This is a genomic window from Streptomyces sp. NPDC028419, assembly GCF_055565515.1.
Window position 1 is genome coordinate 105,550 of sequence record NZ_JBVHUE010000008.1, and the last position, 110,998, is coordinate 216,547.

Consider the following 110,998-nt stretch of genomic DNA (forward strand, 5'->3'; position numbering starts at 1 on the left):
CAACCTCGTCTTTCCTTTTTTTGTGTGGAGCGAGCGCGATGAACACGTGGGGGTCGAGGCTTTGGTTTTGTGCGTCCAAGGAGACTTTGGACAACCCCGGGGGGGGGGGCCCCCCCCCCCCCCCACCCACCGGCCGGCCGACCCGCCGCCCACCGGACGGTTTAGGGTCGTCGCATGACGCCCATGGGCCCCCAGGACCTCGACCGCGCCGTCTCGGACGCCGTGCGGGCGCTGCGGGCCGTCGCGCGCCTCGACTGGTCCGTGCCCGCGGCGGGGCTGGAGTGGAGCTGCCGCGACACTGCCGTCCACCTGGCCGGTGACCTCACCGGCTTCGCCGCGCAGCTGGCCGGCCGCGTCACCGGTGCCTACCTCCCCCTGGTCGTCGACGCGGCTCCCGGCACCCCGCCCGGCGGCCTGGTCGACCTGGTCGAGGCGAGCGGAAGGCTGCTGTCCGCCGCCGTGCTCGCGGCCGGCGAGGACGTGCGGGCCTGGCACCCCGCCGGTCCGGCGGGCCCCGACGGATTCGCCGCGATGGGGGCGGCCGAGCTCCTCCTGCACACCCACGACATCGTGCACGGCCTCGGCGACACCGACTGGCAGGGGTCCGCGGACACGGCCGGGCCGGTCCTCGACCGGCTCTTCCCGCACGCGCCGCGCTCCGCCGAGGGCGGCCCGTGGGGGTCGCTGCTCGTCGCCACCGGCCGGACCGACCTGCCGAGCCTGCCCCGACGGCGGGGCTGGCGTTGGTACAACGACCCGGTCCCCGGTGTGGGGGTCGTGCTCTGCGAGATCTCCCCGTCCGCCGCGGCCGACCTGTACGAGGGCGGCGACGGCGGATTCCACTGGCCCGAGGAGGGCCCCGGCGAAGGCACCCGCATCGCCTCCGGGATGGTGGGGCTGGCCCGTGAGGTGGGGGAGTACCACCCGGGCTGGGGCCCGTACGCGATCGTCAGGCTGAGCGACCGCCGGGCGATCGGCGGCATGGGCTTCCACGGCGCCCCCGACCCCGACGGCCACGCGGAGGTCGGTTACGACCTCGTCCCCTCGGCCCGCGGCCACGGCCACGCGACCGAGGCGCTGCGCGCGCTCGCCGCCCTGGCCTTCGCCCGGCCCGGGCTCACCGAGCTGCACGCCGTGGTCGAGGAGGGGAACCTCCCCTCCCACGGGGTGGTGGCCCGGGCGGGCTTCGAGCGGGCGGGATCCGGCGAGGACGGCGTCCGCTACCGCCTGCGGCGCCCGGAGGCGGCGGCGTAGGTGGTGTCCGGCACGCTCAGGAGATCGCGTACCACTGGCTGGCCCAGCCGGTGTTGATGGTGCTGGTGGACTGTTCGGCGAGGTTGACCGTGGCCGGCAGGGACGTCTGGCCCGTCAGCAGGGTGCTGTAGCGGAGGTTCGGCGGGGCCAGGCCCGCGTTGACCGAGATGCCGGCGCCCGTGGACTTGAGGGTGAGGCCGTTGGTGGCCCAATTGCCGTTGAGCAGCAGGGCGATGAAGTAGGTGCCGGGGGCGGCGGCGAACGGTTCGGTCAGGGGCAGCGGCTTCGCCACGGCGTCGGTCATCAGCTGCGGCGAGATGTCCGCGGTGGCGGCGACCAGGGCGCCCTTGGCGTCGTACACGCCGAGCTGGCAGTTGGCGAGCTGGGCCTTCGGGTCGATGCCGGCCAGCCCCAGCCAGATGTTGGACCAGGTGATCCGCTCCCGCAGCACGATCCGCACCAAGGTGACGCGGCCGCCCACCCCCGCCGCCGACTGGGCGGTCACGTGCCCCGCGTCACCGGGGTCGCCGGTCCAGGCGAGCAGGTTCTGGTCCTGCGGGCGCGGTCCCTCGAATCCGGGGCCGCCGCCCGTGGCGGGCGCGGGGGGCGCCGCCGGAACGGAGGCGGTGGCGCCGCCGCCACCCGGGTGCGGGCCGCCGCCGGACGCGGAGCAGCCGGACAGGACCAGCGCGGCCGCGAGCGCGATGGCCGGGCCGGTCGAGGCGAGGGTGGTACGGGTGCGCATGGTCCCCCCATGACGTTCGGATGTGCCGGAGCTGCCATGCTCACACACGGTTCCCGCAGGTCGGCGCGGGCCCCGGCGCCGCGTTCCGCGCGCCACCTCCCGCGCAGCGCCTCGACCCGGGTCCCGATCGCGGGTGATCAGTGCCTCCGCCCTGGCGTGGAAGATCTGCCCGTCCGTCATCTCGGGTGATACGGCCTGCAGTTGGGTGATGTGCGGGAAACCCTGCGGGTCGACCAGACGGTCGCGCACCCCCTCGGGAGATCGCCGACACCCGCGTGCCGCGCACGCACATAGACGGTGAGCCGGTCTTCGCCGCCTCCGACCCGCCCGACGGAACGACAGCAGTGTCCGACGGCCGGGCCGCCCACCGGCCGTGCTCCACACCCCACCGCCCCCCGTGCGCTTCATCCCACAGGAGCCAGACGATGTCATCAGCCCGATCGGGTCACCGGCCCACCGCACCGGCCGCCCTCGCCGCGGCAGGGCCGCCGACTGGCCCGTGCCCAGGCCGTCCAGATCGTCTTCCAGGACCCCTACCTCTCGCTCGACCCCCGGATCGGCGTCGGCGCGACGATCGAGGGGGTGGTCCGGCCGCACGGCGGCCTCGACCGGGCGGCGCGCGCGGACCGGGTCGAGGAGCTGCTGGCGCAGGTCGGGATCGGCCCCCGGGAGGCGGCGGCGCCGCCCCGGCAGATCTCGGGCGGTCAGTGCCAACGCGCCGCCATCGCCCCGGCGTCGGCGGCCCGGCCGACCGTGCTGGTGCTCGACGCAGCGGCGTCCGCCCTCGAGGTGTCGGTACAGGCGCTGGTGCTGAACCTGCTGTCCGACATCCGCCGTGACACCGGCATCGGCCTGGTCTTCGTCCGCTACGTGTGCGACGAGGCCCTCGTCACGCACCGGGGCCGCGTGCGGGAACACCGGCCGGTGTCCGAGCTGCTCACCGACCCCCGTCACCCCTACACCCGCCTGCTGTTGGCGTCCGTACCCCGCCCGGGCCGGGACCCGGAATCGATCAGCCGCCGACGCCGCGAGCTGGACCCGTCGCGGCACTGACGGGCTCCGCCACCGGCGGGAGGCCCCGGGAGATGGTTCCCGGGGCCTCACCGTGGCGCGCCGCCGCAGGGGAGCGGAGTGTGCATCCGGCGCGCTACATGGAGAAACGATCCGGCAGCCCCGAGGTAACGCCCTCGCCGGGTGGAGATTCGCCGGCCCGCGCGCCGCCGCCGCCGTGTTCGAGCCGATGCATATGGATCGCGTGAAGAGTGGCCGGGCCGCCGTATGGATCATGCCAAGAGTGCTGCCGGCCACCCCGTACGCCTTCGACGCTGTCCTGACTTTGCTCATTCGGAGGGACTGGCGACATGGCCATGCAGGTAGGAAAGACGACCGGGGCGGCGCGGGGGCCGAGGCAGGAGGAGCCCCCGGACACCGGTTGGACCGTGACGGGGACGGGGCTGAGGCCGCGACCCCGCCGGTGGGGGCGGCGGCTGCGGACCGGCATCGGCTGACCGCCGTCCAGGGCCTGGCCGCGCTGTCGCTCGACGCGGTGGCGTCCGTCGCCTACGGGCCGGAATCGATCGTCCTCGTCCTGGCGGCCGCCGGCGCCCACGGCATGGGGTTCACCCTCCCCGTGACCCTGGCGATCGCCGCGCTCCTGATCCGATTCCTGACCGGGGCGGGTGGTTCGGTCGGGCCGGTCCAGGTGATGTCCAGGGCCGGCCCGACCGGCGCCGCTAGAGGTCGAGCTGGTACTGGTGCGTCGTGTGCGTCGGCGTGTAGCCGAGACCGTCGTTGATCCGCCTCATGGGCAGGTTGCCGTCGGCGGTGTCGGTCAGGAGGCCGTCGAGGTGCGGATGGCGCGCACGGGCGTGTCGGATCGACTCCGCCTTCATCCACCGGCCGAGGCCGTGTCCACGGTGCTCGGGCAACACGCCGGTGCCGTAGTGCTGGCCGTCACCCCTGCCGTTGCCGGGGACGACCAGCTCGGTGAAGCCGGCGATCGAACCGTCGCGGGCGTCGACGGCGACGACGGTGTGCAGGTGGTCGCCACGCTGCTCGACGGCCTTCGCCGCGGCCCGGACACGGTCCACGTCCCAGCTCACCGTGCCGTAGTCGGTGTCGTCCATGGGCATGTCGTCCATGGCCCGACGAGACGCGGCGAACGTCTCGGCGAGGCCGTCGGGCACGGTTCCGTGCCAGGACACCAGCCGGTATCCGGGGTGCGCACGCTCGATGACGCGGGCGAGGGCGGTGGGGTCCGTGTCGGCCAGCGACAAGCGGGTGTACCGCATGGTGAGGACCTTCCTGAAACCGCGCGCCGGCAGGAAGCGGTCGCCCGGCGATCCGGCCTCGGCCTGCACGATGACGCAGCGGCGCGCATCCGTTCGGGCAGCGGCCGTGGCGGCGTCCAGGAGCCGCGAGCCGACGTGCCGGCGTCGCTCCGCCGGATGGACCTGGAGGGTCAGTTCGGCCAGGTGCTCCTGTCCGGGGCTGTGGAACAGGCGCAGGAAGGCGCTTCCGACGGGGAGCGAATCGGCGTCGGACGCCAGCCAGGCGAGACGGCGGCTGTTCGCGCCGGGAGCGGGGTCGGTCAGTGGGGTGATGCGGAACGACAAGGTGTCTCCGTCGTGAGGAAGTGGCAAGGGGCAGTACGCGGGCTCAACTGCTGGTCATTCCTGCGCATGTGCTCCACACCTCCTCGTCGACGGCGCCGCTCCCGAAGGACATCGGCCGGCTGGGAGAACCTAGCCGGCCCGTCCGCCCCTCGGCAAAGGGTTAACGAAAGATCGGTGCGATCCGGGACCATGGAGACCATGCAGATGGTCTCCTTCGCGGCGTGGCGGGACGACGGCACCCCGCACCCGGGCCGGGGGGGGGGGGGGGGGGAGGGGGGGGGGGGGGGGGGGCCTGGGGGGGGCGGGGGGGGGGGGGGGGGGGGGGGGGGGGGGGGGGGGGGGGGAGGGGGGAAAGAAGGGTGGGTGGGAGAGGGAACAAGAAAGCAGGGGGGGGTTTTCTCCTGGGGGGGGCGGCGGGACCCCCCCCCCCCCCCCCCGCCCCCCCCCCCCCCCCCCCCCCACTACGTCACCCTCGCCGAGCTCCTGGTCCGACTGGGGAGCTACGGGCTCGGGCTGAGGTGGAAGGCCCGGATGGTGGACGAAGAGCCACACCCGGCCTTCGCCCGGATGGTGGAGGCATCGGCGGACACGGACACGGGGATCCCCACCCTGGAGCTGCTGGCCATGGAGGCGCCCCACCTCCAGGCCGTCGACGGGGACTTCGAGGGGTACGCGGACGGGGAACTCGTGCTGACCTTGCGGGAGTTCGACAGCTCCAGCTGGGACGTCCGTACGGCCGACGCGTGGGTGCTGGGTGAGATCCAGCGGCACTACCCGGACGCCAGGCCCATGACGGCGGACGAGTGGGACGGCACGAACTGATCCCGGGGGCGGCATCAGGCGACGGATTGGTGGAGAGCGGTCCAGAAGTCGTTCATGGCGCGCGGTGAATCCGGGGTGGACAGCCCGACCTGGGTGAGCAGGACGCCGGTGAGCCCGGTGGTCCTGTCCGCGTAGGCGGCGGTGCCGGTACCGCCGAACCAGCCGAACTGGCCGACGGGCGCGTAGTCGTCGCGCCGGGTGCGCACCGCCATCCCGAAGCCCCAGCCGCCGGCCGAGCCCTGGCCGCAGGACAGGTGGGCGATGTCACCGAACATGGCCTCGCGGCCGGCCAGTTGATCGGGCGAGAGGCGGTTGGTGGTCATCAGCTCCACGGCGGCCCGGGACAGGATCCGTTCGCTGCCGTGCATTCCGTGGTGGAGCAGCATCTGGAAGTAGGCGTGGTAGTCGTCGGCGGTGGAGACCAACCCGCCGCCGGCGCCCTGGAAGGCGGGAGGCGTGCTGGACCGTCCCCCCACCGCCTCGTCCCACACGGTGAACTCGCCGGTCCGCGGATCGGGCCCGTACAGGGGCGGCAGCCGGTCGATCTTGTCGGCGGACACGTGGAAGGCGGTGTCCGCCATGCCCAGCGGATCGAGGACGCGTTCGCGCAGGAACGCCTCCAACGACCGCCCCGCGACCCGGGAGACGAGCACGCCGACCACCTCGTTGCTCAGGTCGTACTGCCAGCGCACTCCGGGCTGGTACTGCAGCGGCAGTTCGCCGAGGCGCCGCATCCACTCGTCCGGCTCGGGCGCCGGTCCGGAGGCCACGCTGTAGTCGAGGCGCTCGAAGGTCGCCGCCCGGATCGGCGAGGCCATCGACTCGAAGTCCACGCCGAGCCCGAAGGTGGAGGACAACAGGTCCCGTACGGTGATCGGCCGTCGCGCCGGCACGGTGTCGTCCAGCGGTCCGTCGGGCCGCCTGAGCACCTGCCGGTCGGCGAGTTCCGGCAGCCAGGGGTCCACCGGATCGTCCAGCCGCAGCCGGCATTCGTCGAGCAGCACCATCGCCGCGGCCATCGTGACGGGCTTGGACGTGGACGCCATCCGGAAGATCGTGTCCCGGCGCATCGGCGCGCCACCGTCGTGACGCATCGTCCCGATCGCTTCGACGTGCGTCCGGCCGCCGCGGCTGACCAGGGCGACGAGTCCCGGAATCCGCTGGGACTCGACGTGCCGTGCCAGCACTTCGCGCAGTCGGCGCAGCCCGTCGTCCGTGAAGCCGCCGTTGTTGTTCCCCGCGCCCATGATGGGTCTCCTCTGTGTGGTGTGTGGGTGGGCCGTGCCGGTTCGCGTGGCGCCTACGGAGAAACCTGCACCCTTGACCCAGGGTCAAGGTCAACCGCGCAACCGCAGCGCGCCCGTTATGCTCGCCGGCGACGGCGGTCCCGATGGGTCGGTGGCCGTCCACGATCTGGAGGTGTGCCGGGCCGATGGCAGACGGGCTCACGATCGGCCAGGCGGCCTCGTACGTCGGTGTCACGATCAAAACGGTGCGCCACTACCACCGGTTGGGCCTGGTCGCCGAGCCGGAACGTGACCGATCCGGCTACCGCCGTTACCGGTCGGGCGAGTTGTTCCGGCTGGTCCAGGTCCGGACCCTGGCCGAGGCCGGCGTGCCGCTGGCCGAGATCGCCGACCTGCTCGACGCCGACCCCGAGGCGTTCGCGGCCACCTTGGGCGAGGTCCACCACCGGCTCACCGAACGGATCGAAGACCTGACCGCGCGCCGCGACAGGCTGCACCGCCTCGACCACGGGGACCGGGCCCTGCTCCCCGACCGGGCCTGCGCGGTCCTGGACCGGCTCGCCGCACTCGGCTTCGGTCCCGACTACGTGTCCGGGCAACGGGAGGCCCTGGTGCTGGCCCGGGCGCTGGTACCGGAGATCTTCGACAACTTCCTGACCCGGCTGGAACGTTCGCTCGATGATCCCGAGTCCGTCGAGCTGACCAAGCGCGGCCTGGACGCCCGGTCCTGGGACCCGGACGACCCGCGGATCGAGGAGCTGGCGTCCGCACTGGCCGACAAACTGCTCGCGGACCGCGCCCTGCTGGCGATGCCGATCGGGTTCCGGGAGCACCCCGAGACCGCCTCCCGATACGGGATGGTCAACCACCACCGGGAAGACGAATCAGGGTCCATCGCCCGGTTGAACACGTTGGTCGAGACGAAGCTGCGCGCAGCCGGCATCGCCGTTCCACGTCAGTGAGGGCCACGGGCGCGGCACGCCGATCGGCGGCACGCCCGGCACGTCGATCAACGGCTGCCGTCCGGGGCGTACACGCTGAGTTCGCCGTACGCCGACAGGGCGCCGGCCAGGTCACCGGGCTCGTGCCGCAAGGTCGCGTCCAGGAAGGCGAGTGTGGTGGCGGCGACGACCCGGGGGCTCCGGGTACGGCCCAGGGAGCCGACGATCGAGGGCACGGGCGGCAGGTACAGGGGGCCGTCCATGAAGGTGAGGTGTGCGGCGCCGGGGACGGTGAGCCGGTAGCTCGTCGCGCTGTTGAGCCTCAGCGCCTCTGTGAGGCGGGGGAGGTATCGCGGGTCGGTCCCCGGGGTGATGGCCTGGGTGAGTGCGAGCGTCGGCTGGGCGAGGGCGGGCGAGGTGGGGCCGTGCGGGTAGCCGTCCAGATCGATGACGGCGGCGAACCGGCGGTCCTGCCGGGCCGCTTGCAGCGCGGCGGCGCCACCTATGGAGTGGCCGGCGACCGCGACCCGCGCGGTGTCCAGGCGTCCGGTCAACGGGTCCGCGCCCTCGCCCGGGTCGGGACGGTCCAGTCGCTCCAACCGGCTGCGGACGAAGCCGAGGTCGGCGGCCCGTACGGCCGTCCACCGGGCGGCCAGCTCGGCGTCCTCGTCCCGGTCTCCGCTGGAGGTGGTCGTGGCCTCGATCGTCCGGCCGTCGGCGAGGACGACGGCGGCGGAGTCGTAGGGGTGGTCGAGGGCGGCGACCACGTAGCCGTGGCTGGCCAGTTCCTCCGCCCAGGCGGTGTTCTGGGTCCGCACGCCACCCGACCCGGGGGAGAACAGTACGACCGGGAAGCGTCCGGCCCCACCGGCCACCGGGGCGTCGAAGACCGAACGGGTCCGGGCCCGCGGGACGCCGTCGATCAGGAAGTCGGGCAGGCCGACCCCCCGGGCCAGGGCGCGCGAGACGGTGCGCGCCTCCTGCTCCGTGCGTCCGAGGTACGGGGCCCGTCGCGCGCCCGCGGGGCTCTCCCGGGCGGGGTACCAGAGCTGGACCACGACGGTGCGCAGGTCGTGCGGGTCGGCGGTGAAGGTCTCGGGGCGGCGCGGGTCGGTCCACTGCACCACCCGGGTGCCCACCGCGTCATCGCCCGACGGCTCGGGGAACACGGGGACGGGGAAGGCCCAGGCGGCCACCGGGCCCGTGGCGATGAGGCCGAGGCAGGCCACCGACCCCGGCAACGCCAGCCACCAGTGGGCCCGCCGGGCGGTGTGGCGGTGCAGGGACGGGCGGAGCGGGCCCGTCGATCGGAGGAGGGGCGATCGTAGGAGGGTCGATCGCAAGAGGGCCGATCGCAAGAGGGGGGAGAGGGCGAACGGCAACGCGATGGCGCCGCCCGCCAGTACCGGCGACATCTGCCAGCGGATCTCCGACGTCACCCCCAGCACGATCGCGGACGGCACGAGAACCGCTCCCGCCGCGAGCGCGACGGGTGGGCGGGCGGCGGCGGGGAGCCAGCGCGCCATCACCAGCGCGACGGCGCCCAGCAGGGCAAGGACTTCCAGGGGCGACAGGTACAGCCCCGCGATGGTCTCGTTCACCTGGCCATGCTCGGCGCCGGGCGTACGCCGACACATCGGTCCCGGGTCGCCCCGACGGGTGACCGGGGTCGCAAGCCGACGCGGTCGCCGTGCGACCGCGAGGGCAATCGATCGGGTCGGATCGGCGGCCTCCTTGCCACCGCAGGAGGTACCGCGACTCCTCCTGCGGTCGTAGTCCGCCGTCGCGCCGTCAGACGCTGGACTCATGTGCCGCGCGCCGCGGCGGCCTACGGTGACGGGGCCGACGCAGCGACGGAGTTCCGGACCGCCGCAATCGCGGAGCGGCGGTGGTCCGGAGCGCTGGAGGTCTGGAGCGCTGGAGTCCGGCGCTGAATCGACGGGACGTGTGATGACCGAGGTGCTGGGGCACCGGTACCGGGGTTTCCGGTTGCCGCCCGTGGTGGGGGACTCGCTGCTGCCGGCGCTCCTCCTCCTCAACGTCGTGACCACGCGCGCGCCGCGAGAGCTGCCGGTGGCCGTGGCCCTCACCGCCGCCCTCGTGCTGCCCCTGGTGGGGCGGCGCCGAGCGCCCCGCACGGTGTTCGGCGCCGTGGCGGCCGCGGCCTTCGTCCAGTGGCTGATGGACGTCCCGCTGCCGGCGGACATCGCCCTGCTGGTGGCCCTCTACACGGTGGCCGCGCACGCGGACCGGCGCGGCACGCTGATCGCCGCCGCCGTCGCGGAGGGCGGGGCCCTGTTGGCCTGCCTGAGCTGGGCGACCGACGGGGCGTTCCTGACCCCCTTCGTCGCGGTGACCGCGATGGTCGTCGCCGCCGCGGTCCTGGGGGTGAACGTACGGACCACACGCGCCTACCTCGCGGCCGTGGAGGAACGGGCCGCACGCCTGGAGCGGGAGCGGGACCAGCGGGCGCGACTGGCCGCCGCCGAGGAGAGGGCCCGCATCACCCGGGAGATGCACGACATCGTCACCCACAACCTGTCCGTCATGGTCGCGCTCACCGACGCCGCCGTGTACGCGCAGCACCGCTCGCCCGACCGGGCAACCGCCGCCATGCACCAGGTCTCCGAGACGGGCCGGCAGGCTCTGACCGACATGCGGCGCTCGCTGGGGATCCTGCGGGCCGACGAGCCGGATGGTGAACCGGGCGCGGATCGCCACCCGTTGCCGGGTATCGCACAACTGGAGGCGCTCGCCGGCCAGATGCGCGCCGCCGGGCTGCCGACCCGCGTCGAGGTCCACGGCGACCACGGCCACGTACCGGCCACCGCACAACTCACCGTCTACCGCCTGGTACAGGAAGCCTTGACCAACAGCCTCAAACACACGCCCCCCGGCACGCACGCGAGGGTCCGCATCCGGTGTTCGACCGGGGGAGACGCCGGGTCCGGGGCAGGCGCGGGCACCGGTTCCATCACGGTGGACGTCACCGACAGCGGCCCCGGCCTGCCCGGCGCCATCCCGGCCGGCCACGGCATTCCCGGCATGCGCGAGCGCGCGGCCGCCTACGGGGGCACGCTGGAGGTCGGACCGCTTCCGGGCGGTGGCTGGGGAGTCCGTACGCGCCTCTTCCTCGGCGGCGGCGCGGGGGCGTCCGCATGACGATCCGCATCCTGATCGCCGACGACGAAGCACTGCTGCGCATGGCATTCGGCACGGTCCTGGAGGCCCAGCCCGACATGGCGCCGGTCGGCGAAGCCGCCGACGGGGCCCAGGCCGTACGCCTCGCCCGGGAGCTGCGCCCCGATGTCGTCCTCATGGATGTCCGGATGCCCGGGACCGACGGGATCGAGGCGACCCGGCAGGTCGTCCGGGTCTCGCCGCGGAGCAGGGTGCTGATCCTCACCACCTTCGACCTGGACGAGTACGCCTTCGCCGGACTCAGGGCCGGAGCGTCCGGCTTCCTGCTGAAGAACACCCGGCCCGAGGAGTTGCTCGCGGCGATACGCAACGTGGCCGCGGGCGACGCGGTGGTCTCCCCGCGGATCACCCGCCGCCTGCTGGAGGACCTGCGCCCGCACATCCCCGACGCCGGCGCGGGGGAGCGCGCCCAGCGGCTGAACCGGCTCAGCGCGCGTGAACGCGAGGTGCTCGTACAGGTCGGCTCCGGCCGGTCCAACACCGAGATCGCCGCCGCGCTCGACCTGGCGGAGGCGACCGTGAAGTCCCATCTGGGCCGCATTTTGCACAAGTTGGAACTCCGTGACCGGATACAGGCCGTGGTCTTCGCCTACGAGAGCCGCCTCATCCGCCCGGCGTGACGCACCTGCCGGCCGGCGTGACGACCTCTGCCCCCGGGCGGGAACCTCACTGCGACGCGAAGAGCGGCTGGATGGTGCGGACGGCCAACTCGCGCAGCCAGGCGTGTGCGCGGTCGTCGTCGTAGCGCTGGTGCCAGAGCAGGTACAGGGGGACGTCGGGCATCCGGAGCGGCGCCGGTAGCGGCAGCGTGACCAGGCCGAGTTGCTCCCGGGCGGCGCGGGTCACCGCGTCGGGCAGGGTGACGACCAGGTCGGTGGCGCCTACGAGTTGCAGGGCGAAGGCGGAGGTGGGTCCGCAGGCCACGACGCGGCGTACGAGGCCGCTCGTTGCCGCGAGGGCGTCGTCGATCGGGTCGCGCAGGTTCCCGCGCCGCGAGACGGTGAGGTGCTCGGCGGCCGCGTAGCGCTCGGGGGTCAGCGCACCTTCGGTGAGCGGGTGGCCCGGGCGGACGACGACGACCAGCCGGTCCCTGCCGACGAGGCGGTGGCGGACGTCCGGGAGCGACGGAGCACCGGCACTCGATTCGAGGTCGACCTCGCCCCGGCGCAGCTCCGGGGTGTCGGTGCCCGGTTCGGCGGACATGCGCAGCTGGACGCCGGGGGCTTCGCGACGGACCGCGCTGATCAGGGCCGTGCCGCACGCGGAGGTCAGGGCGTCGTGCCAGCGCACGGTGAAGACCCGCTCCAGCCCCGCCAGGTCGAGCTCCTGCTGCGCGGCGAGGAGTTGGTGGGCCTGCTGCACGAGGGTGTGGACCTGGGCACGCATGGCGAGCGCGCGAGTGGTGGGGACCATGGTGCGACCGGTGCGTACGAGGATCTGGTCGCCGGTGGCCTTGCGGATGCGCCCCAGCGAGCGGCTCATCGCGGGGGCGGTGACGTGCAGGCGGGCCGCGGCGCCGGCGACGCTGCCCTCTTCGAGGAGGGCGTCCAGGGCGGTGAGCAGGTTCAAGTCCAATTGCATGGGAGTCACTCTACAAGTGCAAAGCATGCACTTGTTGTTAATCGGATGGGGTCACAACCCCACCGTGAGCACGACCGCAGCCACTGCCACTGCAACGTTGTTGTCCGAGGTGACCGCCGCGGTGAAGACCGCCGGCCTGACCGTGCTGGACCGTTTCGCCCCGCATGCCCGGGGGGTGAGCCTGGGGGAGGTCGTGGCGGAGATCCACGCCAACGACGACGCGGTGCTGGCGGTGCTCCGGGAGCCGCTGCTGCGGGCCCGGTCGGGGTCGCGGTGGGCCGAGGACGAGTTGGCCGGTGGGGCGCTCCCGGCGGGGGAGTGGTGGGTCGTGGACCCCGCCGAGGGCAACATCAACCACGTCCACGGCATGTCGGAGTGGGCCGTGACCGCCACGCTGGTCCGGGACAACCACCCGGTCCTCACGGTCGTGCACCTGCCGCTGACCGGAGACACCTACACCGCCGTCACCGACCTGGCCGCCGCCCCCGGCCTCCACCAGGTCACCCTCGACATCCTCCAGCCGCTCGCCTAGACGCGTCATTGCGAAGTGATCGTGCTCAGCTTGCCGATGGGCCAAGGGGCCATGCGATGGCGTGTTGCTTGTCCCGGGCCGCTCACGGCAGTTGCCGAATCCCTCCCCGGGGCTTCAACTCAGCTGGTCGCGCACGAGATCAAGGAATGCCTGTCGGCTCGGATGGATGTGCGCCCACACCTTCTCGTCCTGTGGCTCCCCCGGGTCTTCGGGGCCCTTCCTGATCACCTCCTGTACTGCCCACGCGAGGCTGCGTGCCGCTTCGCTGACCTCGGACGCGCACAGTACGTGGATCGTCTTCTGCGTCACCCACACCCTGTCGAGGACCTGCCTTGCCCGGGACTGCCACTGCTCGTCAGTCAGGTTGTGGTGATACCGATCCACCGCGACTCGTTCTGCTTCCTGCACCGCAGACAGAAACGCGATGAGGTGCGTGAGACGCTCGTTGCGGCGCGCCTCGGCAAGTTCACGGACACTGCGGCGCGCCTCGCCGCGTTCCAAGGCGCGTCCTGCCGAGCGTTGGGCCAGCATCGACATGAGCCCACCGAGCAGGACGCCGATGAGCGGCGCAAGCGTTGTCCACACGACGTCCGATTATGGCATCGATGGCATCGATGGCATGAACACGGCACGGGGTCGGGCAATATCGGGCCGGGTGCTGGAACAAGCGGCTGCGGGCTGCGCTGCCGCTGGTCTAGCGGGCTGTACGGCTCCTTGCGACGGACACCGACTTCTGGTTCGACAACCACTGGATCATCGACTCCACCCCGGTCGAGTGCGGCCGGTCACGCCCCTGGGGCCTGCGGCTATACCTGGTGTGCACCCCAACCGGTAAGCCGATCTTGTGGTCCCTGATCGCCTACGACCACTGATCACTTCGGAATGACTCGTCTAGTGCCGCGTCAGGCAGTGGTCGCCCGTCGAGGAGCGGCGTCGGCGAGGATCGCGTGACGGGCGGCGAGCGCGGCGGCGAGCAGGCTTTCGTCGAGCATCGTCTCGCCGTCCCGGGTGGAGCCGTTGACCGGGATCCGGGTACGTCGATCGATCAGCGCCGTCAGCGACTGCAGCGCGGGCAGCGCATGGCGGCCCATGCGCGCCAGTCCTTCCGCGTAGTACTCGCCGATGTCGTACGCATCGAGGTGCGGTGTCATGAGGGCGAGGATGCGGGGCGCGGCGGCGGGGCCGGCGTGCCGCAGCCATAGCGGTGCGCAGACCCCCTGCATGCGCCCGGGCCGTTGGAACGTGAGGTTGTACAGCTGGGCAGCCTGACGGAAGGTCAGCGGGCCCGCGTCCAGCAGGGCGTCGAAGAGCTCGGGGGCGTGGCGGAGCCGACCGATGCCCACGGGCTTGGCCCGGAGCACCGCAGCGGCGGTGGCGCTGTCGTACCTAGACCCCTGCGTCGGACTCGAACTGCCGAAAAGGTGGCGGGGCCGGGGATACGGGGTGACGGCGACCGTGGCGAACAGCGCGCCGTGCGCGCGCATCGCGGCGCGCGAGACGGAGGCGGTGGTGAGGGCTTTGGCCATGGCGGGGCTGACTTCTGGTCCGCAGTGGCGGACGAGGAGCGGTAGGAGTTCGACCGGGGCGGCCCGCCAGTGGTGACAGGCCTCCCGGGCCAAGCCCGCACCGATGTCGCGGGTGGCGGCGTCGCTGAGGAGCCGCGCCACCAGGGCATGGACGTGACGCTCGCGCCCCAACCCGCACAGGACCCCACCCCAGCGCCACCCGACGCCGTCCAGGTGGATCGCGGCCTCACGGGCATCGGCGAGCAACGCCGCGTCGAGCGGAGGCCACTGGCGTGCCGGAGCGACGCGCAGGGCCTCCAGGCCGACGAGGAAGCGTACGGAGGCCAGGGGGTCGTCCCGCAAGTGTGCGAGGGAACCCCGGAGACGATCGGCGAGGACGGTGCGCACCACGGGCTCGGTGAGTACGCCGAGCGCCCGGAGCCCGACGTCCCGGCCCCCGGCGCGCACCACGAGGTGCGCGGCTCGCCGTCGTACTTCTTCGTCGGGGTCGGTGAGTCGTGCGAGCGCGGCCGCGGCGGCCTCGGGCCACGGGCTGCCGACCTCGGCGCACGACAGGAGGTCCAGGGCCGCGCGACGTACGAACGCGACGTCAGAGCAGGAGAGTTGGAGAAGTCGCAGGGGTACGGGGCCGGTGCGGTCGGCGCGCAGCGCGTCGATGACCGCGATCCGGGAGGGGTGGGCGGCCGTCGTGGCGTGTCCCGCGGACACGGCCTCGTCCAGCCACTTCATCGGACGGGGCGGTGGCCGCCCTTCCACGTGTACAGGTGAGTCATGCGGCCGATGATGTCACGCGCGGTGCCGGGGCGTCCTGCGTGTTCTGACCCCGAGGGTGACGAGGGCCAGGCCCGCGGCGACGATGCCGAGGTAGGCGGCGGGCGGGAGGGTGACGACTTTGTGCAGCCAGCCCCACTCCGTGCCGAAGAAGGTCTGTGAGACGAAGCTGACGAGGCCCTGGGCTCCTACGACGTAGCCGATGCTTTCGAGGGTGTATCCGATGGTTGTTCGCACGGATCAACCCTCTCGTGCGGGTGCCCCGAGATCGTCCTCCGCAGGGCCCACAGTGCGGTAGGCCAAAGGGTGTAGTCGCCCCAGGACGGGCGACGGGCCCCGCGGGGCAGCGGATCAGCGCAGGCGGCCGAGGAGCTCGAAGGTCTCGGCGCGCCGGGCCCAGGCGATGACGGCCAGCGGCACCATGAAGAGGAACGGGGTCCCGGCGTTCTCGCCGTGCATGGCGGTCAGCTGGGTGACGAAGGCGAACACCAGGAAGACGATCAGGGCCGTGGCGGCCGGTCCGGCCAGCCGGCGGACCAGCAGTCCGACCGCTCCGGCCAGCTCCACCAGCCCGGTCACGTACATGAACCAGTGGCCCACGCCGATGGAGTCGAAGACGGTGGTCGCGGCGGGGAGCGCCAGCAGTTTGGGCAGCGCGCTGGCCAGGGCGAAGAAGAGCGCGAGCAGGATGCGCAGCGTCCAGACCACCCGGACCGCGGCCTTGCCGGACTTCGTGGCGGTGTCGGCGGTGGCGGTCGGAGCAGTGGTGGTGGCGGCGGTGCTGGACATGTGAGGTCTCCCCGTTCGGCTGGCGTAGCTTCCTCAGGTTTGACCGCCGCCACCGCCCGAACTCATCGGTCCCGGAGGAGGAATTTCCGGCAGCTGAAGCCCCGGGCCGGGGTCAGGCCAGGGGCTTCAGCTGTTGATGCAGGTGGTGCCGCCCGCGGGGTTGAGGAGGCCGATCAGGTTGATGGTGTTGCCGCAGGCGTTGATCGGGATGTGGATCGGAATCTGGATCACGTTGCCCGACAGGAAGCCCGGAGAGTTGGCGGCCACGCCGGAAGCGCTCGCATCGGCCGACGCCGCGGTCGCTCCACCGACGACGGCCATGCCGACGGCGATCGCGAGGGCTGCGCTCTTCAGAAGACGAGACATGAGGGGCTCTCCTTGTTGCTCCAGTGGCGCCTGGGCGCCAGCCGCCCGCTATCGGGCCGCACCCCCTCTTCGGCACGACACCGCGGTACGGATCGGCCCGAGCCGCTCCGTTCACCCGAAGGGGGCCGTGCGTGACGGCATCCGGCCCAAGGGAGAGGCCTCCGCCGGTCCTATCGCTCCCGCTACGGCCGCGGGGGCGTGACCGCCTCGTTGTAGGCCTTCCAGATCAGCGGCGGGAAGGCGCTCCCCCGCTCGGAATCGGGGCCGCCCACGCCCTGCATCGGCAGTAGCTGCGGGACGTCGGGCTTCGTGCGGAACATCGCCACCGAGGTGCTCAGTTCCGATGTCGCGCCGATGAACCAGGCGGAGTTCATGCGGTCGTTCGGGCCGGTCCTGCCGGCCCAGGACGGGACGAGGGGGCGCGCGTCATTCGGCGGTCCGAGGGCGGTCCAGCTCACCTGGCGGAGCGCCGAGCCGACGGCCGCGGCCGTGTCGGCGCTGATCGCCCGCCGCGGCTTGCCCGGACCGAAGCCGCCGTCCACCGCGACGCCGTTCCGCTCGACCTTGGTCACCGAGTAGGGGTCCGCGGCCCGGCCCTGGTTGACGAAGGTCGTGTAGGCGCTGGCCAGCCGGACGGCGCTGGGGGTGGAGGTGCCGATGGAGAACGTCGGCTCCAGCTTGGCCATGCTCTCCTCGCGCAGCCCCGACGCGACCGCCACCTCCTTGACCGTCTTCAGCCCGATCTTCTTGCCGACCTCCACGAACGGCGTGTGGTCGGAGTTGACCAGGGCCGCGTGGAGGGCGAGGGAGGACGCCGACGGCCCTGCCGGTTCGGGCTTGGGGGGAGCGGGGTCCGCGGTGGCGGTGGGGCGGTTCCTGCCGGCGTACTCCTCCTCCAGGGCGGCCGCGTACACGAAGGGTTTGAACGCCGAGGCCGCCGGCACGCCCGAGGTGTCCGCGTTGTTGGTGAAGTGCTCGATCGCGTCGGAGCCGCCGTAGACCGCGATGACCGCTCCGTCCTTGGGGCGTATCGAGGCGGCGCCGACCTGTACGTGCTCGTCCTCCGGGCGCTTCTTCGGGTCGAGGCGCTCCGCGCGCACCTGCTCGACGGCCTTGGTCAGCGCCAGCACCTTGTCCTTCTCGAAGGTGGTGTGGACGTTGTAGCCCCCACCGGCCAGGTCCTTGTCCGTGATCCCGCTGCGGCTCTTGAGGTACTTGTTGGCGATGTCGACGAGGTAACCGGTCTGCCCCGCCTGGCTGGTCGGCTTGACGGGAGGCTTCGGCTCGGGGAAGCGCGTGTACTTCGCGCGTTCCTCGGAGCTCATCGAACCCGTGGTGACCTGGCGGTCCAGGATCCAGCTCCAACGGTCCTGGGCGCGCTGGTGGTTGTCGGCGCTGAGGGAGGGGTCGAAGCTCTCCGCGCCCTTGAGCACCGCCGCCAGCAGGGCGCCCTGACTGGGATCCAGGTCCTTGGCGGGGATGCCGTAGTAGGCGTACGCGGCCGCCTGCACGCCGTACGCGTCGCGGCCGAACCAGGAGGTGTTGAGGTACCCCTCCAGGATCTCCGCCTTGGGGCGCTGGTTGCTGACCTTCAGGGAGAGGAAGAGTTCCTTGACCTTGCGCGTGACGGTCTGGTCCTGGCTCAGGTAGGAGTTCTTCACGTACTGCTGGGTGATGGTGGAGCCGCCCTGGGTCTCCTTGCCCTTGAAGATGTTGACGGCGGCGCGGCCGATGCCCGTCACCGAGACGCCCGAGTCGCTGTAGAAGTCCGCGTTCTCCGCCGAGATGACGGCGCCCTCGACCGAGTCGGGAACCTGGGCGAGCTTCACGTCCTGCCGGTTCACATTGCCGACGCTCACCATTCGGCTGCCGTCCGCCCAGTAGTAGACGGTGGCCTGGCGGCTCGCCGAGTCGTGCGGGTCCGGTATCTCGACCTGTATGTAGACGGTGACGAAGAGGCCGGTGAGGGCGGCGACGAAGAACAGGAACAGGCCGCAGACGAGCTTCCAGGAGGGCGTCCAGCGCCGCCAGCCCCGTCGGCCGCGCCGAGGGAAGTCGATGAGACGACGCTTGGCCTTGCTCCGCGCTGACCTGCCCTTCGTACGGGCTGACCTGCCCTTCCTGCGGGCTGACCTGCGTCTCTCCGCTCGGCCCGGCGGGCGCCCGACGTGTTGCGGGCCGTCCGCCCGCTCGTCGCTACCAGTGGCGTCCGTACTGCCGGTGTCATCCGCGCGGCGTTTGTGGGGCAGCCTCATGGGGGATGCGGACCTCCTCGATCGCGAGCCGTCGCTTCGGGGCGGCGACGGACTCGGCCGGGAAGATGATCACATCGCGGTCGTGGTTGGTTCGTTCACAAAATCTTCAAATGCGGCACGGGACTTAGATCGCAATCTATCGGGTGAGACGGGCAAATCGCCTGCTGTTGGGGGCGGTTACCGCCCGAACCGGCGCATGTCCCGCTACGCCGATCGGTGGCCGCCGACCAGGTGGGCGGCTTCCTCGTCCAAGTGTTGGAGCAGGGCCTGGAGGGCGGGGGTGCGGGTGCGGTGCGATGCCTCCGTCGTGCCCACCGTCCGGCTCACCGAGGGGAGGTCGACCGGGAGGGCCGCCAGGCGTTCGTCGTCGCGCAGCACCAGCTCGGGCAGCAGCGCCACCATGGTCGTCTGGAGCAGCAGGGCGCGCATCGTCAGGATCGACGTGCACTCCACCCGGTCCACCGGGAGCGCCAGGCCCTGTTCCACGAACAGGGCCTCCAGTTCCTGCCGCAGTGCGGTCTGTTCCACCGGCAGGATCCACGGGTACTCCAGCGCGTCCAGCAGCGTCAGCCGCGGCGGCTCGGCCTCCGTCCCCGCCGGCGGCCGCAGGTCCAGAAGGGGATGTCCGCCGCGGACCGCCAGCAGGATCCGCTCCCGGTACAGCATCCGCTGGTGCAGTCGCTCGCCCTCCTTCGGCGCCGGGCCCACCCGACCCACGATCACGTCCAACTCACCGCCCAGCAAGGCGGGATGGAGTACGTCGACGGTCCCCTCGCGGACGACCACCGTCAGCCGCGGGCGCTCCTGCTTGAGGCGGGCGATGGCCCGGGGGAGCAGGACGTTCGCACCGGCCAGCAACGTCCCCACCGTCACCGTGCCTTCGTGGCCCTGGCGCAGGCCGTCCAGGTGCTCACCGGCCCGGCGGACCTCCGTGATCACGGCCCGGGCGTGTCCGGTCAGCGCCTCGCCGTAGACGGTGGGGCGCATGCCGCGCGGCTCGCGCACGAACAGCGGCAGGTCGGCGATGGCCTCCAACTCCCGCAGGGTGCGGGTCGCGGCGGGCTGCGTGAGGTGCAGCGCTTGCGCCGCCCGCGCCACGCCCCCGTGCTGCACGATCGCGACCAGGAGCGTCAGGTGCCGGAACTTCAACCGGCCGTCCAGCAGGTCCATCGGGGCCGCTCCTTCCAGAGGGATCTCTGCGCCGTACGTGCCGTGCCGGGCTGGAGTGCTGGCCGGTTCCCAGCTGTTTTGCCGGCCGCATCTGACCCTTCCATATCCGAACCGCTATGGGAACCACGTGATTTGGCATTGGTTAGGCATACCGATGTCGGCGCATGATGTCCGCACGATCCGGGGTCCAGAACCGAAAGCTCCGGCCTGCTAGGGGAGGTCTGCAAGGTGAGCGCACCTGTGCGGCATTACGTGGGAGGCGGGTTCGACGCGTCGGGCGATCCGTTCCCGCTCGTCGACCCGGTCACCGGGCGCACCGTCGGCGAGGTGCCCTCGGCCCCCGTCGAGGTGGTCGACCGCGCGGTGCGCGCCGCCCGGGAGGCGCTGCGCGGGCCGTGGGGCACGTGGAGCCCCGCCGACCGGGCCCGGGCGCTGCAGCGCATCGCCGACGGCATCGAGCGGCGGTTCGAGGAGTTCGTCGCCGCGGAGTGCGCCGACACCGGAAAGCCCCGCGAGCTGGCGGCCGGCGTCGACATCCCACGGGCCATCGCCAACTTCCGCGCCTACGCCGACCTCCTCGCCGGGCGCAGCGAGCAGTCCTGGCACACCGGCACCCCCGACGGGCGCGGCGCGCTCAACTACACCGTGCGCAAGCCGCTCGGCGTGGTCGCCGTGATCTCTCCCTGGAACCTGCCGCTGCTGCTGCTCACCTGGAAGGTCGCCCCCGCCCTGGCCATGGGCAACACGGTCGTCGCCAAGCCCTCCGAGCTCACGCCCGGCACGGCCTGTCTGCTGGCCGAGGTGACCGCCGAGGCCGAACTGCCCGCCGGGGTCTTCAACCTCGTGCACGGCCCGGGCGCCGACGCCGCCGGTCAGTGGCTCACCGAGCACCCCGGCGTGGACGCGATCGCCTTCACCGGCGAGTCCGGCACCGGCACCACCATCATGCGCGCCGCCGCGGCCCGCCTCGCACCGGTCTCCTTCGAGCTGGGCGGCAAGAACGCGGGGCTGGTCTTCGCCGACGCGGACCTGGACCGGGCCGTCGCGGGCACGCTCCGCTCCGCCTTCACCCACAGCGGCCAGGTGTGCCTGTGCACCGAGCGGCTGTACGTCGAGCGCCCGGTCTTCGACGAGTTCGCCGAGCGGCTCGCCGACGGGACGCGGGCGCTCGGCGGCTACGGGCCGATGATCTCCGCCGCCCACCGTGACAAGGTGCTCGGCCACCTGGCCAAGGCGGCGGCCGACGGCGAGGTCCTCGCGGGAGGTGGCGTGCCGAGCTTCGGCGACGAGCGCGACGGCGGCTTCCACGTCGAGCCGACCGTGCTGAGCGGACTGCCCGAGGACCACCCGGCGGTGCGCGAGGAGATCTTCGGCCCCGTCGTGCACCTGGCGCCCTTCGACACCGAGGCGGAGGCGCTCGCCCTGGCCAACGCCGGCCCGTACGGCCTGGCCGCCACGGTGTGGACCGACGACCTCGCCCGCGCCCACCGGGTCGCCCCCGCCCTGGAGGTGGGCATCGCCTGGGTCAACACCTGGAACCTGCGCGACCTGCGCACTCCGTTCGGCGGCGTGAAGTCCTCCGGGATCGGGCGCGAGGGTGGCGACCACTCCCTCGACTTCTTCTCCGAGCCGATGAACGTGTGCGTGAAACTGTGACCCACCGCCCTGCTGGGACAGCCCCCGCCCCCGCGCCCGCCCCCGTGACGCGGGCCGCCGAACTCCTCGACCGGGCCCGCCGCACCGGGGTGCCCTGCGCCCCCGTCCGTGACGTCCTGCCGGTCGGCGACCTGGACGCCGCCTACGCCGTCCAGGCCCTGCTCACCGACCGCCGCCTCGCCGAGGGCCGCCGCGTCACCGGCTGGAAGGTCGGCCTGACATCGGCCGCCGTCCAGGCCCAGCTCGGCGTGGACACCCCGGACTTCGGCGCCCTGCTCGACGACACCGCCGTACCCGACGGCGCCGACCTGCCCTGGGGCGCCGTGCTCCAGCCCAAGGCGGAAGCCGAAGTCGCCCTCGTCCTGGAAGGCGACCTGGACCACGAGCGGCACACCGTCGCCGACGTCATCCGGGCCACCGCGTTCGTACTGCCCGCCATCGAGATCGTCGGCAGCCGCATCCGCGACTGGGACATCACCGCCGTCGACACCATCGCCGACAACGCCTCCAGCGGCGCGTACGTCCTCGGCAACCGGCCCGTACCGCTGCGCGACCTCGACCTGCGCACGGCCGGCATGGTCCTGGAGCGGCGCGGCGAGCCCGTCTCCACCGGGGCGGGCGCCGCGTGCCTCGGCAATCCGCTGCACGCCGCGGTCTGGCTCGCCGACACGCTCGTACGCCTGGGACGTCCGCTGCGGGCGGGGGACACGGTGCTGACCGGCGCCCTCGGTCCCATGGCGGCCGTCGCCCCCGGCGACGTGCTCGAAGCGCGCATCGAGGGTCTCGGCTCGGTCCGCGCGGCCTTCGGGACCGACCCGGCGCGGACACCGGCGGGGGAGGCCCGATGAGCCGCACCCCCGCCGACGCCCACGCCCCCGCCGCCCTCGACGTCGGCGCCCTCGCCGAGCGGCTCGACACCGCCGCCCTCGGTGCCCGCACGCTCGCCGGCGGGAGCACCGGGCTCGCCACCACCGACGAGGCGTACGCCGTCCAGCGGGCGCTGGTGGCCCGGATGACGGCGCGCGGCGAGCGGATCACGGGCTTCAAGCTCGGTTTCACCAGCCTCGCCAAGATGCGGCAGATGGGGGTGTCCGACCTGATCCACGGCCGGATCACCGACCGGATGCACATCCCCGACGGCGGTCGGTACGACGTCTCGGGCCTGATCCATCCGCGCGTCGAGCCCGAGGTCGCCTTCCTGCTCGGGGACGCCCTCGTCCCCGGCGGGGACCCGGTGGGCGCGGTCGCCGCGGTGGCCCCGGCGCTGGAGGTCATCGACTCGCGGTACGACGGCTTCGCCTTCTCCCTGCCCGAGGTCATCGCCGACAACACCTCCGCCGCCGGCTACGCCGTGGGCCCGTGGACCGCCGCGGGCGAGCTGGCGCACCCCGGTGGCCTGGCCAACCTCGGCGTCCTGCTGGAGATCGACGGACGCCCGGCCCAGACCGGTTCGACCGCCGCGATCCTGGGGCACCCGCTGCGGGCCCTGGCCGCCGCGGCCCGGCTCGCCGGGGAACTGCCCGCCGGGACCGTGATCCTCGCCGGCGCGGCGACAGCCGCCGTACCCCTGCCGCCCGGCACCCACGTACGCGCCACGGTCGCCACCCTCGGCAGCGTCCAGTTCAGCACGGCGGACGAGGCGGACCCCGCCGCCGGAACCACCCGGAGGGAGCCCGCATGATCGTCCCCGGTGCCGCGGAGCCCCGTGGCCGCTTCCCCCACCTGCGCCGCGCCGGCGACCTCGTCTACGTCTCCGGCACCAGCGCGCGCCGCCCCGACGGCACCTTCGTCGGCGCGTCCGCCGACCCGATGGGCGTCACCGACCTGGACGTCCGCGCCCAGACCCGGGCCGTCATCGAGAACATCGCCGCTCTGCTCGGTGCGGTCGGTGGCCGGCTCGCCGACCTGGTCTCCCTCACCACGTACCTCGTGAACATGAACGACTTCGGCGGCTACAACGAGGTCTACGCGGAGTACTTCGACGAGGACGGACCGGCGCGCACCACCGTCGCCGTCCACCAACTCCCGCACCCCCACCTGTTGATCGAGATCAGTGCCATCGCCCACCTTCCGCAGGAGCTGCACGCATGACCGCGACCCCGTTCAACCTCCACGCCTGGATCGAGGAACACCGCCACCTCCTCGAACCGCCCGTCGGCAACGTCCAGATCTGGCAGGACGCCGACCTGATGGTGACCATCGTCGGCGGCCCCAACCGGCGCACGGACTTCCACGACGACCCGATCGAGGAGTTCTTCTACCAGTTGCAGGGCGACATGGTGCTGCGGGTCATGGACGAGGAGGGCAAACCCCCGCGCGACATCCACATCCGGCAGGGCGACGTCCTCCTGCTGCCACCGCACGTACGGCACTCGCCGCAGCGCCCGGAAGAGGGCAGCATCGGCATGGTCGTCGAGTTCGCCCGCCCGCGGGGCAGTCGCGACGCCTTCGAGTGGTACTGCACGCGATGCCACCACCTGGTGCACCGCAGCGAGGTGCAGCTGACCTCGATCGTCGAGGACCTGCCGCCCCTCTTCAACGCCTTCTACGCCGACGAGGCCGCCCGCACCTGCGGCAACTGCCGGGCCGTGCACCCCGGCAAGGAGTGGCCCGAGGCGATGCGCCCGCGGACCCGGCGGGACGGGGCGGACGCGTGACCGTCGTCGACATCCACGCCCACGTCTTCCCGGAGATCACCCGCGCGCGGTCGCGCAGCCTCACCGGGTCCGACGAGGCCCCCTGGCTGCGGACCTCGGACGGCCCGGACGCCGGGATGATGATGGCCGGCGCCGACGAGTACCGGCCGGTGCGGCGCACGCTGTGGGACCCCGCCGCCCGCGTCGCGGACCTCGACCGGCTCGGGGTGGCGGTGCAGGTGCTGTCCAGCACCCCGCTGATGTTCGGCTACTCGCTGCCCGCGGACCGCGCCGTCGATTGGTGCCGGGCCGTCAACTCGGCTCTGCTCGACTACAGTTCGTACGCTCCCGACCGGTTGGCGCCCCTGTGCCAGGTGCCGCTGCAGGACACGGAGGCGGCCTGCGCCACGCTCTCCGAGGCGATGCGCCAGGGTTTCCGCGGCGTCCACATCGGCAATCACCTCGGCGACCGCGACCTGGACCACGGCGCCCTGGTGGAGTTCCTCGCGCACTGCGCCGACGAGGGCGCCGCCGTCCTCGTCCACCCCTGGGACCTGCCCACCGGACCGCGGTTCTCCCGCTACATGCTCGCCTGGCTCGCCGGGATGGCGGCCGAGACACACCTGACGATCCTGTCGCTGATCCTCTCCGGCGCCTTCGAGCGGCTGCCCGCCTCGCTGCGGCTGCTGTTCGCGCACGGCGGCGGCAGCTTCCCGTACCTGCTCGGCCGCGCCGACAACGCCTGGCACCGCCGGGACCTGGTGCGCGCCGACAGCCCGCGTCCGCCGTCCGCCTACACCGACCGCTTCTCCGTCGACTCGGCCGTCTTCGACCCGGGTGCGCTGCGCCTGCTGGTGGACGTGATGGGCGCGGAGCGGGTGCTGCTCGGCTCGGACCACCCCTTTCCCCTGGGCGAGGAGGACATCGGGCGGCTGGTGCGGGAGAGCGCGCTGAGCGCGGACGAGAAGGAGGCCGTGCTGGGCGGCAACGCCGTCCGGTTCTTCGGGTTGGAGGACCTGGTGGGGGACGGGACCCCGGACCGCGCCCAAGGTCGCACCCCGGGCCACACCGCGCACGACCACGACACGGAGAAGCACGACCACGACATGGAGAAGGAGGCCGCCCGATGAAGGCCGCCGTCATCGGCTCCGGAAACATCGGCACCGATCTGCTCGTCAAACTGATCCGCGGCCGCGGCCTGGTCACCGCCGCCGCGATGATCGGCATCGACCCCGACTCCGAAGGACTCGCCCGCGCCCGCCGCCTCTCCGTCCCCACCAGCGCCGACGGGGTGAAGGGCCTCATCGCCCTGGACGGTTTCGACGACATCGACATCGTCTTCGACGCCACCTCCGCCGCCGCCCACCGCGCCAACGCCGCCGCCCTCGCGCCCCACGGCAAGACGCTCATCGACCTGACCCCCGCGGCCATCGGCCCCTACGTCGTCCCGCCGGTCAACCTCGACGAGCACCTGGACGCCGCGAACGTCAACATGGTCACCTGCGGCGGCCAGGCCACCATCCCCGTCGTCGCCGCCGTCTCCCGCGTCACCCCGGTCCACTACGCCGAGATCGTCGCCTCCATCGCCTCGCGCTCCGCCGGACCCGGCACCCGGGCCAACATCGACGAATTCACCGTGACCACCGCCCGCGCCATCGAACAGGTCGGCGGCGCGACCCGCGGCAAGGCCATCATCGTGCTCAACCCGGCCGAACCCCCCCTCCTCATGCGCGACACCGTGCACTGCGTCGTCGACGACTGCGACACCGACCGCGTCGCCGACTCCGTGCGCGAGATGGCCGCGTCCGTCGCCGCCTACGTCCCCGGCTACCGGCTCAAGCAGCAGCCCCAGTTCCGCACCCTGGCCGCCGACGACCCCCTGGTCGGGCTCGCCGGCGCGGGCCGTCTCCTGGTCTCGGTGTACCTGGAGGTCGAGGGCGCCGCCCACCACCTGCCCGCCTACGCCGGAAACCTCGACATCATGACCGCCGCCGCGCTGCGCACCGCCGAGCGCCTGGCCGAACGGAGCCCGGCCCGATGACCCGCGTCTACGTCCAGGACGTGACCCTGCGCGACGGGATGCACGCCGTCTCCCACCGCTACACCCTCGACCAGGTCCGCGCCATCGCCGCCGCGCTCGACGCGGCCGGCGTCGACGCCGTCGAAGTCGCCCACGGCGACGGCCTGTCCGGCTCCTCCGTCACCTACGGACCCGGCGCCCACACCGACTGGGAATGGCTGGAGGCGGCCGCCGAGGTCCTGCACCGCGCCCGGCTCACCACGCTCCTGCTGCCCGGCATCGGCACCGCGGAGGACCTGCGCCGCGCCCACGCCCTCGGCGTCACCTCCGTACGCGTGGCCACCCACTGCACCGAGGCCGACATCTCCGCCCAGCACATCGGCCTGGCCCGCGAGCTGGGCATGGACGTCGCCGGTTTCCTGATGATGTCCCACCTCGCCGACCCGGCCGAACTCGCCCTCCAGGCACGGCTGATGGAGTCGTACGGCGCGCACTGCGTGTACGTCACCGACTCCGGCGGCCGCCTCACCATGGACGGGGTCCGCGACCGGGTCCGCGCCTACCGCGACGTCCTCGAACCCGGCACCGAGATCGGCATCCACGCCCACCACAACCTCGGCCTCGGCGTCGCCAACAGCATCGTCGCCGTCGAGGCCGGCGCCCACCGGGTCGACGCCTCGCTCGCCGGACAGGGCGCCGGCGCCGGGAACGCCCCGCTGGAACCCGTCGTCGCCGTCTTCGACCTGCTGGGCTGGGAGCACGGCTGCGACCTCTTCCCGCTCACCGACGCCGCCGAGAACCTCGTACGCCCCACCCAGGACCGGCCCGTGCGCGTCGACCGCGAGACGCTGACGCTCGGCTACGCCGGGGTGTACTCCAGCTTCCTGCGGCACGCCGAGACCACCGCCGCCCGCCACGGCCTGGACACCCGCGACCTGCTCGTCGAGGCGGGCCGCCGCAGGCTCGTCGGCGGCCAGGAGGACCTGCTCACCGACATCGCGCTCGACCTGAGCCGGGCACCCGGCGCGGACACCGCCACCCCTTCCTGTACAGAGGACGTACCCGCATGTTGAAACAGCGCGCCGCCGAGCTGGACTCCGCCGATCCGATCGCCCACGTGCGCGACCGCTTCACCCTCCCCGAACACGTCGTCTACCTCGACGGGAACTCCCTGGGCGCCCTGCCCACCGCCGTCCCCGCCGCGGTCGAGGACGCCCTGCACCGCCAGTGGGGCACCGACCTGATCCGCTCGTGGAACGCCAACGGCTGGTGGGACGCCCCCGTCCGCGCCGGCGACGCCATCGGCCGCCTCGTCGGCGCCGCCCCCGGGCAGGTCGTCGTCGGCGACTCGACCAGCGTCCAGCTCTTCAACACCCTGCTCGCCGCCGCCCGCATGCGACCCGGCCGCCGGGTCCTGCTCACCGACCCGGACCACTTCCCCACCGACCAGTACGTCGCCGACTCCGTCGGTCGGCTGCTCGGCCTCGACGTCCGCCGGGTCCCCGCCCGGGAGGCCGCCGGGGTGCTGGCCGCCGAGGGCGATCGGGTCGCCGTCGCCGCGTACGCCCCCGTCGACTACCGCACCGGCGAGCTGTACGACATGGCGGCCCTCACCGCCGCCGCCCACGCGGCCGGGGCGCTCGTCCACTGGGACCTCTGCCACGCCGCCGGCGCGCTGCCCATCGAACTCGACGCGATCGGGGCCGACTTCGCGGTGGGCTGCGGCTACAAGTACCTCTCCGGCGGACCCGGCGCCCCCGCCTTCGCCTACCTGGCCCACCGGCACCAGGAGGACTTCGACCACCCCGTCACCGGCTGGCACGGGCACGCGCAGCCCTTCGCGATGTCCGGCACCTACGCCCCGGCACCCGGCATCACCCGCGCCCGCATCGGTACCCCGCCGCTGCTCTCGCTGATCGCCCTGGAAGCGGCGCTCACCGCCTACGACGGGGTCGACATGGCGGCCGTACGCACCAAGAGCCTGTCCCTGACGGGCTTCTTCCAGGAATGCGCCGACGCCCTCCTCGACGGCCTCGGCTTCACCATGGCCACCCCGCGCGAACCCGCACGCCGCGGCAGCCAGGTCGCGCTGCGCCACCCGGAGGCGTACCCGCTGGTCGCCGCCCTCACCGCGCGCGGCGTCATCGGCGACATGCGGGCCCCCGACCTGCTGCGCTTCGGCTTCAACGCGCTCTACCTCACCCACGCGGACGTACTGCACGCCGTAGCGGAGCTGCGCGACATCGCGACCACGGCCGCCCACCGGGCCCCGGAGTTCCAGCAGCGCCCCACCGTCACCTGAGGCCCCGCGCACGGCCCCATCCCGGTCACTCCTTCCCCGCTTTCCCCCCCGCAGCCGAGACCTTCGAGGACTCACATGAGATCCCTGCGCACCACAGCGGCGCTGGCCACGGCCGTCGCCGTCGCCACCGTCGCGACCCTGCTCGCGCCCGGCGCCACCGCGACCACCGCCTCGACGACCACCGCCGCCAAGGACCCGAACATCCCCGACGTCTGCGAGGACCGCCGCCCCGGCCCCGCCGACCCCGGCGCGTACGGCGTGCAGCTCGACGGGACCTTCCGCCACCCCGCCCTCACCCCGGTCGACGAGGAGCACGAACACTCCTTCCCGGGCCGCAACGAGAACTACGACACCCGCTCGTACATCAAGAACATGAAGGTCGAAGCCGCCTACGAGGGAGCCGACTTCACCCCGGACTTCTTCCACACCTGGCAGAACGTCGTCGACTTCGACGGCCGCCGCTACCTCTTCCAGTACGACCGCTCCGAGGGCCGCGTCTACGACATCACCGACGTGAAGAAGGTGTCGGTCGTCGAGAAGATGTCGCGCGCGGACGTCGGCGGCGACGAGACCAAGGCCAACGCGTCCTGGGCCGCCAACGACTACTGGGGCGCCTCCACCATCCAGTGGAACAAGAAACTGGGCGCCTACGTGATGGTGCAGAGCTTCGAGGACAAGCGGCAGATCTCCGAACTCACCGACGAGCCCGGTCACGACAAGTACGGCAACCCGGCGGGCGTCGAGAAGCTCCGCGGCAAGCCCGGCCTGAAGGGCTTCAAGGTCTTCCGCCTCGACGGTCCCCGCAAGAAGGACTGGAAGCTCCTCAGCACGGTCTCCACCGACTCCACCCAGCGGGACCCGCTGTCCTCCGACCCGAACACGGCGCAGCAGGGCTCCGGTTCGCTCGACGTGCCGTACTGGACCGGCGAGAAGTACATGTTCATCGCCACCGCCCCGAACGACACCTACTCCGGCACCGAGTACCCCACCAACCTGCACTCCGCCGGCTACCAGTCCTGGGACATGTCCGACCCCGCGCACCCGAAGCTGCTCGACACCTGGCACCTGCCGGGCCAGCGCACCGGAGAGGACGCGGCCTACCGGACCAACCCGCGCTGCGGCAACCGCACCAGCTGGATGGGCGCGCGGATGCCGCTGTTCATCCCCAAGCCCGTCGAACAGGGCGGGCGTTACGCCTTCGCCGCCATGGGCGGCTACGGCCTGACCGTCCTCGACATCTCCGACCCGGCCGACATGAAGACCGTCGGCCACCTCGACCTGCCGCCCTCCGTCTCCGGCACCGAGGGCGACAACATCGACGTGTCGCAGTACGAGAAGACCGGGCTGATCTACTACTCCGGCTACCCGCTCACCGAGGACTGCTACGAGCCGTACAAGGACGTCTACCAGATCGACGCCAAGGATCCGAAGCACCCGCGCGTCGTCGGCGTCCTGCCCCGCCCGACCCCGCCCAAGGCGGCCGGCTTCCAGGACTTCTGCCAGCGGCGCGGCAGCTTCGGCCCCAAGCGCACCGGCTACTACACCAACCCCGGCCGGCACGACGCCGGCGTCCTCGGGTACGGCTTCTACAACGCCGGCGTGCAGTTCTTCGACGTGAAGAACCCGGCCCGGCCCGAGATCGAGGCGTACTTCGTCCCCAAGGCGTACGGCCCCGAGACCCCGGACTACGCCTACGGCAACCAGACCCATGGCGTGTACGTGGAGTGGGACCGCAACATCGCCTGGGTGCTGACCAATCACGGCATCTACGCACTGTCCTCGCAGAAGGTCCTGGGACAGCCACGCCTGACGCGCCCCGAAAGGCCCTTCCGCAACAGCGAGTTCTGAGCAGCACCCGCCCCGCTCTCCCTCCCCGCTCCCGCCCCGCCAGCTCTCCGTAGAGAAGGACGTCCCCGCCATGGCCGCTCCGGAAAGACCCGCCCCCGCGCCCTCACCCGCCCCCGTAGCCCCGACCGAAGGTCAGCCCCCGCAACAGCCCGGCCTGGTACGGTCGCTGACCCACCGCCAGACGACCATGATCGGCCTGGGCTCGGCCCTCGGCACGGGCCTCTTCCTCGGCTCCGGCTCCGCGATGGGCGCCGCCGGTCCGGCCGCGATCGTCTCGTACGCCATCGGGGCCGTCCTCGTCGCGATCATCGCGGTGCTGCTCGGCGAGATGTCCGCGGCCCACCCGGTCCAGGGCTCCTTCGGGGTCATCGCGCACCAGTACCTCGGTCCCTGGGCCGGGTTCCTCACCCGCTGGACGTACTGGTTCAGCGCCGTCGTCGTCATCGGCACCGAGGTCGTCGCCTCCGCGCTCTACATACGCTGGTGGTGGCCGGGCGTGCCGATGACGGCCGCCATCCTCGCGGTCGCGGCGGTGGTCCTCGCGGTCAACGTCATCAACGTGAAGTCCTTCGGCACCACCGAGTTCTGGCTGTCCACCATCAAGGTGACCGCCCTGTGCGCCTTCATCCTGTGCGCCGCGTTCCTTGTCTTCTTCGGCCTGCCGGACAGCGGGGCCACCGGCTTCGCGCACCTCACCGACGACGGCGGATTCATGCCGCACGGTGCGAAGTCGATCTGGATCGCCATGTCGGTGGTGATGTTCGCGTACGCCGGCTTCGAGGTCGTCGCCATCGCCTCCGCCGAGGCGGCCGACCCGCAGCGCACCATCCGTACCGCGATGCGACAACTCGCCTGGCGGCTCAGCGTGTTCTACGTCCTGTCCATCACCCTGGTCATGGCCCTGATCCCGTGGCAGCGCCTCGCCGCCGGTGACGGCAGCGTGGAGGCGAGCCCGTTCGTGCGGGTCTTCTCCGACGTCGGTGTGCCCGCCGCGGGCACCCTGACCAACCTCGTGGTGCTCATCGCGGCGATCTCCGCAGCCAACGCCCACCTGTACGGAGCCTCCCGCCTGCTCCACTCCCTCGGCGCCGACGGTCTGGCTCCGGCGCCGCTGGCCGCACTGACCGCCCGGGGCGTGCCGGCGGCGGCCCTGGCCGCCTCCACCCTGGGCATCGCGGTCGCCGCGCTCCTCGCCTTCTACGACGTCGGCGGCATCTTCGGCATCCTGATGTCCATCGCCCTGTTCGCGGTACTGCTCGTCTGGCTGCTGATCCTCGCCTCGTACGTCGCCTTCCGCCGCCACCGGGACGCGCACCCGGCGGACTTCACCGGCTTCAGCGTCCCCGGCGGCCCGGTGCTCGCGGTGGTGGCCGGCGCGGGGGTCCTCGCCGTCGCCGCCACCGCGATCGAGGTCCCGGACATGCGCCAGGCGGCGGGGGTGGGACTCGCCTTCACCGTCGTGCTCCTGATCGCCTACGCCCTGATCGCGGCCGGCCGCCGCAAGCGGGCCTGAGGGCGCGGAGCGGCACGGCGAGCGGCTGGCCGCCCCTGCGCAGGGGCGGCCAGCCGCTTCGCGACATGGGGTGGCCGCCCTACCCGACGACCTTCGTCACGACGGGTGCCCCGGCCTCCACCGTGCGGCTGACCGTGCAGAGCTTGTCGTGCGAGGTCTTCACGGCACGCGGCAGGATCGCCCGCGCCCGGTCGCCGCCTTCCCCCTCGGGGAAGCCCACGGTGAAGGCGACCTCCAGGTCCGTCATCAGGTTCCCCCCGCCCTCGTCCTGCACCTTGTGTCCCCTGACGTCGACGGAGAAGACGCCGGGCTCCGCGTGCCGCGAGGTCGCGACCTCCACGTCGGCCGCGGAACACCCGCCGATCGCGGCGAGCAGCAGCTCCACGGGCGTGAACCCCTCCCCGGAACCGGTACTGAAGGTGATGGTGCCCCCACGGGCATTGGTGGCGCAGAACAGCCCCGGCCCGATCCGCTCGACGGTGACGGAACGCAGTGATTCAGCAGTCATGCCCCGACCGTAAACCCGATCCCACCCCCGACGCCCACACCGCGCCCGTCACGGGCGGGCGCCGGTGGATTCGTCGGGGAAACCGGCCAGGAAGGTCAGGAGCGAGGTGGTGACGGCGCACATCGCGATCGGTTCCTCCCGGGCCATCCGTTCGACGGTGCGCAGGGTCGAGGCGTCCCGCGGCCAGACCAGGGCGAGCAGCCGTAGGGCCTCCACGCGCAGCGGACCGCCCAAGCAGCCCTCCACAGCGGCACGGGTCGCCGGGTCCTCCGGCCAGCGTTGTGCCAGCACCTTGAGGGCGGTCAGGGCGACGCGCGGCACCGCGTCCTTCACCGCGAACAGGGCGGCGACCCGGACCTCGTCGCACCCGGACCAGTGCTCACCCGACAGCCGCAGGGCGCTGCTCCGTACGCCGGGGTCCGGGTCGCCGACCGCCGCGAGCACGGCCCGCCGCACCTCGGGAAGCTCCGGCCAGTGCTCGGCCAACGCCTCGACCACGGTGCTCCGCACGCTGGCGTCGCCATCATCGACGGCGGCGAGCACGAGCTGTCGGGCCTCGTCATCCCGGGGCCAGAGGTGGGCGAGGCTCCGCACGGCGATCAGACGGACATCGCCGTCCGCGTCCCACACGCCCGCCATGAGCGCTGCCCTCAGTTCGAGATCCCCGGGCCAGTGAAGTCCGGCCCATTGGAACGCCGCCGCGCGAACGGTGGGTACGTCGTCATCCGTGGCGGCGATCGCCGCGCGGCGCACCTCGTCGTCCGGCCAGAACTCCGTCATGGCTCCCAGCGCCCGCCAACGGAGCCCGGGGTCCGGATGACGGGCGAGTGTGAAGACCAGCCGGCGAACCTCCGGATTCTGCGGCCAATACGAGCCCAGGCTCCACACCGCGCTGTTGCGAACTTCCGCGGACAGGGCCTCGTCACGTGCGAGTGCGAGCAGGGCCTGCGGGAGGTGACGACGACGCGGGCCCGCGGATGGCTGTGGGCGAAAGCGGTGATCTGCCGGGCGATGTCGGCGCGCCGGGCGGGGTCGAAGACCTCGTCCAGGCCGTCGAAGACCAGCACCACCTCGCGCCGGCGACCCGCCAGCAGCTCCTCCAGCACCTCGCGGGGCAGGCCCATGCACTCGGCGGCGTTGTACTGCGCCCAGTACTCCTCGATGGTCGCCCCGATCCAGCGGGGGTTGGCGAGCCGCCGCAGCTCCACCACGACCGGAACGGCGTCCGTCAGTGCGGCCAAGCCCTGGGGGAGCGCGTCCCGCCCGCCGGCCACGACCAGCGCCAGGTACTTGGCCAGCGTCGTCTTCCCCGCGCCGGGGTCGCCGAGCACCACCAGACGGCGGCCGTCCTCGGAGCCGAGGACTTCGAGGACGGGTTGCGGGGGCCGGGCGGGGGCGCTCCGGGGTCGCTCCGCACCGGGCTCGCGCGCGGCCCACTCGGCGTCGGCGTCGTCCAGCTCCCGGCGGTCCACCAAGTCCCGCACGAGCCGCGGCGAGAGGTGCTGGCGCGGCCAGTCCCACGCCAGGAGCGGTTCCTCGAACACCGCGCCCAGGCCGATCTGCGGCTGCTCGCCCGCCCTGCCGGCCTCGCCGAGCACGTCCATGTTCAGCCGGCCGTGCGTCTGCACCAGCCGCTGGAGGTACGCGCCGATCGCGGCGTCGGTCCGGGCGTCGAGGCCGCCCCGGCGGTCCCGGGCGGCCCGACCCCCGTTCGCCTCCGCGGCGGCGTCCTCGTACCGACGCAGCCAGGACCGGCCGCCCGCAGGCGCGGCCAGCCACTCTCGCCGCACCCGACCGTCCGGCTCCAAGGTCCGCTGCCCCGCCCAGGACAGCCATACGGCGACCACCGCCAGGAAGACGTCCCGGCTCTTGGGGAGTCGGAAGTCCGCGGCGGACGCCCGCGCCCACTCGCTGGCGCGCTGTCCGTGGAACTGGTCCGTACCCGGAAGTCCCGTGCGCCGCACCTGCCGTTGCAGATCGGCCTGGCTCCGCTCCGGCTCGCCGCCGGCCGCGGCCTCCCGCAAGTCCAGCAGCGCCCTGCGCAGTTCCTCGCGAGCGAAACCCATGAACCGACACCCCCTGGCCCCGCGCCCCTGCCCGACTCCCCGACGGCAGCGGGAGCGCCCGGGGCGGGCGACCCGGGGAGCCGTGCTCGGGGGGCACTGAACAGGCAGGATATCGGCCGCCTCGCCCGGGGCGCCCGGGTTCCGGGACGCCGGGTGGAACGGCGGGCGAGAGTCGGGGCCGAGCCGAACCGGCTCACCGCCCCGCCGGTCGGACAGATCCGCCGACGCCACGTCAGGAGAAGCCCGTGTCCCGTGCCTTCAAGCCCCGCAAGTCCCGCCGGCGCCGTCGGCCGCGGCACGTACCCGCGCCCCGGACCGCGCCCGTGGCCCCGCTCCCGCCGGTCACCCCGTCCTGGCGCCGGACCTGGCGCGAGGGCGGTCGACGCGTCGCGCTCAGCTTTGCCGGCTCCGCGGGTGCGGCCGCCGTCGTCGTCCTCGACTGGTGGCTGCGCGGCCACTGAGACGCTCGGGACTATCCGAGCGTCGGCGTCGGCGTCGTGCGCGGGTCGACGGGCGTGAGGACGCCGAGCCGGTCCTCGATCGCCCGGGCCGCGCCCAGGCACAGGTCCTCCCGGAACGCGCGGCCGACGACCTGCACCCCGCAGGGGAGCCCTTCGACCAGTCCCGTCGGCACGGCCACGGCGGGAACGCCCACGAAGCTGGTCACGGTGCACAGGCGCATGGCCGACCCGACCCGGTCCCGCCCCGCCCGATCGCGTGACTCCAGCCCCGGCTCGACCGGTGGCTCGGTGAAGACCGGGCCGAGCAACAGCGGGTACGCGTCGAGGAATTCGGCCCATGAGCGGCGGATGCTCAGCCAGGTGCCCATCAGCTTCACGAGTTCGGCCGCGCTCGCGGGCGGGGTCCGTTCCATCATCATCGCGATGTAGCGGTCGCCGCCGCTGCCGAGCAGCGTGCGCACCACCGGCCAGGACGGGGCGAACTCGGTCACCGTGATCCGGCCGTACGCCTCCAGGGCCTCGTCCAGCCGCGGTACGTCCGCCACCTCGCGTACGTCGTAGCCGGCGTCCCGAAGCGCGTCGGCCGCGGTCGTGACCGCAGCCCGCACCGTGGGGTGGACGCCGTGTCCGCCGGGATCGGCGACGACCGCGACCTTCACGCGTCCGGGGAGCGGCGGGCCGTACGCGGGCACCGGCACGGCGCGCGGGTCGCGCGGGTCCGTGCCCGCCAGTACCTCGTAGGCGAGTCGGAGATCGTCCACGGTGCGGGCCAAGGGGCCGTCCGTGACGAGCAGTTGGGAGGCCGGTCCGGGATCGTCCGGGCCGAGCACGCGGTGATCGGCGGGGAAGCGGCCCGTCGACGGTTTCAGCCCGGCCACACCGCAGAACTGGGCCGGGACGCGCACCGATCCGCCGGAGTCGTTGCCCAGCCCGAGCGCCGCCATGCCGGTGGCCACGGCCACCGCGTCGCCCCCGCTGGAGCCGCCAGGGGTGCGGCCGCGGTCCCACGGGTTGACCGTGTCGCCGAACAGCTCGCTGCGCGTGTGCATCCCCGCCAGGATCAGGGTGGGAACGTTGCTGTGCCCGATGGGGATCGCCCCCGCCGCGCGCAGCCGTGCCACCGGGAGCGCGTCGGCCGGCGCCACCAGATCGCGGAAGCGCTTCACGCCGAAGGTGGTCGGCACGCCCTCGATCGGGGTGCTCTCCTTCACCGTGAACGGTACGCCCGCCAGCGGTCCCAGCTCCTCACCGGCCGCCCGCCGACGGTCCAGCTGCGCCGCGGTCGCACGCGCGCGCTCGGCCAGGAGCTGCGTGACCGCGTTCACCCGCGGGTTGACCTCGCCGATCCGGTCCAGATGGCTGTCGACCACTTCGACGGCCGAGACGTCCGCGCTGCGCACGGCTTCCGCCTGAGCGGCGGCCGACATCTTCCACAGGGCTTCCCGCATGGCCCTTCCCTCCCGGTCTCGTTCCGATGCGCTTGCATCGGAACCCCACCGTACCCCTGGAACCGATGCGAGCGCATCGCATAAAGTGCTGTCGCGGCGGAGCGCCGTGGGAACTGTGGGGAACTGCGGGGGAAAGGCGGGGTCGGGCATGCCCAGGCAGGTGGATCACGAAGGGCGGCGGCGCCTCATCGCCGAGGCCGTCAGTCGGCTCGCCGACGAACGCGGGCTGGAGGGCGTGACCCTTCGCGACGTCGCGGCCCGCGCACAGGTGTCGATGGGCGCCGTCCAGCGCTGCTTCCGCACCAAGGAAGAGATGCTCGTGTTCGCGCTCGGACACATCAGCGAGCAGATCATGGAGCGCGTACGGGCCCGCCTCCTCGCGAGCCCGGCCCAGTCGGCCGCAACCGCCCTCGGGCACGCGGCCACGGAGATCGCACTGCTCAGGGAGGAGCACCGGACCGAGGCCAGGGTCTGGCTCGCCTTCGTCGCGCAGGCCGCCGTCAGCGAGGTGCTCGCGCACACGCTGAAGGCGAACTACTCGGCCCTGTACGAGGCGTTCACCCGCCTCATCGAGGAAGCCGGCCAGGACACCGACGGCGCCGCGACCCTCGATCCGCGGCGCGAGGCCCGCACCCTCATCGCCCTCGCGGACGGCCTCACCACGCACGTCCTCATCGGCAACGTCACCCCCCGCGAGGCCGAGGAGGTCCTGCACGCCCACCTGGCCGCCCTCTGGGGCTGAGCCGTAAGGGGTGTGACCGCTTTAGCAGTCGAAGACCGACCAGCAGATGTCGTTGCGCAGGCGCTGGTCGTCGAGCACGAGGTCGCGGATGGCCGCCGGGAGCTGCTCGCGCTGCCAGCGGCATTCGCGCCGCGCGGCGGCCGCGCCCTCCCCCGCCGGTACCGAGGCGCGCACGGCCTTGATCGCGTAGGCGGCCGCGCCCAGCTCGTGCGCGGCCACGTGGGCGACGGCCCCGGCCTGGCCGGCGGCGTACGCGGCGTGCCGGGCCGGCCCGCGCAGGTCCCGGGCCGCGCCCATCGCATGGCCGCCCGCCGCGCGCGCCCGCATCATCTTGACCTCGCCGCGCACCCAGGCCCGTGCGTGCTCGATGGCGTGGCGGGGGCGCGGGTCCTCGGGCCTGACCGACTCGAAGAGGTCGAGGACGTGCTCCGCACACGCGGCGGCCCACAGGGCGAGCAGGTGGTGGTCGGCGTCGGTGAGGGTCCCGCCGCGGCGGAGCGTCACGAATCGGGGGTCGCGCACGGTCGGCAGGATCATGACGCCGACCCCCGCGCGCGCAGCGACTGGTCCAGCGCGCTCATCAGCACGGCGACCCGGCCGCCGGTGGCCGGCGCGGCCGGGTAGCGGCGCAACACGTCGATCAGCAACGGCGTCGCGCGCCGGCGCGACCGCTCCAGTAGGGCGTCCCCGATCGCAGGGTCGCCGCCGGCCTCCAGCTCCCCGACGCGTGCGGCGTTCGCACAGGCCCGCAGGATGTGGCCGACCTGGCCGGCCCTGGCGATGGGGTGCAAGTACGCGGCCGCCGCGGCGTCACCGGCGGAGCGTGCGGCCAGCCGCGAGGCTTCGGTAGGGGCGGACCGGGCCGCGCGATGGGCGTCGACGGCGGCGGTGCGTTGCAGAGCCGTCCTCCTGGCGCCGTTGACGAAGACCCGGGCGGCCTCGATGGCCGCGCGGGGTCGCGGATCATCGGGAACCGCCTGCTCGAAGGTCGACAGGACGTCCTGCGCGTGCCGCATCGCGTAGTGCGCCACGACGCGCAGCTCGTCCATCGTCAGGTCGAAGTCACCCGACACCGTGTGCGTGCTCTGTGTCATGCCTCTGGATCGTATCCTTGAACGCCCGGTGGAGACTTTTGCGGCCCAAGCCGCATGAACAGGGTCCCAACCCTCAAGTGGAGGTCACATGCGACCCGTGGACCTGGCCCGTCGGCACGGCCTCTCCACGCAGGCGGTCCGCAACTACGAGGACGCCGGCATCATCGCGCCGGCGCGCCGGAGCCCGGCGGGGTACCGGGACTACACCGCCGTTCACGCCGCCGGCCTCGCGGCCCACCTGGCGCTCGTCCCCGCCTTCGGCCACTCGACCGGTCGGCGCATCATGCGGGCCGTCACCGCCGGCCGGCTCGACGAAGCGCTGGAGCACGTCGACGCCGGGCACGCGCTCCTGGCACGCGACCGCGCCACGCTACGGGCCGTCGAAGCGGGTCTCCCGCACCTCGCGGCGGCCACCGAGGAAGCGGCGGCCCGCAGGCGCGCGCTGTACAGCATCGGAGAACTCGCCCGCCACCTCGCGCTCGACCCGGCCACCCTGCGCGGCTGGCAGCGGGCCGGAATCCTCACCCCACCCCGTGACGCGCGCACCGGACACCGCCAGTACCTCGCACGGGACGTGCGCGACGCCGAGCTGGCGCACCTGCTGCGCAGGGGAGGCCAGCCCCTGGGAGCCATCGCCACGATCCTCGGAGAACTCCGCGACGCCGGCGGCCTCGACGCGCTGAGCGCGAGCCTCGGACGGTGGCAGCGCGAACTCACCTCGCGCGGCGTGGCCCAGCTGTACGCCGCCGGTCGACTCGCCGCGTACATCGACGCCCTGGACCAGGAAGGTTGAGGCGCCCTGCCGCTCGGGTCGGGTCGCGTCCTATGCTCGCTACTCCGCGTACGAGGGGGGCCGGTATGGGGACGGACGGGGCGGTACCGCAGCGGGCGCAGGAGGCACGGCGGCAGGAGCGGTTGCTCCGCGAGCACTGGCAGGCCGCCCGCCGGCAGGCCCTGCGGTGGACCGCGGTCGGAGAGGCCGAACAGCGGGTCATCGCACAGCTGTTGGTGCTGACCGCGCGCGGGTGGCGCCTGCTCGTCAACCGCCGATGGACCGGGACCGGGGCCGGCACTGGGGCCGGAAGCCGGAGCGGGTCCGGTGCCGGGGCGCGGACGATCGGTGCGGACGTGCTGCTGGTGGGACCCGGCGGCGTCTTCGTCATCGACGTCAGGGCCGGCGGGGAGCCGGGCGACGGTCCGGCGGCCGAGTTGCTCGCCGCCACGAAGGCCACCGAGAGCGCGGTGGCGTCCCTGGGGATGTCGCCCGTGGCGATCCAGCCGCTCATGGTGTTCGCCGGGCGACGCGTCGACGCGGACCACGGTCGGATACGGCTCCTGGGCGAACACGAGGTCGGACGCGTGCTGTTGTCGCAACCGCACCGCTTGCGGGCGGCCTCGATCCGGGCGATCGCCGATCACCTGGAGCGGCTGCTCCCCGACCACGCGGGGGCGGCGGTCGACCGGGCGGTGCCCCCGGCCGTGACGCCCCGGGGTGGGCAACCGGGCGTAGCGGAGGGCCTGTTCGACCTCGGCGGACTGCGTGACGCGGCCCTGAAGGGGGCGATGAGGGCGCCGATCGAGCAGTGGATGACCTTCCTCCACCCCGATCAGGTGGCGCTGGTACGTCGGAACTGGGCGGGCCCGGCCCGCATCAGCGGCCCGGCGGGCACCGGCAAGACGGTCGTGGCCCTGCACCGCGCGGCCCACCTGGCCAGGCGCACGACCGGCCGCGTCCTGTACGTCACCTTCGCCAACAACCTGCCCCGCGTGCAGCACACCTTCCTGGGCACCATGGCCCCCTCCGTGTCCGACCGGGTGGAGTTCCGCAGCCTCCACTCCTGGGCCCAGGAGTTCCTGCACCAGCGGGGCGTGCCGGTGCGGCTGCACGGGGACAAGGCGCAGACCGCCTTCAGCCTCGCCTGGAAGCACGTGGGCCGCGGGAGTCGACTCGCCGCGCTCGATCCGGACCCCACGTACTGGCGCGAAGAGATCGACTACGTCATCAAGGGCCGGGGCCTGAACCGATTCGAGGAGTACGCGACCGTCCCCAGGCGACGCCGGCGCGCGAGCCTCAACCGGACGCAGCGTCAGTCGGTGTGGGAGCTCTACGAGGCCTACGAAGCGCTGCGCGCCGAGCGCGGTGTCCACGACTTCAACGACGTCCTCTCCCTGGCCCTGGCCGAAGCCTCGCTCCCGCGCGAACGGCCCCCGTACGCGGCCGTGATCGTGGACGAGGTCCAGGACCTCACCCTGGTCGGCGTGCTCCTCCTGCACGCGCTGGTCGGGGACGCGCCCAACGGTCTGCTGCTCGTCGGCGACGGCCAACAGACCGTGTACCCGGGCGGCTTCCGCCTCACCGACGCGGGCATCGACATCCGCGGCGACCGCGGCTAGGTGCTGCGCACCAACTACCGCAACAGCGAACAGATCCTGGACGCGGCCCTCGCCGTCGTGGCCGACGACACCTTCGAGGACCTCGACGGCCTGCGCACACCGGGGCGCCGCGACGTGGACCTCACCTACCACGACGGGGACGTCGTACGCGTGGTCGCGCCGTCGACGGACGCCCACGACGGGCAACTCCTGGACGCCCTGCGCTCCTTGCCCCTCGGCGCGCTCGCCGACACCGCGCTGCTGTGTCCCACGGTGCGCGCCGTCGGCCACTACCAGCGGCTGCTCGCGCGGGCCGGCATCGCGGTGTGCCCGCTGGAGAGCTACGACGGCCGGCCCGTCGACGCGGTGAAGGTGGGCACCTACCGCAGGGCCAAGGGGCTGGAGTTCAAGAACGTCTTCCTGCCCCGCCACGATGACCAGGGCGCGCCCGGGCCGCCGACCGGGCCCGGATCGCGGACGGCCGAGACGGCCCGGGAGCGCGCGGAACTCCTGCGCAGCAGGCTCTTCGTGGCCATGACCCGGGCCCGTGACCTCTTGTGGCTCGGCAGCGTCACCGGGTGACGGCCCGTCGGCCCCGTCGGTCCCGTCAGCGCTTGGAGATGCGGACCACTCCGGTCTCGGTGCCCTGGTAGAGGGTGCCGTCCGGGGCGGCCGTCCCGCGCATCTGGAGCGGGTTGTAGACCAGCCCGATGCCCAGGAAGGAGCTGCTGAGCTGGGCGCCGGTCGCCGGGTCGAGCACCGAGTGGTGGTACTGGGCGAAGGTGTTCAGGCCGGCGCTGCCGGTCGGCCCGGTCACCGAGACGGTGTAGATCTTTCCGTCGGCCAGGGAGAGGCGGGGCAACGCCGCCGACTTCACCGCGCTGTTCCACACCACCGAGCAGCCCGTTCCCTCGGCGTTGACGTCGATCCGGCTGAGGCCGCCGTCGAAGCCGGCGGAGGCGGGCTGGCTCGCCGGAGCGCCCGCGGGCAGGGCCGGATACGGGTATCCGTAGGTGTTGGTGACGAAGACGCTGCGGCCGGTCGCGATGACCGCGTCCTCGGTGCCGCTGCGGGCGTACTGGGTGAGCACGGGGATCCGGCAGATCGGCTCCGGGCCGCCGGCGACCCGGTACACGAGGAGGTTCCCGTGCGGGGCGGCGTTGTCGACGATGGCGACGTACTCGGTGCCGTCGCCCGGTCCGAAGAAGCTCGGGGTGGTGCCGGTGCCCCAGCTGAGCTGGCCGGGCTTGCGGGCCGGCCCGCGGTCGTAGGGCGTACGCCGGTCCACGACGGGGGTGCCGTCGGGGGCGGCCGACAGGAGGTAGAGGGCGTGGTCGGTGGCCACCGCGGTGTGGCCGGGCACGGTGGAGATGCTGTTCTGGACGCCCTCGCCGGTGCTGATGCCGCGCACCGTCCCGCTGATCTCGTCGACGGTCCCGATCACGCCGCCGCTGGTGGCGAACCAGACCCTGCCGTCCCAATCGGGGGTCAGGCCGACGATGTTGTCCCCGGCGGGGACGGTGTCGCCGAGGGGGGTGGACCGGTCGACCTTGAGCGCCCAGCCGTCGGCGGACCGGTGGTGGCCGATGCGCAGGAGGTTGTCGTTCCCGTCGACGACGACCAGGCGGTCCTCGTTGTCGAGGTAGGCGTACACGCCACCGAACAGGCTGCCCTTGGGGAGCGCGAGGGAGGCGAGGTCCGCCCCGGCGGCGGGGTCGAGCAGGTGCGCCGTCGGCGTCTGGCCGAAGATGGTCGTGCAGAGGGCGACCACGTAGCCGTCGCCGCCCACGACCACGGTGGGGCACGCCGAAGCCAGCGCCGTGCGGCTGTAGTCGATGCCGGACGTCCCGGGCCCGGGGTAGGACGTGGTGCCGCTGGAGGCGGTGTCGCCGTGCATGGTGGCCGCGCCGTTGGCGGCGGTGAACGGGTTCTGCGGCGCCTGCGGTCCGTAGGGGGAAGCCGGGGCGGCGGCGGAGGCGGGTGCTCCGCCCAGCGCCGCGGCGCCGAGGGCCACGGCGAGGGAGACGGCGAGAGCGGTGAGGCGCCCGCCCGCGGGCAGGGAGAACGGCATCAGGGGTCCTTGTGGCTGGAGGGGGAGTGGCGGGAGAAGCGGCGGAGCGCGACGTGGGGCGGGGCCGGTGGGCGCCGCGTGACGTGCGCTCGCCGTGGCGCCGCGGGGTCGGCCGGGGCGATGGGGCCGGCCGGCGCGGCGGCTGCCGATGGGGCGGCCCGGACCGTGGTTCCGGGTGGCGGTTGCTCCTCGGAACGGCTCTGACGGCGACGCTATCCGCTGCCCGCGCGATCCGGATCTTTCCGCGGCCGCCGGTCATGGCATGTTCACGCAGTTCACGTTGCCGCAGCACGGCGGCAACACGCAGGGGCCGGACAGGCATCCGCCGCTCCAGCGACAAGACGGTCGACTGGGAGGACGGCCACACCTACCCGGTGGTCGACGTGGCGATCTCCTCCGCGAGCCACCCCTTCTCCCCGGTCACAGCACTAGGGCGTGTTTCGAAAGTAGCGCCGGGCGCCCGAAGGGCGCGGCTCGCGGCGTCTGGTGCCGTGCATCGCAAGGCGGAGGATCGCCCGCCTACTGGACGTAATCGGGCGTTCCGACAACGCCGCGAGGTGCGGTACCAAGCGTCGCGAGCCCGGGGGCACCTCCCAGCGGTAGCTGGGGGAGGGACTTTCGAAACACGCCCTAGGCGCGCAACGAGGTCGTCGAGCGGCTCCTGCGCGCGGTATCGGGGAGCGTGGCCTTACACCACGCCCGCCCTGAGCGGGGCGTCCGACGGCGCCGTGGTCCGCGTGCTCCGCGAGGCCCGGGGCACCCCCTCCCGCGCCGAGCCCCCGCCGGTCAACGACCGCGCGTGCTGCACCCTGCGCGAGGACCTGGTCCCGCGGTGGGAGCGGATGGCGGACGGCGGTGCGACCCGGCTCGTGGTGGTCGAGCTGTGGGACCCGGTCGAGCCGAAGGCCGTGGCCGAGGTCATCGCCGGGCGCGGCGGGGACCGGCTGGTCCTGACCAGCGTGATCACCGCCGTGGACCCCGCGCTCGTCCTGCCCGTCCTCGCCAACGGGGACGACCTGGTGGCCGCGGGCCTCGCGGCGGCCCCCACCGACCGGCGCACGATCGGGGACACCTGGGCCCGACAGCTGGAGTACGCGCCGGTCCGCGCCCGCGTCGAGGGTGACGCGGACGCCTACGGGGATGCCGAAGGGGCCGACGTCGAGGCCGCGGCCGCCGCCCAGCACCCGGCGTGTCCTGCGTCGCCGCGCGCGCAGCCGCGGCCGGCGGCGCGCTCTCCAGGGAGAGCGCCGGTCCCTGGTCCTCGACACGGGTCGAACGCCGCCGGGCCGAGCCGCGCGGAGGCCGACGTCCATGATCCTCAGGGCGAGGGGGTCGCCGACCCGGAGGGATCCGGCAGCAGTCGCTTCAACGACAGCGATACGCGCTCCCTCGACAGGTCGACGTCGAGGATCTCGGCCGTGACCCGCTGTCCGATGTCGAGGAGGTCGCGGGGGTGCTCGACGCGGTGCCAGGAGAGCTCCGGGAGGTTGATCATCGCCGTGAAGCCCCCGATGTCCACGAAGGTCACGCCGAAGTCGGGCATCGCGACGACGGTGCCCGTACAGATCTGCCCGCGCCGGAGCGTGGTGAGGAAGGCCCAGTTCCGGTCGCTCGGTGTCGCCGGCGTCCTCCACCGGGCGCGCAGGACGCCGTCGGCGTCGGGCAACACGCCGGCGAGCAGCGGCCGGCGCTCATCGCCGTACGGGACGAGGGCCGCGGCCGCCCGGGCACCTGCCATGCGGGAGGCCAACGCCGGGTAGTCGCACGCGTCGACCTCCGTGCTGGCGATCGCCCCGTCCTCGTCCTCCCACACGAATTCCACCGCGTCGGGCGGCAGCGCCGCGAGGACCGCCGCCACGTCCGTCGACAGGTCCGGCCACACGGTCAGCCGGGAGCGCGGGGCGAGCCGGGCGCGTACCGGATCCAGGGTGTCCCGGGTGAGGCGGTGCCAGCGGGCGGCGTTGTAGACGAACCCTTCCTCCAGCACCACGGCATGCCAGGTGGCGACGAGCCGGCGCACGTGGTCCCAGAAGTCCTCGTCGGCGGGCCGCTGTACGCCCGGTTCGTCGCTCTCGTCCTCGTCGGGGTGGAAACGGTCCATCCGTTCCGGGAAGAGCCCGAGCGCCCGGGTGCGGGCGACCGCCCCCGCGCAGGGCCGGTCGCTGCTCACGTAGACGTACTGGTCCCAGTCGACGTGCACGGCGAAGCGACCCTCCACCTCCAGGGCGCACCAGGCACCGCTGCCGCGGAGCATGACCCGGACCAGCTCCAGGCCGACGGAGAGGGGTACCTCCGCGCCGTCGTGGAACCCGCTGAGGTCGGGCGGGAAGAGCCCGGCGAGGCCGTGCCCCTCCTCGGTCGGGGCCGGGCCGAAGTGGACGGAGCCGGAGATCCCCGGACCGCGTACGGTCAGCCGGTCGACGCCGGTGTCCTCGGCGAAGGCGGCGACCGCCCGCAGATAGGCCGCCTCCACCGGACCGTGGTCGCTCTCCGGCTCCTCGGCGCCGGTGTAGCAGCCGCCCTCGTCACGGTCGGCGGGGTCGTACTTGGTGATGCGGTGGACGAAAGACGGCACTCTGCTCCCTGACCGTGGTCGATGCGACCGCGGCGGTCGATCGCATCGACGGGAGTCTAGACCGAGCGGCAGAGGGCGGGCGGGGCTGCCGGTCGGGCCGGCCGGTCGGGTCAGCCGGTCACGCGGAAGGTGGCGTCGGCGCGTCCTGTCGCGGTGGTGATCGGGTCCAGCCGCAACGCGTAGGCGTAGTGGCGGATGTAGTGGTCGGGGTGGTTGAACGACTGGAAGGAAGACCAGCTCGCGTCGGCGAGTCCGGGGACCTGGCGGAAGGTGGCGTCCGCGGCGAACTGGGCGGTGCCGTCGTCGTAGGCGAGCTGGACGTCGTACTGGGAGTGCCGCAGGAAGTGTCCGGGGAAGTTCACCGACTCGAAGGAGACGGTGCCGGTGCCCGCGAGGCCGGGCCGCAGCCGGAACCGGGAGTCGTCGGCGGGGCTGATGTCCGGGTCGATGCGCACGTCCATGTCGGCGTGCCGTACGTACCGGTCCGGAAAGTTGAACGACTGGAGCCGGTTGGCGGCGGTGTGGGGCCAGCGGGCGAGCACGCGGCGCTCCTCGGCGGCCGTCAGGTTCAGGATCCATCCGTGCCGCTTCTTCGTGCCGCCCATGCTGTAGCTGCCCGGGGCCTGCTTCTGGTAGGTGGCGGGATCGGACGGGTCGGTCGTCACGACCGGCATGTAGCCCCCGTTCGTGGCGTACTGGTCGAGGTAGAGGCCCCATTTGTTGGTGCCGTTGAACTTCATCCACATCGGGCCCTCGACCATCGACCCGGTCAGACCGATGCCGGAGAGGTTACCGAGCGTCGTCCACGTGCCGAGGATCGAGTCGCTGCCCTCGAGGGTGATCTGGCCGTCGCCGGAGGCCCGCACGTAGCGGTAGTCGCCGACGCCCGACGGGACCTCGATGATCTGCGTGTCGATGATCTCCTGGGCGCCGGGGCGCTCGATGTAGACCTGCGGGGTGGTGACGGTGCGGAAGTCGCGGGTACGGGCGTAGAAGATGCGATGCTTCGTCACGCCGTTGAGGGGCACGTTCGTCGCCCAGTACAGGACGTAGTCGTTGGTCTGCGGGTCCCATATCGCCTCCGGTGCCCACGCGTTGCGTCCGTCGGGGATCGCGCCGGCGACGTTCAGCAGCCACGGCTGCGACCAGGTGACCAGGTCCGTCGACTCCCAGACCACGAGGTTGCGGCTCCCGTTGTTGATGGAGTCCCCCCACGACTGCCCGCAGCCGATGCACAAGTCGGTCGCGACGATCCAGTACTTGCCGCCGTCGGGGGATCTCACCAGTGCGGGGTCGCGCACGCCCTTGGTGCCGACCGGGGAACGCAGGACCGTCCCGCCGCCGTTGAGGTCGTTCCAGTGCACACCGTCCGTGCTGTGCGAGAGGTACATCTGCTGGCCCGTCGACCCCTCCCCGGTGAAGTGCACCATCAGGTAGCCCGGGTCGGCGGCGGCGGCCCGCTGGGGTGTGGCCATCACGGTCAGACCCGCGAGGAGGAGGCATACGGCGAGCAGCGTCGCCGACAGCCTTGCGCGAAGCGCGGACATGGACATCTCCTGTCGTTCCGGGGGTGGCGCTGTAGCTGGACCGTTGCCGCACGACCGTGAAGGGGGTGGTGGCAACTCGCCCACTGGGAATTGTTAACGCTCACAATCTGGTGGGCAAGAGGCAGGCGCGCAGATCCGGTGACAGGGGTTCGAGACAGGGGGTTCGAGACAGGGGGTTCGAGACAGTGATGCGAGGCGGCGGTTCGAGGCGGCGGCTCGAGGCCGCCGCCACACCGCACCGCCCGCTCCGGCTACCGGACGCCGGCCGTGGTGTTGCCGGTGACCGTGCCGTCGGTGCCCGACAGGGTGACGCGGTGGCGGACGCCGTCCGGACCGAGGACCACGGCCAGCCACGCGCTGCCGCCGGCGTCCTGGCCGATGACGCGCAGGCTCTCGACCTTGCCGCCGCTCACCGCCGCGGCAGCCTTGTCCGCGGCCTGGGAGAGCGGCAGGGCCGGCAGCGGCGCGGGCGCCGTCCGGGGGCCCGGGCCGTACGGGGCCCCGTCGCCCGGTTGACCCCAGCCGCCCCCGCCGCGCTGCTGGCCCTGGCCGTGCACGCCCGCACGGTGCCCGTCCTGGCCGCCGCGGACGCCGGGACCGCGCCCCTCGCCGTTCTCGTGGCCCGAGCCCGCGCGGACGGCGAGGGCCCTGCCGTCGTGCTCGTGGTGGTGCTCCGCCACGGCCACGGCCGCCACCCCGCCGCCCACGAGGACCACGACGGCGCCCACGGCCGCCAGGCGGGCACCGCGCCGCCGGGGCACCAGGCGGCCCACGCCCCGGCGCACCCTGCCACCGCCCCCGGGGGCAGCTGCGGGCCGCTCGGGCTGTGCGGGCTGTTCGGACTGCGGGAAGGCTTCAGACATAGTGGTGCTCCTCATGCGCAACCGGGCACCGCACCCGGCTCGGTGCAGAGCATGGGGCGTGGAAGCTGAAGCCCGGCTGAAGGCGGCTGAAGCCCTCTTCAGCCGGGCGCCGAAGCGGACTGCGATCCTGGGCGGCATGCGCGTACTGCTGGTGGAGGACGAACGGCGGCTGGCCCTGGCCCTACAGCGGGGGCTCCAGGCCGAGGGGTTCGTGGTGGACGTGGCCCACGACGGGCCGCAGGGCCTGTGGATGGCCACCGAACACGACTACGACCTGATCGTGCTCGACATCATGCTGCCCGGCCTGAACGGCTACCGGGTCTGCGCACGCCTGCGCGCGGCCGGCAACGAGTCGGGCATCTTGATGCTCACGGCCAAGGACGGCGAATACGACGAGGCGGAGGCCCTGGACACGGGGGCCGACGACTTCCTCTCCAAGCCGTTCTCCTACCTCGTCCTGGTCGCCCGGCTCCGCGCCCTGGGGCGGCGCACGGGGCGCAGGCGCCCGCAGGTCACGACCCTGGGCGACCTGGTCCTGGATCCGGCCCGGCACGCGTGTTCGCGGGGCGGCACGGAGATCAGGCTGACGGCGCGGGAGTTCGCGGTGCTGGAGTACCTGGCCCGGCACGCCGGTGAGGTGGTGCCCAAGCGGGAGATCCTCGAGCAGGTGTGGGACAGCGCCTTCGAGGGCGACCCGAACGTGGTCGAGGTCCACATCAGCGCGGTGCGCCGCAAGATCGACGCCCCCTTCGGCCGGGCCGCGCTGGAGACCGTACGCGGTGCGGGCTACCGACTGGCGGCCGACGGTGGCTGACCCCGCGGCCCGGCCCCGCCTGCCCCGCATGTCCCGTCCGCCCCGCCCGTTCGGTTCGCCGCGCCTGCGCCGTCTGCTGCGCCCGCTGTGGCCCACCACGGTCCGGGCCCGCGCCACCGTGGGCGCCTGCGCCGTCGTCGCGGCCGCCCTGGCGATCGCCTCGTACACGCTGCTCGGGCTCCTCGGCGCCAACCTGCTGCGCAATGCCGAGGACGACGCCGAGCAGCAGGCCCTCACCGTCGCGCAGCTCGCCGCCGACGGGAAGCTGGACCGGGTCCGGCCGCCCGCGCACGGCGCCGACTTCGTCCAGGTGGTGGGCGCGGACGGCCAGGTCCTGCTCGCCAGCCCGAACCTGGCCAGGACGCCGGCGATCCGCGCCGCCAGGCCGCAGCGCCCGGGGACGCTCTTCCACACCTGGAAGGTGCGCCCGCTCGGCGGCGAGCACCGCCAGCGGGTCGTCCAGATCACCACGGACACCCCGCAGGGCCTGGTCACCGTCTACGCGGGCACCTCCCTGCGCGACGTCGACGCGGCCGACGACACGACCACGGCCGCCCTCGTCATCGGATGCCCCCTCCTGCTCGCCACCGTCGGCCTGGTCACCTGGCGGGTGACCGGTCGGGCGCTCCGACCGGTCGAGGCGATGCGCGCCGAGGTCGCCGAGATCACCGACCGGGACCTGCACCGCCGGGTCCCCGTGCCGCCCACCCGTGACGAGGTCGCCCGCCTGGCGCAGACCATGAACGCCACGCTGGACCGGTTGGAGTCCTCCGGGGCCCGCCAGCGCCAGTTCATCGCCGACGCCTCGCACGAACTGCGCAGCCCGATCACGGTCTTGCGCACCCAGCTGGAGGTGGCCCTGGCCGTTCGGGACCCGGAGCTGTGGCCCGAGCTGATCAGCGGGGCCCTCGAAGACATCGAGCGGTTGCAGCGGCTCGCCGTCGACCTCCTGCTGCTCGCCCGCATCGACGCGGCGCAGCCGGTGCCGGCTGTCCGACTGGACCTGACCGCCCTGGTGGGCGAGGCGACGACGGCACGCCGGGGCGACCGCGTGCCCGTGCGCACGCACCTGGCGGAAGGGGTCGAGGTGGCCGGCAGCGAGCTGTGGCTCACCCGGGTCGTCACCAACCTGCTCGACAACGCGCAGCGGTTCGCCGACCGGCAGGTGGAGGTGGTCCTGCGGACGGACGACGGGCTGCCGGGGCCGACCGCCGTGCTGGAGGTCCTCGACGACGGCCCGGGGATCCCTCCGGGCGACCGGGAGCGGGTCTTCGAGCGCTTCACGCGCCTCGACGACGCGCGCAGCCGCGATCACGGCGGGGCGGGCCTGGGGCTCGCCATCGCGCGCGACGTGACCGCACACCACTGCGGGACCCTGACCGCGCAGGACGCGCCGCGGGGCGCCCGCTTCGTCGTCCGGCTGCCCCTCGCCCCCCGACCGCCCCGCACGTGAGCCCGGTCAGGCGGCGCCGCCCCCTCGGGCCCGCCGGACGGTGGCACGCAGCGGGCCCACGGGGTGCAGGACCACGCCGAAGAAGGTGGAGTGCGGCAGCTCCTGGAAGTCCAGGTCGTAGGCGGGCAGGAGGAGTTCGAGGACGCAGAGCATCTCGCGGTAGGTGAACTGCTGCCCCAGGCAGGCCCGGGCGCCGAGGCCGAAGGGGTAGAAGGCGCCGAGCTGGGCGGGGCGCCGGCCCGGTTCGATGAAGCGCCAGGGGTCGAACACCTCCGGATCCGGCCAGAGTTCGGGGTCGCGGTGGGTCAGGTAGGGGGAGCTGAGCACGTGAGCGCCCGCCTCGATCCGGAATCCGCCGATCGTGTCGTCCGCCGCCGCGTGGCGGGGGATCAGCCAGACGGCGGGGTGCAGCCGCATGGTCTCGTTGACCAGCGCGGTGACCACCTCGCGCCGCTGCTCCGGCGAGCCGTCGCGGCAGACGTCGAGCACCCGCTCCCGGACGTCGGGGTGCCGTGCGAGCCGGAGGAAGAGCCAGGACAGCGTCTTGGCGGTGGTCTCGTGGCCGGCCACCAGCAGGTTGACCAGTTCGTCGCGGATCAGCCGATCGGTGTACTGCGGCCCGGTCCGCGCCGCTTCCAGGAAGACCCGGAGCAGTCCGTCCCCGCCCTCGGCCCGCTCCCTGGCATCGGCGATCGCACGGGCGCACGCGGCGTCGATCCGTGCCAACGCGGCCGTCACCGCTTCCTGGTCGGCCGGGGCGGTCGCCGTGAGCGCGGAGAGGTGGACCGCCACCTCGTGCATCGCGTCGAGTTCCCGATGGGTCGCGTCGTCCAGCGGATCCCCGGTGAGGGTGCGCCAGATGGAGTCCAGGGCGAAGAACTGCAGGTCGGCGCCGACGTCGGTGGGCTCGCCGGTACGGGCGTACTCGGCCCAGCGGCGCTCGGTGCGCGCGGCCGCCTCGGTGATCCGCTGCTCCCACCGGCGCAGGCCGACCGAGGTGAACTGGCTCTGCAACAGGCGTCGTTGCTGCTTCCACCGCTCGCCGCTGGCCGCGATCACGCCGTCGCCGAGCAGCAGCCCGGCGCGGTGCGACTGCTTGACGTACCCGTCCGGGTGCTGGGCGAGCACGTGTTGGACCTGCTCGGGGCCGGTGACCAGCACCGTGCGGCGCGGGCCGAGGGTGAAGGCGGCCAGCGGGCCCAGTTCGGCCGCCCGGGTGAGGAGTTCGATCAGTTCGCCGCCACGGGCCTGCCAGGCCGCCACCTCCTGCGGCGGCAGTTCGGGCAGCGGAGCTCCGGGCGGTGATCCCGGCCGGACCCGGGGGATCGGACGGTCGGAGGCCGTGGTCATCGGGTCTCCCCAGGTAGGCCCCGGTGCGCGCCGTCGACGCGGCGCGGCGGGGCGAGGACGTGACGCAACGGATCCTATGCGACACGGTGCGCCACCATCGGTGGTCCCGACGCGGCCGTCCCAGCCGAGCGCGCCGAGGTTCGAGGAAGGCGCGATCGCCGCGGTGCGGACGGGAGAGGATGACCTCCGACGAGCGCGCGGACCGGTTCGGACGGAAGGCGCGGTACGTGAGGAGCGGGCACGTGGCGGGTGGGAGCGAGGCGCCGGGCGCGGCGCTCGTGGAGCTGCGCCGGCGGCTGGTCGACGGCCTCGCGCTGGCCGGCCTGACCAAGACCCGACTCGCCGCCCGGGCCCGACTGGGGCGCACCACCGTGCACGACGCCCTCAGCGCCCGGGGCCCGGTGCCTTCGGCCGCGACCGTCGCGGCCCTCGCCGCGGCGCTCGGCCTCGCGGGCACCGAACTCCTGGAACTGCGCCGCCGCGCGGCCGGGGCCCCCGCCGCCCCGGAGGGGATGGCCGGGCCCGGTTACCTCGGCAAACCGATCGGCGACTGGGACCCGCACCACCTGGAGGTCCACCCCGCCGGCCCCGGGGCCGACCACCACCTCGTGCCGCTGCTGTCGGGATACGTCCCGCGAGGCCACGACCGCAGGCTCGCCGAGGCCGTCGAGGCGGCGGGCGCGGGCCACAGCCAGATGATGGTGCTCGTCGGGTCGTCCTCGACGGGCAAGACGCGGGCGTGCTGGGAGGCCGTACAGCCGTTGGCGGCGCAAGGGTGGTGGCTGTGGCACCCCTTCGACCCGTCACGGGTGGCGGCCGCGGTCGAAGACCTCGCGCGCGTCGGTCCGCGCACCGTGGTGTGGCTGAACGAGGCCCAGCACTACCTCGGCGACCCCGTCCACGGAGAGCGCATCGCGGCCGCCCTCCACGCGCTCCTCACCACCAAGGACCGCGGGCCGGTGCTCGTCCTGGGGACCCTGTGGCCCGAGTACGAGCGCCGGTACACGGCCCCGCCGGTGCCGGGCCCGTCGGATCCGCACACCCGGGTGCGGGAACTCCTGGCGCGCCGGGTCGTCGCGGTGGCGGACACCTTCGACGCGCGGGCGCTGCGCGAGGCGAGCGCCCGCGCGACGGCGGGTGACGTCCTGCTGGCCGACGCCCTCGGCAGGACCCGGACGAACGGGCGGGTGGCCCAGGACCTGGCGGGCGCCCCGCTGCTCCTGCACCGCCACCTCACGGCGAGCCCCGGGGCCAGGGCGCTGCTCGACGCGGCCGTGGACGCGCGCCGCCTGGGCGTGGGGTTCCACCTGCCCGAGCGCTTCCTCACGGAGGCCGCCCTGGACTACATCGGCCAAGAGGACTACGACGCCCTCCAGGACACGGCCGATTGGGAGCGGGCGGCGCTGGCCGAGTTGGCGCAGCCGGTCCACGGCAAACAGGCCCCGCTGCGCCCGGTGCACCCCCGGCCCGCCCGACGCCCCCCGGACGGGTGGTCCGCTCCCGCCGAAGGGGCGGACGCCGAGCGGCTGTTGCGCCTGGCCGACTACCTCGAACAGCACGGTCGCGATGCCCGCCGCCGCGTATGTCCGCCGGAATCGTTCTGGAGCGCCGCCCACGCGCACCTCGCGCACCCCGGCGACCTCCGTGCGCTGGCCGAGCAGGCGAAGGTCCGCCACCGTCTGCGGTGGGCCCACCGCCTGCGCCACCGGGCGGAAGCCGGCGAGCGCGCCGCGGTGCCCGAGCGGGGGGCGACGGTCGAGGAGCGGCTCGACGAACTGGTGGCCCTGGTGTGGGACCGCCCGAACGCGCGGCCATCCGAAGCCGGGGCCGCCTTCGCTCGGGACATGGCCGCCCGAGGCCCCGAGACCCTGCGTCAAAAGGCGCTGTGGCAGCTGGAGGCGGGGGAGCCGGAGCGCGCGGAGCGGCTCTTGCGCGAGGCCGTGGGAGCCGGCCAGCTCGAAGCCCTGGGCGACCTGGCACTGCTCCGCGAGGAGGCCGGGTATCCGCAGGAGGCCGAGGAGCTCGCGCGCGAGGCGGCCCGGGCCGGGCACACCGGCGCCCTGGAGGAGCTGGTGGCGCGGCGGGAGCGGGACGGGCAGCGCCCCGAGGCGCTGGAGCTGGCCCGCTCCCTGGCCGACGCAGGATCCCCCGAGGTGCTCTGCGAACTGGCGGCACGGTGCGGGACGGAGGGCGACGCGGAGGAGGCGCAGAGCTGCCTCCGCCACGCCGCCGACGCCGGCTCGGTCCGCGCCGTCCACCTCCTGTCCCTGCTGCGGGAAGAGGCCGGCGACTGGCGCGAAGCCGAGGAGCTGGCCCGACGGGCGGCCGGGGGTGGCCGTCCGGAGGCACTGTTCGAGCTGGCGCTGCGGCGAGCGGCCACCGGCGACCTCGCCGCCACCGCGTCCCTGTTCCAGGAGGCGTTGGACGGCGGGCACCCGCGCGCGCTGCGAGCCCTGGTGGTCCTGCGGGAGCGCTCGGGCCGCCCCGAGGAGGCGGAAGCCCTCGCCCGGGAGGCGGCCGGCGCCCGTCGGCCGGAGGCGCTGCGCGACCTGGCGGTGCTGCGTGCCAAGGCCGGAGACCTGGCGGGCGCGGAGCCCCTCTTCCGGGCCGCCGCAGAGGCCGGGCACCCGTACGCCGTGCGGGACCTGGTCCGGTGGCTGGACGAGAGCGGCGACGAACCGGCTGCCGAAGACCTCGCCCGACGTGCCGCGCCCAACAGGTTCGCCGCCTTCCACCCGCTGCACGACCTGGCGCGCTGGCGGGACCGCGGCGGCGTCCGCGGCGACACCGAACCCCTCTACCGCGAGGCCGCGGCGCTCGGGGACGGCGATGCCTTGTTGGACCTTGCCGTGTCGCGGGAACGGGACGGGCGGCACGCGGACGTGGATGACCTCTACCGCAAGGCGGCGGACACGGACGACTTTTTCGCCCTGGACCAGCTGCTGCGCCGCTACGAGCGCAGCGCGGCCCCGGCGGCGATGATCGAGGCCCTCTGTCGCGGCGTCGCCGACACTGGCAGCTACGCGTTGCTCCACGACCTCCGCTCGCGGTGGCCCTACGGCCTGGACGCCGACGGCACTCCCACCCCGCCGTGGTCCGACGGGGACGGAGAGGGCGAGGAATGAAACCTTCCATTGGATCACCAACTCCGTTTGCAAGTACTTGACTTGGCTTTGCCGAGCCTGACTGGAGCTTGGTTTACCGGCGCCTGGTTGTTGGTTAGGCTGGCGGCCGGAAGCTGGCCCCCGTGTCCCTGTTCTGACCGGTCGGCGAAGGACATCGGACGTGACGGGAGGACCGCGTTGGACGGGCGTGTGAACGACCGGCCCACGCGTGCCGTGCTCCCCCCGGCGCTGAGCCTGTGGCTCGGGTCGATCGCCGCTCTCGCCGCACTGGTCGTCGTGGTGCTGGGATTCCGGTACGCCGACGACAGCCGGCCCGCCACGGTGGACTCCCGGATCGGGGGAGTGCTGGACGGCCCGGGGCCGTCGCCGTGGCGCCATGTCGCCCTGGCCCTGGACTTCTTGGGGGAGCCCGCGGGATCGGTGGTGCTGGTCGCCGCCGTGGTGACGGGGTGCCTGCTGCTACGGCGCCGCCGCGCGGCCGTCCTGCTCGTCGCCGGTGTCGCCCTGACCGTGGGGACCACGACCCTGCTCAAGTACGTGGTGGGGCGCACCATCAACGGCGGCTACCTGTCCTACCCGAGCGGACACACCGCCTTCCTCACCGCTCTTCTCCTCGTGGTGGCACTGCTCGTGACCGGCCGCCTCGGACTCGGCAAGGCGGCCGGCACACTGCTCGTGCTCACCGCGGCGCTGGTGGGCGGCGCGGCCATGGGATGGGCACAGGTGGCCCTGGGCGCGCACTACCCGACCGACGCACTCGGCGGATGGTGCACCGCCCTCGCGGCGATCCCGGCCGTCGCGTGGCTGGTCGACCGCACGGCCGACCGGTTGGTCCACGTCGGTGGACGGGAGCGCCACTGACGTGACGCGGTATGACGGTTCCTCAGGAGCGCCTCATATCAAAGCGCTTCACGGCACGGCACTTCACGACAAGCGGCGGAACACGGGTTTCACCGGACGCCCGCCCAGCCAAGGGGTGGGATCACCGGCGTCCAGAGCCTTGCGGTACACCGCGCACGCCTGGGCCACGACGTCGACGGTGTGGTCGATGTCGGCCTCGTCGAGCGCGCTGCTCACCACGAACGACGGGGCCAGCACCCCGCCCGCGAGCAACCGGCGCAGGAACAGGGTGCGGTACGGCTGCGAGGGCCGCAGGTCCTGGTCGAGCGTGGCGAAGACCAGGTTGCTGGCCCGGCCGTGGACGAGGACGTGGTCCGCGACCCCCATGCCCGCCGCGGCCTCGCGGACACCGGCGGCCAACCGCTCGCCGAGGGCGTGCAGCCGCGCCGTGATGCCCTCCTCGACGTAGGTGGCCTGTACGGCCATCGCGGCGGCCAGCGAGTGCGTCTCCGCGCCGTGCGTGGTGGACAGCAGGAACACCCGGTCGCCCGTGTGGCGCAGGCCGCCCCGCTCCATCAGCTCGCGGCGCCCGGCCAGCGCGGAGACGGCGAAGCCGTTGCCCAGCGCCTTGCCGAAGGTCGAGAGGTCGGGGACCACGCCGTACAGGCTCTGGGCACCCGCCTCGGACCAGCGGAAACCGGTGATCATCTCGTCGAAGACCAGCACGCAGCCGTGCCGGTCGGCCAGCTCCCGCAGCCCCGCCAGGTAGCCGGGCGGCGGCTCGGTGTGCCCGGCGGGTTCGAGGACCAGGCAGGCGACCTCGTCCTGGTAGCGGGTGAGGAGTTCCTCCGTGGCGGCCAGGTCGCCGTAGGGGAACGCCACGGTGAGCTCGCGGATCGCCGTCGGGATGCCCGCGGACATCGGCGTCGTGCCGATGAACCAGTCGTCGACGGAGAGGAACGGCTGGTCCCCGCAGATGGCCACCCGTGGGCGTCCGGTGACGGCGCGGGCGAGCCGCACCGCGGCCGTGGTGACGTCGGAGCCGTTCTTGCCGAACTTCACCATCTCGGCGGTCGGCACCGTCTCCAAGAAGCGTTCCGCGGCCTCCAGTTCGATGATGGAGGGCCGGGCGAAGTTGCTGCCGCGGTCGAGTTCGCGCCGCACCGCCTCCACCACGCGCGGGTGGGCGTGGCCGAGGCTGACCGACCGCAGGCCGGATCCGTACTCGACGTATCGGTTGCCGTCGACGTCCCACACGTGGGCGCCGCGACCGTGGCTGATGACCGGCGCCAGGTTCTCGGGGTACTGGTCGTCGCCCTTGGCGTAGGTGTGCGCGCCGCCGGGGACCACGGCGTGCAGCCGCTCGTTGGCCTCCCGCGACCTGGGCAGGGAGAAGTCCGCGTCGTTCATGCCGAGGTCACCCCTTCCCTTGCGGCAGGGCCTCGGCGAGGCCCGGCGCCTCCCGGTCCCGCTTGGACATCAGCGTGACCGGCAGCGGCCAGGGCACGGCGAGCTCCGGGTCGTCGAAGGCGATCGTCACGTCCTCGGTCGGGTCGTGCGGGCGGTCGATCCGGTACGAGACGTCGGCGGTCCCGGTCAGCGTCTGGAAGCCGTGCGCGCACCCGGCCGGCACGTACAGGGTCACCTGCGTCTCGCCGGACAGCTCGAAGGTGGCCACGTTGCGGTAGGTCGGCGAGTCCGGACGCAGGTCCACGACGACGTCGAAGACCATGCCGTACGAGCACCGCACCAGCTTCGCCTCGCCGGCGCCGGAGCGCAGGTGCAGGCCGCGCACTACGCCCCGGTTCGAGCGGGACACGCTGTCCTGGACGAAGGAGTGCGGGTCGAGGCCCACCGAGCGCACCACGTCGGCGTCGAAGGTGCGGCAGAAGAAGCCGCGTTCGTCGGCGTACGGAGTCGACTCGAAGAGGTAGGCGCCGGCTATCGCCGGGACTTCGGTCGCCTTCATTGAGGTCGCCTTCATCGAGGTCGCCTTCACCGAGGTCGTCGTCTTCACCGAGGTCGTCGTCGCACCGGTCGCTGTCGCACCGGCCGCTTTCGTGTGGGGCGCATTCACGGAGCCTCCCGCAGGGCGTGATCGTGTTCCTGGGACTGGGTGTTGGAGTGAACGGTGTACGGGAAGAGGGCCGCGGTCAAGGCCGCGAACTGGTGCTTGACTTCGCGCGCCGCGGCCAGGTTCCGTTCGGCGAGGGTCTTCCTCAGATCCGCCGCGCGTTCCTCCAACTCCCGGAACTGCGCGAGCAGTCGGTCCGCGTCGACCTCGCGGGCCGGGTGGCAGTAGGCGCCCAGCCCCATCCGGTCCATCAGCGCGTCGCTCTTGGCCGCATAGCTCAGCGCGAGGGTCGGCGTGCCGACCTTCAGGGCGCTGATGAGGTTGTGGTAACGGATGGCCACCGCCGTGTCGACCGCTGCCATCTCCTTCATCAGGTCGTCGATCGAGGACGTCTCGGCAGCGGTCACCAGCGGCGAGTCCACCGCGTCGAGGATCGCGGCGACCACCTCCGCGTCGACCCGGTCCCCGGTCAGCAGCCGGACCGGCCTGCCCTCCTCGACCAGCGTGCGGACGAACCGGATCGTGCCGTCGAGGTAGCGCCGGTGGATCTCCTCGGCCCGGGCGCGATCGTCGTCGCCGCCGTGGAAGGCCATGACCCCGACGCAGACCGGACCGGCCGGCGGACCCGAGGGCACGTCGGTCACCGGCTTCGGCAGGGAGAAGGCGAGATCCGGGTAGACCTCGTCGCGCGAGGTGTCCACCCCCATCGCCCGCATCGCGTCGCGGGAGGGCGCGTCGCGGTACGACCGGTACGCCGCCAGCCGCGCCGACCAGCGCACCAGCGTCCGGGTCGGCCGGTTGCCGATCGCGGCCGCGCCGACGCTGACCAGCGCGACCCGGGTGCCCAGCAGTCGGCCGGACGCGCACAGCAGGAACAGGGAGTACGGGAACCCCCACGGCCGCAGCGGCAGCGTGGCCTCCAGCACGCCCATGCCCGGCACGATCACCACGTCGTGCCGGCGCACCCAGGCGGCGGTGCGGACGACGTCGATCAGCTTGCCGGCCCCCTTCGCCACCACGGAACCGGCCCGCGAGGCGGTCCGGTACTCCCCGCGGTACCAGTGCAGCCGCGTCGCGGGGATCCCGTACCGGGTCGCCACGACCTCGGCCCCGCCGCACAGCGCGTCCACCACCGCGTCCGGATGGTCCTCGCGCAGGTACCCGAGCACGGCTTCGAGGGAGGCGTCGTTGCCGAGGTTGCCGGAGCCGAGCAGGCCGAACACGCCCACGCGCACGGGAGTCGCCTTCGGCGCGCTCATGCCGGCCTCCCCTCGCGGCCGGCGACGAGCGCGTCGACGGAGACCGTGAGCAGCGCCGGGTCCACCGGGGCGCGGTCCTCCACCCGCTCGCCGGCGCCCGGCCGGGCCCGGCTGGTCATCCAGGCGGCCAGGTGGCGATAGCAGGCGCGCCGGTCCGAGGCGGAGAGCGGCGCCCGCCGGACCGCCGAGACGAAGCCCCACACGTACTCGGCGAGCAGCCGGGCCGTCGGGTGCAGCGGCCCGGCCCGCAGCGGATCCAGGTTGGCACAGCGGGAGCGCTTGCTCGGGTTCGCCCGCTCGGCCCGGTTGGGGTGGTCGCGGCGGAAGTACAACAGCTCCGGCACCTGGTGGAAGCGTCCGTGCAGGGCGATCTCGGCGACGAAGGTGCGGTCCGCGTGGTGGTAGCTGTCGAGCGGCTTCACCCGGCGCAGGACGTCGGCCCGCAGCACCCCGTAGAAGTCGTCGCCGCCCGGCTCGAACAGCAGGCTGCGAAAGCGCACCGGCGCGGACGGCGAAGCGGTGTCCAGGGTGTACTCGTAGGGGACGGTCACCTGGCCGTCACCGTCGATGACCGCCTGGTCGGTGTGGGCGCAGATCACGTCGGGCCGCTCGTCCAGCGCCTCCACGCAGCGCTGGAGCAGGTCCCGGGCGTACAGGTCGTCGTGCGAGGCCCACTTGAAGAGCTCGCCGCGGCACTCGTCGAACACGTGGTTGTGGTTCGGCGAGGCGCCGATGTTCCGGGGCAGCCGGAGGTAGCGGATGCGCGAGTCCCGCGCGGCGTACCGGTGGCAGATGTCCCGGGTCCCGTCGGTCGAGGCGTTGTCGGAGATGACGAGCTCGAAGTCCTCGTACGTCTGGCCGAGCAGGGCGTCGAGCGACTCGGCCAGGTACTCCTCGCCGTTGTACACGGGCAGGCCGATGCTCAACCGCGGATGGGCGGTCATGGTGTCCTCACTTCACGGATGGAATCTTGGTGGTGCTCGCGCAGGGCGGAGCGCAGTTGTAGCCACCACACGGCCGAGCTGCTGAGCGTCGCGGCGGCGACGCCCCAGGACGAGCCGACCGTGCCCGCTACGACCGCCCCGCCGACGCCTCCGCCGGCATAGCAGGCGGAGGCGAACATCTGGCAGCGCAGGCTGCGCCGGGCCGCGCCGAGCGCGCGCAACCCGGCGGCCGCTCCGGTGCCGATGCTGGCACCCGCGACGCCGAGCGTGGCCGGGACGACGAGCTGCGAGGCGGCGGGCCAGACCTCGCCGAGCACGAGCTCGCCGAGCCGGTCCGGGACCAGCAGCAGGCAGGCGCCCCACAGCAGGGCGGCGCCGGCCTGCCCCCCGCCGAGCAGGAGACAGAACCGGCCCAGGCGGTGCGCGGCCTGCCGCAGCACCCGGGCCGCCTCCGCGACGGTGACCAGCGACAGCCCCATCAGCACCGCGAGGAACGGGCCGAGCAGCAGCTCGGCGCCCCGGACGGCGCCCACCGAGGTGACCCCGACGATCGCGCCGAGCCCGTACGCCCGGATCTGGTAGGCGCCGCTGAGGCCGACGTTCTCGGCCAGGTAGCGGTAGCCGAGGTCGCGCTGCTCGCGGAGCCACCCGCGGGCGCCGCCCATGCGGGGCCGGATGCCCGACTGGAAGCAGCCGTACACCGCGGCCACCGCGGCGGACCCGCCCCAGGCGAGCACGAAGGCCGCCACGCTGCCCACGCGGGCCGCGACCAACAGGGCCGGGACGAGCGCGACGCCCCACACGAGGTCGTTGGTGAACGCCTTCTTCCCGATCCCCGCGGCGAAGAACGAGTACCGCCAGGCGTCCTGGATCAACAATCCCGGCAGCACGACGCCGAGGCAGGCCAGAGCCGGACCCACGCTGCCGCCGAGGCCCAGCCCGATCGCCAGGCACGCCGCGCCGAGGGCCGTCCCGACGCCGAGCGCGGTGCCCGAGGACCGGGCCACCGCCGAGCGCCAGGCGGCCTCCGGCACGCCGCTGAAGCGGACCACGAGCGGGTCGGTGGCCAGCCCGCGGGAGACGTTCAGCACCACGCCGTAGGTCACCCAGGCCAGGCTGAACACGCCGAAGGCGGTGGGCCCCAGCGAGCGGGCCACGTAGATGCCCACGGCGAAGTTGCTGATGCTGGAGGCCGCCTGGTCGGCCAGCCCCCAGGACAGCCGGCCCACCATGGCCCGCTTCGCGGTGCGCGGGGCCGGCGCCGCCGGGTCCCGCGTCGTCGTCTTCTCCCCTTCTGTGGTCATGGACTCAGGCCTTGATCAGACCGGCACCGCGCAGGGCGTCGGCCGCCACGGCGACGGTGTCGAACGCCAGCCCCGCGCGCTCGGCGACGTCCAACAGGCTGTGCTCGCCGTCGGAGAGGCTGAGCACCCAGAGCATGGCCATCTGGGCCTGCTTCGCGTCGCTGCGCCCGCCGAGCGAGTCGTACAACCCGCGCCGGCCCAACTGCGGTTCGCCGTACGGACTGAGGTTGAGGTAGCTCCGGTTGCGGTCGAGCACGTCGAACGCCTCGCGGCAGACGGCGAGCGTGTCCGTCATCGCCTCGGGGGAGACGAAGTCCGGATTGTCCGCCGAGGTGTGGTACTCGGGGTAGCCGGCGTAGGGGGTCCGGCTGAGCGAACCCACCCCGAGGTCGAAGCCCGGCGAGCAGTACTGCCGCTCGTCGTAGCCGTACGGGGTGAACTCGGTTATCCGGTGCGGGCGTTCGGAGGTGCGCAGCACGTGCTGGAGCACCCGGTCGATCTCCGCGTCGCCGCGCCTGCTCTGCTTGTAGGTGAGCTGGCCCGAGTCCCCGGCGCAGGCCAGCACCAACCCGTGCTTGACCTTCTCCACCCGCTCCGCGTTGCGGGCGAGCCACGTGATCGCCCCGATGGTGCCGGGAGCGAAGATGAACCGGTAGGTGTAGTACGGCGTCCGCTCGGCCAGCGCCCGCGCCAGGTAGGTCGCCACCGCGACGCCCGCCAGGTTGTCGTTGGCCAACGACGGGTGGCAGACGTGGCAGGAGACGATCACCTCCTCCGAGACCTGCCCGGGGACCACGTGCTCGGCGTAGGTGAGGTGGCCGTCGGCGAGCGTGGAGTCGATGCGGACCTCGTAGTCGCCGTCCGGCAGCGCGTCCAGGGTCTCCTGGGCCAGGCAGAAGCCCCACTGCGGCGTGTAGTAACTGGTGCGGTACGGCACCCAGCTCGGCCGGTCCGGCAGGGTGTGCAGGTGCGGGCGCAGCTCGGCCAGCGGCATGGTCGCCGACACCGGCGTGCTGTAGCCCAGCACGTGCAGGCTGGACGCCGCGAAGTCGACGACCCGGTGGCCCGCGGCGTCGGCGACGTAGGCGTCCCGGATGTTCCACTCCTGGGGCACGGTCCAGTCGAGCACCTGGGTCCCGGTCGCCACCTCGTGCACCTGGAGCGGCACGTACTCGCCGATGATGTCCAAGGTGGCGCGCACGCCGTCGCCCGTGATGCTCCGGCAGAGCGGGTACAGCCGCTCCACCAGTGCGTGCATTTCCTCGCCGACCACGGTCATCGGCGCCACCGCAGGGTCTCGTCGACCGCGCCGGAGTCGGACGCCGAGCGCAGCACGGCCAGCCGGGTGAAGCGCTGGTCGAAGGCCTCCTGGGTCAGCCCGTGCGTACGGTAGGCCTCGGCGAGTTCGAGCGCGCCCTGCTTGACCGTCCACTCGCAGTCGAAGCCGGGGATCGCGGCCCGGAACCGGGCGAAGTCCACCCGGTACGAGCGCGGGTCGGCGCCGTTCTCCCCGGTGATCCGCACCTTGGAGCCCGGCACCGCCTCGGCGACCTGCTCGGCGATCTGGGCGACGGTCACGTTGTTGACCTCGCTGCCGATGTTGAAGGCCCGGTCGTGGACCGCCTCCCGCGGCGCGACCAGCGCCGCCGTGAAGGCCCGCGCGATGTCGACGGCGTGCACCAGCGGGCGCCAGGGGGTGCCGTCGGAGAGCACCAGGACCTCGCCGGACAGCAGCGCGTGCCCCACCAGGTTGTTCAGCACGATGTCGGCGCGCAGCCGGGGCGAGAAGCCGAAGGCGGTGGCGTTGCGCATGTACACCGGCGTGAAGTCGCCGTCGGCGAGCGCGTGCAGGTCGTCCTCCACCCGCACCTTGGACTCCGCGTACGGCGTCACGGGGCGCAGCGGCGCGTCCTCGGCCACCAGGCCCCCGCCGCCGGCGGCGCCGTAGACGGAGCAGGTCGACGCGTACAGGAAGCGCCGCACACCGGCGTCGCGGGCCAGCTGCGCCAGGCGCACGGACGCGTGGTGGTTGATGTCGTAGGTGAGGTCCGGGGCCAGCGCTCCCAGCGGGTCGTTGGACAGCGCGGCCAGGTGGATCACCGCGTCGACCCCGGCCACGTCCTCGGCCGTGACGTCGCGCAGGTCCACCCGCCGCCCCGGCGGGTCCGCGGGCCGCGGACCCAGCACGCAATCGGCGAACAGGCCGGCGTCGAGACCGACGACCTCGTGCCCGGCGGCCGCGAGGACCGGGGCCATCACGGTGCCCAAGTAGCCCTGGTGTCCGGTCAGTAGTACGCGCATGGTTCATCCCCCCAGATGGAGCGTGAGTTTGGTGACGGCGAACGCCTCGGCGTACCGCGCGTGGCATTCGATGCCGCGGATGCGGGCGAGACCGAGGAAGGCCTCCCGGTCGTACCAGGGCCGGTGGCGCTGCGAGGGGTAATGCTCCTGCAGCAGCCGCACCTTCCGTTCGGCGACCTCCGGCGACAGCGGCTGGTAGGCCACCGGACGCCCGAGGTCGCCGTCCCACTTGACGATCTCGTAGCCGAGCACGAGGTGGTCGCGGAAGGCGGTGGTCATCAGCTGCGCCAGGCCCCGGTGGTCCTGGTGCGCGTCGTCGGTGCGCGGCGCCAGGATCAGGTCCGGGTCGCTCCGCCCGCGCAGCTCCTCGACCGCGGCCTTGGCCTCCTCCCAGCGCGCGGGCAGCAGGCCGTCCGGTAACTTCAGCACGGTCAGGTCGAGTTCGGCGCCGGGGCAGAAGGCGGCGAGCGCCGCCCGCTCCTCCCGCTCCCGCTCGCCGCCACCGCCGGACAGCACCAGCGCGTCGACCCGGATGCCCGGCCGCGCCTCGCAGAGCGCCAGCAGGGTGCCTCCGGCGCCGATGGCGATGTCGTCGCAGTGCGCCCCCACCGCGACGATCCGGTCCAGGGGCCGCGCCCCGAGGCGGATCACGCGGTCCCCGCCCTGGCGCCGGGGACGCCACCGGTGGTGCCCGCACCCGCCTCGCGCTCCCACACGGCCCAGGGGCGGTCGCCCTGGGCGTAGGCGGCGTCGAGCAGGGCGCGCTCCTTCACGGTGTCGGTCGGCTTCCAGAAACCGCGGTGCTGGTGAGCCACCAGCCGTCCCTGCTTGGCCAGTTCGGTGCACCCGTCGGCGACCAGGTCACCGTTCTCGGGTATGTGGTCGAAGATCTCCTGGCGGAGCACGAAGTAGCCCCCGTTCTCCCACAGCGGCAGCTCGCTCACCGCGGTGATGCCCTCCACCAGGCCGCCCTCGCCCAGCTCCACGCAGTGGAAGGAGGACTGCGGCGGCACCACCATCATCGACGCCCCGGCGTCGCGCCGGGAGAACTGCTCGATCATCTCCGGCAGCGGGGCGTCGGTGAGCACGTCGGCGTAATTGGCGAGGAACATCTCGTCGCCGTCCAGGTGCTGGCGCACCCGGCGCAGCCGCTCACCGATCGGCGACTCGATGCCGGTCTGCACGAAGGTGATCGTCCAGGAGGATATGTCGGTGGACAGCAGCTCGGCCCGCCCGCCCCGCAGCACGAAGTCGTTCGAGGTGGTCTCTTCGTAGTTGAGGAAGAACTTCTTGATGTGGTCGGCGCCGTAACCGAGGCACAGGATGAACTCCGTGTGCCCGTAGTGCGCGTAGTAGCGCATGACGTGCCAGATCAGCGGCCGCGGGCCGACCATGGCCATGGGCTTGGGCACGTCGTCGGAGGATCCGCTGCGCATGCGCATCCCGTAACCGCCGCAGAACAGTACGACCTTCATGCCTTGACCTCGACAATGCTCAGTTCCGGAATGGGGAAGACCAGGCGACCGCCCCAGTCGTGTACGAAGGACAGCTGCTCGATCAGCTCGTCCCGCAGGTTCCACGGGAGGATGAGCACGTAGTCGGGCTTGTCCACCGCGATCTGCTCGGGAGCCAGGATCGGGATGCGGGTGCCCGGGGTGAACCGGCCGTGCTTGTACGGGTTGCGGTCGACCGTGTAGGCGAGCAGGTCGGGCCGGATCCCGCAGTGGTTGAGCAGGGTGTTGCCCTTGCCCGGAGCGCCGTAGCCGACGACCGTCTCGCCGTTCTCGGCCGCGTCGATGAGGAACCGCAGCAGGTCCCGACGCACCTTCGCCACCCGGGCGGAGAACTCGGTGTACCCGGACAGCTCCTGCAGTCCGGCGGCCTTCTCCCGGGCCAGCACGTCCGCCACCCGCCGCGTCGGCTCGCCGGCCACCTCGGCCGGTCGCGCCCACAGCCGGATGGAGCCGCCGTGCGTGGGCAGCAACTCGACGTCCACGAGGGCCAGTCCACCGCTCGCCAGCGCCCGGATGGCGGAGGCGACCGTGTAGTACTGGAAGTGCTCGTGGTAGATCGTGTCGTACTGGTTCTCCTCGATCAAGGTCAGCAGGTGCTGCACCTCGATGGAGACCCAGCCGTCGTCCGCGACCAGGGCGCGCAACCCCCGGGTGAAACCGACCACGTCGGGGATGTGCGCGTACACGTTGTTCGCCGCGACCAGGTCGGCCGGCCCGTGCTCGGCGCGTACGGCCGCCCCGGTGTCCGGGTCCAGGAAGGCCGTCAGCGTGGGCACGCCCGCCTCGCGCGCCGCGGCGCCCACGTTCACCGACGGCTCGACGCCCAGGCAGCGGATCCCCCGGTCCACCACGTGCTGGAGCAGGTAGCCGTCGTTGCTCGCGACCTCGACCACGAAGGAGTCGGGTCCCAGGCCCACCCGCTCGGCGGCGTCGGCGACGAAGGCGCGCGCGTGCTCCACCCAGGACGTCGAGTAGGACGAGAAGTAGGCGTACTGCGTGAAGGTCTCCTCCGGAGTGATCAGCGGAGGGATTTGCGCGAGCCAGCAATCGGTGCACACCCGCAGGTGCAGCGGGTACGCGGGCTCCGGCCCGTCCAGTTCTTCCGCGGCGAGGAAGCTCTCGCACGGCGGGGTCGCCCCCAGGTCGACGACGCTCACCAGCGCCTCCGAGCCGCAGAGTCGGCATCGTGTCATCAATTGCCCCCATCCCTGCCCGCGCGGGTGCCCCGTCGCGAGCCAACGTGTGCGTTTCCTACCGGCGGCGCACCGTCCCCGCCGCCGGACCGCACCGCGATCGCGGTGCGGTACCCCTCCAACAGGCGCTCCAGCCCGACGGTCGGGCTGAACCCCTGCTCGTACCGGCGCCGGGCCGCCCGCCCCATCTCCCGGTTGCCGGCCGGATCGGTCGCGATCCGGCGCATGCCGGCCGCCAGCGAGGAGACCTCGCCCGGTCGGTGCAGCAGCCCGCTCACCCCGTCCTCGACCAGCTCGACGAAGGCGCCGTGACCGGCGGCGACGGCCGGGACCCCGGCCGCCATCGCCTCCACGACCACCAGGCCGAACGCCTCCAGCCAGGTCGAGGGAGCCACCACCGCGACCGAGCGCGCGATGGCCTCCACGCACTGGGCCGGGTCGTAGAGGCCGACGTAGCGCACGTCCTCCCGGCCCGCCGCCCAGGCGGCCACCTCCCCCTCCAGCGGCCCCGTACCGGCGATCACCAGCGGCACGCCCACCCCGCCGGCCGCGGCCAGCTCGTCCCACGCGGCCATCAGCAGCCGCACGCCCTTGACCTCCGCGAGGCGGCCCAGGTAGAGCAGGTGCTCCCCGGCGCCCGAGCGGCGCACGGCCGGTTCGGGCACGAAGTTGTGCTTCACCCCCAGCCGCTCGGCCGGCATGCCGGCCCGCACCAGGACCTCCCGCTGCGCCGCGGAGATGCAGAAGAACCGCTCCACGCCCGACCACCACCGGCGCCGGTTGACCGACAGGCTGACCGCGAGCGGTACCGTCGCCAGCCGGGAGCCGCGGTAGCAGCCGTGCCGGACGGCGGGCAGCGCAGCCCTGCCGACGCAGTCGGTGCACGGCCGCCCGTCCCGCTGGAGCGTGCCCGGCGGGCAGACCTGCGTGTAGTTGTGCAGGGTGGCGACGGCGGGCACGCCCGCGTCGGCGCAGGCGGCCAGCACCGCGGGGGACAGCAGCGGGAAGACGTTGTGGACGTGCACCACGTCCGGCCGATCGGCGCGCAGCTTGGCGGCGAGCTCCGTGCGGACCGCCGGGTTCCACGGGACCAGCAACGGGATCGCGGCCTTGGACACCAGGGACCGGCCGCCGATGTCGTCACTGCGCCGCTCGAAGACCTCGACCCGGTGACCGGCGCCGCGCAGCAGCGCGACCTCCTGGTCGACGACCTTGTTCTCCCCGCTCGGCTGCGCCGACGCGTAACGGTTGTGCACCACGAGAACGTGCATGTTCAGTTCACCTCCGAAGTCCGGGTCCAGTGGGGCAGGCGTCGGCGCACGGCCGAGGCCTTGGGCGCGGGCGTTGACGGGACGGCGGCCGTGACGGGCGCCGCCAGCAAGGAGGCGGCGACGGTCAGGTGCAGCAGGTACGGCGAGGCGTCGCCCAGCCCGGCCTCGGTGTAGGAGGCGATCGAGCAGTAGCTGACCAGGAAGATCGCGCAGGCCCGCTGGAGCGAGGGCGGGCGCAGCAGCGCGACGCCGCCCAGCACGATGATGGCCGCCGCCACCAGGGCGGTGCCGACCAGGCCCTGCTCGTTGTAGACGGCCAGCCAGCTGTTGTCGATCGGCAGCCCGCCGAAGGACTTGTCGCCCAGGCCCGCGCCGAAGAGCTCCTGCAGGGCCGTCCGGGGGGCGGCCAACAGCGCGTCCCAGACCTTGGCCCGGCCCGTGAGGTTGGAGAAGTTCTCCTGGCTCTGGCCGCGCAGGAACCACGCCTGGAGCGCGGAGTTCAGCACCACGGCGACGAACGTGGAGATCACCACCGCCCAGGCGAAGAACCGACGGGCCGCGGCGCTCGTCAGCACGAGCGAACCGATCGCCAGCACCAGCCCGACCAGCAGACCGAGCGTCGCCGTACGGGTGTGGGTCAGGGCGAGCAGGACGAACGAGGGCACGATGACCGCCGCCGCACTGGCACCGCTGGTCCGCCGGCCCAGCAGGAGCAGCACGGTCAGCCCGATGATCACCGCGGCGTACTGGCCGATCTGCGGCGGGGTCAGCGGCCACAGCGCGCCCACCAGCCGCCCGCCGTAGAGGTCCGGCAGGGCCGCGCCCGGAGAGATGAGCAGGCCGGCGGCGACCGAGGCGAGCACCGCGAAGTACAGCCGGATGTGATGGCGCACGAACCGGTCGTCGCCGTCCCACCAGCGGCTGAGCAGCCACAACGTACCGACGAAGAGCGCCAGGCGCGTGCAGCGGAACAGCGCGCCGAAGCCGGACTCCAGATTCACACTGGAGATCACGCTCGGCACCAGCAGGAGGGTGAGCAGCAGCAGGAAGGCACTGGCGCGCACGCGCAGCCGGAGGTTGAGCAGCAGCGCCAGCGCGAAGGCGGCCACCAGCGAGCCCATCGTGGCCATCTGGATGAGGGACCGGGGCAGCGGCACGATGGTCTTCGCCCCCGCGGAGCCCAAGGTGTTCAGTATCAGCAGCCCCCACGCGATCGCGACGCCCTTCGGCGCGCCCGCGGGACGCGCCCCGGCGTCGGACCCGGCCCCCGCGGCGTCCGGTCCGTCCGCCGGCCCGTCGAGCGCCCTGTCCGCGGCCACCTCAACCACCGTCCTGCGGCGAGAAGGCGCTGCCCGCGTCCTGCTGGTACGGCGCGCCCTGCCACTGCGCGAAGTCGAGCTCCCGGCTCGGGTCGTGGGCGATGAAGCTCCACGGCCCGGAGTAGACGTTGTCGTGCCAGCGGTTCTGCTGCTCGCGGGTGATCGCCTCCGCCACCGGCTCGCCCTTGTACGGGGACCAGTCCGGGTACGTCCCGTAGTTGGCCAGCACCGCCATGCGCCCGCACTTCACCGCGCACCCGACGACGGAGGTGTCCAGGACGAAGCGGTTGTGGTGGATGTCCACCCGCTGGGTCTTCCACCGGCAGTCGGCGTAGAGCGGTGCGCTGGCGATCGCGGGCTGCGCGCAGCTGGCGAGGGACTTCACCAGCAACGTGCAGTCACCGGAGGAGGTGTTGGCCGGGCTGTTGCAGAACCGGTCGGCGTTCTCCCACAGGGTGATCCCGGACCAGTTGTTCTCGAAGAGGTTCTCGTACACCTCGATCTTGTCCGTACGGGCCGGGATCCGTGGTTCACCACCTGACTCCGACAAGTACACCGTCGCGAAGGGGAAGTTGTCGCCGTCATTGGCCTTCTTGCGGCCCTCGGCCCAGTTGTTCCGCCGGATCGTGTTCTTGCGGATGACCGCGTTGTAGCTGGTCTCGTAGATCAGCGCGGCGCCCTCATTGGCTTCCAGCACGTTCTCCTCGATGCGGAAGTCGTTGTTGTTGGTGTCCGCCCAGATCCCGGGTCCGTGGTTGTCGTGCACCCAGTTGCCCCGTACGTCGGCCCCGTTGACCGCCCAGAACTTGACGCCCCCGGTGCATCCGCACCCGGGCTGGCGCTTCTCCCAGTCGTCCGTGTCGTTGCCCACGATCTCGTTGCCCTCCACCACCAGGTGGGTGATCGGGTCACCTGATTTGTAGGCGTTCAGGCCGTACTGCCCGTTGCCGCGCAGGCAGTTGGCACGGACCTGCTGGCGGGCGCCCGCCATCAGCGCGGCGCCCGCGTTGTGCTGGATCGTCGCGTGCTCGATCACCCACCCGTCGGCCGAGTCGTGGTTGACCACGCCCTCGTTCTGCGGCGCGACGAAGCCCTGCACCGTCAGGAAGCGGATGGTCACGTCGGCCGCGCCGCCGCCGAAGGCGTACTGGTTGGTCTTCTGGCCGTCGAGCACCGCGCCCGGCGCGCCGAGATAGGTGTCCCCGTCCTTGGGGATGACCTGGGCGAAGCGGTCCGGATCGAGCTTGTGCGTCCCCGGCGCGATCCAGAACGTGGTCTTCGGGGGGCTGCTCTTGGTCTTCGCCGCCAGGTCACCGACGACCGCGGGGTCGACCGCCACCGCCCCCGCCGGCGCCTGCGCCGGACCGCCCGAGGGCTTGTCGCACACCCGGGCCACGGGCGTGGCGGGCGCCCCGGACGAGGGCGCGCCGGACGCGGGCGACTTCCCGGACGGCTCCGACCCGTCGTCCGGCGTGCTCGTACAGCCGGTCACCGCGAGCAGGACCAGCAACAGCTGCGCCGTCGGCATCGCCCAGTGCCCCCTCTTGATCAAGACCCCTCCTCCCTAGTCCCGGAACGTGAGTACGGTGATGAACCCCTGCGCGCCGTCGGCGTCGCCGGTGCCGATCAGCGTGGTGGCGGGTTCCTTGCGGCCGAAGCCGGCGGAGTACCAGCCCAGCGGCGGATCGCTCTCGCCCCGGTGCGCCCGCCAGGACAGCTGCCCGGGCAGGTCGAGCACGGCGGAACGGTCCTCGCCGTCCCGGGTCCAGGTGAGCACGGCCCGGTGCCCCACCAGCTCCGCGACGATCGCCGGACCCAGGTGGAAGGCCAGCTGCGCCGTCCGGCTCGGGCCGTGCACCTCGTCGACCACCCGCACCTCCTTGCGCGCGCCGATCAGCTCGACCCGGCGCCGGTGGACGGAGGGCCCGTACCCGTCGTGCTCGGCGCACCAGCGGGAGGTCCCCCCGACGCCGGCGTCGGACGTGTCCGCGGCCAGCACCTTGGTGCGGGCCTGTCGGGTCCACAGGAAGGGACCGCCCGAGACGGACTGGTCGGCGCCGTCCAACCGCAGGGTGTTGTGACCGAGGGTCGAGCGGAAGTACTCCCGCCACCGCGGCTCCCCGTGGTAGCAGTACGTCCCCGGGTCGGCCAGTACGTCGACCCCGTCGTGGCGGACCTCCACGGACAGCGCGTCCGCGTGACCGTGCGCGGCGATCGACAGGAACCCGTGCGGCCCCCCGTCGCAGCGGCACCAGATCTCTCCCGGGCCGCGCAGGATCGTCATCCCCGCGTCGGCGAAGTGGGCCGGCCGCCGCGCCGGTCGGCGCACCGCCGGCGCGCCCCCCGGCTGCGGGTACGGCCGGATGAGGGCGGCCAGCAGCGGGGTGCGCACGTCCGTGCCGCCCGCCGCCGGCCACCAGGGGAGTCGGCCGTAGACGGCCTCCCCGGTGGCCAGAAGCGAGGCCCAGCGGTCGGTGCCCGCGCCGTCCACGATCAGGCCGTGCCCGTCGTCCGCGTCGCCCTGGCGCGGGGGCCGCAGCCGGCCGTCCACGATCGCGGCGAGCGCGTCCGTCATCCGCAGCAGCACCACCCGCACCGTCACCGGGACCGGCACGCCGGCCGCGTCCGCCTCGGCCACCGCGGCCAGCCCGAGCTCCAGCACCAGCCCGTGGTACTCGGTGGCCAACTCGCGGTTGAGGCCCGAGTGGAAGGTATTGCTCCGCAGGTGCCGCTCCAGCGACCGCAGCGCACCGGACCGCCAGCGCGCCGAGTCGGGGAACCAGTCGAAGGCGCAGGCCGCGGCGAACTGCCCGGCGGTCTCGGCGATGACGTGGTTGTTCGCCGAGGAACCCCGGCTGGGGAAGGCGGCCAGCCACCGCTGGTGGTGCCAGATCTGCTCCAGCGCCACCGGGTTGCCCTCGAACAGGGCGGCCGCACCGGACCATCCGTCGAGCAACCGGCGCACCCACACCCAGGACAGCAGCCGGATGCCCAGCTCGATGCCGCTGATCCAATGCACCCCGCGCAGCGGCGGGTTGGCCTCCCACCACGTCCGCAGGTGCGCGGCCACCCGCTCCGCGTACCGCTCGTCCCCGGTGACCGCGTAGGCGGCCGCGAGCACGGTCAGGTGCTGGTGCCGGGAGGGCTCCCAGATCTGCTTGATGTCCCCGACCGCCTCCTCGCTGCGGTAGGGCACGTCGAAGGCGTACCCGGACGGCGCCCGGCGCCCGGTCTTCGGGTCGTACCCCCAGTCCGGGTCGACCAGGTCGTCGCGCTCCACCCCGAAGTACTCGGCGTGCCCGGCCATCAGCCGGTCCGCCTGGACGACGAGCCGCTTGGCGGCGTCCGGCGCCACCGCGGCCAGCGCCCCGGCGGGCAGCACCGCGGTGAAACGGGCGCCGGTCACGGGGCGGGCGGCCGGTGGCGCGGTGCGCCACCGGCGCCGGCGCACCGTGTCGGCGACCCGACCGCCGACCTCCTGCGGGCCCATCCGGGACAGCCGCCGCAGGTACCACGCCGGGCTCATGGTCATCGGGGCCCCGCCAAGGTCACCGGCGCGCCGCCCGCCAGACTGGCCTGGACGGCGAGGGTGGCCGCCGTGGTGGCGACCAGGGACTCCAGCGGCACCGGCATCGGTCCGCCGGTCCGCACGGCCCGGATGAAAGCGGCGAGTTCCGCGGACTGGCCCTTGTCCCGGGCCTTGGGCAGCCGCGAGCTGACCCACCGCTTGCGGGCGTACACGGACGCCTTCACGAAGTCGTCGAGCTTGAGCACCTTGCCGTCGGCGACCAGGTCCAGCGTCTCCTTGGGGAAGCCGGGGGCGCCGGTCGTCACGTAGCTCAGGGTGGCGGTGGACCCGTCCGGGTAGCGCAGCACGACCTGGAGGTCCTCGTTGCCGGAGGTCGCGGCCGCGTACACCGAGACCGGGTCGGCGCCGAGCAACCAGCTGGCCGTGTCGATGAAGTGGCCGCCCTCACCCGCGAACCGCGTTCCCTCGGTGCCCTGTCGCAGGTACCAGCTGCCGTGCCCGAGCTGGCCCGCGTTGACCAGGTAGCGCAGGCTCGCCGGACCGCTGCGGCTGCCGAACTGCTGCTTCGCCTCGCGCAGGATCGGCGCGAAACGCCGGTTGAAGCCCACCTGGAGCCGGTCGTTGCCCGACTCCTCCACCGCCGCGAGCACGCCGGCCAGCTCGTCCTCGTCGAGGGCCAGGGGCTTCTCCACGAACACCGTCTTGCCGGCGAGCAGCGCCTTGCGGGTCAGGTCGGCGTGCGAGCTGTGCCGCGTGACCACGAACACGGCGTCGATCGCCGGGTCGCCGAGCACGGCGTCGAGGTCGGTGGTCGCCGAGCCGAAGCCGAACTTGCGCTGCGCGTTGGCCGCGGACAGCGCGGTCGTGGTGACGACCGTCGACAGCGTGACGCCGGCGCGCTCCGCCAGGTGCGGCAGCAGCATGGACGTCGCGTAGTTCCCCGCGCCGACGAACGCGAGGCGCACCGGAGCCGCGGCGGACCGGGTCGACGCGGCCGACCGACGGCTGCTCGGCACCGCGGGCACGGCCACCGACGGGGCCGCTGCCCGGCCCTCCGCGGCCTGCTCCGGGTACTCGAACAGCACGGCCACGGCCTTGAGTTCGCCGTCCCCCAGGCGCTGGTAGGTCTTGACGGCGTCCTCGAAGTCGGCGATGTGCGAGATCAGGGGCTCCACGTCGACGCTGCCGCGGGCCATGAGGTCGAGGAAGCACGCCAGGTTGCGGCGCTCGGTCCAGCGCACGTACCCGATCGGGTAGTCCCGTCCCTCCAGCTCGTACCCGGGGTCGTAGCGCCCGGGGCCGTAGCTGCGGGAGAAGCGGACGTCCAGTTCCTTCTCGTAGTACGCGTTCCACGGCAGGTCCAGCCGGCACTTGCCGATGTCGATGACCCGGCCGCGGTCCCGGCTCAGCCGGGCGGCCAGCTCCACGGGCTGGTTGCTGCCGCCGCCGGCGGCCAGGTACACCTGGTCCACCCCGTGACCGCCGGTGAGGTCGGCGACGGCGGACTCCACCACCGCGGAGCCGGGGTCGCCGCAGGCCGCGGCGCCGAGGCTCGCGGCGAGCTCGCAGCGCACCGGGTCGGGGTCGGCCCCGATGACCCGGACCCCGGAGGCGGTGAGCAGCTGCACCACCAGCTGTCCGATCAACCCGAGGCCGATGACCAGGGCGACCTCGCCGAGTTGGGACTCGCCCTGGCGCACGCCCTGCATCGCGATCGACCCGACGGTACCGAAGGCCGCGTGCCGCGGCGCGAGTCCGTCCGGGAGCCGGGCGTAGAGGTTCTTGGGCACCCAGTTCAACTCGGCGTGCAGCGCGTGCTCGTTGCCCGCGCAGGCCACCAGATCGCCGACGGCCACGTCGTCGACCCCGGCGCCCACCTGCTCGACCACCCCGCACAACGAGTAGCCCAGCGGCGTGTAGGAATCCAGCTGGTTGTTCACCTTGCGGTAGGTGGCGGCCACCCCGTTGGTGGCCACGCTCTGCATCACCTTGGCCACCTGGTCCGGCCGCGAACGGGCCTTGCCCAGCATCGACATGCTGGCCTCGGAGACCTTCATCATCTCGGTCCCGGTCGAGATCAGCGAGTAGGCCGTGCGCACCAGCACCCCACCCGGCTTGCAGCCGGGCACCGGCACGTCGAGTACCGCCAACTCGCCGCTCTTGTAGTTCTGCACCACTTGCTTCACGCGAACTCCTTGGAAATTGCCGTGCCGTTCACCGACTGCTCTGACCGGACCCAGAGGTCGCGTTGCGATACCAGTACTCCAGGGTCAACACGTGCCACAGGTGTTTGGAGAAGTCCCGGTGTCCGGCGGCGTCCTCGGCCACCATCCGCGCCAGCGCGTCGCGGCGCAGGAAGCCGGAGTTGACGAGCACGCCGTCGTTCACCACCTCGCGCACCAGCGGCGCCAGGTCGCGGCTCATCCAGGCGCGCAGCGGAGCGCTGAAGAGGCCCTTGGGCCGGTACACGATCTCCCGGGGCAGGATCGAGGTGGCCGCCTCCTTGAGCACGGCCTTGCCCTGCCGCCCGACGATCTTGCGGTCGCCCGGCACGGCGAACGCCGCCTTGACCACCTCGACGTCCACGTACGGCACCCGTACCTCGGTCGACGCGGCCATGCTGGAACGGTCCGTGTAGGCGAGGTTCAGACCCGGCAGGAACATCCTGGCGTCGCCCAGGCACATCCGGTTGACGAAGTCGTCGAGGTCGTTGTCCTCGTAGACGTCCGCGTGCTCGGTCAACACGTCGTCCACCGTCCCGGCCAGGTCCGGATCGATCAGGGCGAGCAGTTCGTCCTGGTCGTACATGGTGTAGCTGCGCCGGAACGCCGTCTCCTCCGGCAGGTCGGCGAAGGAGAGGAAGCGCTTCGCGAACCGCACCGACCGGTACCCCCGACGGGCCGACGCCACCGGCAGCCGGTCCACGGCCGCGTACACCCCGCGGCGCAGCGGGCGCGGGACGCGCTGGTAGCGCAGCGCGAGCACGTTGGCCAGGTGCTTGCGGTACCCGGCGAACAGCTCGTCGGCGCCCATTCCCGAGAGCATCACCTTGACCCCGGCCTCCCGCGCGGCCGAGCAGATCAGGTAGGTGTTGATCGCCGCGGGGTCGCCGATCGGCTCGTCCAGGTGGTAGGTCATCCGCGGCAGCATCTCGAGCACGTTCGGAGCGATCTCGATCTCGTGCAGGTCGACGCCGAACCGCACGGCGACCTGCCGGGCGTAGCGCAGGTCGTCCGGCATCGCCTCGAACTTGGCGTCCTCGGCGCGGAACCCGATCGTGTAGGCGGAGATCCCGGGGTGGTCACGGGCGGCCAGCGCGGTCAGGTAGCTGGAGTCCAGCCCGCCGGAGAGGAAGGTCGCCACCGGCACGTCGGACAGCAGGTGCCGGCGCGTCGAGTCCTCGATGACGGCGGCCAGGTCCGGCAGCTCGCCACTGAGGGCCCGGTCCCGGCCCTCCGAGGCGACGTCCCGCAGGTTCCAGAAGCGGCCGCGCTCCACCCGACCGTCGGGCCGGCACCGCAGCCAGCTCCCCGGCGCCAACTTCTCCGCCCCGCGCAGCGCGCAGCGCGAATCCGGCACCCAGTAGTACAGCAGGGAGGCCACCAACGCCGCGTGGTCCACCTCCATCGACCCGCCGGTGGCGGCGGCGAGCGCCTTGAGCTCGGAGGCGAACACCAGCCCGTCGCCGCGCCGGAGCAGGAAGAGCGGCTTGATGCCCAGCTGGTCGCGGGCGAGCACCAGCTCGCCGGTCCGCTCGTCGAAGACGCCGAAGGCGAACATGCCGCGCAGCCGCGGCAGGCAGTCCGTGCCCCAGCGCCGCCACGCCTCCAACAGCACCTCGCTGTCGGAGGTCCCGCGGAAGCGCACCCCGGCGGCCACCAGCTCGGCGCGCAGCTCCGGCGCGTTGTAGAGCTCGCCGTTGTACGTCAGGACGAGACCGTCCGAGACCATCGGCTGGGCGCCCGTCCCGGACAGGTCGATGATGGCCAGCCGACGGTGCCCGAGGTGCACCTCGCCGTCACCGACGGGATGGCTGTACCGGCCCGCCCCGTCCGGCCCGCGATGGGCGAGGGTATCGGTGAGCCGGTCGGTCACGACCTTCCCGTCCGGCCAGCGATACGTGCCTGCGATGCCACACATGTACTACCGCGCTTCCTGGTCGATGTCCGGTACTCGTGCCCATGACGGCAGCTCCGTCGGCGCCCGCCCCGTCCCGTTCTGCCCGGCCGGCCGCTCGCTCCGGCCGGGCGGCGCGGACCGTGGCCCGTCCCACAGCGTGCCGTCGGTCCGGTCCCGCGGATCGGGATCGATCAGCACCACGCCGACCACCGGTATCCGCTGCTCCGCGAGTTGCCGCGCCACGGTGTGCAGCCACGCGACGCTGCCGTGCCCGGCGCGCACGACCAGGACGGTCCGGGTGCCGAGGTACTGGAGGTCGGTCCACGCCGTGCCGGGCGCCACCGAGCCGACCCCGATCCGGCGCCCCTGGTGCGACTCGGCCGCGCCGCCCTCGCCGCTGACCACGGTGGGGTCCCCCGGCTTCGGCCGGCGGCCCGAGAGCTGCGACCCCGGCAGACCGTCGACGACGACCACCGGCTCCTGCGCCCCCAGCGCCCCGGCGAGGTCCAGGGCGATCTGGCTCGCTCCGCGCGCGGAGCCCAGCTCCAGCAGGGACAGGGGCTCCTCGGAGGCGCGTACGGTACGTGCCAGGGACGCGGTGAGGCGTTCGCGCGCCGCCCGGATCCGCCCCCGCCGCCACAGCCACGGCGACCGGCGGGGGAGCTCCGAGATGATCGAGGCACCGAGGCTCCCCGCGATGTCGCGCCGCAGCACGGGCCGGTCCGCCACCACGGCCCCGACCGCGGCCACCACCAGCCCGAGGACGAGCCCGAGGACGAGCCCCACCCCGGCGTTGGTCGCGGCGGTCCTGGGCAGGGACACCCGCACCGTGCGCGCCGCGTCCACGACCTGCGTGCCCGAGATGAGCTGCGGGGTGCCGACGCGCGCCTCCGCGGCGCGCTGGCCGAAGTCGGTGATCCGCGCGGTCAGTTCGGCCCGGCGGGCGTACAACGACTCCGTGTTCGCCGAGGCCTTCGGCCCGCTCTGCTGCGGGGCGTCCCCGATCGACTTGTTGACCTGGGCCAGCTCGGTCTGCATGCGGTCGCGCTGGTCGAGCAGCGTCTTGGCCTCCGCGTCCGCGGTCGCCTGGATGCGCTGCACGTGGTCCGCGACGAAGGCCTCGGCCAAAGCCTTGGCCCGGGCCACCGCCTGCGCGTCGCTGTCACCCGTGACGGTGATCTCCAGCAGGTTGTTGGTCAGCCCGATGCCCGCGTAGTCCTTCATGAAGTCTTCCGGCTTCTGCGTCGACTTCAGGGACTGCAGGGCCCTGCCGGCGATCTGCGTCGTCTGCAGCAGCGCGGCGTCGGTGCGGATCAGCGTCCCCGGGTCGTTCGGCTGGTCCGCCTGGTGCGCGACCAGCACCTTCGTCACCGCGGTCGGCGGCGGCGGCATCAGGACCGCGACGGCCGCGCCGAGGAGCATCCCCAACAGCGCCATCGAGGACCAGAGGCGGCGGCGCCTGCGCACCGCGACCACCAGCGCCTGCAGGTCCAGCAGCGCAGCCGCGGCCGACGGCTCGGAACCCGTACTCGTCGTCACCCTGAACGTCCCGCCGTGTCGTAGTCAACCGCGCTCGCCGATGTGATGTGGTCCGAAGGGTCCCCGGCGGACCGCGCCGGACGGGCCCGGACCGCGTCGGCGAGCACCGCGCCGACGACCTCCCGCTCGGCGTCCGCGCACGCCCCCGCGATACCGGCGAGTTCCCCCGCGGTCCAGCTGCCCGCGCTGAGGACGACCAGCGCGCCGTGCTCCCCGCCGCCGTCCGGCAGCATCGGCCGGGACACCGGGACCTCCACCACCCGCAGTGGCGGAGTGCCCGCGGCCTCGGCTACGAGCTGTTCAGCGGCCCGCCGCGCGACCCCGTCGCCCTCCGGAACCACCAGTAACAAGCCTGCTGTAGAGGGTAGTTGTTCACGCAGGCGGGCACACACCCGCCGGTAGCGCAGCTGTCGGCTGGCCTCGTCGCCGGAGGTCTGCGCAGGCGGGGCGTCCCACCGGACGTCGAGGCCCAGCAGTCGGCGGATCCGGGCCCGCGGGCCACCGTCCTTCGCCCCGCGCACGACGCCCTCGCCCGGCACGTCGACGCTGCCCAGCACCGCCCCGCCCAGCGCCGCGGCGATCTCCGCCTCGCCGCGCAGCCGGCGGCTCATCCGGGCGGCGGCCAGGTGACCGATGACCCCGACGAGGAAGAACAGCAGCGCCCCGCCGATGATGAGCTGCGTCCGCGTCGGCGGGGCCTCGCCCGTCGGCCGGACCGCCGACCCCATGACGACCATGTTGGCCTTGCCGGCGGCCGGGTTGACCTGGTCCAGCTTGGTGACGGCCTCCTGCAGCGCGGTGCGCAGCTTCGAGAGCTCCGTGCGGGTCTGCACGCTCTCCACCGACTGCCCCGGACCGGTCGCGTCGGCCAGTTCGTTGATGCGGCGGCTGGTCTGCACCACCATCTGGCGCAGCGCCTCGGGCTGCGACGCCGCCTCGGGGTCGGCGCCCGCGCCCGCGATCCGCGCCGCGAAGGCGACGAACTGCTGCGCCACCTGGTCGGAGAGCTTCTGCGCACGCTCCGGGGTGTCGGCGGTGCCCGAAATGTTGATGATGTTCCCGTCGGAGGCGGTGGCGGTCACCTGCTCCCGCAGCTGACGGCCGCTCACCCCGGGCCAGCGCAGCGCGGCCGCCGCGCGGTCGACCACCACCGAACTGGTGGCGATCTGTGCCTGGGTCATCAACTCGCGCTCCTGCCAGGCTCCCGGCAGCAACACCGACGCGGACGTCGTGTAGCGGGGCGGGAACAGCATGGAGGTGCCGTAGCCGAGCAGCGCACCCACCACCGCGAGGATGGTGAGCAGCCGCCAGCGCCTACGGGTAATCCGGCCGATCGTGACCAGCCGTATCGTGTCATCACTCAACGGTGCGGTCTCCCTCGTGCCCGTGCCGTACGCCCGTCGCCGGCACCGGACCGCGGTCCCGGCAGGCGCGGGCGTAGGCGGCGAGCAGCGACGCCTGCGAGTTCCGCCAGGCGAGCGGACCGCCGATCCGTTCCTGGCCGATCTTCCCCATCCGGGTCCGCTTCTCCGGATCGTCCAGCAGCTGCGCGATGAGCCCGGCGAACTCGGCCTCGTCGTTCGCGGCGGCGTAGACGGCGGCCTCACCCGCGGAGACGCGCGCCTCGCGCAGGTCGAAGGAGACGATCGGCCGCCCCATCACCATGTACTCGAGGACCTTGTTCATGGTCGACACGTCATTGAGCGGATTGTGCGGATCGGGGGAGAGGCAGACGTCCGCGGTGGAGAGGTAGCGCGCCAGGTCGGCGTCGGGTATGCGCCCGGTGAACTGGACGTGCTCCGAGAGTCCGAGCGTGCGGGACAGCTCCACCATCGCGTCGAAGGTGTCGCCGCCACCGATGAACACCGCGTGCCAGTCCGTGCGTCCGAACTGGTCGCGCAGTTTCGCCAGGGAGCGCAGGGCGTAGTCGACGCCGTCCTGCGGACCCATGACACCGAGGTAGCACAGGAGATGGGGCTTGCCCCGCTTCAACTCCTCCTCGGCCGGTACCGGTTGGAACCGCTTGGTATCGGGCGCGCTGCGGACCACGAAGACGTCCGACGGCTTGCGGCCGCCCCGCGCCAGCGCGACGTCCCGGTAGCTCTCGTTCGTGGCGAGCACGACGTCCGCGGCCCGGTAGGTGCGCCGTTCCAACGCGCACACCGCGCGGTAGAGCAGGTCCTTGCCCCGGTTGAACCGGGAGAGGTACAGCTCGGGCACCAGGTCGTGCTGGTCGAAGACGAACCGCGAACCGCGCCGCTTCAACCACAGGGCGGGCAGGAACAGCAGGTCCGGCGGGTTGCAGGCGTGCACCACGTGGACGGGACCGACCTTGCGGGCCAGGCGCAGCGTGTGCCACAGCGCCGTGCCGTACTCGCGGAGGTAGCCGGCCGGCCCTCCGGTGGCGGCGCGCAGCGGGTAGCGGTGGATCCGCACCCCGTCGATCTCGACCTCGGGCTCGGTGTCCCGCTTCTCCCCCTGGGGGCAGATGACGTGCACGGTCCACCCCGCGTCGCGCAGGGTCGTGCACTCCTGCCACACCCGCCGGTCGAAGGGCACCGAGAGGTTCTCCACCAGGACCAGCGCGCGTCGGCCCCGACCGACGCCGCCGGTTGCGTTACCAAGCAAGGCCCACGTATCCCGGTTCGGCCCGGCGCGCGTCGGCGTCGGGGAGGTGGACGAGGTCGATGATCACGGGGCCGTCGCCGTGGGGCAGGGCCGAGAGCACGGCCGGGTCGCCGGTCCCCACCAGGCAGACCTCGGCGTGGTCGAGCACCTCGTCGACGGACTCCGCGAGGAGCTTCGCGAGGTGCGGCAGCCGCGTCTCGACGTACTCCCGGTTCGCGCCGAGCAGCCGGGAGAGGTTCACGTTGGGGTCGTAGATCCGCAGGTCGTACCCCTTGCCGAAGAGCCGCTCCGCCAGCTCGACGAGCGGGCTCTCGCGCAGGTCGTCGGTGCCGGGTTTGAAGGACAGCCCGAAGATGCCCACCCGGCGCTTGCCGGTGGCCTCGACCAACTCCACCGCCCGCCGCAGGTGTTCGGCATTGGACGGCAGGACGTGGGCGAGGATCGGCACCGCGACATCGGCCTGCTGCGCCGCGTGGACCAGACTGCGCAGGTCCTTGGGGAGGCAGGAGCCGCCGAAGGCGAAGCCGGGCCGCAGGTAGGCGGGGCTGATGTTCAACTTGCGGTCGGCCAGGAACACGTCCATCACCTGGTACGAGTCCACGCCGAGCGCCTGGCAGATGGAGCCCAGCTCGTTCGCGAAGCCGATCTTGAGGCCGTGGAACGCGTTGTCCGCGTACTTGATGGCCTCCGCGGTCGGGATCGGCACCCGGAACACCTCGCCCGGCAGCCCGTCGTACAGCGCCGCGACCACGTCACCGCTGGCCTCGTCGATCTGCCCGATGACCGTCTTGGGCGGGTCGAAGAAGTCCCGCACGCTCGTGCCCTCCCGCAGGAACTCCGGGTTGACCGCGACGCCGAAGTCCACGCCGGCCGTGCCGCCGGCGTGCTTCTCCAGGATCGGCACCAGCAGGTTCAAGCAGGTGCCCGGCAACATGGTGCTGCGGAACACGACGGTCTGTCGCCCGCCGCGCTCGGCCACCGCGGCACCGATCTCCTCGGTGACCCGCTCCAAGTAGGTGGTGCACAGACTGCCGTTGGGCTCCGAGGGCGTGCCGACGCAGACCAGCGACACGTCGCTGTTCATGATCGCCTCGCGGACGTCGCCGGTGGCGCGCAGCGCCCCGCTCCGTACGACCTCGGCGATGAGCTCGCCGATCTTCTCCTCGACCACCGGGGCCTTGCCGGCGTTGACCAGGTCGACCTTCACCTGGCTGACGTCGACACCGATGACCTCGTGGCCCAGACTGGCCAGGCACGCGGCTGATACGCAGCCCACGTAGCCGAGACCTAAGACACTGACCTTCATGACCCGTTCCTCCCCCTCAACAGGCCCTCTTGGCCTGCCAACCGCCCACTGACCTGACTGAACCCGCCGCGCATCAGTACGCCCCCTGCCCCTGGAGCACCGCGCGGAGGGTCTTCCACAAAATCACCGTGTCGAGGGCGAGCGACCAGTCCTCCACGTACCGGAGGTCCAACCGCACCGCCTCGTCCCACGGCAGGTCACTGCGCCCGCTCACCTGCCAGAGGCCGGTGAGCCCGGGCTTGACCAACAGCCGCCGCCGGATGTCCGGGCCGTAGGCCGCGGACTCCTCCGGGAGCGGGGGGCGCGGACCGACGAGCGACATCGAACCGGTGAGCACGTTGAAGAGCTGCGGGAGCTCGTCGATCGAGTACCGGCGCAGCACCGTGCCCACCCGCGTCACCCGCGGGTCCCGGCGGAGCTTGAACAGCAGGCCCGCGCCTTCGTTGCGGTCGGCCAGTTCCGCCCGCGTCCTGTCGGCCCCGGCGACCATGGTGCGGAACTTGACGATGGTGAACTCGCGGCCGTCCTTGCCCACCCGGCGTTGGTAGTAGAGCACCCCGCCCCGGCTGTCCATCAGGACGAGCACCCCGACGATCAGCATGAGCGGCGCGAACAGCATCAACAGGATCGCCGCACCCATGCGGTCGACGATCTCCTTGATCGCCCGGCGACCCCCGGTGAAGATCGGCATCGTGACCCGCAACAGCGGGATCCCGAGCACCCCGTCGACGTGCAGCCGCGGGCCGGCCACCTCCATCAGGACGGGGGCCACGACCATGTCGGCGTCGCTGCCCTCGAGGTTCCACGCCAGTCGCTGGAGCCGGTTCGGCGACCAGTGCGGGTCCGGTGTGACCGCGACGACGCGGTAGCCGTCGCGCTGCACGTGGCTCGGTACGTCCGACAGGCGGCCCACGACCGGCACTCCGGCCAGCTGGTCACCGTCGAAGCCGAGACCGTCCGGCGTGCACACCGCGTCCACCCGCCAACCGAGGTGCGGGAACTTGCGGACTCTGGTGATCAGGTCGAGCACGGTGGCCGGGCTGCCGGCGGCGAGCACCGGCCGCAGGCAGCGGCCTTCCTTGCGCTGTTTGTGCAACCACAGCCGCAGCACGTAGCGGGCGATCATGGTGACGACCGCGATCGCCGGGGTCGCCACGAAGATCCAGAGCTTGATGTTGGTGGAGGTGAGGGCGATCCCGCCGAGCGCCAGCACGACGGCCGTCGCGAACAGTGAGCGCCCGAGCCGGCGGAACTCCTCGACGCCCTGACCGAGCACGGCCGGTGCCCACGACCGGCCGACCGTCATCGAGCCCAGCACCAACAGCTCGGTGCCGAATGCGAGGATTCCCCATTTCTCATGCCAGTTGGCCGCGTCCCTGGCCCCGAAGAAGACGCCGATCGCGGTCACGACGACCGCGGTCGTCACCATATCGGTGGTGATGACGGTCCGTCGGTACCGCTGTTCCCAGTCCATGGCGGGGCGACTGATGGACCCGTTCGCCGACCGCCCGCGCGCCGCCGGAAACGGGTTGGCTAATTCCCTCTGCTGCACAGGACCCCCCCAGGTCGCCAGTGCTCCGGCGTCTTTGCCTCGCACTGTTTAATCCCACGGGAGGACCCGCCCCCCGAATGTGGCATACCAGGTATTGCAGCTTTGCCTGAACACGTGCCTACGGGTGGCGGACCCGCATGTTCTACCAGAGTTGCGAGGTGTGCGGGAAGTCGTAGAAGTCCCGGATGCTCCCTGCGCCCCCCTCGAGCTCAAGGAATCGATCACTGCACGTCCGGCGCAGAGGATACGGCAGCCGGCTGTGTGTCGCGCCAAAACAATAGATCGTCATTTTTCGCCCGGTGTCCAAGTATCTGGAGCACGCGGGTCAATCTAGACCATCGCAGGCCGTCCGGAGAGGTGATGTGTACAAGTTGCGGTCAAGCTGCGAAGACGGCGCCATCCAAGGGTCCCCGTCCGCGGGTCTCCTGGTGACAGGCGCATGCCGTGTGACCTGTGAGGACGGCGTTCAGCAGGTGACGGAGGGAGTGGCCGAATCCAGGCCATGTTCGTCTGACGGATGATCACGAACCAGCAACGAGGGGCTCGTTGCCCGTGCCATGCGCACTCCGGGTCGTGGATCACGGTCGACCGGCAGCGGATCAGGCCGTCCCGGCCGTGGAGGGGGGAGCCGAACTCCTGCGCGGCGGGCGGACGTCGGAGGCCGGTCGCGCCGGAGCCGGTCCCGGCTCGCCGCGTTCACGTTCCGGCCCCTCGGGCGCGTACGGGCGACGGGTGCAGGTCCGGACCACGAGGAGCTCTCGGCGCGGCGCCTTTCCTCCCGGCCCCGACGTGTTCACGTGCAAGCGATGAGCTGGTTTCCCACACGCGATCTCCACGAGAATTCCCGTGCTCGACCGGCGGTGCAATGACGAGGTGCGGAAAAGGGATGTGCTCGAAATGGACCCTCCGCCACCCCTTGGGATATCGGGGAAAAGGTGGCGCGGAATCGTGGGGCTCCCGGCGGTCGGCGGACATGGCCGCGGCATGGGTCGACCTCGAATGAGCTCCGTGCCGCATGCGGCGGAGTGTTGTGGATCAAGGCGCGTGCCACGTGCGGTCTTTTGCCCCGTCGGCCGATATCGCGGCATTCCGCTTTGATTTCCAACTGCCAATCGGCAGTCGTTCGGGAGCCGGTCCTACAGGGTCGCGAGCCAGTCGGTCAGGAGCTGGTTGGTCTCGGCCGGCCGCTCCTGCTGGATCCAGTGACCGCAGCCCTCCAGGACGCGGGAGGAGGTCAGCCCGGGCAGCGTCGTGGGGTGGGCCTCGACCGCCGCGGCCAGCCAGGTGAGGGAGGCGTCGAGGGCGCCGCCGATGTACAGCGAGGGCTGGGGGAGGAGGGCTCCGTCGAAGCCGGCCAGATCCTCCCAGTCGCGGTCCATGTTCCGGTACCGGCTCAACGCCGCGCGCAGCCCGGTCCGCTCGAACTCCCCGGCGTAGAAGTCGAGGTCGCCCTCCCCGAGCCAGGCCGGCGACCGGTCGGTGGGGAAGCGCTCGCGCAGGGTCCCGCCCCGGCGGACGAAGTGCGGGGCGGGTGCGCCGACCGCGGGCATGGTGTCGCCGGACAGGGCGGCGTAGAAGCCCGCGAGCCAGCCGCGCACGTCGGGCTCGATCTCGGCCTCCGCCCGGCCCGGCTCCTGGAAGTAGGAGACGTAGAACTCCTCCTCCCCGCCCATCCGCGCGAAGAGCTCGCTCGGCCTCGGCCCGCCGCGCGGGGCGTAGGGAACGCTGAGCAACCCCACCGCACGGAAGAGGTCGGGCCGGACCAGGGCCGAGGTGGCGGCGATGGCCGCACCCCAGTCGTGCCCGACGACGACGGCCGACCGTTCTCCCAGCGCCTCCACCACCGCGGCGTTGTCCGCCACCAGCTCCGACATCCGGTAGGCGTCCGTCGCGTGGGGGGCCGAGGAGCGACCGTAGCCGCGCACGTCGATCGCGACCGCGCGGTACCCGGCGGCGGCCAGCGCGGGGAGCTGGTGGCGCCAGGAGTACCAGGACTCGGGGAACCCGTGCACGAGGAGGACCAGCGGCCCGGTGCCCTGCTCCACCAGGTGGATCCGGCCCGCGGGCGAGGGGACCAGGCGGTGGGTGACGTCCGGGGCCAGCGGTGACATGGATCCTCCAGGTGCTCGACCTCTCCGGTGTGGAGATCGTTCAGCTGATCATGGGGGGAGCGGCGGGGCGAACGCGAGTCGCACGGTCACTTCGCGCGGGCCGGGGGCCGGGGTCGGGGTCCCCCGGCGGGGCCGCGAAGGATCAAGGGCCCTTACGGAGATAAAGGCGCGGTGAGGGGGTAGACGCGAGCCGAAGCGCCACGGCGGAGCGAACGCCCCGCCGTGTTTCCCACCTGAGAGCGAGGACACCATGCTTGCCGTCGGGCTTATCCTCCTGATCATCGGGTTCCTGACCGGAATCTCCATCCTCTGGACCATCGGCATCATCCTGCTGGTGGTGGGAGCAGTCCTGTGGATCATGGGCTCGGTCGGTCACGCGGTCGGCGGCCGACGCCACTACTGGTAGTCGGTGCGCACCCGTGCTGCCGCACCCCCACCCACCCCAGCCGCTACCACCTGCCCTACCGGAGGAGTTGTTCATCGCGTGACTGAGCACGTATGGAGCTACACGTCGACCTCGGGCCACCTGGCCGGCACGGATCTGACCGGCTTCAAGGTCGAGGCGACCGACGGGACCATCGGCAAGGTCGACAAACACTCCGACGAGGTCGACGACTCCTACCTGGTCGTCGACACCGGACTCTGGATCTTCGGCAAGGAGGTGCTGCTCCCGGCGAGCAGGGTCGTCAGCATCGACCCGGAGGAACGCACCGTGTTCGTGGACCGGACGAAGGGACAGATCAAGGACGCTCCCGAGTTCCACCGGGACGAGCACCTCGGCGACCCGCGCTACCGGGACGCGCTGAGCACCTACTACGGGACCGGGTTCCCCTTCGGCCTCCCGCCGATGTGACCGGCGCGGGCAGCGTGGGCGCGGGGACGTGAGCACGATGCGCACGAGCACGGACAGCGGGCCCGGACTCCCTTGAGTCCGGGCCCTGATCGCGCGCCCCGGCCCGTTCCTCAGGCCGGGCGGTCCTGAGGGGCCACCACCGTGAACAGCGCCCCCTCGGCATCGGCCAGCACCACCGACCGGTCGGTGGTCGAGGACTGTACGGGGGAGGCCGTCCGGCCGCCCAGACGGGTGGCGGCCTCGATCGCGGCCTCCAGATCCGGCACCCGGAAGTGCACGTGCCACCGCGGACGGACCTGCGGGTCCGGATCCTCGTCGAGCGCGCCGCCGCTGATCCGGGCGACGGCGTCCCGGCCGTGGCGCAGGACGACGTGGTCGTGCTCGTAGGAGACCGTGCAGCAGCCCCCCGGCTCGCCCGCCCAGTCCAGGACCTCGCCGTAGAAGATGGCCGCGGCGAAAGCGTCGCGCGTCCGCAGTTCCAACCACGCGGGGGCACTGTCGTGACCCACGCTCCAGTCGGGGATGACCTTGCCCTGCCAGAAGCCGAAGGCGGCCCCCGCCGGGTCCGAGGCCAGCCCGGCCCGCCCCGTGCCGAAGGGGAGGGGGCCCACCGCCATCGTGGCCCCGCGCTCCCGGATCCGGTCCGCCGTGACGTCGACGTCCTCGACGGCGAAGTACGGCGTCCAGGCCACCGGCACGCCCAGACTGCCGGCCAGCGCACCGATGCCGGCGACCGGGGCCCCGTCGTGGAAGGCGACGGAGAAACCGTCGCCCAGGCGGGTGGGGCGGAAGTCCCACCCGAGCACGCCGCCGTAGAAACCCTGGGCGGAAGCGAGGTCCCGGGCCACCAGGCTCACCCAGCACGGCGCACCGGACATCTCATGGCTCGATGTCGACACAGCTGCCCACCTCATCTGCCGCACACGGCTACGGGACCCTTCCACCGTAAACCCGCTGCCCACGCCGGCAGGCGAGGCACGGCCGGGCCCACCCGTACGTACGAGTGGCTCCGCGGGGGATGGCCCACTGGGGTATCCCCGCGGTGCGCCGGGCCCCGCGCGGGACGCGGCACGGGGTTAGGCTCGGGACGGGGCGGGAGGAAGGGAAGGGCACATGTGCCGCTGGCTCGCCTACTCGGGTTCGCCCATGCTCCTCGACGCCATGCTCTACCGCCCGGAGCACTCGCTGATCAACCAGAGCCTCCATGCCCGCATGGGCGCCGAAGCGACCAACGGCGACGGCTTCGGCATCGGCTGGTACAGCGCGGACGGCGACGGCACCCCGGCGATCTTCCGGGACATCGCACCGGCCTGGAACAACCGGAACCTGCGCGAGCTGGCCGCCCACGTCCGCTCCACGCTGTTCTTCGCGCACGTACGCGCCTCGACGGGCTCGGCCGTGCAACAGACCAACTGCCACCCCTTCCGCCACGGACGCTGGCTGTGGATGCACAACGGAGCCATCGCGGAGTTCCACCGGCTCCAGCGGGACCTGTGCATGGCCGTCGACCCGGCGCTCTTCCCGTGCATCGAGGGGTCCACCGACTCCGAGGTGATGTTCTACCTGGCGGTCACCTTCGGGCTCGATCAGGACGTCCCCGGCGCGGTCGCCAGGATGGCGGGGCTGGTGGAGCGGCTCGGCAAGGAGCACGGGGTACCGGAACCGCTCCAGATGACCGTGGCGGTCAGCGACGGAGCACGCGTCTGGGCGTTCCGCTACTCCAGCAGGGGGAAGTCCCGCTCGCTCTTCTACAGCAGCCGCGCCGAGACCGTCCGCGACCTCCACCCGGAGCTGGACTACCTCCGCGAGATCTCCGACGAGACGCGCATCGTGGTCTCCGAGCCTCTGGGAGACCTGCCCGGGGTGTGGAACGAACTGCCCGAGGCCAGCTACACCGTGATCCCCGCCGCTCCGGGGACGGACTACCTCCCCTTCCTCCCCGAGCTCCCGGACGCCACCCGACTGCCCTGAGCGTCAGGACAACACGGGCGGCGCGTCCGTTTCGAGCAGCTGGACCGTGCACAGCCCGCCGCGCTCGCTCTTCACGTCCATCACCTTGAGCTGCGTGCCCGGCGCGAGGATGTACTCCTCCTCCCCGGTGAAGGCGGAGAAGTTCCTGATGCCGACCGCCCGGGTGGACGTCACCTCGAAGAGCGTCCGCTTGCCGCGGCTGCCCAGGAAGGACCGGGCCACCTTCAGCTCGGAGGTGCAGGAGGAGACGCCCCACCAGGTCACGGTCCTGCCCACCGGATACTGCGCCCGCAGGTCCAGCGACACGCCGCGCCACAGCGGCCGCGTGTGGCCCGGCAGCCCCGACACCGCCGAGAACAACAGGCGCAGGTACGGCAGGTAGGGGGTGACCCGGGTGCGGTCCGGCGAGCGCAGTACGGCATTGATCTCGCGGTAGAAGGCGGACTGGCAGGTGTAGAGGTAGAGCGCGGCGATCGCGTCGGCGGACAGAGCGCCGGACGTCTCGTCGGCCCGCCGCTTGCCGAAGTCGAGCGAGCGGTCGATGTGTCCGGCGAGCCCGGACAGTACGTCGGAGACCGGGGCGACGGCGCCCTGGAAGTCCATCAGCGGCGTGTCGAACACACCGGTGATCGCGGGGAGGACCAGGCCCTCGTCCTTGACGCTGGTGAGGCGCTCCAGGTAGAGCTGGTGGAGGTTCATCGTCGACTCGATGAAGGCGCCCATGCGTTGCGCCACGCCCCCGCCCGGCCCGCTCGCGCCGCCGGCTCCCGCGTCCCACCCCTTGCTGGGCAGCCAGTCGATCGGTTCGTAGCCCAGGGACGCGAGGGCCCCGTTGACCATGGCGAAGTGGTCGCCCTCGCAGAAGAGGTCGCCCTGCGCCGCCGGGTTCGCGTGGTCGATGTGCCGGACCTCGACGTCCGGGTACTTCGCCTGGAGCCGCAGCACGACCTTCTTCAGATTCCGGGCGTGCGCCCCCCACCAGGCGAACACGACCCCGCGGTCCTCCTCGGCGGCGTCCTGCTTGGCCTTGAGGATCTCCTCGATGATCCGCTCGGCGACGGGTCGCCAGAAGGCCGTGTGCCGGTCGGCGCCCATCGCCCCGTCGCCGCTGGCGGTGAGCGCGGCGTTCAGCAACAACACGCCCTGCGTGAGCATCGCCTGGAACCACTCCGGCGGCTGGACCGCGTCCCGCTCCTTCAACAGCGCGCGCACGTCCGCGATGGGCGTCTTCTTGACGATGCCGTACTTCCACATCGCCGCCGCCTTGATGAGGCAGCGGATGCTGACGACCCGGCCGAACTGGCTGTCCTTCCAGTCGTTGAAGGTGTTGTCGAACATGGCGATGCCGGTCGCGCTCTCCGCGCGCGGGTACGGGTTCTGCCCGAAGGCGACGACCTTCCACTTGTGCGGCGGGTTCGGCTTGAGCGCCTGGAAGGTCAGCTCGCGGACCGGGACGACCTCGGGGCTGCGCCCCTTCCCGATGAACCGCGCCGCGTCGGGCTGCGCTTCGATGACGGGCTTGAGGAGCGGGAGCCAGGGCTCACCACCGCCGGCGAACAACTCGGTGAGGGCCAGGGCGTCGTTCGGGTCGTTCGCGTCGGTCACGGGGGAGGGGCCTTCGGTCGCGGGGGTGGAGGCGGCAGCGGGAGCGGGGGTGGGGGCGGCTGCGGGGGCGGGCTCGGGCACCACGATGCGCACCCGCTCCTCGACGGGGGCGTTCTCGATGCCGTTCAACTGCGCGACGAGCGTGGCGCGCAGCTCGTCGTCGTCCTCGAAGCAGTGGTCGTGGAAGAGCGTGTACCCGGTCCACATCAGGTTGGCGCACACCCGGGCCGGCACCCGCCCGGTCTGCGCGCCCAGCCCGACCAGCGCCACGGAACGGATGCTGCCCGGCGCCTTCCGGTTCTGCCGGTGGACGGCCTGGAAGGCGGCCGCGCAGGCCATGGCCACATTCAGCGTGGCACTCACGTTCTGCGAGGACCCCACCATGGTCGGCGTCGATATCAGGTAGCGCGGCACGGCCGCCCCCGACGGGACGCAGACCGCGCTGCCCACCGGTAGCGTCCCGGCGAAGCGGTCGCGGATCGCCCGCTGCACGCGGACCTGGATGCCGGATCCCAGGTACCGCTTGATGACGGCGTCGACCCCACCGTCCATCCGGCCCCGGGAGTTGGTCGGGGTGACCCAGGCGTCGACGTCCTCGTCGAGGATCGAGCCGCGGCGGATCTCGACGCCGGGGGTGTCCGCGAACGCCGCCCGCCACGCCTCCACCACGCGCTCGTTGACGTCTGCCAGCACCACTCTGAGCGTGGGCTGCGCACTGCTCTCGGTCATCGTCCACTCCTGACGGGAAATCGGCCCTGCCAACCCCCTGAACGTATCCCTGACCACTGACAACGCCCGTCCGGCCAGCGCCGCGAACGGCCGGGCCGGCCCGAACTCGCCGTCTCCAGCGCCGACGTGTGGTCGCGCGAGGCCCTGTGCAAGGCGGCGGCCGCGGCGTACCCTCGGCTGCGCGCCGGCCGCCCAGGTCGCGCGGGCCGGGCGGGCCGGGCCCGATACACACGACCGCGGGGGCGGACCATGAGACGGACCGGGTACACATGGGTGGTCACGGCCTTCGCCGTGCTCGGGTCGCTCGGCCTGCTCCTGGGAGGTGCCGGGAGCGGCGCCCCGGCCTACGCCGCCACCGCGCACGGCGCCGATCGCGCCACCCCCTCCCGGCCCGTCTACCGCGTCGACCTGCGCGCGGACGCCACCGGCACCCGGTGGACCGGTCGCGAGACGGTGACCTTCGGCAACGGGTCCACCGAGCCGCTGCGCGAGATCTACGTCCGCCTGTGGGGCAACGGCACCGACGGCTGCGGCACGCCGCGGACGCCCTCCCCGGTCCGCATCGGCCGGGTGACCGGCGGGGCCCCGGACGACCCGTCGGTGGCGTGCAGCGCGGTACGGATCGCGCTGGCCGCGCCGCTGGCGCCCCTCGGGCGGGCCACCGTCGGCTTCGACGTCTCGATCACCGTCCCCGACCGGCTCCACCGCTTCGGGCGCGACGGCGACCACCGCTACCTCGGCAACGCCCTGCCGGTGCTGGCCGTACGGGACGCGGCTGGCTGGCACCTGGACCCGCCCGTCGACCGGGGCGAGAGCTACTACACCGTGGCCTCGGACTTCGAGGTCACCCTCGACCACCCGACCGTGCTGGGGGTCCCGGCGACGGGTGTCACCACGGACCGCCCGGCCGGGCCCGGCCGTACCCTCACCACCAGCGTCGCGCGCCAGGTGCGGGACTTCGTGTGGGCCGCCGGACCGTTCCGCAGCGGCGTGGCGACCTCGCCGGGTGGCGTCACGGTCCGCTCGTACTGGACGGCGGGCACCCCGGACGCCCGGGTGGCGACCGCCCGCGCCGATGCGCTCCGCGCCGTCGACGAGCTGGGGCGGCGGTTCGGCCGCTACCCCTACGGCGAGGTCGACGTGGTCATCAGCGACCGGTTCGCGCCGATCGGCAGCATGGAGTTCCCCGGGCTGGTCCTGGTGGCCGTGGACGAGTTCGGCAGCGGTGTGGTCCACGAGCTGGCCCACCAATGGTGGTACGGCATCGTCGGAAACGACGAGTACGCGTCACCCTGGCTGGACGAGGCGTTCGCGACCTACTCGGACGGCCTGCTGGGCGGTGATCACGGCGAGGACTGCGCGGAGGGCGTCAGTTGGCAGGACGACTCCCAAGCGGTCACCAACTCGATGGGCTACTGGGCCGCCTACGGCCCCGGTTGGACCCGGTACGTCTACTACAACGGCGCGTGCGTGCTGCACGACCTGGAGAAGGTGTTGGGCGGCCCGGTGATGGCCGCGATGCTGCGGGGCTACGTACGCGACCACTGGTACAGGGTCTCCACGACGGCGGAGTTCCAGCGCGCCGCGCAGGCGGTGACCCGCACCGACCTCACGTCCTTCTGGCGCGAACACCGCATCCGCGCGGGAACGACCACGTGATCGGCCGGACGTCGCCCGGGACCCCGTGCGGGTCCCGGGCGACGGGGGTCAGCGTCGCTCCGGCAGGTCCATCTCGGCGCGGGCCGGGGTGCGGTCCCGCTCCGGGGACGCCGCCAGGCCGCGCGGGGCGACGTTGGACTTGGGCGCCGCGGGCTTGCCGCAGAACGCGGCCTCCAGCGTGCCGCCGAGAGCGGTGTTGGCAGCCCCGTCGTTCGAGGTGTTCGCCATCGCGGACAGGCTGCGCTTGCCGTCGCGCGTGGTGAAGGCGTAGGTGTAGAAGCCCTGGACGGTGCCGGTGTGACCGAACACCTGGGTACCGCACGACAGGTCGTAGCGTCGCAGGCCCAGGCCGTAGAACCGGGTGTTCGTCGCGTCCGTCGGGGTCACGGTGGTCATCAGGTCGAGCATGCGCTGGGGCAGCAGCTTCCCGCTGACGAGGCCGCTCATGAAGGTGTTCAGGTCGGCCGCGTTGGAGATGACCGCGCCCGCGGACTGCGCCCAGGACACCGTCTGTTCGGTGGAGTCGACCAGCGGGTTTCCGGCCTCGTCCGGGTGGAGGTAGCCGTGGGCGTGCTGACCGCGGATGGCCGTGTCGGGGTGCACGTAGGAGGTGTTGCGCAGCTTCAGCGGCTTGATGATGCGGCGGTCGTACTCCTTCGCCACCGGCTTCCCGGTCACCTTCTCGATGATCATGCCGACGACCACGAAGTTGGTGTTGGAGTACTTGTACGAGACGCCGGGCTCGGTGGTGCGCGGCTCGGCGAGCGAGAGGTCGACCAGCTCCTGGTAGCCGAACACCTTGTTGCGCACGGCCTCGAAGCCGGGAACGGTGTCCGCGAACATCACGTTCGTGTAGTCCGACAAGCCGCTGCGGTGGGTCAGCAGGTGACGCACCGTGATGCGGTCGTCCGGCAGCAGGCCCGGCAGGTAGTGGTTGACCGGGGTGTCCAGCTCGACGCGGCCCTCGTTGACCAGCTGGAGCAGCACGACGGAGGAGAACGTCTTGGAGACGCTGCCGATCCGGAACCGCGACCGCACGTCCATCGGGGTGTTCTTGGTGGTGTCCTGGACGCCCAGGGTCTTGTAGGCGACCCCGTCCGGACCGGAGTAGCGGGCCAGGGCGCCCGGCGCGCCGGCGTCCAGGGCGTTCTGAAGGGCCCTGGTCAGGCCCTCCATGTCGGGCGTCACCTGCGGGGATTCCGCCGCGGTGGCGGGCAGGGCGACCGGTGCCGCGTGGGCCGCGGTGGCCGGGACGACACCGGCTACCGCGGCGAGCAGGGCAGCGCTCACGGCCAGGCGTCGTTCAAGGGGGAGGCGCACGTGTTCCTCGACTCAATGGGTGGGGGCAGGACATGCGAAAGCACGGCCGCCGTGGGGGGACAACCCCGGACACGGCGAACATTCATGATGTTACGTAAGATCATCGGTCGTCGGGTACCCACTCCGGGTGAAATCGCCGCGCGGGTCCCGTCACTCAGTGTTCTCGACGGCGGGGTGGAACCCGTGCATCCGGGGACGGACTCCGTTTTGGTGTCGTTTGTCGTTTTAAGTCAGCAGGGGCGCAGTTCAAGTCATCGTGGCCGCGGGTGCGGCCGGCCGGGACGCGGACACCCGATGCTGGGGCTGGGCCCGGCCCCGGTCGGGGCGGGGTTGTCGTGATCGAGACGGTGCGCAGGGGGAAGGGGACAACCATGGGGGTACGTTCACGGGTGCGCGGGGGCTGTGTCCTGTTGGGGGCCGTGGCGCTGGCGGTCGGCGCGGCCGCCGGTCCGGCGGTGGCCGCCGACCAGTGGCGGCCGAGGCCGGGCACGCTGTACATCTCGGACCTGCCCACGACGGAGTCGTGGCGCGCGAATCCGGTCGTGCGGGGCTGGGGCGAGGCGCAGGGGTGCCTGGCGGGTTGGCCGGAGGGCAAGCCCGAAGTCAACGTCTGGAACCGGGACTTCACCACGGCGGAGACGGCGTTCGCGCAGCAGAAGGTGATCGCCTTCGGTGCCGAGGCCGAGGCCATCGCCTACGCGGACGCGACCCGGCGGGACTTCGCCGACTGCGCGAGCCGCCCGCAGGAACCGGGGGTGACCGCGACCGGCTTCGACCACGGGGTGGTGGACGTGGAGGAGGGCGCCACCCTCCAGGGGATGCGCACCTTCAACGCCAACGCCCAGGAGCGGCCCGACTTCAACTACCTGTGGGGCGTGGGTCGCGACGGTGACACGGTCACGTTGGTCCTGTGGTCGAGCTACTGGGGCGAACCGCCCGTGGCCGCATGGAAGAACACCTTGAAGAAAGCGGTGACCAAGCTGTACTGAGCGGGGTGGACGAGCCGTGCCGGGCGCCGGGCGGGAGCGTGACGCTCCTGCCCGGTGCCCGCCGCGTCTACGGTCGATCCCGCTCCGCGACCAGCGGTGCGAGCCCGTCCAGGATCCGGTCGAGGCCGAAGCGGAACTGGAAGTCGGGCTCTCCCGATCCCGTGAACGCGTCGGAGTCCAGCAGGCGCGTCACGGCGGGGTGGCTCTCGGGGCCGGCGAGCAGCCGCAACGTGTGGACGTATTGGGCCAGGGCCTGCTGCGGGCTCACGCCCGACGCGGCGATGGCGTCCATCATGTCGGCCGCCATCGTGGCCTCGTTGCGCACCAGGCCGCCGATCAGGACGACCGTGGAGAGCTTCTCGTCCTCGCCCAATCCCGTGCCAGCCATCGCGGCCAACCCCCGGTCCATCCAGGCCAGTTGGTTCGGGGTCGTGGGCGGGGCCGTGATCGGGATGCGCAGGATCCAGGAGTTGGCGAGGAGGGCGGCGCGCTGCCCGTACGCCCAGTGCGTCAGCAGCTCGCGCCAGCCCCAACCGGCCGCCTCGGGCGGTAGGGGCGGCGGGGTGCCGGCGCCCGCGTCGGACATGAGGACGTACAGCTCCTCCTTGGCGGCCACGTAGCGGTAGAGGGACATCGTCGAGACGCCCAGTTCCTTGGCCACCCGGCCCATCGACACCGCGTCCATGCCCTCGGTGGCGGCGAGCGAGACGGCCGCCCCCACGATGCGGGGCAGTGTGAGCGTGGGGCGCGGCCCCTTGCCGGGGCGCTCGCGCAGCCCCCAGGCCATCTCCAGGCTGGCCGGGAGCCCGGTCCCGCTGTCCTCGTCCGCCATGACCGTCCCTAGTCGATTGCCACCCATCCTAGTTCTGTGTATTACTTACACAGAACAGCGTATGTCATACGCAGAAAGGAGCCCCTCTCCCGTGACCACCCACGACGTGACCGCGTCCGCCCTCGGGATCCACGCCACCGGCCTCACCAAGTCCTACGGCGCGCTCCGCGTGCTCGACGGCATCGACCTCGCCGTCCCGCGAGGCGCCGTCCTCGCGCTCCTCGGCCCCAACGGCGCGGGCAAGACCACGACCGTCCGGATCCTCGCCACCCTCACCGCCGCGGACTCCGGCGCCGCCCGGGTCGCCGGGCACGACACCGCCACAGAACGCTCCCGGGTGCGCGAACGCATCGCCCTCACCGGGCAGTTCGCCGCGGTGGACGAGCTGCTGACGGGCGCCGAGACCCTGCGCATGATGGGACGCCTCGCCGGGCTCGCCCCGCGCGCCGCGCGCGTCCGGGCCGACGAACTCCTGGAGCGCTTCGGCCTCGCCGATGCGGGCGGCCGCACCGCGAAGACGTACTCGGGCGGCATGCGCCGCCGCCTCGACCTCGCCGCGAGCCTGGTCTCCCGTCCCGAGGTGGTCTTCCTGGACGAGCCGACCACCGGCCTCGACCCGCGCAGTCGGCTGGGGATGTGGGAGCTCGTGCGGGAGCTGCGCGACCACGGCACCACCGTCCTGCTCACCACCCAATACCTGGAGGAGGTGGACCAGTTGGCCGACCGCGTCGCCGTCCTCGCCGGCGGCCGCATCGCCGCGGAGGGCACCCCGGCCGAGCTGAAGTCCCGCGTCGCCGGACACCGGCTGGACCTCACCCTCGCCACCGCCGCCGCCTACGAGGCCCTCGCCCCGCGCGCCGTCCACCACGACCCGGACGCGCTCGTGCTCGGTCTGCCCACCGACGGCACCGCGGCCCACGTGCGGGCGCTGCTCGACGAACTCGACCCCGACCGCACCGACGTCGACCGCTTCGCCCTGCGCGGCGCCACCCTCGACGACGTCTTCCTCGCCCTGACGGGAGCCGACCGATGACCGCCCTGCCCGTGAGCGCCCTGGCCCTGGCCGGGCGCAGCCTGCGCATCAGCAGCCGTCGCCCGGACGCGCTGATCACCGCCCTGATGCTGCCCGTCATGTTGATGCTGATCTTCGTCTACTTCTTCGGCGGGGCCATCGACACCGGGACCCGGTACGTGACCTACGTGGTGCCGGGAGCCATGCTGCTCTGCGCGGGCTTCGGAGCGGCCTCCACCGCCGTCAGCGTCGCGGAGGACATGAAGAACGGGGTCATCGACCGCTTCCGCTCGCTCGACATCGGCGGCGTCCCCATCCTGGCCGGCCACGTCACCGCGTCGGTGCTCCGCAACCTGCTCTCCACCACGCTGGTGCTGGCCGTCGCCCTCGCCATCGGCTTCCGCCCCCAGGCGGGTCCGGCGGGCTTCCTCGCCGCCGCCGCACTCCTCGTGGCCTACGTCACGGCCATCTCCTGGCTGGCCGCCGCCCTCGGCCTGGCCGCCGACTCACCCGAGGCCGCGGGTGGTTTCACCTTCCTGATGATGTTCCTGCCCTATCCCTCCAGCGCCTTCGTGCCCATCGACACGATGCCCGGCTGGTTGCACGGCTTCGCCGAGCACCAGCCGCTCACCCCGGTCATCGAATCCCTGCGGGCCCTGCTGCTGGACCAGCCCGTGGGCAGCGCCCCCTGGACGGCCCTGGCCTGGTGCGCGGGCATCCTGGCGGCCGCGGTGGGCCTGACCATCGTCCTCTTCCGGCGCCGGACGCGATGACGGGCGGCCCCGCACCCTCAGCGCGCGCCCGCCGAGCGGTCCAGCTCCGCGCCGATGGCCTCCCGCAGCGCGTCGTGCCGGGGACCGAGGGCGAACCGTCCGTCGCTCCACCGCTCGCGCGGGTACAGCCACACCGGCATGCGCGCCAGGTCGTCCGGCTCCCACGCGAACCGAGGCCACACGTGTGCGTGCAGGAAGCCGTCGGTGTTGCCCAGGATCTCCAGGTTCACCCGACGGAACTCCGGGTCGAGACCCTTGCACGCGCGCTCGACCGCTTCCCCCAGCCGATCCATGTCGGCCAGGAAGGCGAGGCGCCGCACCTTCGGCAGGTCCGAGAGCCGCTGCACCTGCGGGTCGTCCGCGAGCAACACCGAGTATCCGGGCAGGAACTGGACGTCCCCGATCGCCGCGAAACCCGCGTCGAGGCGTCTGAGCACGGTCGGGTTCTCGCCCCGCAGCGCGCTCGCGATCCGTTCCGTACGCCAGTCGACCGTCATGGAGCCAAAGGCTACCTGGCCGGGGATCAGCCCCGCGGCTTGCCCTTGAGCTTGGCCCATACGGCCTCCAGCGCGGCGATGTCCCCGTCGTCGAGGAGGTCGTCGAAGACCTCCGCGAGGGTTTCGCGGCGGGTCGCGTCGGCCTCCGCGAAGGTGCGGCGGCCGGCGGGGGTGAGGGCGATGCGGACGGAGCGCGCGTCCGTCGGGGACGGCGCGCGCTCGACCAGACCGCGGGCCTGGAGGGAGTCGGCCACGCGGGAGACCTGGCTGCGACTGAGCAGGGTCCTGGCCCCGAGTTCCGAGGCGGCGACGGGCTCGGGCTGGCCGTGCAGCCAGAGCATGACCTCGAACCACGACAGTGGCAGGTCGTGGCGGCGCACGAGGGCCTGGTCCACTCGGGCGCTCAGCGTCGTCCCGGCCCAGACGAGGCCGTAGAACGCGTGGTCGCGGGGGGTCATCTCGCCCAGGGTGAGGTCGTTGTGCGCCATGCCGGGAGGATACCGCGTTGCGTGCGTGCACACACAAATGTAATGTGTGTGTGCACGCACAGAAGTTGCGCGTCCCGTCACCCGCCCCCAGGGAGCCGTCATGACCTCCATCGACACCGACATCACCGGCACCACCAAGACCGTGCTGATCACCGGCACCTCCTCCGGCATCGGCCTCGCCGCGGCCGTGGCCACCGCGCGGGCGGGTTGGCACACCGTCGCCACCCTGCGCGACCCCGCCCGCGCCGGGGCGCTGCTCGCGGCCGCCGAGGAGGCGGGGGTGGCCGACCGCGTGCAGGTCAAGCGGCTCGACGTGACGGATCCGGCATCGGTGGCGGCCTGCGTGGCGGAGGTGGTGGCCGAGCACGGGCGGTTGGACGCGGTGGTGAACAACGCCGGCGCCGGCTTCGTCGGCACCATCGAGCGGATGGACATGGAGCCGGTGCGCGCGGCGATGGAGGTCAACTACTTCGGCGTCGTCGAGCTGACCCGGGCCGCCCTGCCCCACCTGCGGGCCTCGGGCGGCCGCCTGATCACCGTCACCAGCGTGGGCGGGGTGATCGGGCAGCCCTTCAATGAGGCGTACTGCGCGGCGAAGTTCGCCGTCGAAGGGTTCATGGAGTCCCTGGCGCCGGTCGCCGCGACCGCGGGCGTACAGGTGAGCGTGGTGGAGCCGGGGGCCGTGGCCAGTGAGTTCGTCACCAGCCAGGGCATCGACGTACCGGCCTTGCTCACGGCCGCCGGCCCCTACGCCCCCGCACTGGAGGCCTATGTGACCCGGACCATGAAGAGCTTCGATGCCGCGCAGACCTCGGCCGAGGCGGCGGCGCCGATCGTGGACCTGTTGGAGTCGCCGGAGATGCCGTTCCGGGTGCAGACCTCCCCGTGGGCCCGGGACTTCGTCGCCCTCAAGCTCGCCGACACCGACGGCTCGGCGGTCCAGGAGCTGACGCGCGGCTGGCTGCGCTGACGGCCGGCCCCTCGGGCCGGGCAGGGCGACGACACGCGCCCTGACAGGAACTTTATGTGTTCACCTGGCTACTCTGTGCGGTCATGGAGGCAGTGGCGGTACACCGCAGCGGTCGACCGGTCGCGTCGTGGGCCGGCGCAGTCGTCGTACTCGGCCTCGCCCTCGCGGCGCTCCTGCACCTCCTCGTCTGCGCCCACGGTCCCGTCGCGCCGGGAGCCGGCCGCGCCGACGCCCTGCCCGCCGCCGCGAGCGCCCCGGGGCAGGCGCTGCGCGACCTCCCCGCCGCCGACCGGACGCACACGCCGCACACGACCCCGGTCGGGGACGGCGCCGCCGGATGCGTCGACGCCGACGAACCGACGGTCCCCTCGCCCCGCGCCACAGGGGCTCCGGTGCCGGCGGCCCCGGCCCCGCTGGCCGCCGGAGCGGCCGCCGCGTGCGCGCACGGCAGCGGCCGGTACGGGCCACCGGGCACGCGGGCCGGCGTAGGGCATCCCGCGGAAGGCCGGGCGGTGCTGGGGGTGTGGCGGACCTGAGCGGCAGGTCAGCCGAGCCGGTGGGTGAGCGCGCTCACCCACCCGCCGCGGCTGCGCCGATCGGATCCCCGTACCCCGAGCACGGTCGTTCGCGCGTCGTCGTACGCGCCGGCCGAGGGAGCACTGCGCCATGAACGCCTTCCCTTCCTCCCCTTCCGCCGCCCTCTCCGCGTCCCCCGCCCAACTGCCGGCCGAGACCAAACGCCCCACGCTCACCCCGGCCGGCCTGGTCGGCAACACGCCGGTGCTGTGGGTGGGGGAGCCCTTCACCGCCGCCGGCCGCGGCTTCTGGGCCAAGCTGGAGGGCTGCAACCCCGGCGGGATCAAGGACCGCACCGCCCTGTACATGGTCCAGGCCGCCCGCGAGCGCGGTGAACTCCGGCCCGGCGCCCGGATCGTCGAATCGAGTTCGGGCACGCTCGGCCTGGGCCTCGCGCTGGCCGGGGTCACCTTCGGGCACCCGGTCACGGTCGTCACCGACCCCGGAATGGAGCCGCTGATGGCCGGACTGTTGGCCGCCTACGGCGCCGACGTCGAACACGTCGGGGCACCGCACCCCACCGGCGGATGGCAGCAGGCCAGGCGCCAGCGGGTCGAGGACCTCCTGGCGGCCCACCCTGGCTCCTGGTGCCCCGACCAGTACGGCAACCCCGACAACGTCGCCGCCTACCGGCCCCTGGCGCACGAACTCGTCGCCCAACTCGGCCGCATCGACGCCCTCGTGGTCAGCGTCGGCACCGGCGGGCACTCCGCGGGCATCGCCTCCGTCCTGCGCGGCTTCTTCCCCGACCTGCGGGTCGTGGGCGTCGACGCCGCCGGCTCCACCATCTTCGGCCAGCCCGCCGCACCCCGGTTGATGCGCGGACTGGGCAGCAGCATCTTCCCCGGCAACGTCTCCTACGACGTCTTCGACGAGGTCCACTGGGTCTGCGCCGCCGAAGCCGTGTGGGCGGCCCGCGCCCTGGCCCGCGGCCGGTGCGCGAGCGGCGGCTGGAGCGTGGGAGCGGTCGGCCTCACCGCCCGCTGGCTGGCCGCGGACATGCCCGCGCGGGCGCGGATCGTCGCCGTCTTTCCCGACGGCCCCGAGCGCTACGTCGGCACGGTCTTCGACGACGCGTACTGCGCGGCGCACGACCTGATGGGCCACCAGCCGGCCGACGAACCCGAAGAGGTCACCTACCCGGGCGAGAAGACGATCACCCGCTGGACCCGCTGCACCACCGTCCTCGACCCGCTCGGCGCCACCCGGCGCGGCGGCCCGGCCGGAGCGACCCGGTGAGGGCGCTGTGGCGCCGGACCGCCTCCTTCCCGCCGGCCGTCCGGCTGTTGCTGGTCAACCAGTTCGCCATCAACCTCGCCTTCTACATGCTCATGCCCTACCTGGCCGCCCACCTCGCGGGCGGCCTCGGCCTGGCCGCCTGGGCCGTAGGTCTGGTGCTGGGCGTGCGCAACCTCTCCCAGCAGGGCATGTACCTGATCGGCGGCACCCTCGCCGACCGCTACGGCTACAAGGCCCCGATCATGGCCGGCTGCCTGCTCCGCACCTTCGGATTCGCGCTGCTCGGCTGGGCCGATTCCCTGCCCGTGCTCGTCTTCACCTCCGCCGCCACCGGTTTCGCCGGAGCGCTCTTCAACCCCGCCGTGCGGGCGTACCTGGCGGCGGAGGCGGGGGAGCGGCGCGTCGACGCCTTCGCCACCTTCAACGTCTACTACCAGGCCGGGATGCTCCTCGGCCCGCTCGTCGGACTGGCCCTGCTCGCCGCGGACTTCCGGGCCGTCTGCGCGGTCGCGGCCCTCGTCTTCGCCCTGCTGACCCTGGCGCAGTGGCGCGCCCTGCCCGACCGGCGCGGCGACGGCGTCGACCCCGGCTCGCCGGAGGGCGTGCGGGCGCAGTGGCGGACCGTGCTCGCCAACCGGCCGTTCCTGCTCTTCTCCCTCGCCATGACCGGGTCCTACGTCCTGACCTTCCAGGTGTACCTCGCCCTGCCCCTGGCCGCGGGGAACGCCCTCGGGGACGTCGCGGGCACCCGGGCCACGAGCGGCCTGTTCGTCGTGTCGGCCGCCGTCACCGTGCTCGGGCAACTGCGGCTGACGAGCTGGGCGAAGCGCCGCTGGACCCCGGCGCGGGCCCTGGTCCGGGGGCTGGCCGTGATGGGACTGGCCTTCCTCCCGCTGGCCTTCACCCCGTCCGGGTCCCCGTACCTCTCGCTGGTGTCCTTGACCGCGGCGGTGGTGCTCCTGGCCGTGGGGAGCGCGGTGGTGTACCCGTTCGAGATGGACACCGTGGTGGCCCTCTCCGGCGACCGGCTGGTCGCCACCCACTACGGGCTCTACCACACGCTCTCCGGCCTGGGGATCACCCTGGGGAACCTGGGCACCGGGGCGGTGTGGGAACTCGCGGTCCACGGGCCGGCGCCGTGGACGCCCTGGCTCGTCCTCACGGTCACCGGGCTGGGCTGCGCGACCGCCGTCGCGGCCCTCGCCCGCCGCGGACGACTCGCGGCCCCGATGCGCGCGCAGCCCCCGGCCGCGCCGTCGCGCCGCTAGACGATCGGTACGTGGACGATGACACCGCCGGGTGAGGGTCCGCGGTGCTGCTCGAGATCGAGCTGGCCCTTGAAGGGTTCGTGCGCTACTACGACACGTCGGTGCGCACCGCCGTTCCCGCCCGCGCGTGGGGCCTGTTCGGGGTCCGGCCGCAGGCCAAGTGGTGGCTGGTTCTCACCAATGTCGATCAGTTGTGCCTGGGCCTGTAGCTGTCGGTCGTAGCCTGACGTCGCTTGTGCGTGGTGCTGCCGCCCCAGGACGACGGCGGCGATCGAGGAGGGGACCGGCATGGTCGACAGCCAGTGGACACAGTCAGGCACCGGAGGCGGTGAGGTCGTGGTGCGGGAGGCTGCGGACAAGGGCGTGGGCGTCTACGCCCTCCGGGATTTCGCGGCCGGTGAGCTGGTCGTGCGGGGTCGGCCCGAGCGCACGGAGCCGCACCGTACACGGCACTCGTTCCAGAAGGACTGGGACGTGCACGTCGAGCTGGATGCCACGGCCCGCAGCATCAATCACGCCTGCGTCCCCAACACCGGGGTCGTGGACAACGCGCTGGGCGGCTACGACTTCGTGGCCCTGGCCGCGATCCGGGTGGGGGAGGAGATCACGTGGGACTACGAGACCACGGAGTACGAGAGCATCGCGGTCGACCGCTGCCTGTGCGGCAGCGCGGCATGCCGAGGGCGCACCCGGGGCTTCCGGCACCGCACGGACGCCGTCCAGTACGTCGCCGCCTACCTGCGCAGTAGCCTCCGGGGCGCCGGCCGGCCTCAGTGAACCAGGGCCCGCAGCCGGGTTTCCAGGGCGTGGGCGGTGACCAGGTCCGGTGCCAGGGCGGCGTATTCGACCGTGCCGCAGTTGAGGGTGTCGTCGGCGGTGATGACCACGCCTGATCCGGTGGCCGGGTCGAAGGCCAGGCGCTGGCGCTCCAGTTCCGCCAGGAGCCGGGGGACGCTGGTGGTGGGCAAGTCGTTGTGGGTGGCCAGGACGTGGTGGCGCTGCCAGTCGGGGCCGAGCAGGGCGGCGGCGAGGTGGTGCAGGTGGGTGCACCCGCCGAGGCGGGCGTTGACCTCGTTGAACCACACCTGCCCGTCGGGAGCGACGATGGCGTCGATGTTGACCAGCCCGCGGTAGCCGAAGTCACGCATCGCTGCGGCCAGCCGCAACGTGTGGCCGACCACCTCGTCGCGCACACCGGCAGGAAGGCCCTGGGCGGGCATGACGAAGCCGTTCCAGACCGGCTCCATGAGCATCTCGCCGATGTTCAGCAGCCGCGGCGGGCCGGACACGGGGTCGGGGCAGTGCACTTCCAGGCACAAGGAGCGGCAGCCGGGGTGATACGTCTCGGCGACGACCTGGCCGTGGGGTGCGTGGGTGGCAGCCAGGCGGGTGTGGTCCAGGACCGCGGCGCGGTCCTGGTCGCCCGTGAGCGGCAGGGTGTGCAGGGCGCCGGCGGCCGGGATGCCGGGGCTGGTGCGGCACAGCACGTTTCCGGCGCCGCCACCGGCCCGGTCGGCTTTGACGATCACCGCGCCGGTCGGGGCGGCCAGGCGGCCCAACGCGCGGTCCAGGTCACCGCGGGTGGCGCACACCGCCCCGTCCGGGACCGGCACCCCCGCTCCGGCGGCCAGCGCGCGGAAGACGGCCTTGCTGTTGAACAACTCCGCCCCGCCGGCCGCATCGAAAGCGGACACGGCGTCGTCGGGCAGGCCGATCGCCCGCGCCAGGGCGGCGATGCCCCGGTCGGCCATGTACGCCTTGATCTCCCATTCCTCGGGCACCGCCACGAGCTTCCTCAACCGGTCCACCAGCTCGGGGCGGTGTAGCGTCTCCTGGCTCAGCAACCGCACGTCCTCGTCCCCCGGGCCCGGCGTCAGCAGGTCCACACGGGCCGGATCGAAGCCCATCAGCGCACCGACGTGCGCGACGAATGCCGGGTGCACCGGCTGCGGCAGCACCAGCGCGTCCCCGTCCCGCAGCAGCCACACCATCCGGGCCGCGACCACCGGCGTGCCCTCCCGCTCCCTGGGGTCGATCTCCTCCAGCCGGTCCACCATGTACTCGCTGTTGCAATTCCCTATCCATACCGTGCGCACAACGCCCACTTCCGCCGACGGCATTCCGGGTCCATCCTGTCCCGCACGTCACGACGCGAACCGCGGCCGGAGGGAGCGTCATCGACCACGCTCTCCGCTGCGCTCCACGCACACCTTCACGCCAGAGCGGCACGAGGTTCACGGGCGCCGGGTTGGAGCGAAAAGCCGCGGGTGCCCTCGCCGGTCCTGCGGTCCCGCGGTCCTCCCGTCCAGCCCGTGCCGTCGAACGACGGCCGGCCCACCCGCGCAGCTGTGGTTCGATTCGCTCCAACCCCAGGGCGTCGAAGGCATCGCGGGTGGTAAGGCGACGCGGCCTGAACTCGCCCTTGTTGGCCTCCAGGTGTCACGGAATGCTGATCATCAACAACAGTGTGCTCATCACCTGGAGATGGCCGTGGCTGACCAGCCCACCGGTAGCGAAGACCAACCCACCACTGCCGCCGAGGACGGCGTGCAGCGGATCCCGGCCCAGATTCAGGTCCAGGTGGTCCAGTCGCCCGCCGCAACCGAAGCCCGTGACGCGCTGCTGGCCGCCATCGGCGCCGAAGCCCGGTACGTGGCGGAGAAATCCGCTGGACAGGCGTCGGCCGCACTGGCGGAGCTGGCCCGCGCCTACGCGGTCATCGCCGGCGTCGAGAACGCCCCGGTGACCGCCGCTCTCGCGGCGACAGGCCGCAGCGCGGGAGCGCTCAAGCAGATCCACTTCGATGGAGACACACTCGTCGGGGTGAGCGACGCCGACGAAGTCTGGCTTGCGACCAAGGCGTAGACCGGGCATGGATGACGGGCGCCATCGCACGGCAGGCGGCCGGATTCCTCCAGGCGTGTCGGCGGCGCGTCAGGCAAGGACCGGTCAACGGGGTGCGGTTCCTCTCGAGGGAAGCGGTCGAAGGCGCCGAGCTGGGATCACGCTGATGGGGCGTGCGGGGGCTGCGCGTCTTTACCGGTACCCGTCGGCCTCGTCGGAGTCATCCCAGTCGACGCCCTGGAAGTAGTGCGGCTTGCCGTCGACATCACCGGGGCCGGCGCGCGGCCCGCTGTACCACTGGAGGACTAGGTTGTCCGGTCAGTCGACGTGTGACCGGGCCGCCGGGCCCGGTCGGGTGAGGAGGCCCTGGATGATCTTCCTGCGCGAGGTGCGCGACAGTGACCTGCCCGCCTTTCGAGAGCACTCGTGCGACCCGGTCGCGCACCACATGGCGGCCTTCGTCAGCGACCACCACGGCGACCCCGAGGCGTTCGAGGCCCACTGGGCGCGGATCCGCGCCGACCCGGGCATCGTGATGCGGACCGTGCTGGTCGAGGGAGCGGTGGTGGGTCACGTCGCGGCGTACGGACCACCGGACGAGCGCGAGGTCACGTACTGGATCGACCGCGCCCACTGGGGGCGCGGGATCGCCACGGCGGCGCTCGCGGAGCTGCTCGCACTCGACGCCGCGCGGCCGATGCACGCCCGTGCCGCGGCGGACAACGCCGCCTCGATCAGGGTGCTGGAGAAGTGCGGGTTCGTCCTCACGGGCCGTGACCGCGGCTTCGCCCGGGCCCGTGGCGGCGAGATCGACGAGGTGCTCCTCACCCTCGACTGAGAATCGCCCCCGAGGTACGTCGCAATCGAGCAGCCGCGGCCCTGTGAGTGGAGCCGGCCGAGCGCTAGAGTGCCCACGCTCCGCTGAAATCAAGCCAGTTGGAGCTGGTCGCAGCGGTCGGTCGGGAGGGGCGGCGGCAATGGGCTCGGGAGAACCGGTGGCCACATGGGCCGGCGCGCTGACCACGAAGACGGCGGCCGCCGTGGCCGCCGGAACGCTGGTGGTCGTGGGGGCGACCGGCGCGGGCGTGTGGTGGGTCAACCGGGGCACACCGGTGACCGTGGTCCAGCGCAGCACGACCGCGACGGTGGGGGCGGGCGGGCAGCAGGCGGCGGCAGCGGCGTGCCTGCCGCACGAGAGTGCCCTCGGCGGCGGCTACGCCGTCACCGGCACCGGCTTCGCCACGAGCAGCCACTTCCTCGGCGCCTCCGCGTGGGCGGTGGTGGCCTACAACCCCGGTGACGCACCCGCCACCCTGACGACGTACGCACTGTGCGTCAACGCCAAGGTCGAGAAGCAGCCCGGCCTGGACTTCACCTGGCGGGCCCACGCCTTCAAGGACCGCGGCAACAAGATCCTCGGTACGCCCGGCACCGAACCCATCCGCGACCTGACCACCGACGGGCCCTACGTCGAAGCGGTCGGCGACCCCCTCGGCGACCCGCACTGCGGCAACGCGTACACCATGGTGGGAAGCGAGTTCAGAGCCGGCCGGATCATCGCCGCACGCCCCGTGCAGCCCGTACCGCTGGACTCCCTGATACCCAACGGGGCGGTGCCGGGCACCACCTGGGCCGCGCCCTGGAGGGTCTCGGTCAACCCGGGCACCGCACTCAGCAGCGAGTCGTTCCCGATGCCCCGCTCCGAGGACATCCTCCGCAAGACACGCATCCTCGATCCGCAGCCCCCGCAGTCGAACTTCGCCGTCGGCGCCCGCCCCGTCTGCGTCAAGCTGAAGGACGCGTCCGTCGTCACCGCGAAGGTGACCGTCGCCGCGGGCGGCCGTGCGGACTCCACCCTCACCTGCCCCAAGGGCCACTCCGTGGTGGGCGGCGGCTTCTACTATCCCGCCGCCAACGAGCGGGGCGCCCTGGAGGCACCCCAACGCTACTTCGGCGACGGCTACCTCTTCGCCACGGCCGACGCCCCCGCGGCCGGGGAGCCGTCGGGCACCAAGGTGAAGGCGTGGCACGTCACCGGCGTCAACCAGCAGAAACCCGGCGCCTTCTACCACGACTCGGCGTGGATCGAGCACAGCGACCGCGAAACGAGCACCGGCAACGGCTACTTCGACACGCACCCCCACAGCGGTGACGACCAGCCGCTGCGCACCTCGGGCATCCCCGCCTCCCAAGAAATGGTCACCGCGGCCGTCTGCGCGAAGATCGACGCCGAGCCCACCGAACCGGCCGGGGGAGCCGCGCCGCCGGCCGTGACCCGGGTGGACGTTCCGCCCCTGGACGTGGTGGCGCCGCCCGCCGCCACGCCGTCTCCCTCGACCTCCGCTTCCGGCGCGTCACCCTCGCCGAGCCCCTCCGGATCCGCGAGCCCGTCCACGACGCCCCGCACGCCGAACTCCCCGGGCACCTCCGCCTCCGCGACCCCGAGCCGCCCGGGCAACACCCCGCGCACCAGCGCACCCCCGTCCGCGCCCACGCGGCCGACGGTGACCATCGACGCCCCCGGCAGCGGGGCCGGCCTGCGGCGCGGCTGCCAGGAGAGCTTCGCCGGGACGGCGCGCGCACACCCGGGCGAGCAGCTCATCACCGATCCGCAGCGCACCAGTTGGCAGATCCAGGGACCGAACGGCGCGGTGACCCTCGGCGCCGGCGCGTCCGGGCGGTTCACCGTCCCGCTGCTGCCCGACGGAACGTACCCGCTCGTCTTCACCGCCACCGACCCGGCCTCCGGACTCACGGGCAGCGCGCAGGTCTCCGTACGGATCGTCGGCTGCATCCGCTGAGCCGCGCGGCCGGACGGCGGACGTTAGTGAAGCATTAGCGGGCCGCGTGATCATGGGCGCGCCCACCGGACGCTCGCCGTCCGGAAACGCGCAGTCCAGAGAGAGACCCATGAGACCAAGAATCGCCGTAGTAGCGGTCACGGCCGTGCTGGCCGTCGGCGCCGCCGCCGCCGTCACCGTCGCCACCGCCAATGCCTCGGAGGACACCGGCATCGCCGTCACGGCGTCGAGCGGTACCGGGCAGCCCGTGGATCCCAGCCCGACCGAGACCGAGCTGTCCCGGTCCACCGGCGAACCGGACCCGGAGGTCTCGACGACACCGCCCGCGGCGCCGACGCCGACGCCGACCAAGACGACGGGCCCGGCCCCCACGCCGGCCCCGAGCACGACGAAGGGACCGTCGCCCGCACCGACCAAGTCGACGAAACCGCCCACGCAGAAATTCAGCGGCAAGGCGTCGTACTACCAGCCCGGGATGGGAGCGTGCGGCCAGCACATCAACCCCGGCGACCGCGTGGCCGCGATCGATTCCTCGCTCTTCGGGTCCGGATATCCGGCCCCGAACTGCGGCAAGAAGATCGTGGTCACGTACAAGGGCAAGTCCGTCACCTTGACCGTCCTCGACGAGGCGCCGGGCGCCGGCCGGGGCGGCCTCGACCTGACGCCCGGCGCCTTCCAGGCACTGGCCTCCCTCGACGAGGGACAGATCAACGTGACGTGGCATTTCGTGAAGTAGGAGCACTGGGCTGAGCGCCCGCGCTCCGCGGGCCGCGCGGCCCGCCCGGCGTTCTTCCCGCGCCGGGCGGGCCGCGCGCACGCCGGTTCGATGCCGCGCCGCCGCCGCCGTCCGTGCCAGCATGGGGACCGGTGCGACACATCGGGTCAAGCGAACGGACGGGGCCACCCCGCAGGCGCCTCGTGCTCGCCGCCATGGGCTGCGCCGGCGGCATGATCATGCTCGACCAGACCGTCGTCGCGGTCGCCCTCGCCCCCATGGCCCGGGGCCTGGGGCTGACGACGTACGCACTGCACGGCGTGGCACTCGTCTACGTCCTCGCGCTGGCCGCGTTCGCGCCGGTCGGAGGCATGGTCGCCCGCCGCTTCGGCCTGTTGCCCACCTTCCGCTTCGGGATCCTGCTCTTCGCCGTCGCCTCGGGTGGCTGCGGACTCACCCCGTCCGGTCCGGCTGCCGAGCCCTTCCTGCTCCTGATGCGGGCCCTCCAGGGCGCCGGCGCCGGGCTGATGATCCCGGTGGCCACGACCTTGATCACGGGCCTGTACGAGGAGCGCGAACGCGGCCGGGCGCTGGCCACCTACGCGGGGCTGGCCCAGGTCTTCTTCGTGCTCGGGCCCGTGGTGGGGGCGCTGCTCACGCAGTACCTCGGGTGGCGTGCGGTCTTCCCCGTCAACGTGCCCGTCGCCGCCGCGGTCCTGTGCCTGGCCGCCGGGGCACGGGTCGAAGAGGAACCGGAGGGGCGACCGCTCGCCGTGGTGGCGCCGCTGCTCATGCTCCTGTCCGTGGCCGTGCTCGTCCTCGGGCTCTACTGGTGCGGGTTCCGGGGCTTCACGGACCCGCGGACCTTCGCCGTCCTGGCCTCCGGTGCGGTGTCGCTGGCCGTGGCGGTGCGCCTCGTGCTGCGCTCCCCGGAGCCCTTCCTCGACCTGCGGTTGCTGGGCATCCGCCCGTACGCCGTGGCGGTGACGCTCACGGCCATGGTGCAGGCCGCCCAGCTCATCCTGGTGGTGCACGGCACGCTGTTCCTCCGGCAGGCCATGCACCGGTCGCTCCTGACCACGGGCCTCTCCCTGGTGCCCCTGGTCGCCGCGCTGACGGTGGGCACGCTCCTGTCCGGGCACCTGCTGGACCGCCACCGCTCCATCCGGATCCCCGTGCTGCTCGGGCTGGCGGCGGCCACGCTCGGCGCGGTGCTGTGGACGGTGGCCCTCCCGTCGCACACGTACGCGTGGCAGGTGCCCGGGATGGTCCTGGCGGGGATCGGGATGGGCCTGCCGGTGCCCGCGCTGAGCGCCGAGCTGATGCGCCGGGTGCCCGAGGGCGAGCGGGTCGACGCCTCCGTCCTGCGCCAGACGCTCCGCCAGCTGGGCGGGGCCGTCGGGCTGGCGCTCGCCGGCGCGATGGTCCTGACGGCGAACGACGACTCCGCCGATGCCGCCGGCATCGTCGACGCCACGGCCACCCCGGTGGCCTTCGTCACCGCGAGCGGCTTCCTGTGCGCCGCGCTGCTGTGCGCGGCCGTCATGCTGCCGGCCGCGGAGCGGACGCGAAGGCGCTGATCAGCCGGGGTGCGCCCGGCGCGCCGCCACCCGCGACGGGCCACCCGGGAGGTGGAGGGGCCCGATCTGGTGTGGACTCGGTGGGACCAGAAGTTGACCGCGGGGCGGGGCACGACGAGGAAACAGAGGAACGCAGCCATGGCACCGAGCAAGCCCAGCATCGTCTTCGCCCACGGGCTGTGGGCCGACGGATCCTGCTACAGCAAGCTGATCCCGACCCTCCAGCGGGAGGGCCACGAGGTGGTGTCCGCGCAGAACACCCTGGACACGCTCGACGGGGACGTCGACGCGGTACGCCGGGCCCTCGCCCGGGTCAGCTCCCCGGCGATCCTCGTCGGGCACTCCTGGGGCGGCTTCGTCATCACCGCCGCGGGCACGGACGCACGGGTGGCGGGGCTCGTCTACGTGTCCGCACTGGCCCCGGACGCGGGCGAGACACCGCAGGACCTGCTCGGCAAGTTCGCCCCGCCGCCCTTGTTCTCGCACCTGGACGCCGAGGACGGGCGCCTGTGGATCAGCCGCGACGGCATCTCCGACTTCTGCGGTGACCTGCCGGAGGCCGAGCAGCAGCTGGTCTGGGCGACCCAGGTGTCCGCGGGGGAGGCCGTACTGGGGGCCTCGACGGACGACCCGGCCTGGCGGACCAAGCCGAGCTGGTTCGTCGTCTCCCGGCAGGACCGCGCCGTCGACCCCGAACTCCAGCGCTTCGAAGCGGAGCGCATGGGAGCCACCGTGGTCGAGGTCGACTCCTCGCACGTGCCGATGCTGTCCCACCCGGACGTGGTACTGGACGCCATCCGCGCGGCGGCCCGCGGCGTCTGACCTCCTGCGCTCACACCTGCGCTCCCCGGGCCGGGACCGGTCCGGGGAGCGTGCGGTGTCGGCGGCGTGTCGGGAGCCGTCGGTCCGCTGTCGGCGGTGTCGGACACCTTGTGACTGGCCCTGTTCACAGGCGAGTTCAGTTTCAAGGAGCGCACATGTCGACCACTGTACGAGCGGGAAGCACCGTGATGTTCACCGGTGACTCGATCACCGACTGCCAACGACTGGCGAGCGAGGACGGCCTCGGTTGCGGCTATCCGCTGCGCATCGCGGGCGAGTGGGGGCTGCGGCATCCGGACCGGCCGGTGACCTGGCTGAACACCGCGATCGCCGGCAACAAGGTGAGGGACCTCGCCGCCCGCTGGCAGACCG

General features: G+C 72.9%; 98 protein-coding genes and 4 pseudogenes (1 of these 102 cut by a window edge). 50 read left to right on the forward strand and 52 right to left on the reverse strand.

What is annotated here, in order from left to right:
- The first annotated feature begins 174 nt into the window (after positions 1-174).
- Positions 175-1,254, forward strand: coding sequence for a GNAT family N-acetyltransferase (locus ACZ4UB_RS12075; RefSeq protein WP_468070030.1), 1,080 nt, complete (start codon positions 175-177; stop codon positions 1,252-1,254).
- 16 nt (positions 1,255-1,270) lie between these two features.
- Here the strand turns inward: ACZ4UB_RS12075 and ACZ4UB_RS12080 are convergent, their stop codons facing one another.
- Positions 1,271-1,999: a hypothetical protein gene (locus ACZ4UB_RS12080; protein WP_468070031.1), complete on the reverse strand. Its 729-nt coding sequence runs from the start codon at positions 1,997-1,999 to the stop codon at positions 1,271-1,273.
- Between the two features lie 297 nt (positions 2,000-2,296).
- Between ACZ4UB_RS12080 and ACZ4UB_RS12085 the strand changes: the two genes are divergently transcribed.
- Positions 2,297-3,052 (forward strand): ATP-binding cassette domain-containing protein, encoded by a 756-nt coding sequence (locus tag ACZ4UB_RS12085; protein ID WP_468070032.1) that lies wholly within the window; start codon positions 2,297-2,299, stop codon positions 3,050-3,052.
- A 379-nt stretch (positions 3,053-3,431) separates the two neighbouring features.
- Positions 3,432-3,656: pseudogene (locus ACZ4UB_RS12090) on the forward strand (amino acid permease); the annotation flags it as partial.
- Positions 3,657-3,732: 76 nt separating this feature from the next.
- Here the strand turns inward: ACZ4UB_RS12090 and ACZ4UB_RS12095 are convergent.
- Entirely contained in the window at positions 3,733-4,614 is an 882-nt protein-coding gene (locus ACZ4UB_RS12095; protein ID WP_468070033.1) for a GNAT family N-acetyltransferase, read from the reverse strand.
- Positions 4,615-5,145: 531 nt separating this feature from the next.
- Between ACZ4UB_RS12095 and ACZ4UB_RS12100 the strand changes: the two genes are divergently transcribed.
- Positions 5,146-5,436, forward strand: a complete 291-nt coding sequence (locus ACZ4UB_RS12100; RefSeq protein WP_468070034.1) for a hypothetical protein — start codon at positions 5,146-5,148, stop codon at positions 5,434-5,436.
- A gap of 14 nt (positions 5,437-5,450) precedes the next feature.
- Here ACZ4UB_RS12100 and ACZ4UB_RS12105 read toward each other — a convergent pair whose 3' ends face one another.
- Positions 5,451-6,683 carry a serine hydrolase domain-containing protein gene (locus tag ACZ4UB_RS12105; protein WP_468070035.1) on the reverse strand — a complete coding sequence of 411 codons (1,233 nt, stop codon included), beginning with the start codon at positions 6,681-6,683 and terminating at the stop codon, positions 5,451-5,453.
- A 185-nt stretch (positions 6,684-6,868) separates the two neighbouring features.
- On the opposite strand from ACZ4UB_RS12105, the gene ACZ4UB_RS12110 reads away from it, so the two are divergent.
- Positions 6,869-7,645: a MerR family transcriptional regulator gene (locus tag ACZ4UB_RS12110; RefSeq protein ID WP_468070036.1), complete on the forward strand. Its 777-nt coding sequence runs from the start codon at positions 6,869-6,871 to the stop codon at positions 7,643-7,645.
- A 47-nt stretch (positions 7,646-7,692) separates the two neighbouring features.
- On the opposite strand, the gene ACZ4UB_RS12115 is transcribed toward ACZ4UB_RS12110, so the two are convergent.
- Complete coding sequence (locus tag ACZ4UB_RS12115; RefSeq protein ID WP_468070037.1) at positions 7,693-9,261, reverse strand: alpha/beta hydrolase family protein; 1,569 nt, start codon at positions 9,259-9,261, stop codon at positions 7,693-7,695.
- Positions 9,262-9,574: 313 nt separating this feature from the next.
- Between ACZ4UB_RS12115 and ACZ4UB_RS12120 the strand changes: the two genes are divergently transcribed.
- Positions 9,575-10,786, forward strand: coding sequence for a sensor histidine kinase (locus ACZ4UB_RS12120; protein WP_468070038.1), 1,212 nt, complete (start codon positions 9,575-9,577; stop codon positions 10,784-10,786).
- The gene (locus tag ACZ4UB_RS12125) at positions 10,783-11,445 is read left to right on the forward strand and encodes a response regulator (protein ID WP_468070039.1); all 663 of its coding nucleotides are present in this window, start codon (positions 10,783-10,785) and stop codon (positions 11,443-11,445) included. Before ACZ4UB_RS12120 ends, ACZ4UB_RS12125 begins: the two co-directional genes overlap by 4 nt.
- Positions 11,446-11,491: 46 nt before the next feature.
- Here ACZ4UB_RS12125 and ACZ4UB_RS12130 read toward each other — a convergent pair whose 3' ends face one another.
- A complete protein-coding gene (locus ACZ4UB_RS12130; RefSeq protein ID WP_468070040.1) occupies positions 11,492-12,406 on the reverse strand; it encodes a LysR family transcriptional regulator in 915 nt (304 codons plus the stop codon).
- Between the two features lie 25 nt (positions 12,407-12,431).
- On the opposite strand from ACZ4UB_RS12130, the pseudogene ACZ4UB_RS12135 reads away from it, so the two are divergent.
- Positions 12,432-12,872, forward strand: a pseudogene (locus ACZ4UB_RS12135) (inositol monophosphatase family protein); the annotation flags it as partial.
- A gap of 180 nt (positions 12,873-13,052) precedes the next feature.
- Here ACZ4UB_RS12135 and ACZ4UB_RS12140 read toward each other — a convergent pair.
- A complete protein-coding gene (locus ACZ4UB_RS12140) occupies positions 13,053-13,523 on the reverse strand; it encodes a hypothetical protein (RefSeq protein ID WP_468070041.1) in 471 nt (156 codons plus the stop codon).
- Positions 13,524-13,597: 74 nt separating this feature from the next.
- On the opposite strand from ACZ4UB_RS12140, the pseudogene ACZ4UB_RS12145 reads away from it, so the two are divergent.
- Positions 13,598-13,792 (forward strand): annotated as a pseudogene (locus ACZ4UB_RS12145) (IS982 family transposase); the annotation flags it as partial.
- Between the two features lie 48 nt (positions 13,793-13,840).
- Here ACZ4UB_RS12145 and ACZ4UB_RS12150 read toward each other — a convergent pair.
- From ACZ4UB_RS12150 to ACZ4UB_RS12175, 6 genes are all read right to left on the reverse strand, one after another.
- On the reverse strand, positions 13,841-15,193 hold the full coding sequence (locus tag ACZ4UB_RS12150) for a hypothetical protein (protein ID WP_468070042.1): 1,353 nt from the start codon (positions 15,191-15,193) through the stop codon (positions 13,841-13,843).
- Between the two features lie 57 nt (positions 15,194-15,250).
- Positions 15,251-15,472, reverse strand: a complete 222-nt coding sequence (locus ACZ4UB_RS12155; protein WP_468070043.1) for a hypothetical protein — start codon at positions 15,470-15,472, stop codon at positions 15,251-15,253.
- A gap of 114 nt (positions 15,473-15,586) precedes the next feature.
- A complete protein-coding gene (locus ACZ4UB_RS12160; RefSeq protein WP_468070044.1) occupies positions 15,587-16,024 on the reverse strand; it encodes a DoxX family protein in 438 nt (145 codons plus the stop codon).
- A 126-nt stretch (positions 16,025-16,150) separates the two neighbouring features.
- Positions 16,151-16,390, reverse strand: a complete 240-nt coding sequence (locus tag ACZ4UB_RS12165) for a chaplin (protein ID WP_468070045.1) — start codon at positions 16,388-16,390, stop codon at positions 16,151-16,153.
- A 182-nt stretch (positions 16,391-16,572) separates the two neighbouring features.
- Positions 16,573-18,645: a transglycosylase domain-containing protein gene (locus tag ACZ4UB_RS12170; RefSeq protein WP_468070046.1), complete on the reverse strand. Its 2,073-nt coding sequence runs from the start codon at positions 18,643-18,645 to the stop codon at positions 16,573-16,575.
- Between the two features lie 204 nt (positions 18,646-18,849).
- Entirely contained in the window at positions 18,850-19,815 is a 966-nt protein-coding gene (locus tag ACZ4UB_RS12175; protein ID WP_468070047.1) for a LysR substrate-binding domain-containing protein, read from the reverse strand.
- A gap of 228 nt (positions 19,816-20,043) precedes the next feature.
- Between ACZ4UB_RS12175 and ACZ4UB_RS12180 the strand changes: the two genes are divergently transcribed.
- The 11 genes from ACZ4UB_RS12180 (at position 20,044) to ACZ4UB_RS12230 (ending at position 31,790) form a co-directional block, all read left to right on the forward strand.
- A complete protein-coding gene (locus ACZ4UB_RS12180; RefSeq protein WP_468070048.1) occupies positions 20,044-21,471 on the forward strand; it encodes a 2-hydroxymuconic semialdehyde dehydrogenase in 1,428 nt (475 codons plus the stop codon).
- A 44-nt stretch (positions 21,472-21,515) separates the two neighbouring features.
- Positions 21,516-22,319: a 2-keto-4-pentenoate hydratase gene (locus ACZ4UB_RS12185; RefSeq protein WP_468070049.1), complete on the forward strand. Its 804-nt coding sequence runs from the start codon at positions 21,516-21,518 to the stop codon at positions 22,317-22,319.
- Positions 22,316-23,152, forward strand: a complete 837-nt coding sequence (locus tag ACZ4UB_RS12190; protein ID WP_468070050.1) for a 2-keto-4-pentenoate hydratase — start codon at positions 22,316-22,318, stop codon at positions 23,150-23,152. Before ACZ4UB_RS12185 ends, ACZ4UB_RS12190 begins: the two co-directional genes overlap by 4 nt.
- Positions 23,149-23,562 carry a RidA family protein gene (locus tag ACZ4UB_RS12195; RefSeq protein ID WP_354381665.1) on the forward strand — a complete coding sequence of 138 codons (414 nt, stop codon included), beginning with the start codon at positions 23,149-23,151 and terminating at the stop codon, positions 23,560-23,562. The genes ACZ4UB_RS12190 and ACZ4UB_RS12195 overlap by 4 nt, the downstream gene beginning before the upstream one ends.
- Complete coding sequence (locus ACZ4UB_RS12200) at positions 23,559-24,128, forward strand: 3-hydroxyanthranilate 3,4-dioxygenase (protein WP_468070051.1); 570 nt, start codon at positions 23,559-23,561, stop codon at positions 24,126-24,128. The genes ACZ4UB_RS12195 and ACZ4UB_RS12200 overlap by 4 nt, the downstream gene beginning before the upstream one ends.
- Positions 24,125-25,237: an amidohydrolase family protein gene (locus tag ACZ4UB_RS12205; protein ID WP_468070052.1), complete on the forward strand. Its 1,113-nt coding sequence runs from the start codon at positions 24,125-24,127 to the stop codon at positions 25,235-25,237. The genes ACZ4UB_RS12200 and ACZ4UB_RS12205 overlap by 4 nt, the downstream gene beginning before the upstream one ends.
- A complete protein-coding gene (locus ACZ4UB_RS12210) occupies positions 25,234-26,148 on the forward strand; it encodes an acetaldehyde dehydrogenase (acetylating) (protein WP_468070053.1) in 915 nt (304 codons plus the stop codon). The genes ACZ4UB_RS12205 and ACZ4UB_RS12210 overlap by 4 nt, the downstream gene beginning before the upstream one ends.
- On the forward strand, positions 26,145-27,200 hold the full coding sequence (dmpG, locus tag ACZ4UB_RS12215) for a 4-hydroxy-2-oxovalerate aldolase (RefSeq protein ID WP_468070054.1): 1,056 nt from the start codon (positions 26,145-26,147) through the stop codon (positions 27,198-27,200). The genes ACZ4UB_RS12210 and dmpG overlap by 4 nt, the downstream gene beginning before the upstream one ends.
- A complete protein-coding gene (gene kynU, locus ACZ4UB_RS12220) occupies positions 27,194-28,429 on the forward strand; it encodes a kynureninase (RefSeq protein WP_468070055.1) in 1,236 nt (411 codons plus the stop codon). Before dmpG ends, kynU begins: the two co-directional genes overlap by 7 nt.
- Before the next feature lie 75 nt (positions 28,430-28,504).
- A complete protein-coding gene (locus ACZ4UB_RS12225; protein ID WP_468070056.1) occupies positions 28,505-30,277 on the forward strand; it encodes an LVIVD repeat-containing protein in 1,773 nt (590 codons plus the stop codon).
- A 70-nt stretch (positions 30,278-30,347) separates the two neighbouring features.
- Positions 30,348-31,790 carry an amino acid permease gene (locus ACZ4UB_RS12230; RefSeq protein WP_468070057.1) on the forward strand — a complete coding sequence of 481 codons (1,443 nt, stop codon included), beginning with the start codon at positions 30,348-30,350 and terminating at the stop codon, positions 31,788-31,790.
- Positions 31,791-31,869: 79 nt separating this feature from the next.
- Here the strand turns inward: ACZ4UB_RS12230 and ACZ4UB_RS12235 are convergent, their stop codons facing one another.
- Genes ACZ4UB_RS12235 through ACZ4UB_RS12245 form a run of 3 tightly spaced genes read right to left on the reverse strand, consistent with a single transcriptional unit; the run spans position 31,870 to position 34,364 of the window.
- Positions 31,870-32,298 (reverse strand): OsmC family protein, encoded by a 429-nt coding sequence (locus ACZ4UB_RS12235; RefSeq protein WP_468070058.1) that lies wholly within the window; start codon positions 32,296-32,298, stop codon positions 31,870-31,872.
- Between the two features lie 48 nt (positions 32,299-32,346).
- Positions 32,347-33,186 (reverse strand): HEAT repeat domain-containing protein, encoded by an 840-nt coding sequence (locus ACZ4UB_RS12240; protein WP_468070059.1) that lies wholly within the window; start codon positions 33,184-33,186, stop codon positions 32,347-32,349.
- Positions 33,075-34,364 carry an NACHT domain-containing protein gene (locus tag ACZ4UB_RS12245; protein ID WP_468070060.1) on the reverse strand — a complete coding sequence of 430 codons (1,290 nt, stop codon included), beginning with the start codon at positions 34,362-34,364 and terminating at the stop codon, positions 33,075-33,077. The genes ACZ4UB_RS12240 and ACZ4UB_RS12245 overlap by 112 nt, the downstream gene beginning before the upstream one ends.
- Positions 34,365-34,609: 245 nt before the next feature.
- Between ACZ4UB_RS12245 and ACZ4UB_RS12250 the strand changes: the two genes are divergently transcribed.
- Positions 34,610-34,825, forward strand: a complete 216-nt coding sequence (locus ACZ4UB_RS12250) for a hypothetical protein (protein WP_468070061.1) — start codon at positions 34,610-34,612, stop codon at positions 34,823-34,825.
- Positions 34,826-34,836: 11 nt separating this feature from the next.
- Here ACZ4UB_RS12250 and ACZ4UB_RS12255 read toward each other — a convergent pair whose 3' ends face one another.
- The gene (locus tag ACZ4UB_RS12255) at positions 34,837-36,273 is read right to left on the reverse strand and encodes an amidase (protein WP_468070062.1); all 1,437 of its coding nucleotides are present in this window, start codon (positions 36,271-36,273) and stop codon (positions 34,837-34,839) included.
- A gap of 148 nt (positions 36,274-36,421) precedes the next feature.
- Between ACZ4UB_RS12255 and ACZ4UB_RS12260 the strand changes: the two genes are divergently transcribed.
- Complete coding sequence (locus ACZ4UB_RS12260; RefSeq protein WP_468070063.1) at positions 36,422-37,015, forward strand: TetR/AcrR family transcriptional regulator; 594 nt, start codon at positions 36,422-36,424, stop codon at positions 37,013-37,015.
- Between the two features lie 21 nt (positions 37,016-37,036).
- Here the strand turns inward: ACZ4UB_RS12260 and ACZ4UB_RS12265 are convergent, their stop codons facing one another.
- Positions 37,037-37,552 carry a putative immunity protein gene (locus ACZ4UB_RS12265; protein WP_468070064.1) on the reverse strand — a complete coding sequence of 172 codons (516 nt, stop codon included), beginning with the start codon at positions 37,550-37,552 and terminating at the stop codon, positions 37,037-37,039.
- Positions 37,549-38,109 (reverse strand): putative immunity protein, encoded by a 561-nt coding sequence (locus ACZ4UB_RS12270; RefSeq protein WP_468070065.1) that lies wholly within the window; start codon positions 38,107-38,109, stop codon positions 37,549-37,551. The genes ACZ4UB_RS12265 and ACZ4UB_RS12270 overlap by 4 nt, the downstream gene beginning before the upstream one ends.
- Before the next feature lie 88 nt (positions 38,110-38,197).
- Here ACZ4UB_RS12270 and ACZ4UB_RS12275 point away from each other — a divergent pair, with 88 nt between their 5' ends.
- From ACZ4UB_RS12275 to ACZ4UB_RS12285, 3 genes are all read left to right on the forward strand, one after another.
- Positions 38,198-38,902: a MerR family transcriptional regulator gene (locus ACZ4UB_RS12275; protein WP_468070066.1), complete on the forward strand. Its 705-nt coding sequence runs from the start codon at positions 38,198-38,200 to the stop codon at positions 38,900-38,902.
- 65 nt (positions 38,903-38,967) lie between these two features.
- Positions 38,968-40,503, forward strand: a complete 1,536-nt coding sequence (locus tag ACZ4UB_RS12280) for a UvrD-helicase domain-containing protein (protein ID WP_468070067.1) — start codon at positions 38,968-38,970, stop codon at positions 40,501-40,503.
- Positions 40,504-41,064, forward strand: a complete 561-nt coding sequence (locus ACZ4UB_RS12285) for a 3'-5' exonuclease (RefSeq protein WP_468070068.1) — start codon at positions 40,504-40,506, stop codon at positions 41,062-41,064.
- A gap of 25 nt (positions 41,065-41,089) precedes the next feature.
- On the opposite strand, the gene ACZ4UB_RS12290 is transcribed toward ACZ4UB_RS12285, so the two are convergent.
- A complete protein-coding gene (locus ACZ4UB_RS12290) occupies positions 41,090-42,553 on the reverse strand; it encodes a hypothetical protein (RefSeq protein WP_468070069.1) in 1,464 nt (487 codons plus the stop codon).
- Between the two features lie 634 nt (positions 42,554-43,187).
- Between ACZ4UB_RS12290 and ACZ4UB_RS12295 the strand changes: the two are divergent.
- Positions 43,188-43,656: pseudogene (locus tag ACZ4UB_RS12295) on the forward strand (cobalamin biosynthesis protein CobW); the annotation flags it as partial.
- Between the two features lie 215 nt (positions 43,657-43,871).
- Here the strand turns inward: ACZ4UB_RS12295 and ACZ4UB_RS12300 are convergent.
- The 3 genes from ACZ4UB_RS12300 to ACZ4UB_RS12310 form a co-directional block, all read right to left on the reverse strand.
- Positions 43,872-45,128 carry a S1 RNA-binding domain-containing protein gene (locus tag ACZ4UB_RS12300; protein WP_468070070.1) on the reverse strand — a complete coding sequence of 419 codons (1,257 nt, stop codon included), beginning with the start codon at positions 45,126-45,128 and terminating at the stop codon, positions 43,872-43,874.
- A gap of 110 nt (positions 45,129-45,238) precedes the next feature.
- Positions 45,239-46,675 carry a glycoside hydrolase family 43 protein gene (locus tag ACZ4UB_RS12305; protein ID WP_468070071.1) on the reverse strand — a complete coding sequence of 479 codons (1,437 nt, stop codon included), beginning with the start codon at positions 46,673-46,675 and terminating at the stop codon, positions 45,239-45,241.
- Between the two features lie 251 nt (positions 46,676-46,926).
- Positions 46,927-47,538 (reverse strand): hypothetical protein, encoded by a 612-nt coding sequence (locus tag ACZ4UB_RS12310; RefSeq protein WP_468070072.1) that lies wholly within the window; start codon positions 47,536-47,538, stop codon positions 46,927-46,929.
- 136 nt (positions 47,539-47,674) lie between these two features.
- Here ACZ4UB_RS12310 and ACZ4UB_RS12315 point away from each other — a divergent pair, with 136 nt between their 5' ends.
- Both ACZ4UB_RS12315 and ACZ4UB_RS12320 read left to right on the forward strand, forming a co-directional pair.
- Positions 47,675-48,352, forward strand: a complete 678-nt coding sequence (locus tag ACZ4UB_RS12315; protein ID WP_354381645.1) for a response regulator transcription factor — start codon at positions 47,675-47,677, stop codon at positions 48,350-48,352.
- 28 nt (positions 48,353-48,380) lie between these two features.
- Positions 48,381-49,805 carry a sensor histidine kinase gene (locus tag ACZ4UB_RS12320; RefSeq protein ID WP_468070073.1) on the forward strand — a complete coding sequence of 475 codons (1,425 nt, stop codon included), beginning with the start codon at positions 48,381-48,383 and terminating at the stop codon, positions 49,803-49,805.
- Between the two features lie 6 nt (positions 49,806-49,811).
- Here ACZ4UB_RS12320 and ACZ4UB_RS12325 read toward each other — a convergent pair whose 3' ends face one another.
- Positions 49,812-51,155 (reverse strand): cytochrome P450, encoded by a 1,344-nt coding sequence (locus ACZ4UB_RS12325; protein WP_468070074.1) that lies wholly within the window; start codon positions 51,153-51,155, stop codon positions 49,812-49,814.
- A gap of 242 nt (positions 51,156-51,397) precedes the next feature.
- On the opposite strand from ACZ4UB_RS12325, the gene ACZ4UB_RS12330 reads away from it, so the two are divergent.
- Both ACZ4UB_RS12330 and ACZ4UB_RS12335 read left to right on the forward strand, forming a co-directional pair.
- Complete coding sequence (locus tag ACZ4UB_RS12330; RefSeq protein WP_468070075.1) at positions 51,398-54,280, forward strand: tetratricopeptide repeat protein; 2,883 nt, start codon at positions 51,398-51,400, stop codon at positions 54,278-54,280.
- 189 nt (positions 54,281-54,469) lie between these two features.
- Complete coding sequence (locus tag ACZ4UB_RS12335) at positions 54,470-55,141, forward strand: phosphatase PAP2 family protein (RefSeq protein WP_468070076.1); 672 nt, start codon at positions 54,470-54,472, stop codon at positions 55,139-55,141.
- A gap of 63 nt (positions 55,142-55,204) precedes the next feature.
- Here the strand turns inward: ACZ4UB_RS12335 and ACZ4UB_RS12340 are convergent, their stop codons facing one another.
- The 22 genes from ACZ4UB_RS12340 to ACZ4UB_RS12445 form a co-directional block, all read right to left on the reverse strand.
- The gene (locus ACZ4UB_RS12340; RefSeq protein ID WP_468070077.1) at positions 55,205-56,530 is read right to left on the reverse strand and encodes a glutamate-1-semialdehyde 2,1-aminomutase; all 1,326 of its coding nucleotides are present in this window, start codon (positions 56,528-56,530) and stop codon (positions 55,205-55,207) included.
- Between the two features lie 7 nt (positions 56,531-56,537).
- The gene (rfbC, locus tag ACZ4UB_RS12345; RefSeq protein ID WP_468070160.1) at positions 56,538-57,089 is read right to left on the reverse strand and encodes a dTDP-4-dehydrorhamnose 3,5-epimerase; all 552 of its coding nucleotides are present in this window, start codon (positions 57,087-57,089) and stop codon (positions 56,538-56,540) included.
- A 104-nt stretch (positions 57,090-57,193) separates the two neighbouring features.
- A complete protein-coding gene (locus tag ACZ4UB_RS12350) occupies positions 57,194-58,453 on the reverse strand; it encodes a polysaccharide pyruvyl transferase family protein (protein ID WP_468070078.1) in 1,260 nt (419 codons plus the stop codon).
- Positions 58,450-59,397, reverse strand: a complete 948-nt coding sequence (locus tag ACZ4UB_RS12355) for a glycosyltransferase family 2 protein (RefSeq protein ID WP_468070079.1) — start codon at positions 59,395-59,397, stop codon at positions 58,450-58,452. Before ACZ4UB_RS12355 ends, ACZ4UB_RS12350 begins: the two co-directional genes overlap by 4 nt.
- Positions 59,394-60,701 carry a hypothetical protein gene (locus ACZ4UB_RS12360; protein WP_468070080.1) on the reverse strand — a complete coding sequence of 436 codons (1,308 nt, stop codon included), beginning with the start codon at positions 60,699-60,701 and terminating at the stop codon, positions 59,394-59,396. Before ACZ4UB_RS12360 ends, ACZ4UB_RS12355 begins: the two co-directional genes overlap by 4 nt.
- A gap of 4 nt (positions 60,702-60,705) precedes the next feature.
- Positions 60,706-61,980: a DUF4910 domain-containing protein gene (locus ACZ4UB_RS12365; protein ID WP_468070081.1), complete on the reverse strand. Its 1,275-nt coding sequence runs from the start codon at positions 61,978-61,980 to the stop codon at positions 60,706-60,708.
- A complete protein-coding gene (locus ACZ4UB_RS12370; protein WP_354381635.1) occupies positions 61,977-63,002 on the reverse strand; it encodes an NAD-dependent epimerase/dehydratase family protein in 1,026 nt (341 codons plus the stop codon). Before ACZ4UB_RS12370 ends, ACZ4UB_RS12365 begins: the two co-directional genes overlap by 4 nt.
- A gap of 3 nt (positions 63,003-63,005) precedes the next feature.
- Positions 63,006-63,653 carry a PIG-L deacetylase family protein gene (locus tag ACZ4UB_RS12375; protein ID WP_468070082.1) on the reverse strand — a complete coding sequence of 216 codons (648 nt, stop codon included), beginning with the start codon at positions 63,651-63,653 and terminating at the stop codon, positions 63,006-63,008.
- Positions 63,650-64,477, reverse strand: a complete 828-nt coding sequence (locus ACZ4UB_RS12380) for a sugar phosphate nucleotidyltransferase (protein WP_468070083.1) — start codon at positions 64,475-64,477, stop codon at positions 63,650-63,652. The genes ACZ4UB_RS12375 and ACZ4UB_RS12380 overlap by 4 nt, the downstream gene beginning before the upstream one ends.
- Complete coding sequence (locus ACZ4UB_RS12385; RefSeq protein ID WP_468070084.1) at positions 64,474-65,709, reverse strand: methyltransferase domain-containing protein; 1,236 nt, start codon at positions 65,707-65,709, stop codon at positions 64,474-64,476. The genes ACZ4UB_RS12380 and ACZ4UB_RS12385 overlap by 4 nt, the downstream gene beginning before the upstream one ends.
- Entirely contained in the window at positions 65,709-66,980 is a 1,272-nt protein-coding gene (locus ACZ4UB_RS12390) for a glycosyltransferase (RefSeq protein WP_468070085.1), read from the reverse strand. Before ACZ4UB_RS12390 ends, ACZ4UB_RS12385 begins: the two co-directional genes overlap by 1 nt.
- A gap of 2 nt (positions 66,981-66,982) precedes the next feature.
- Positions 66,983-68,299 (reverse strand): O-antigen ligase domain-containing protein, encoded by a 1,317-nt coding sequence (locus ACZ4UB_RS12395; RefSeq protein ID WP_468070086.1) that lies wholly within the window; start codon positions 68,297-68,299, stop codon positions 66,983-66,985.
- A gap of 1 nt (position 68,300) precedes the next feature.
- The gene (locus tag ACZ4UB_RS12400; RefSeq protein WP_468070161.1) at positions 68,301-69,827 is read right to left on the reverse strand and encodes a right-handed parallel beta-helix repeat-containing protein; all 1,527 of its coding nucleotides are present in this window, start codon (positions 69,825-69,827) and stop codon (positions 68,301-68,303) included.
- 36 nt (positions 69,828-69,863) lie between these two features.
- Positions 69,864-71,831, reverse strand: coding sequence for a heparinase II/III family protein (locus ACZ4UB_RS12405; RefSeq protein ID WP_468070087.1), 1,968 nt, complete (start codon positions 71,829-71,831; stop codon positions 69,864-69,866).
- The gene (locus ACZ4UB_RS12410; protein ID WP_468070088.1) at positions 71,828-74,014 is read right to left on the reverse strand and encodes a bi-domain-containing oxidoreductase; all 2,187 of its coding nucleotides are present in this window, start codon (positions 74,012-74,014) and stop codon (positions 71,828-71,830) included. The genes ACZ4UB_RS12405 and ACZ4UB_RS12410 overlap by 4 nt, the downstream gene beginning before the upstream one ends.
- A 28-nt stretch (positions 74,015-74,042) precedes the next feature.
- Entirely contained in the window at positions 74,043-75,968 is a 1,926-nt protein-coding gene (gene asnB / locus ACZ4UB_RS12415) for an asparagine synthase (glutamine-hydrolyzing) (protein WP_468070089.1), read from the reverse strand.
- Positions 75,969-75,971: 3 nt separating this feature from the next.
- Complete coding sequence (locus tag ACZ4UB_RS12420; protein WP_468070090.1) at positions 75,972-77,486, reverse strand: Wzz/FepE/Etk N-terminal domain-containing protein; 1,515 nt, start codon at positions 77,484-77,486, stop codon at positions 75,972-75,974.
- Positions 77,483-78,850: a Wzz/FepE/Etk N-terminal domain-containing protein gene (locus tag ACZ4UB_RS12425; protein WP_468070091.1), complete on the reverse strand. Its 1,368-nt coding sequence runs from the start codon at positions 78,848-78,850 to the stop codon at positions 77,483-77,485. The genes ACZ4UB_RS12420 and ACZ4UB_RS12425 overlap by 4 nt, the downstream gene beginning before the upstream one ends.
- Complete coding sequence (locus ACZ4UB_RS12430; protein WP_468070092.1) at positions 78,843-80,114, reverse strand: glycosyltransferase family 4 protein; 1,272 nt, start codon at positions 80,112-80,114, stop codon at positions 78,843-78,845. The genes ACZ4UB_RS12425 and ACZ4UB_RS12430 overlap by 8 nt, the downstream gene beginning before the upstream one ends.
- A complete protein-coding gene (locus ACZ4UB_RS12435) occupies positions 80,104-81,420 on the reverse strand; it encodes a nucleotide sugar dehydrogenase (RefSeq protein ID WP_354381623.1) in 1,317 nt (438 codons plus the stop codon). Before ACZ4UB_RS12435 ends, ACZ4UB_RS12430 begins: the two co-directional genes overlap by 11 nt.
- A 73-nt stretch (positions 81,421-81,493) precedes the next feature.
- On the reverse strand, positions 81,494-82,972 hold the full coding sequence (locus ACZ4UB_RS12440; RefSeq protein ID WP_468070093.1) for a sugar transferase: 1,479 nt from the start codon (positions 82,970-82,972) through the stop codon (positions 81,494-81,496).
- Positions 82,973-84,108: 1,136 nt separating this feature from the next.
- Entirely contained in the window at positions 84,109-85,083 is a 975-nt protein-coding gene (locus tag ACZ4UB_RS12445) for an alpha/beta fold hydrolase (protein ID WP_468070094.1), read from the reverse strand.
- Positions 85,084-85,333: 250 nt separating this feature from the next.
- Here ACZ4UB_RS12445 and ACZ4UB_RS12450 point away from each other — a divergent pair, with 250 nt between their 5' ends.
- Positions 85,334-85,489 (forward strand): DUF6131 family protein, encoded by a 156-nt coding sequence (locus ACZ4UB_RS12450; protein ID WP_467965595.1) that lies wholly within the window; start codon positions 85,334-85,336, stop codon positions 85,487-85,489.
- A 78-nt stretch (positions 85,490-85,567) separates the two neighbouring features.
- Entirely contained in the window at positions 85,568-85,936 is a 369-nt protein-coding gene (locus ACZ4UB_RS12455) for a PRC-barrel domain-containing protein (protein WP_468070095.1), read from the forward strand.
- Between the two features lie 110 nt (positions 85,937-86,046).
- Here ACZ4UB_RS12455 and ACZ4UB_RS12460 read toward each other — a convergent pair whose 3' ends face one another.
- Complete coding sequence (locus ACZ4UB_RS12460) at positions 86,047-86,814, reverse strand: VOC family protein (protein WP_468070162.1); 768 nt, start codon at positions 86,812-86,814, stop codon at positions 86,047-86,049.
- A 235-nt stretch (positions 86,815-87,049) separates the two neighbouring features.
- Here ACZ4UB_RS12460 and ACZ4UB_RS12465 point away from each other — a divergent pair, with 235 nt between their 5' ends.
- Positions 87,050-87,907, forward strand: coding sequence for a class II glutamine amidotransferase (locus tag ACZ4UB_RS12465; protein ID WP_468070096.1), 858 nt, complete (start codon positions 87,050-87,052; stop codon positions 87,905-87,907).
- A 3-nt stretch (positions 87,908-87,910) separates the two neighbouring features.
- On the opposite strand, the gene ACZ4UB_RS12470 is transcribed toward ACZ4UB_RS12465, so the two are convergent.
- Positions 87,911-90,241, reverse strand: coding sequence for a macro domain-containing protein (locus ACZ4UB_RS12470; protein WP_468070097.1), 2,331 nt, complete (start codon positions 90,239-90,241; stop codon positions 87,911-87,913).
- Positions 90,242-90,490: 249 nt separating this feature from the next.
- Here ACZ4UB_RS12470 and ACZ4UB_RS12475 point away from each other — a divergent pair, with 249 nt between their 5' ends.
- On the forward strand, positions 90,491-91,900 hold the full coding sequence (locus ACZ4UB_RS12475) for a M1 family metallopeptidase (protein ID WP_468070098.1): 1,410 nt from the start codon (positions 90,491-90,493) through the stop codon (positions 91,898-91,900).
- A gap of 48 nt (positions 91,901-91,948) precedes the next feature.
- Here ACZ4UB_RS12475 and ACZ4UB_RS12480 read toward each other — a convergent pair whose 3' ends face one another.
- The gene (locus ACZ4UB_RS12480; protein WP_468070099.1) at positions 91,949-93,220 is read right to left on the reverse strand and encodes a serine hydrolase domain-containing protein; all 1,272 of its coding nucleotides are present in this window, start codon (positions 93,218-93,220) and stop codon (positions 91,949-91,951) included.
- A gap of 371 nt (positions 93,221-93,591) precedes the next feature.
- On the opposite strand from ACZ4UB_RS12480, the gene ACZ4UB_RS12485 reads away from it, so the two are divergent.
- Positions 93,592-94,209: a hypothetical protein gene (locus ACZ4UB_RS12485; RefSeq protein ID WP_468070164.1), complete on the forward strand. Its 618-nt coding sequence runs from the start codon at positions 93,592-93,594 to the stop codon at positions 94,207-94,209.
- A gap of 67 nt (positions 94,210-94,276) precedes the next feature.
- On the opposite strand, the gene ACZ4UB_RS12490 is transcribed toward ACZ4UB_RS12485, so the two are convergent.
- On the reverse strand, positions 94,277-95,041 hold the full coding sequence (locus ACZ4UB_RS12490) for a TetR/AcrR family transcriptional regulator (RefSeq protein ID WP_468070100.1): 765 nt from the start codon (positions 95,039-95,041) through the stop codon (positions 94,277-94,279).
- A gap of 61 nt (positions 95,042-95,102) precedes the next feature.
- Between ACZ4UB_RS12490 and ACZ4UB_RS12495 the strand changes: the two genes are divergently transcribed.
- Positions 95,103-96,074 (forward strand): ABC transporter ATP-binding protein, encoded by a 972-nt coding sequence (locus ACZ4UB_RS12495; RefSeq protein WP_468070101.1) that lies wholly within the window; start codon positions 95,103-95,105, stop codon positions 96,072-96,074.
- Positions 96,071-96,826 (forward strand): ABC transporter permease, encoded by a 756-nt coding sequence (locus ACZ4UB_RS12500; protein WP_468070102.1) that lies wholly within the window; start codon positions 96,071-96,073, stop codon positions 96,824-96,826. Before ACZ4UB_RS12495 ends, ACZ4UB_RS12500 begins: the two co-directional genes overlap by 4 nt.
- A gap of 17 nt (positions 96,827-96,843) precedes the next feature.
- Here the strand turns inward: ACZ4UB_RS12500 and ACZ4UB_RS12505 are convergent, their stop codons facing one another.
- Both ACZ4UB_RS12505 and ACZ4UB_RS12510 read right to left on the reverse strand, forming a co-directional pair.
- Complete coding sequence (locus ACZ4UB_RS12505; RefSeq protein WP_468070103.1) at positions 96,844-97,323, reverse strand: diadenosine tetraphosphate hydrolase; 480 nt, start codon at positions 97,321-97,323, stop codon at positions 96,844-96,846.
- A gap of 26 nt (positions 97,324-97,349) precedes the next feature.
- A complete protein-coding gene (locus tag ACZ4UB_RS12510) occupies positions 97,350-97,811 on the reverse strand; it encodes a MarR family winged helix-turn-helix transcriptional regulator (RefSeq protein WP_468070104.1) in 462 nt (153 codons plus the stop codon).
- A gap of 100 nt (positions 97,812-97,911) precedes the next feature.
- Here ACZ4UB_RS12510 and ACZ4UB_RS12515 point away from each other — a divergent pair, with 100 nt between their 5' ends.
- The 6 genes from ACZ4UB_RS12515 (at position 97,912) to ACZ4UB_RS12540 (ending at position 102,641) form a co-directional block, all read left to right on the forward strand.
- Complete coding sequence (locus ACZ4UB_RS12515; protein ID WP_468070105.1) at positions 97,912-98,781, forward strand: SDR family NAD(P)-dependent oxidoreductase; 870 nt, start codon at positions 97,912-97,914, stop codon at positions 98,779-98,781.
- Positions 98,782-98,864: 83 nt separating this feature from the next.
- On the forward strand, positions 98,865-99,317 hold the full coding sequence (locus ACZ4UB_RS12520) for a hypothetical protein (RefSeq protein ID WP_468070106.1): 453 nt from the start codon (positions 98,865-98,867) through the stop codon (positions 99,315-99,317).
- Positions 99,318-99,447: 130 nt separating this feature from the next.
- Complete coding sequence (locus ACZ4UB_RS12525; protein WP_468070107.1) at positions 99,448-100,596, forward strand: PLP-dependent cysteine synthase family protein; 1,149 nt, start codon at positions 99,448-99,450, stop codon at positions 100,594-100,596.
- A complete protein-coding gene (locus ACZ4UB_RS12530; protein ID WP_468070108.1) occupies positions 100,593-101,864 on the forward strand; it encodes an MDR family MFS transporter in 1,272 nt (423 codons plus the stop codon). Before ACZ4UB_RS12525 ends, ACZ4UB_RS12530 begins: the two co-directional genes overlap by 4 nt.
- Positions 101,865-101,908: 44 nt before the next feature.
- Entirely contained in the window at positions 101,909-102,073 is a 165-nt protein-coding gene (locus tag ACZ4UB_RS12535) for a hypothetical protein (protein ID WP_468070109.1), read from the forward strand.
- 79 nt (positions 102,074-102,152) lie between these two features.
- A complete protein-coding gene (locus tag ACZ4UB_RS12540; RefSeq protein ID WP_468070110.1) occupies positions 102,153-102,641 on the forward strand; it encodes an SET domain-containing protein-lysine N-methyltransferase in 489 nt (162 codons plus the stop codon).
- Here ACZ4UB_RS12540 and ACZ4UB_RS12545 read toward each other — a convergent pair.
- Positions 102,635-103,960 (reverse strand): preATP grasp domain-containing protein, encoded by a 1,326-nt coding sequence (locus tag ACZ4UB_RS12545; RefSeq protein ID WP_468070111.1) that lies wholly within the window; start codon positions 103,958-103,960, stop codon positions 102,635-102,637. The genes ACZ4UB_RS12540 and ACZ4UB_RS12545 overlap by 7 nt on opposite strands.
- A gap of 394 nt (positions 103,961-104,354) precedes the next feature.
- Between ACZ4UB_RS12545 and ACZ4UB_RS12550 the strand changes: the two genes are divergently transcribed.
- The 7 genes from ACZ4UB_RS12550 to ACZ4UB_RS12580 form a co-directional block, all read left to right on the forward strand.
- The gene (locus tag ACZ4UB_RS12550; protein WP_468070112.1) at positions 104,355-104,729 is read left to right on the forward strand and encodes a hypothetical protein; all 375 of its coding nucleotides are present in this window, start codon (positions 104,355-104,357) and stop codon (positions 104,727-104,729) included.
- A gap of 349 nt (positions 104,730-105,078) precedes the next feature.
- Complete coding sequence (locus tag ACZ4UB_RS12555) at positions 105,079-105,546, forward strand: GNAT family N-acetyltransferase (RefSeq protein WP_468070113.1); 468 nt, start codon at positions 105,079-105,081, stop codon at positions 105,544-105,546.
- Positions 105,547-105,703: 157 nt separating this feature from the next.
- Positions 105,704-107,509, forward strand: a complete 1,806-nt coding sequence (locus ACZ4UB_RS12560; protein WP_468070114.1) for a hypothetical protein — start codon at positions 105,704-105,706, stop codon at positions 107,507-107,509.
- A gap of 109 nt (positions 107,510-107,618) precedes the next feature.
- Positions 107,619-108,245 (forward strand): RlpA-like double-psi beta-barrel domain-containing protein, encoded by a 627-nt coding sequence (locus ACZ4UB_RS12565; RefSeq protein ID WP_468070115.1) that lies wholly within the window; start codon positions 107,619-107,621, stop codon positions 108,243-108,245.
- Between the two features lie 182 nt (positions 108,246-108,427).
- Positions 108,428-109,804, forward strand: a complete 1,377-nt coding sequence (locus tag ACZ4UB_RS12570; protein ID WP_468070116.1) for an MFS transporter — start codon at positions 108,428-108,430, stop codon at positions 109,802-109,804.
- Positions 109,805-109,942: 138 nt separating this feature from the next.
- On the forward strand, positions 109,943-110,626 hold the full coding sequence (locus ACZ4UB_RS12575; protein ID WP_468070117.1) for an alpha/beta fold hydrolase: 684 nt from the start codon (positions 109,943-109,945) through the stop codon (positions 110,624-110,626).
- Positions 110,627-110,781: 155 nt separating this feature from the next.
- Positions 110,782-110,998, forward strand: the start of a protein-coding gene (locus tag ACZ4UB_RS12580) for an SGNH/GDSL hydrolase family protein (protein ID WP_468070118.1). The gene runs 452 nt beyond the window's last position; 217 of the gene's 669 nt are visible here — the first part of the coding sequence; the start codon lies at positions 110,782-110,784; its stop codon lies off the right edge, out of view.

What these genes read in the sequence shown, in the direction of transcription:
- ACZ4UB_RS12280 (WP_468070067.1), top strand. Translation starts at nt 38,968, where the DNA reads ATGGGGACGGACGGGGCGGTACCGCAGCGGGCGCAGGAGGCACGGCGG.
- ACZ4UB_RS12105 (WP_468070035.1), bottom strand. Translation starts at nt 6,683, where the DNA reads ATGGGCGCGGGGAACAACAACGGCGGCTTCACGGACGACGGGCTGCGC.
- ACZ4UB_RS12355 (WP_468070079.1), bottom strand. Translation starts at nt 59,397, where the DNA reads ATGACCGCCCATCCGCGGTTGAGCATCGGCCTGCCCGTGTACAACGGC.
- ACZ4UB_RS12315 (WP_354381645.1), top strand. Translation starts at nt 47,675, where the DNA reads ATGCGCGTACTGCTGGTGGAGGACGAACGGCGGCTGGCCCTGGCCCTA.
- ACZ4UB_RS12405 (WP_468070087.1), bottom strand. Translation starts at nt 71,831, where the DNA reads ATGACCATGAGCCCGGCGTGGTACCTGCGGCGGCTGTCCCGGATGGGC.
- ACZ4UB_RS12385 (WP_468070084.1), bottom strand. Translation starts at nt 65,709, where the DNA reads ATGACACGATGCCGACTCTGCGGCTCGGAGGCGCTGGTGAGCGTCGTC.
- ACZ4UB_RS12540 (WP_468070110.1), top strand. Translation starts at nt 102,153, where the DNA reads ATGGTCGACAGCCAGTGGACACAGTCAGGCACCGGAGGCGGTGAGGTC.
- ACZ4UB_RS12195 (WP_354381665.1), top strand. Translation starts at nt 23,149, where the DNA reads ATGATCGTCCCCGGTGCCGCGGAGCCCCGTGGCCGCTTCCCCCACCTG.
- ACZ4UB_RS12365 (WP_468070081.1), bottom strand. Translation starts at nt 61,980, where the DNA reads ATGACCGTGGTCGGCGAGGAAATGCACGCACTGGTGGAGCGGCTGTAC.
- ACZ4UB_RS12475 (WP_468070098.1), top strand. Translation starts at nt 90,491, where the DNA reads ATGAGACGGACCGGGTACACATGGGTGGTCACGGCCTTCGCCGTGCTC.
- ACZ4UB_RS12555 (WP_468070113.1), top strand. Translation starts at nt 105,079, where the DNA reads ATGATCTTCCTGCGCGAGGTGCGCGACAGTGACCTGCCCGCCTTTCGA.
- ACZ4UB_RS12370 (WP_354381635.1), bottom strand. Translation starts at nt 63,002, where the DNA reads ATGCGCGTACTACTGACCGGACACCAGGGCTACTTGGGCACCGTGATG.
- ACZ4UB_RS12160 (WP_468070044.1), bottom strand. Translation starts at nt 16,024, where the DNA reads ATGTCCAGCACCGCCGCCACCACCACTGCTCCGACCGCCACCGCCGAC.
- asnB (WP_468070089.1), bottom strand. Translation starts at nt 75,968, where the DNA reads ATGTGTGGCATCGCAGGCACGTATCGCTGGCCGGACGGGAAGGTCGTG.
- ACZ4UB_RS12265 (WP_468070064.1), bottom strand. Translation starts at nt 37,552, where the DNA reads ATGATCCTGCCGACCGTGCGCGACCCCCGATTCGTGACGCTCCGCCGC.
- ACZ4UB_RS12470 (WP_468070097.1), bottom strand. Translation starts at nt 90,241, where the DNA reads ATGACCGAGAGCAGTGCGCAGCCCACGCTCAGAGTGGTGCTGGCAGAC.
- dmpG (WP_468070054.1), top strand. Translation starts at nt 26,145, where the DNA reads ATGACCCGCGTCTACGTCCAGGACGTGACCCTGCGCGACGGGATGCAC.
- ACZ4UB_RS12200 (WP_468070051.1), top strand. Translation starts at nt 23,559, where the DNA reads ATGACCGCGACCCCGTTCAACCTCCACGCCTGGATCGAGGAACACCGC.
- ACZ4UB_RS12150 (WP_468070042.1), bottom strand. Translation starts at nt 15,193, where the DNA reads ATGAAGTGGCTGGACGAGGCCGTGTCCGCGGGACACGCCACGACGGCC.
- ACZ4UB_RS12490 (WP_468070100.1), bottom strand. Translation starts at nt 95,041, where the DNA reads ATGGCGGACGAGGACAGCGGGACCGGGCTCCCGGCCAGCCTGGAGATG.
- ACZ4UB_RS12125 (WP_468070039.1), top strand. Translation starts at nt 10,783, where the DNA reads ATGACGATCCGCATCCTGATCGCCGACGACGAAGCACTGCTGCGCATG.
- ACZ4UB_RS12495 (WP_468070101.1), top strand. Translation starts at nt 95,103, where the DNA reads ATGTCATACGCAGAAAGGAGCCCCTCTCCCGTGACCACCCACGACGTG.
- ACZ4UB_RS12460 (WP_468070162.1), bottom strand. Translation starts at nt 86,814, where the DNA reads ATGTCCGGTGCGCCGTGCTGGGTGAGCCTGGTGGCCCGGGACCTCGCT.
- ACZ4UB_RS12130 (WP_468070040.1), bottom strand. Translation starts at nt 12,406, where the DNA reads ATGCAATTGGACTTGAACCTGCTCACCGCCCTGGACGCCCTCCTCGAA.
- ACZ4UB_RS12235 (WP_468070058.1), bottom strand. Translation starts at nt 32,298, where the DNA reads ATGACTGCTGAATCACTGCGTTCCGTCACCGTCGAGCGGATCGGGCCG.
- ACZ4UB_RS12565 (WP_468070115.1), top strand. Translation starts at nt 107,619, where the DNA reads ATGAGACCAAGAATCGCCGTAGTAGCGGTCACGGCCGTGCTGGCCGTC.
- ACZ4UB_RS12245 (WP_468070060.1), bottom strand. Translation starts at nt 34,364, where the DNA reads ATGGGTTTCGCTCGCGAGGAACTGCGCAGGGCGCTGCTGGACTTGCGG.
- ACZ4UB_RS12450 (WP_467965595.1), top strand. Translation starts at nt 85,334, where the DNA reads ATGCTTGCCGTCGGGCTTATCCTCCTGATCATCGGGTTCCTGACCGGA.
- kynU (WP_468070055.1), top strand. Translation starts at nt 27,194, where the DNA reads ATGTTGAAACAGCGCGCCGCCGAGCTGGACTCCGCCGATCCGATCGCC.
- rfbC (WP_468070160.1), bottom strand. Translation starts at nt 57,089, where the DNA reads ATGAAGGCGACCGAAGTCCCGGCGATAGCCGGCGCCTACCTCTTCGAG.
- ACZ4UB_RS12310 (WP_468070072.1), bottom strand. Translation starts at nt 47,538, where the DNA reads ATGTCTGAAGCCTTCCCGCAGTCCGAACAGCCCGCACAGCCCGAGCGG.
- ACZ4UB_RS12110 (WP_468070036.1), top strand. Translation starts at nt 6,869, where the DNA reads ATGGCAGACGGGCTCACGATCGGCCAGGCGGCCTCGTACGTCGGTGTC.
- ACZ4UB_RS12445 (WP_468070094.1), bottom strand. Translation starts at nt 85,083, where the DNA reads ATGTCACCGCTGGCCCCGGACGTCACCCACCGCCTGGTCCCCTCGCCC.
- ACZ4UB_RS12515 (WP_468070105.1), top strand. Translation starts at nt 97,912, where the DNA reads ATGACCTCCATCGACACCGACATCACCGGCACCACCAAGACCGTGCTG.
- ACZ4UB_RS12520 (WP_468070106.1), top strand. Translation starts at nt 98,865, where the DNA reads ATGGAGGCAGTGGCGGTACACCGCAGCGGTCGACCGGTCGCGTCGTGG.
- ACZ4UB_RS12165 (WP_468070045.1), bottom strand. Translation starts at nt 16,390, where the DNA reads ATGTCTCGTCTTCTGAAGAGCGCAGCCCTCGCGATCGCCGTCGGCATG.
- ACZ4UB_RS12380 (WP_468070083.1), bottom strand. Translation starts at nt 64,477, where the DNA reads ATGAAGGTCGTACTGTTCTGCGGCGGTTACGGGATGCGCATGCGCAGC.
- ACZ4UB_RS12400 (WP_468070161.1), bottom strand. Translation starts at nt 69,827, where the DNA reads ATGCCGACGGCGCAGCTGTTGCTGGTCCTGCTCGCGGTGACCGGCTGT.
- ACZ4UB_RS12340 (WP_468070077.1), bottom strand. Translation starts at nt 56,530, where the DNA reads ATGAACGACGCGGACTTCTCCCTGCCCAGGTCGCGGGAGGCCAACGAG.
- ACZ4UB_RS12230 (WP_468070057.1), top strand. Translation starts at nt 30,348, where the DNA reads ATGGCCGCTCCGGAAAGACCCGCCCCCGCGCCCTCACCCGCCCCCGTA.
- ACZ4UB_RS12435 (WP_354381623.1), bottom strand. Translation starts at nt 81,420, where the DNA reads ATGAAGGTCAGTGTCTTAGGTCTCGGCTACGTGGGCTGCGTATCAGCC.
- ACZ4UB_RS12465 (WP_468070096.1), top strand. Translation starts at nt 87,050, where the DNA reads ATGTGCCGCTGGCTCGCCTACTCGGGTTCGCCCATGCTCCTCGACGCC.
- ACZ4UB_RS12175 (WP_468070047.1), bottom strand. Translation starts at nt 19,815, where the DNA reads ATGGACCTGCTGGACGGCCGGTTGAAGTTCCGGCACCTGACGCTCCTG.
- ACZ4UB_RS12255 (WP_468070062.1), bottom strand. Translation starts at nt 36,273, where the DNA reads ATGCGGGAAGCCCTGTGGAAGATGTCGGCCGCCGCTCAGGCGGAAGCC.
- ACZ4UB_RS12575 (WP_468070117.1), top strand. Translation starts at nt 109,943, where the DNA reads ATGGCACCGAGCAAGCCCAGCATCGTCTTCGCCCACGGGCTGTGGGCC.
- ACZ4UB_RS12290 (WP_468070069.1), bottom strand. Translation starts at nt 42,553, where the DNA reads ATGCCGTTCTCCCTGCCCGCGGGCGGGCGCCTCACCGCTCTCGCCGTC.
- ACZ4UB_RS12390 (WP_468070085.1), bottom strand. Translation starts at nt 66,980, where the DNA reads ATGCACGTTCTCGTGGTGCACAACCGTTACGCGTCGGCGCAGCCGAGC.
- ACZ4UB_RS12360 (WP_468070080.1), bottom strand. Translation starts at nt 60,701, where the DNA reads ATGACCACAGAAGGGGAGAAGACGACGACGCGGGACCCGGCGGCGCCG.
- ACZ4UB_RS12170 (WP_468070046.1), bottom strand. Translation starts at nt 18,645, where the DNA reads ATGAGGCTGCCCCACAAACGCCGCGCGGATGACACCGGCAGTACGGAC.
- ACZ4UB_RS12115 (WP_468070037.1), bottom strand. Translation starts at nt 9,261, where the DNA reads ATGTGTCGGCGTACGCCCGGCGCCGAGCATGGCCAGGTGAACGAGACC.
- ACZ4UB_RS12320 (WP_468070073.1), top strand. Translation starts at nt 48,381, where the DNA reads ATGTCCCGTCCGCCCCGCCCGTTCGGTTCGCCGCGCCTGCGCCGTCTG.
- ACZ4UB_RS12075 (WP_468070030.1), top strand. Translation starts at nt 175, where the DNA reads ATGACGCCCATGGGCCCCCAGGACCTCGACCGCGCCGTCTCGGACGCC.
- ACZ4UB_RS12100 (WP_468070034.1), top strand. Translation starts at nt 5,146, where the DNA reads ATGGTGGACGAAGAGCCACACCCGGCCTTCGCCCGGATGGTGGAGGCA.
- ACZ4UB_RS12190 (WP_468070050.1), top strand. Translation starts at nt 22,316, where the DNA reads ATGAGCCGCACCCCCGCCGACGCCCACGCCCCCGCCGCCCTCGACGTC.
- ACZ4UB_RS12510 (WP_468070104.1), bottom strand. Translation starts at nt 97,811, where the DNA reads ATGGCGCACAACGACCTCACCCTGGGCGAGATGACCCCCCGCGACCAC.
- ACZ4UB_RS12500 (WP_468070102.1), top strand. Translation starts at nt 96,071, where the DNA reads ATGACCGCCCTGCCCGTGAGCGCCCTGGCCCTGGCCGGGCGCAGCCTG.
- ACZ4UB_RS12225 (WP_468070056.1), top strand. Translation starts at nt 28,505, where the DNA reads ATGAGATCCCTGCGCACCACAGCGGCGCTGGCCACGGCCGTCGCCGTC.
- ACZ4UB_RS12305 (WP_468070071.1), bottom strand. Translation starts at nt 46,675, where the DNA reads ATGTCCGCGCTTCGCGCAAGGCTGTCGGCGACGCTGCTCGCCGTATGC.
- ACZ4UB_RS12260 (WP_468070063.1), top strand. Translation starts at nt 36,422, where the DNA reads ATGCCCAGGCAGGTGGATCACGAAGGGCGGCGGCGCCTCATCGCCGAG.
- ACZ4UB_RS12350 (WP_468070078.1), bottom strand. Translation starts at nt 58,453, where the DNA reads ATGAGCGCGCCGAAGGCGACTCCCGTGCGCGTGGGCGTGTTCGGCCTG.
- ACZ4UB_RS12275 (WP_468070066.1), top strand. Translation starts at nt 38,198, where the DNA reads ATGCGACCCGTGGACCTGGCCCGTCGGCACGGCCTCTCCACGCAGGCG.
- ACZ4UB_RS12120 (WP_468070038.1), top strand. Translation starts at nt 9,575, where the DNA reads ATGACCGAGGTGCTGGGGCACCGGTACCGGGGTTTCCGGTTGCCGCCC.
- ACZ4UB_RS12485 (WP_468070164.1), top strand. Translation starts at nt 93,592, where the DNA reads ATGGGGGTACGTTCACGGGTGCGCGGGGGCTGTGTCCTGTTGGGGGCC.
- ACZ4UB_RS12270 (WP_468070065.1), bottom strand. Translation starts at nt 38,109, where the DNA reads ATGACACAGAGCACGCACACGGTGTCGGGTGACTTCGACCTGACGATG.
- ACZ4UB_RS12505 (WP_468070103.1), bottom strand. Translation starts at nt 97,323, where the DNA reads ATGACGGTCGACTGGCGTACGGAACGGATCGCGAGCGCGCTGCGGGGC.
- ACZ4UB_RS12080 (WP_468070031.1), bottom strand. Translation starts at nt 1,999, where the DNA reads ATGCGCACCCGTACCACCCTCGCCTCGACCGGCCCGGCCATCGCGCTC.
- ACZ4UB_RS12210 (WP_468070053.1), top strand. Translation starts at nt 25,234, where the DNA reads ATGAAGGCCGCCGTCATCGGCTCCGGAAACATCGGCACCGATCTGCTC.
- ACZ4UB_RS12525 (WP_468070107.1), top strand. Translation starts at nt 99,448, where the DNA reads ATGAACGCCTTCCCTTCCTCCCCTTCCGCCGCCCTCTCCGCGTCCCCC.
- ACZ4UB_RS12325 (WP_468070074.1), bottom strand. Translation starts at nt 51,155, where the DNA reads ATGACCACGGCCTCCGACCGTCCGATCCCCCGGGTCCGGCCGGGATCA.